The 115,343-nt window shown below is 53.0% G+C and carries 95 protein-coding genes and 1 pseudogene (2 of these 96 only partly in view); 46 read left to right on the forward strand and 50 right to left on the reverse strand.

From position 1 onward, the window contains the following. From ACO6VX_RS13955 to ACO6VX_RS13975, 5 genes are all read right to left on the reverse strand, one after another. Positions 1-2,568, reverse strand: the 5' portion of a protein-coding gene (locus ACO6VX_RS13955; RefSeq protein WP_422431665.1) for a beta strand repeat-containing protein. The gene continues 1,413 nt to the left of window position 1, outside the view; 2,568 of the gene's 3,981 nt are visible here — the first part of the coding sequence; the start codon lies at positions 2,566-2,568; its stop codon lies off the left edge, out of view. Positions 2,569-2,633: 65 nt separating this feature from the next. Then, entirely contained in the window at positions 2,634-4,511 is a 1,878-nt protein-coding gene (locus ACO6VX_RS13960) for an Ig-like domain-containing protein (RefSeq protein WP_422458182.1), read from the reverse strand. 363 nt (positions 4,512-4,874) lie between these two features. Further along, on the reverse strand, positions 4,875-5,594 hold the full coding sequence (locus ACO6VX_RS13965; RefSeq protein ID WP_167423817.1) for a hypothetical protein: 720 nt from the start codon (positions 5,592-5,594) through the stop codon (positions 4,875-4,877). 140 nt (positions 5,595-5,734) lie between these two features. After that, positions 5,735-6,370, reverse strand: a complete 636-nt coding sequence (locus tag ACO6VX_RS13970; protein WP_010256756.1) for a helix-turn-helix transcriptional regulator — start codon at positions 6,368-6,370, stop codon at positions 5,735-5,737. Between the two features lie 45 nt (positions 6,371-6,415). Further along, positions 6,416-7,006: a helix-turn-helix domain-containing protein gene (locus ACO6VX_RS13975; RefSeq protein WP_010256759.1), complete on the reverse strand. Its 591-nt coding sequence runs from the start codon at positions 7,004-7,006 to the stop codon at positions 6,416-6,418. Between the two features lie 1,025 nt (positions 7,007-8,031). Here ACO6VX_RS13975 and ACO6VX_RS13980 point away from each other — a divergent pair. The 11 genes from ACO6VX_RS13980 to ACO6VX_RS14030 all read left to right on the forward strand — a co-directional run bounded on the left by ACO6VX_RS13980 (position 8,032) and on the right by ACO6VX_RS14030 (position 19,680). After that, positions 8,032-8,349, forward strand: a complete 318-nt coding sequence (locus ACO6VX_RS13980) for a hypothetical protein (RefSeq protein WP_010256762.1) — start codon at positions 8,032-8,034, stop codon at positions 8,347-8,349. 9 nt (positions 8,350-8,358) lie between these two features. Continuing rightward, a complete protein-coding gene (locus ACO6VX_RS13985) occupies positions 8,359-8,580 on the forward strand; it encodes a hypothetical protein (RefSeq protein WP_010256766.1) in 222 nt (73 codons plus the stop codon). A gap of 94 nt (positions 8,581-8,674) precedes the next feature. After that, positions 8,675-9,205, forward strand: coding sequence for a fimbrial protein (locus ACO6VX_RS13990; protein ID WP_010256772.1), 531 nt, complete (start codon positions 8,675-8,677; stop codon positions 9,203-9,205). A 62-nt stretch (positions 9,206-9,267) separates the two neighbouring features. After that, positions 9,268-10,005: a fimbrial biogenesis chaperone gene (locus ACO6VX_RS13995; RefSeq protein WP_033759838.1), complete on the forward strand. Its 738-nt coding sequence runs from the start codon at positions 9,268-9,270 to the stop codon at positions 10,003-10,005. 25 nt (positions 10,006-10,030) lie between these two features. Then, positions 10,031-12,622, forward strand: coding sequence for a fimbria/pilus outer membrane usher protein (locus ACO6VX_RS14000; protein WP_346465485.1), 2,592 nt, complete (start codon positions 10,031-10,033; stop codon positions 12,620-12,622). 12 nt (positions 12,623-12,634) lie between these two features. Further along, positions 12,635-13,690 (forward strand): fimbrial protein, encoded by a 1,056-nt coding sequence (locus ACO6VX_RS14005; protein WP_010256778.1) that lies wholly within the window; start codon positions 12,635-12,637, stop codon positions 13,688-13,690. A 58-nt stretch (positions 13,691-13,748) separates the two neighbouring features. Further along, the gene (locus ACO6VX_RS14010) at positions 13,749-14,411 is read left to right on the forward strand and encodes a response regulator (RefSeq protein WP_422431674.1); all 663 of its coding nucleotides are present in this window, start codon (positions 13,749-13,751) and stop codon (positions 14,409-14,411) included. A gap of 34 nt (positions 14,412-14,445) precedes the next feature. Further along, complete coding sequence (locus ACO6VX_RS14015) at positions 14,446-15,768, forward strand: TolC family outer membrane protein (RefSeq protein WP_010256785.1); 1,323 nt, start codon at positions 14,446-14,448, stop codon at positions 15,766-15,768. Between the two features lie 25 nt (positions 15,769-15,793). Further along, positions 15,794-17,053: an HlyD family secretion protein gene (locus ACO6VX_RS14020; RefSeq protein ID WP_022624194.1), complete on the forward strand. Its 1,260-nt coding sequence runs from the start codon at positions 15,794-15,796 to the stop codon at positions 17,051-17,053. 16 nt (positions 17,054-17,069) lie between these two features. Beyond that, entirely contained in the window at positions 17,070-19,253 is a 2,184-nt protein-coding gene (locus tag ACO6VX_RS14025; protein ID WP_033786428.1) for a peptidase domain-containing ABC transporter, read from the forward strand. After that, a complete protein-coding gene (locus tag ACO6VX_RS14030) occupies positions 19,246-19,680 on the forward strand; it encodes a DcrB-related protein (RefSeq protein ID WP_010256796.1) in 435 nt (144 codons plus the stop codon). The genes ACO6VX_RS14025 and ACO6VX_RS14030 overlap by 8 nt, the downstream gene beginning before the upstream one ends. A gap of 112 nt (positions 19,681-19,792) precedes the next feature. On the opposite strand, the gene ACO6VX_RS14035 is transcribed toward ACO6VX_RS14030, so the two are convergent. The 6 genes from ACO6VX_RS14035 to ACO6VX_RS14060 form a co-directional block, all read right to left on the reverse strand. Then, positions 19,793-20,290: a FidL-like protein gene (locus ACO6VX_RS14035; protein ID WP_182505133.1), complete on the reverse strand. Its 498-nt coding sequence runs from the start codon at positions 20,288-20,290 to the stop codon at positions 19,793-19,795. Then, positions 20,287-21,120 (reverse strand): winged helix-turn-helix domain-containing protein, encoded by an 834-nt coding sequence (locus ACO6VX_RS14040; protein ID WP_022624197.1) that lies wholly within the window; start codon positions 21,118-21,120, stop codon positions 20,287-20,289. Before ACO6VX_RS14040 ends, ACO6VX_RS14035 begins: the two co-directional genes overlap by 4 nt. Before the next feature lie 200 nt (positions 21,121-21,320). Continuing rightward, complete coding sequence (locus tag ACO6VX_RS14045) at positions 21,321-22,241, reverse strand: substrate-binding domain-containing protein (protein ID WP_033759854.1); 921 nt, start codon at positions 22,239-22,241, stop codon at positions 21,321-21,323. 68 nt (positions 22,242-22,309) lie between these two features. After that, entirely contained in the window at positions 22,310-23,089 is a 780-nt protein-coding gene (locus ACO6VX_RS14050) for a TIM barrel protein (RefSeq protein ID WP_422431678.1), read from the reverse strand. Next, a complete protein-coding gene (locus ACO6VX_RS14055; protein ID WP_422431680.1) occupies positions 23,089-24,102 on the reverse strand; it encodes a Gfo/Idh/MocA family oxidoreductase in 1,014 nt (337 codons plus the stop codon). The genes ACO6VX_RS14050 and ACO6VX_RS14055 overlap by 1 nt, the downstream gene beginning before the upstream one ends. Next, positions 24,099-25,562, reverse strand: a complete 1,464-nt coding sequence (locus ACO6VX_RS14060) for a sugar porter family MFS transporter (RefSeq protein ID WP_422431682.1) — start codon at positions 25,560-25,562, stop codon at positions 24,099-24,101. The genes ACO6VX_RS14055 and ACO6VX_RS14060 overlap by 4 nt, the downstream gene beginning before the upstream one ends. Positions 25,563-25,751: 189 nt before the next feature. Here ACO6VX_RS14060 and ACO6VX_RS14065 point away from each other — a divergent pair, with 189 nt between their 5' ends. The 4 genes from ACO6VX_RS14065 to ACO6VX_RS14080 all read left to right on the forward strand — a co-directional run bounded on the left by ACO6VX_RS14065 (position 25,752) and on the right by ACO6VX_RS14080 (position 31,110). Continuing rightward, on the forward strand, positions 25,752-27,710 hold the full coding sequence (locus ACO6VX_RS14065) for a sigma-54-dependent Fis family transcriptional regulator (RefSeq protein ID WP_422431684.1): 1,959 nt from the start codon (positions 25,752-25,754) through the stop codon (positions 27,708-27,710). Positions 27,711-27,854: 144 nt separating this feature from the next. Continuing rightward, positions 27,855-28,469 (forward strand): TetR/AcrR family transcriptional regulator, encoded by a 615-nt coding sequence (locus ACO6VX_RS14070; protein WP_010671991.1) that lies wholly within the window; start codon positions 27,855-27,857, stop codon positions 28,467-28,469. A gap of 237 nt (positions 28,470-28,706) precedes the next feature. Continuing rightward, a complete protein-coding gene (fabF, locus tag ACO6VX_RS14075) occupies positions 28,707-29,990 on the forward strand; it encodes a beta-ketoacyl-ACP synthase II (protein WP_033759862.1) in 1,284 nt (427 codons plus the stop codon). Positions 29,991-30,231: 241 nt separating this feature from the next. After that, the gene (locus ACO6VX_RS14080) at positions 30,232-31,110 is read left to right on the forward strand and encodes an ROK family protein (protein WP_010256830.1); all 879 of its coding nucleotides are present in this window, start codon (positions 30,232-30,234) and stop codon (positions 31,108-31,110) included. A 114-nt stretch (positions 31,111-31,224) separates the two neighbouring features. Here ACO6VX_RS14080 and ACO6VX_RS14085 read toward each other — a convergent pair whose 3' ends face one another. From ACO6VX_RS14085 to ACO6VX_RS14095, 3 genes are all read right to left on the reverse strand, one after another. Beyond that, complete coding sequence (locus tag ACO6VX_RS14085; protein ID WP_029519683.1) at positions 31,225-32,175, reverse strand: Rpn family recombination-promoting nuclease/putative transposase; 951 nt, start codon at positions 32,173-32,175, stop codon at positions 31,225-31,227. A gap of 330 nt (positions 32,176-32,505) precedes the next feature. Beyond that, positions 32,506-32,628: a hypothetical protein gene (locus ACO6VX_RS14090; protein WP_254920079.1), complete on the reverse strand. Its 123-nt coding sequence runs from the start codon at positions 32,626-32,628 to the stop codon at positions 32,506-32,508. 8 nt (positions 32,629-32,636) lie between these two features. After that, on the reverse strand, positions 32,637-33,422 hold the full coding sequence (locus ACO6VX_RS14095) for a MipA/OmpV family protein (protein ID WP_111534836.1): 786 nt from the start codon (positions 33,420-33,422) through the stop codon (positions 32,637-32,639). 129 nt (positions 33,423-33,551) lie between these two features. Between ACO6VX_RS14095 and ACO6VX_RS14100 the strand changes: the two genes are divergently transcribed. From ACO6VX_RS14100 to ACO6VX_RS14115, 4 genes are all read left to right on the forward strand, one after another. Continuing rightward, the gene (locus ACO6VX_RS14100) at positions 33,552-34,250 is read left to right on the forward strand and encodes a response regulator (RefSeq protein ID WP_010256840.1); all 699 of its coding nucleotides are present in this window, start codon (positions 33,552-33,554) and stop codon (positions 34,248-34,250) included. After that, positions 34,247-35,416 (forward strand): sensor histidine kinase, encoded by a 1,170-nt coding sequence (locus tag ACO6VX_RS14105; protein WP_045139825.1) that lies wholly within the window; start codon positions 34,247-34,249, stop codon positions 35,414-35,416. The genes ACO6VX_RS14100 and ACO6VX_RS14105 overlap by 4 nt, the downstream gene beginning before the upstream one ends. Before the next feature lie 93 nt (positions 35,417-35,509). After that, on the forward strand, positions 35,510-36,643 hold the full coding sequence (locus tag ACO6VX_RS14110) for an efflux RND transporter periplasmic adaptor subunit (RefSeq protein WP_010256842.1): 1,134 nt from the start codon (positions 35,510-35,512) through the stop codon (positions 36,641-36,643). Next, positions 36,640-39,684 carry an efflux RND transporter permease subunit gene (locus ACO6VX_RS14115; RefSeq protein ID WP_422431688.1) on the forward strand — a complete coding sequence of 1,015 codons (3,045 nt, stop codon included), beginning with the start codon at positions 36,640-36,642 and terminating at the stop codon, positions 39,682-39,684. Before ACO6VX_RS14110 ends, ACO6VX_RS14115 begins: the two co-directional genes overlap by 4 nt. 50 nt (positions 39,685-39,734) lie before the next feature. Here ACO6VX_RS14115 and ACO6VX_RS14120 read toward each other — a convergent pair whose 3' ends face one another. Beyond that, the gene (locus tag ACO6VX_RS14120) at positions 39,735-39,980 is read right to left on the reverse strand and encodes a hypothetical protein (protein ID WP_010256845.1); all 246 of its coding nucleotides are present in this window, start codon (positions 39,978-39,980) and stop codon (positions 39,735-39,737) included. Positions 39,981-40,051: 71 nt separating this feature from the next. Continuing rightward, positions 40,052-40,957, reverse strand: a complete 906-nt coding sequence (locus ACO6VX_RS14125) for a LysR family transcriptional regulator (RefSeq protein WP_022624205.1) — start codon at positions 40,955-40,957, stop codon at positions 40,052-40,054. Positions 40,958-41,061: 104 nt separating this feature from the next. Here ACO6VX_RS14125 and budA point away from each other — a divergent pair, with 104 nt between their 5' ends. The 8 genes from budA (at position 41,062) to ACO6VX_RS14165 (ending at position 49,338) form a co-directional block, all read left to right on the forward strand. Continuing rightward, on the forward strand, positions 41,062-41,844 hold the full coding sequence (gene budA / locus ACO6VX_RS14130; protein ID WP_033759870.1) for an acetolactate decarboxylase: 783 nt from the start codon (positions 41,062-41,064) through the stop codon (positions 41,842-41,844). A gap of 14 nt (positions 41,845-41,858) precedes the next feature. After that, entirely contained in the window at positions 41,859-43,538 is a 1,680-nt protein-coding gene (gene alsS / locus ACO6VX_RS14135) for an acetolactate synthase AlsS (protein WP_010256852.1), read from the forward strand. A 21-nt stretch (positions 43,539-43,559) separates the two neighbouring features. Further along, complete coding sequence (locus tag ACO6VX_RS14140; RefSeq protein WP_022624207.1) at positions 43,560-44,333, forward strand: (S)-acetoin forming diacetyl reductase; 774 nt, start codon at positions 43,560-43,562, stop codon at positions 44,331-44,333. Between the two features lie 205 nt (positions 44,334-44,538). Next, positions 44,539-45,990 (forward strand): flagellin, encoded by a 1,452-nt coding sequence (locus ACO6VX_RS14145; protein ID WP_422431693.1) that lies wholly within the window; start codon positions 44,539-44,541, stop codon positions 45,988-45,990. Between the two features lie 340 nt (positions 45,991-46,330). Beyond that, a complete protein-coding gene (locus ACO6VX_RS14150) occupies positions 46,331-47,644 on the forward strand; it encodes a CitMHS family transporter (protein ID WP_010256858.1) in 1,314 nt (437 codons plus the stop codon). Between the two features lie 167 nt (positions 47,645-47,811). Further along, the gene (locus tag ACO6VX_RS14155; RefSeq protein ID WP_159227283.1) at positions 47,812-48,651 is read left to right on the forward strand and encodes an MBL fold metallo-hydrolase; all 840 of its coding nucleotides are present in this window, start codon (positions 47,812-47,814) and stop codon (positions 48,649-48,651) included. A 184-nt stretch (positions 48,652-48,835) separates the two neighbouring features. Beyond that, positions 48,836-49,087: a YoeB-YefM toxin-antitoxin system antitoxin YefM gene (yefM, locus tag ACO6VX_RS14160; protein ID WP_010256861.1), complete on the forward strand. Its 252-nt coding sequence runs from the start codon at positions 48,836-48,838 to the stop codon at positions 49,085-49,087. Beyond that, positions 49,084-49,338 (forward strand): Txe/YoeB family addiction module toxin, encoded by a 255-nt coding sequence (locus ACO6VX_RS14165; RefSeq protein ID WP_010256862.1) that lies wholly within the window; start codon positions 49,084-49,086, stop codon positions 49,336-49,338. The genes yefM and ACO6VX_RS14165 overlap by 4 nt, the downstream gene beginning before the upstream one ends. A 55-nt stretch (positions 49,339-49,393) precedes the next feature. On the opposite strand, the gene ACO6VX_RS14170 is transcribed toward ACO6VX_RS14165, so the two are convergent. Continuing rightward, positions 49,394-51,940 carry an excinuclease ABC subunit A gene (locus ACO6VX_RS14170; RefSeq protein ID WP_422431697.1) on the reverse strand — a complete coding sequence of 849 codons (2,547 nt, stop codon included), beginning with the start codon at positions 51,938-51,940 and terminating at the stop codon, positions 49,394-49,396. Positions 51,941-52,603: 663 nt separating this feature from the next. Between ACO6VX_RS14170 and ACO6VX_RS14175 the strand changes: the two genes are divergently transcribed. From ACO6VX_RS14175 to ACO6VX_RS14185, 3 genes and pseudogenes are all read left to right on the forward strand, one after another. Continuing rightward, complete coding sequence (locus tag ACO6VX_RS14175) at positions 52,604-53,062, forward strand: STM2901 family protein (protein ID WP_031292265.1); 459 nt, start codon at positions 52,604-52,606, stop codon at positions 53,060-53,062. Beyond that, positions 53,056-53,349 (forward strand): DUF1493 family protein, encoded by a 294-nt coding sequence (locus ACO6VX_RS14180; RefSeq protein ID WP_256844750.1) that lies wholly within the window; start codon positions 53,056-53,058, stop codon positions 53,347-53,349. The genes ACO6VX_RS14175 and ACO6VX_RS14180 overlap by 7 nt, the downstream gene beginning before the upstream one ends. A gap of 99 nt (positions 53,350-53,448) precedes the next feature. Beyond that, positions 53,449-54,542 (forward strand): annotated as a pseudogene (locus tag ACO6VX_RS14185) (IS3 family transposase). A gap of 213 nt (positions 54,543-54,755) precedes the next feature. Here ACO6VX_RS14185 and ACO6VX_RS14190 read toward each other — a convergent pair. Both ACO6VX_RS14190 and ACO6VX_RS14195 read right to left on the reverse strand, forming a co-directional pair. Then, positions 54,756-56,234 carry a YsnF/AvaK domain-containing protein gene (locus tag ACO6VX_RS14190; protein WP_061902429.1) on the reverse strand — a complete coding sequence of 493 codons (1,479 nt, stop codon included), beginning with the start codon at positions 56,232-56,234 and terminating at the stop codon, positions 54,756-54,758. 284 nt (positions 56,235-56,518) lie between these two features. Continuing rightward, positions 56,519-57,088 carry a pyridoxamine 5'-phosphate oxidase family protein gene (locus ACO6VX_RS14195; protein ID WP_010671973.1) on the reverse strand — a complete coding sequence of 190 codons (570 nt, stop codon included), beginning with the start codon at positions 57,086-57,088 and terminating at the stop codon, positions 56,519-56,521. A 260-nt stretch (positions 57,089-57,348) separates the two neighbouring features. Between ACO6VX_RS14195 and ACO6VX_RS14200 the strand changes: the two genes are divergently transcribed. Further along, positions 57,349-57,933: a GNAT family N-acetyltransferase gene (locus ACO6VX_RS14200; RefSeq protein WP_010671972.1), complete on the forward strand. Its 585-nt coding sequence runs from the start codon at positions 57,349-57,351 to the stop codon at positions 57,931-57,933. A gap of 55 nt (positions 57,934-57,988) precedes the next feature. On the opposite strand, the gene ACO6VX_RS14205 is transcribed toward ACO6VX_RS14200, so the two are convergent. The 3 genes from ACO6VX_RS14205 to ACO6VX_RS14215 all read right to left on the reverse strand — a co-directional run bounded on the left by ACO6VX_RS14205 (position 57,989) and on the right by ACO6VX_RS14215 (position 62,563). Continuing rightward, positions 57,989-60,124, reverse strand: coding sequence for a putative bifunctional diguanylate cyclase/phosphodiesterase (locus ACO6VX_RS14205; protein ID WP_033759888.1), 2,136 nt, complete (start codon positions 60,122-60,124; stop codon positions 57,989-57,991). A 405-nt stretch (positions 60,125-60,529) separates the two neighbouring features. Continuing rightward, positions 60,530-60,769, reverse strand: a complete 240-nt coding sequence (locus ACO6VX_RS14210; protein ID WP_422431603.1) for a hypothetical protein — start codon at positions 60,767-60,769, stop codon at positions 60,530-60,532. Positions 60,770-61,129: 360 nt separating this feature from the next. Continuing rightward, the gene (locus tag ACO6VX_RS14215; protein ID WP_010256904.1) at positions 61,130-62,563 is read right to left on the reverse strand and encodes a methyl-accepting chemotaxis protein; all 1,434 of its coding nucleotides are present in this window, start codon (positions 62,561-62,563) and stop codon (positions 61,130-61,132) included. A gap of 346 nt (positions 62,564-62,909) precedes the next feature. Between ACO6VX_RS14215 and ACO6VX_RS14220 the strand changes: the two genes are divergently transcribed. Then, on the forward strand, positions 62,910-64,691 hold the full coding sequence (locus ACO6VX_RS14220) for a sensor domain-containing diguanylate cyclase (protein ID WP_029519494.1): 1,782 nt from the start codon (positions 62,910-62,912) through the stop codon (positions 64,689-64,691). Positions 64,692-64,715: 24 nt separating this feature from the next. On the opposite strand, the gene ACO6VX_RS14225 is transcribed toward ACO6VX_RS14220, so the two are convergent. Both ACO6VX_RS14225 and ACO6VX_RS14230 read right to left on the reverse strand, forming a co-directional pair. Next, positions 64,716-66,299 carry a diguanylate cyclase gene (locus ACO6VX_RS14225; protein ID WP_422431606.1) on the reverse strand — a complete coding sequence of 528 codons (1,584 nt, stop codon included), beginning with the start codon at positions 66,297-66,299 and terminating at the stop codon, positions 64,716-64,718. Positions 66,300-66,697: 398 nt separating this feature from the next. Continuing rightward, positions 66,698-66,871 carry a hypothetical protein gene (locus ACO6VX_RS14230; RefSeq protein WP_010671965.1) on the reverse strand — a complete coding sequence of 58 codons (174 nt, stop codon included), beginning with the start codon at positions 66,869-66,871 and terminating at the stop codon, positions 66,698-66,700. Positions 66,872-67,389: 518 nt separating this feature from the next. On the opposite strand from ACO6VX_RS14230, the gene ACO6VX_RS14235 reads away from it, so the two are divergent. After that, positions 67,390-68,301 (forward strand): GNAT family N-acetyltransferase, encoded by a 912-nt coding sequence (locus ACO6VX_RS14235; RefSeq protein ID WP_033774047.1) that lies wholly within the window; start codon positions 67,390-67,392, stop codon positions 68,299-68,301. 1 nt (position 68,302) lies between these two features. Here ACO6VX_RS14235 and ACO6VX_RS14240 read toward each other — a convergent pair whose 3' ends face one another. Beyond that, the gene (locus tag ACO6VX_RS14240) at positions 68,303-68,548 is read right to left on the reverse strand and encodes a hypothetical protein (protein ID WP_010256916.1); all 246 of its coding nucleotides are present in this window, start codon (positions 68,546-68,548) and stop codon (positions 68,303-68,305) included. Positions 68,549-68,930: 382 nt separating this feature from the next. On the opposite strand from ACO6VX_RS14240, the gene ACO6VX_RS14245 reads away from it, so the two are divergent. Both ACO6VX_RS14245 and ACO6VX_RS14250 read left to right on the forward strand, forming a co-directional pair. Beyond that, positions 68,931-69,476 carry a chorismate mutase gene (locus ACO6VX_RS14245; RefSeq protein ID WP_033781041.1) on the forward strand — a complete coding sequence of 182 codons (546 nt, stop codon included), beginning with the start codon at positions 68,931-68,933 and terminating at the stop codon, positions 69,474-69,476. Between the two features lie 22 nt (positions 69,477-69,498). Then, entirely contained in the window at positions 69,499-70,689 is a 1,191-nt protein-coding gene (locus ACO6VX_RS14250) for a cytochrome P450 (protein WP_163852361.1), read from the forward strand. 20 nt (positions 70,690-70,709) lie between these two features. On the opposite strand, the gene ACO6VX_RS14255 is transcribed toward ACO6VX_RS14250, so the two are convergent. The 7 genes from ACO6VX_RS14255 to ACO6VX_RS14285 form a co-directional block, all read right to left on the reverse strand. Further along, positions 70,710-71,714 (reverse strand): substrate-binding domain-containing protein, encoded by a 1,005-nt coding sequence (locus ACO6VX_RS14255; RefSeq protein WP_163852362.1) that lies wholly within the window; start codon positions 71,712-71,714, stop codon positions 70,710-70,712. A gap of 29 nt (positions 71,715-71,743) precedes the next feature. After that, entirely contained in the window at positions 71,744-73,153 is a 1,410-nt protein-coding gene (locus ACO6VX_RS14260) for a sucrose-6-phosphate hydrolase (protein ID WP_033759900.1), read from the reverse strand. Further along, positions 73,153-74,523, reverse strand: a complete 1,371-nt coding sequence (locus tag ACO6VX_RS14265; RefSeq protein WP_010256928.1) for a sucrose-specific PTS transporter subunit IIBC — start codon at positions 74,521-74,523, stop codon at positions 73,153-73,155. The genes ACO6VX_RS14260 and ACO6VX_RS14265 overlap by 1 nt, the downstream gene beginning before the upstream one ends. Positions 74,524-74,590: 67 nt before the next feature. Next, entirely contained in the window at positions 74,591-76,126 is a 1,536-nt protein-coding gene (locus tag ACO6VX_RS14270) for a carbohydrate porin (RefSeq protein WP_422458180.1), read from the reverse strand. A 157-nt stretch (positions 76,127-76,283) separates the two neighbouring features. Continuing rightward, complete coding sequence (locus ACO6VX_RS14275) at positions 76,284-77,210, reverse strand: aminoimidazole riboside kinase (RefSeq protein WP_022624231.1); 927 nt, start codon at positions 77,208-77,210, stop codon at positions 76,284-76,286. 219 nt (positions 77,211-77,429) lie between these two features. Further along, positions 77,430-78,401: a ParB family protein gene (locus ACO6VX_RS14280; RefSeq protein ID WP_422431612.1), complete on the reverse strand. Its 972-nt coding sequence runs from the start codon at positions 78,399-78,401 to the stop codon at positions 77,430-77,432. Next, positions 78,398-79,600, reverse strand: a complete 1,203-nt coding sequence (locus tag ACO6VX_RS14285) for an AAA family ATPase (protein WP_010256940.1) — start codon at positions 79,598-79,600, stop codon at positions 78,398-78,400. Before ACO6VX_RS14285 ends, ACO6VX_RS14280 begins: the two co-directional genes overlap by 4 nt. A gap of 2,061 nt (positions 79,601-81,661) precedes the next feature. Here ACO6VX_RS14285 and ACO6VX_RS14290 point away from each other — a divergent pair. Then, positions 81,662-82,735, forward strand: a complete 1,074-nt coding sequence (locus ACO6VX_RS14290; protein ID WP_010256943.1) for a RepB family plasmid replication initiator protein — start codon at positions 81,662-81,664, stop codon at positions 82,733-82,735. A gap of 1,364 nt (positions 82,736-84,099) precedes the next feature. On the opposite strand, the gene ACO6VX_RS14295 is transcribed toward ACO6VX_RS14290, so the two are convergent. The 4 genes from ACO6VX_RS14295 to ACO6VX_RS14310 form a co-directional block, all read right to left on the reverse strand. Next, positions 84,100-85,287: a diguanylate phosphodiesterase gene (locus ACO6VX_RS14295; protein ID WP_010256946.1), complete on the reverse strand. Its 1,188-nt coding sequence runs from the start codon at positions 85,285-85,287 to the stop codon at positions 84,100-84,102. 251 nt (positions 85,288-85,538) lie between these two features. Further along, entirely contained in the window at positions 85,539-85,748 is a 210-nt protein-coding gene (locus ACO6VX_RS14300; protein ID WP_010256949.1) for a YdgH/BhsA/McbA-like domain containing protein, read from the reverse strand. Positions 85,749-85,947: 199 nt separating this feature from the next. Beyond that, a complete protein-coding gene (locus tag ACO6VX_RS14305; RefSeq protein WP_422431617.1) occupies positions 85,948-87,732 on the reverse strand; it encodes an EAL domain-containing protein in 1,785 nt (594 codons plus the stop codon). Positions 87,733-88,252: 520 nt separating this feature from the next. After that, a complete protein-coding gene (locus ACO6VX_RS14310) occupies positions 88,253-88,477 on the reverse strand; it encodes a DUF3606 domain-containing protein (protein ID WP_010256955.1) in 225 nt (74 codons plus the stop codon). Positions 88,478-88,845: 368 nt separating this feature from the next. Here ACO6VX_RS14310 and ACO6VX_RS14315 point away from each other — a divergent pair, with 368 nt between their 5' ends. Both ACO6VX_RS14315 and ACO6VX_RS14320 read left to right on the forward strand, forming a co-directional pair. Continuing rightward, the gene (locus ACO6VX_RS14315) at positions 88,846-89,085 is read left to right on the forward strand and encodes a hypothetical protein (protein ID WP_022624236.1); all 240 of its coding nucleotides are present in this window, start codon (positions 88,846-88,848) and stop codon (positions 89,083-89,085) included. Between the two features lie 175 nt (positions 89,086-89,260). Beyond that, complete coding sequence (locus ACO6VX_RS14320) at positions 89,261-89,749, forward strand: Hsp20 family protein (RefSeq protein ID WP_010256958.1); 489 nt, start codon at positions 89,261-89,263, stop codon at positions 89,747-89,749. A 73-nt stretch (positions 89,750-89,822) separates the two neighbouring features. On the opposite strand, the gene ACO6VX_RS14325 is transcribed toward ACO6VX_RS14320, so the two are convergent. The 3 genes from ACO6VX_RS14325 to ACO6VX_RS14335 form a co-directional block, all read right to left on the reverse strand. Beyond that, the gene (locus tag ACO6VX_RS14325) at positions 89,823-90,587 is read right to left on the reverse strand and encodes a MerR family transcriptional regulator (protein WP_010671952.1); all 765 of its coding nucleotides are present in this window, start codon (positions 90,585-90,587) and stop codon (positions 89,823-89,825) included. Positions 90,588-90,782: 195 nt separating this feature from the next. Continuing rightward, positions 90,783-90,992, reverse strand: a complete 210-nt coding sequence (locus ACO6VX_RS14330) for a CsbD family protein (protein ID WP_010256969.1) — start codon at positions 90,990-90,992, stop codon at positions 90,783-90,785. 171 nt (positions 90,993-91,163) lie between these two features. Further along, positions 91,164-92,381: a diguanylate phosphodiesterase gene (locus ACO6VX_RS14335; RefSeq protein WP_010256973.1), complete on the reverse strand. Its 1,218-nt coding sequence runs from the start codon at positions 92,379-92,381 to the stop codon at positions 91,164-91,166. A 958-nt stretch (positions 92,382-93,339) separates the two neighbouring features. Between ACO6VX_RS14335 and ACO6VX_RS14340 the strand changes: the two genes are divergently transcribed. Beyond that, positions 93,340-93,573, forward strand: a complete 234-nt coding sequence (locus tag ACO6VX_RS14340) for a hypothetical protein (protein ID WP_010671950.1) — start codon at positions 93,340-93,342, stop codon at positions 93,571-93,573. A 75-nt stretch (positions 93,574-93,648) separates the two neighbouring features. Here the strand turns inward: ACO6VX_RS14340 and ACO6VX_RS14345 are convergent, their stop codons facing one another. Then, complete coding sequence (locus ACO6VX_RS14345; RefSeq protein WP_010256979.1) at positions 93,649-93,978, reverse strand: hypothetical protein; 330 nt, start codon at positions 93,976-93,978, stop codon at positions 93,649-93,651. Positions 93,979-94,620: 642 nt separating this feature from the next. On the opposite strand from ACO6VX_RS14345, the gene ACO6VX_RS14350 reads away from it, so the two are divergent. Both ACO6VX_RS14350 and ACO6VX_RS14355 read left to right on the forward strand, forming a co-directional pair. Next, the gene (locus tag ACO6VX_RS14350) at positions 94,621-96,279 is read left to right on the forward strand and encodes a methyl-accepting chemotaxis protein (protein ID WP_060678839.1); all 1,659 of its coding nucleotides are present in this window, start codon (positions 94,621-94,623) and stop codon (positions 96,277-96,279) included. Positions 96,280-96,875: 596 nt separating this feature from the next. Continuing rightward, positions 96,876-98,801, forward strand: coding sequence for a methyl-accepting chemotaxis protein (locus tag ACO6VX_RS14355; RefSeq protein ID WP_422458181.1), 1,926 nt, complete (start codon positions 96,876-96,878; stop codon positions 98,799-98,801). 55 nt (positions 98,802-98,856) lie between these two features. On the opposite strand, the gene ACO6VX_RS14360 is transcribed toward ACO6VX_RS14355, so the two are convergent. The 3 genes from ACO6VX_RS14360 to ACO6VX_RS14370 form a co-directional block, all read right to left on the reverse strand. Beyond that, the gene (locus tag ACO6VX_RS14360; RefSeq protein ID WP_422431622.1) at positions 98,857-99,657 is read right to left on the reverse strand and encodes an MBL fold metallo-hydrolase; all 801 of its coding nucleotides are present in this window, start codon (positions 99,655-99,657) and stop codon (positions 98,857-98,859) included. 77 nt (positions 99,658-99,734) lie between these two features. Further along, entirely contained in the window at positions 99,735-100,850 is a 1,116-nt protein-coding gene (locus tag ACO6VX_RS14365; RefSeq protein ID WP_422431624.1) for a metallophosphoesterase, read from the reverse strand. Positions 100,851-101,087: 237 nt separating this feature from the next. Beyond that, a complete protein-coding gene (locus ACO6VX_RS14370; protein ID WP_422431626.1) occupies positions 101,088-103,415 on the reverse strand; it encodes an FdhF/YdeP family oxidoreductase in 2,328 nt (775 codons plus the stop codon). A gap of 267 nt (positions 103,416-103,682) precedes the next feature. Here ACO6VX_RS14370 and ACO6VX_RS14375 point away from each other — a divergent pair, with 267 nt between their 5' ends. Beyond that, positions 103,683-104,213: a cyclophilin-like fold protein gene (locus ACO6VX_RS14375; protein WP_242462820.1), complete on the forward strand. Its 531-nt coding sequence runs from the start codon at positions 103,683-103,685 to the stop codon at positions 104,211-104,213. 173 nt (positions 104,214-104,386) lie between these two features. Here ACO6VX_RS14375 and yajD read toward each other — a convergent pair whose 3' ends face one another. After that, positions 104,387-104,734 carry an HNH nuclease YajD gene (yajD, locus tag ACO6VX_RS14380; protein WP_003850685.1) on the reverse strand — a complete coding sequence of 116 codons (348 nt, stop codon included), beginning with the start codon at positions 104,732-104,734 and terminating at the stop codon, positions 104,387-104,389. Positions 104,735-105,068: 334 nt separating this feature from the next. Beyond that, entirely contained in the window at positions 105,069-105,236 is a 168-nt protein-coding gene (locus ACO6VX_RS14385; RefSeq protein WP_009093121.1) for a hypothetical protein, read from the reverse strand. Between the two features lie 290 nt (positions 105,237-105,526). Here ACO6VX_RS14385 and ACO6VX_RS14390 point away from each other — a divergent pair, with 290 nt between their 5' ends. Continuing rightward, a complete protein-coding gene (locus ACO6VX_RS14390; protein ID WP_129063443.1) occupies positions 105,527-108,631 on the forward strand; it encodes an efflux RND transporter permease subunit in 3,105 nt (1,034 codons plus the stop codon). A 59-nt stretch (positions 108,632-108,690) separates the two neighbouring features. On the opposite strand, the gene ACO6VX_RS14395 is transcribed toward ACO6VX_RS14390, so the two are convergent. Together ACO6VX_RS14395 and ACO6VX_RS14400 are read right to left on the reverse strand one after the other, a co-directional pair. Beyond that, positions 108,691-109,716: an alpha/beta hydrolase gene (locus tag ACO6VX_RS14395; RefSeq protein ID WP_422431630.1), complete on the reverse strand. Its 1,026-nt coding sequence runs from the start codon at positions 109,714-109,716 to the stop codon at positions 108,691-108,693. A 68-nt stretch (positions 109,717-109,784) separates the two neighbouring features. Beyond that, a complete protein-coding gene (locus ACO6VX_RS14400; protein WP_010257016.1) occupies positions 109,785-110,909 on the reverse strand; it encodes an MFS transporter in 1,125 nt (374 codons plus the stop codon). Between the two features lie 202 nt (positions 110,910-111,111). Between ACO6VX_RS14400 and ACO6VX_RS14405 the strand changes: the two genes are divergently transcribed. Continuing rightward, the gene (locus tag ACO6VX_RS14405; RefSeq protein ID WP_010257019.1) at positions 111,112-112,008 is read left to right on the forward strand and encodes a LysR family transcriptional regulator; all 897 of its coding nucleotides are present in this window, start codon (positions 111,112-111,114) and stop codon (positions 112,006-112,008) included. Between the two features lie 63 nt (positions 112,009-112,071). Here ACO6VX_RS14405 and ACO6VX_RS14410 read toward each other — a convergent pair whose 3' ends face one another. Continuing rightward, positions 112,072-112,248 carry a general stress protein gene (locus tag ACO6VX_RS14410; RefSeq protein ID WP_010257023.1) on the reverse strand — a complete coding sequence of 59 codons (177 nt, stop codon included), beginning with the start codon at positions 112,246-112,248 and terminating at the stop codon, positions 112,072-112,074. A 124-nt stretch (positions 112,249-112,372) separates the two neighbouring features. On the opposite strand from ACO6VX_RS14410, the gene ACO6VX_RS14415 reads away from it, so the two are divergent. Further along, complete coding sequence (locus ACO6VX_RS14415) at positions 112,373-112,558, forward strand: hypothetical protein (protein ID WP_045139850.1); 186 nt, start codon at positions 112,373-112,375, stop codon at positions 112,556-112,558. A gap of 44 nt (positions 112,559-112,602) precedes the next feature. Here the strand turns inward: ACO6VX_RS14415 and ACO6VX_RS14420 are convergent, their stop codons facing one another. Together ACO6VX_RS14420 and ACO6VX_RS14425 are read right to left on the reverse strand one after the other, a co-directional pair. Further along, positions 112,603-112,890 carry a type II toxin-antitoxin system RelE family toxin gene (locus ACO6VX_RS14420; protein ID WP_422431633.1) on the reverse strand — a complete coding sequence of 96 codons (288 nt, stop codon included), beginning with the start codon at positions 112,888-112,890 and terminating at the stop codon, positions 112,603-112,605. Further along, entirely contained in the window at positions 112,890-113,129 is a 240-nt protein-coding gene (locus ACO6VX_RS14425) for a type II toxin-antitoxin system RelB/DinJ family antitoxin (RefSeq protein WP_422431635.1), read from the reverse strand. Before ACO6VX_RS14425 ends, ACO6VX_RS14420 begins: the two co-directional genes overlap by 1 nt. Positions 113,130-113,488: 359 nt before the next feature. On the opposite strand from ACO6VX_RS14425, the gene ACO6VX_RS14430 reads away from it, so the two are divergent. Further along, positions 113,489-115,343, forward strand: partial view of a methyl-accepting chemotaxis protein gene (locus tag ACO6VX_RS14430; protein WP_266094443.1) — the 5' portion only. Its footprint extends 119 nt past the window's final position; 1,855 of the gene's 1,974 nt are visible here — the first part of the coding sequence; the start codon lies at positions 113,489-113,491; its stop codon lies beyond the right edge, outside the window.

Raw genomic sequence — 115,343 nt, forward strand, 5'->3', positions numbered from 1 at the left:
GTTACCCGCACCGTCGTAGCTGTAGGTATAGCCCTGACCCTTGATATGCGCACCGGAATCCGTGCTCCACACCACCTGGAAAGTGCCATCTGACAGCACGGTAACCTGCGGCGTGATCTGGTCGCCCGCTGTGGTGGTGTTCACCGTGAACTCCGCCCCGACCGGCTGACCTTTCGCATCCAGCAGCTGCCCCTTGACGCAGCTGCCGGAGCCGTCTCCGCTCGCCGACTGCCACACCACGATGGCGCCGCCGTCCGGCAGGCTGGCTACCGACGAGACCGTCTGCGCTCCCGTGGTGGTGGTGTTCACCGTGTACTCGGAGTAGAACGCCGCATCCACGTCAATCACGATACCTTCAATGCCGGTTCCCGAACCGTCCACGTTGTCCGACTGCCACGTCACGTATACGCTGCCGTCCGCGGTCAGCACGGCGTCAAAGATGTGCGTTGCATCCACCGAGTCGCCACCGGTACCCTGGTTGCCGCTCGTGGTGGTGTTCACCAGGAACTCGCGTCCCACCCTGTTATCGTTCGCATCAAAGCGCTGTGCGTAGATGGCCGAGCCATCCCCGTCGCCGCCTTCGGAGCCCCAGATAAGCAGGTAGCCGCCATCATCCAGCGCCACGCCGACCGGCTTATACTGCTTGCCGCTGGTGTAGCTGTTGACGATGAAGTCACCGCTGCCGACCAGCGTCAGCGTCCCGGTGGCGGCATCCACGCGGTAGTGCACTGCGCGGATGTCAGAGCCGCTGGTGCCGCTGTCGCTGCTGTCCCAGAACACCACGATGCTGCCGTCGTTCAGGGTGATAACGTCCGGATAGTTCTGGGAGCTGTCCGTGGTGGTGTTCACCTGGAAGTTACCCCCCAGTGGCGTGCCGTCTGCGGCAAAAATCTGCCCGACAACCCCGCTGCCGCTGGTGTCACCCGGACCGCTGGTGGCGTTCCACACGGTCACGTACATGCCGCCGTGCGCCGCATCGGTAAAGGCCGCCATTTCCGGCCCGCCGGAGCTGCCCATGCCCTTGCCGGTTGCCACCGTCACTTCGCCCGTCACCGGCTGGTTATCCGCCCCGTAGCTGCGCTGCACGATGCCTGTGCCCTGGTCTTCCCAGCTGATGATGTAGCCGCCGTCGGCGGTTGCCATCGCACCCGGACGGTTCTGCGCACCGCTGTAGGTGGTGTTCACCTGGAACTCGTCGGTCACCGCCTGGCCGTCGGCGCCGTAGCGGCGCGCCATCACACCGTCGCCGCTGTTGTCCAGTCCGTTAACGTTGGACTCGTAGACGATCAGAAAGCCGCCGTCGGTCAGCGCGATCACCTGCGGGCTGTCCTGATTGTTGGCCGTGCGCTGGTTCACCTGCTGCTCGGTGCCGATTTTATGCACACCGTCTGCCTCGTACAGCTGCATGTAAACCTCGGTACCGGAGGTGCCGTCACCCTGCCACGTCACCACGATGCGGCCGTCCGCCAGCCGGGTGACCGACGGGTTGAGCTGATCGCCTGTGGTAGTGGTATTCACCTGCGCGCTTTCATTCAGCAGATCGTAAGCACTCAGCGCGGCTCCGGAGATCAATACTGGCTGGCTCTGGTTACCTGCCGCGTCAATAGCCGAGAGCGTTCCGTTTTCACCGACACTGAGTGGGTTAGGTACAATACTCCATACACCCTCAGCATCTGCCACCGTGGAGTAAACCGTTCCAGCCGCATTCGTCACGATAACAGTAGCGCCTGCTTCGGTCTGGCCACCCAGAGTCTCCTTAGTATTGGTAGAGAGACCCACGTTCGGCGGCAGTACATCGGTGTCGCTCGACGCTGGTGTCGTCGCAGGCTGATAGTCAATGGTCGTTGGATCGTTGTTGTCCGGCGTCATTTGCTCCAGTCCCAGCGTTTCAACCAGATCCACAACGCGTCCTTTAATCGCCGAGCCTTCGCCGTCACCCACACCTTTGTCAGTCCAGGTCACGTAAAGCTGACCGCCCGCAAGGAAGGTCGCATCGACTTCAACCTGCTCGCCATAGGTCAGCTGATGGATCTGCATCTGCTGGCCCACTTTGTTACCCGCTGCATCAAAGTACTGCGCGTAGATGCCGCTGGTACCTGCACCCGGTGCCGTATCTGTTGCAGACATAAAGAGCGCAACGAAACTGCCATCAGGACGGCTCACGACTTTCGCCAGATGTTGATCGCCTGCTGTTGCCGTGTTGATCAGGAACTCGCCGGTCAGCGCCGTACCGTCTGCCGCGTAGATGCGGCCCCAGACGCTGTAACCGTTCTGATCCGGTCCGCTGGTATCGTTAGAGTCCCAGGTCACCACGTAGTTGCCGTTATCCAGCGCACTGACTGCAGGTGATGCCTGATTATTAGTCAGGGTCTGGTTCGCTACGAAGCTGCCGGTTACCTCATGCAGTGAAGGATCGTAGATCGATACGCCAGCGTCATACCCGGTACCTTTAACGGTATAGGCGATAGCGACCTGGCCGTTTTTCAGTAACGTAACAGACGGCAGCGGCTCCCAGTCAGCGCCAAAGCCCAGCACGCCGTTTACGCTCAGCGAAGTCGTAATCAGCACAGTCTCCGCCGTGACCGGCGTGCCGTTTGCATCATACTGGCGGCTGTAAATCGCCCAGTTACCGTTCAGGCTTGCCTGCCATACAACCAGATACCGGCCAGCTCGTCCTCGGTGTTGTTCGTGATTTCCGGAGCCGCCGTGCTGGTGTCAACGGTAAAGCTCCAGTCGCCGTCTGCCTGCGGGCCTTCGTTGCCCGCCGCGTCCACCGCCGCGACCGTCAGGTCGTGAGAGGTGCCGTCCGCCATATCCTGCTCCGGCGTCCAGCTCCACTTGCCGTCCGCGTCCACCGCTGCGCTGCCGACGAGCTCGCCGTTGTCATAGATGTTGACGTGATCGATGTCGGCGGTTGCGTCGCCGGAAAGAGTCGGCCGCGCGTCATCGGTGACCGAGCCGCTGGCAATCTCGCCGGTGATCGCACCGACGTCGTCCGTCAGGGTGATGCTGTCGATGACCAGGCCCGAGGTCTGGTTATCCGGCGGCGTGCTGTCGCCGGGGCCGTCGATCACAACGCTGTTGCTGTTGCCCGCCTCGTCGGTGGCTTCCACCACGACGTCTTTGGCGTCCACGCCCGCCGGATTCGGCTGGATGCTCCAGTGACCATCCGCGTCCGCCACCGTGCTGGTCACGCTGTCGCTGACCGGATCGGTGATCACGATCACCGCGCCCGGCTCGGCGTTACCGGCCAGCTCGTCCTCGGTGTTGTTCGTGATTTCCGGAGCCGCCGTGCTGGTGTCAACGGTAAAGCTCCAGTCGCCGTCTGCCTGCGGGCCTTCGTTGCCCGCCGCGTCCACCGCCGCGACCGTCAGGTCGTGAGAGGTGCCGTCCGCCATATCCTGCTCCGGCGTCCAGCTCCACTTGCCGTCCGCGTCCACCGCTGCGCTGCCGACGAGCTCGCCGTTGTCATAGATGTTGACGTGATCGATGTCGGCGGTTGCGTCGCCGGAAAGGGTCGGCCGCGCGTCGTCGGTGACCGAGCCGCTGGCAATCTCGCCGGTGATCGCACCGACGTCGTCCGTCAGGGTGACTGAGTCACTGACAATGCCGGAGTTGATGTTATCTGGAGGAGTTATGTCCGGTCGGGAACCGTTGGACGGCGGAGAGACATTACCCGCAGGATCGACAACCACGATAGTTACGTCGGTATCCCCTTCATGGACAGGGTTAGGCTGGATACTCCAGTCACCATTTTCATCAACTACAACCGTGGTGGTTTCACCGGTACTGCCATCGGAAATAACCACAGTTGAACCAGGTTCTGCTTTACCTGAGATTTGTTCATCATCATTGCTATTTATAACCGCCGCTTCTGGCGAAGAGGTGTCAGTAAACTCTTCAGTCAGGCTACCGCTATTGCCCGCACTATCAGTTACCGTAACAGTGACGGTGCCATTTGGTTGTGAAGTCGGTGCTTCCACATACCAGTTACCTTCACTGTCCGTCTGGGTCGTGATCTGGGTGCCATCAGGCAGTTGAATGACAACCTGTGAGTCAGGGCTATTCGATGTTCCGGAAAACTCTGGACGACCATCATTATCACTGTCCGCAACAGGATCAAGTGTCACCGATACACTCTTAGCGGAAGAGTCATGGCCACTGCTACCACGCCCGGACGCACCAATAGCAACGCCGCCTGCCGCGCCGCCCAGCAGCATAAAGGGCAACCAACCAAAATTGTTGTCACTGGCAGTCAGCGGATCGGCACTGGCATATCCTTCACCACCTAATACCTGTTCACCGCTCTGACCTTCAGTTAAAGCTGGCGGGTATTCAGCCACATCGCCGGAAGTCGGCACATATTCATAAAATTGACCGTTTTCGCCCAGCCCAATCAGATGAACGTTTTCATTATCATAATAATCTTCCAGCACAATATCAGGATGCTGAGAATCATCCTGGCTAAAGAAAAGCTGCAGATTATTGCCAACGCGCCTGGTTACAACCATTTGCGGAGCATGTCCTGTAGCGCTATCGATCAGTTCTATATTTAATGCACCCTGATGCGGAACTTTGATCGTTGTAGGATTTTCAGATTTTGTATCAACAGTGTATGAAGAGATAATACCCTTCACACCACGCAAGTTCACTTTCAACATAACAACCTTCTTAATTAACGAGGATTGATTAAATTCAATAGAAATAAGGCTTTCACAAACCCTTAATCTCTATATTCATATACTTCGAATAACCGTGATTTTATGACGAGATAATCTGCAATCCTGACATTGCTTCCAGCACAACTCTTGATTCTGGAGTCAGTGAACGGCATTATCAGAACTGATTAATAAAAAATATGGTGCCAGATTGCATCAATGCAGTGAGTATGCAGCGCCCTGAGCTTTACTGCTTTTATCAGCTATCTTCATAGCATTGCTCTGAGCATGACTACTGTCAGAATTTAATAGTGAAGAAGCCACCGGGTGATTCAATAGTTTTGACTCGCCCGCTTCAGAACAAGAACGTTCATTTACTACACGCGATAACGTACGTGATTGTGCTTTGAGACTGGTTAAAACAGATTCAGCTTCCTTTGCAGGCACCAGACGCGCCGTGATTTTCTGCTGATCATTTACCGCTAACTGATAGTAATAGCGCTCACCTGATTTCAGCGCTGGTGTGGATACTTCAATTTTTGCTGGCTGGACAAAATCATGCTGGCTGAACATGACGTCCAGTTTTTTCTGGCCAGGGCACACACTAATTTCAGTCCCTCTATCACCTGACATTACGCTCGTATAGTATTGATTATTAATAAATACGTTAACTAGGCGTTTTGATACGGCAGGATTTTTTTCATCAATACGGTAGACAATAATGTGCGCACGCGGGTCGCGTATCTGCTCCGGCGCCTTGTCAGTGTTGACCTCTTTAAACAACGATGGCGCAGGAGCGTTCTGCGATGGCGCCGCCTCAACATAATTGCAGTACAGGTAGCCTGTAAGTAATAAAACCATACTCAGCATTGCTCCCTGCATAAATTTAAAGGGACTATTCGATGCTTTGCATGTTAAACGTGAATTATTTTCCATATAACTCTCCTTAAGGTGCTTAACCTTTATATTTAAAACACCTTATATCCGATGTTGAACAGGAGCTGACAACTCCTTAAAAAATAAAAAATGGGAAATTTAAACAGCGCAGAAGGGTGAGCCTACGCCTCTGGATAACGTTAAATCTCATTTACATTGATAACTCCTTTGTAAAGTTCAAGCAACGAGACATCATTGATAAATGCATTAAATTCTTTATCTCCTTTCAGAGCGAACTTTCTCATCACATTATATTTATGTGCATAGATTGTTTTAACTGACAAATCTAACCTTTTTGCTGTCTGGATTACACTGTATCCTTTCTTCAAAAAACTAAGCACCTGAAGTTGCACCACGGTGATACGTGCAAATTCGCACCGTAAACAGTCTGAAGGCAGATATCCCATAACTCTTCCCTGAGTGTTTAACCAGGCCTTGGTTATTTTCTCAGTGATTAAACGTACCGAATCCCTTTTTGACACTTCAAGCAAAGATTGATAACAAAATGGTAACGGGTTTTTAATTTTCTCTCCGAAATCATCGGTAAATACCAATATGATACTGCCAGGCTTTCGCTCGCGATAAGCGGGTTGACACATATAAAGACGCCATTGCGAAACATTGATCAGGATGAAGTCAGCCTGCCGCAGGTTATGACTATCAAAACCTGATAAAAATTTTACTTCTGCATCAGATAGCAGTGCCTCCTCAATTACCTTTGATATGCCCAGTCTGAAGAAGTAATTGTCATCCGTACAAACCACATTAACATCCATTTTTTCCCTTCAGCATCACAAAATTCACGATGACAAATATTATATTCAGGTGAACTTACCGTTAATCAGTACCAATTCGCCTTTCTCTTTTAGTTCCTTGAGCACTCTGCAAATGGAACTTTTTGATAAATGAGAACTATTTTCAATAAGATATAGTGCTGAAAATCGTTTCTTTAAATGAGTCGGCAGTTTTTTCCATCTTTCAATCAAAGAAAGAACTTCATCATATGAGTTACTTTTTGGTAACTGAATGTAATTCATCAGATCAGAATACTGTCCTGATAAAATAGACATTGCGTCATTAAAAAGATCTTTCTCAAAAACCAATCGCCAGAACACGTCATAGTCAATGAAACTGACTTTTCCATAATCGACTCGTTCCAGATAGACTGGCGGCTCGTCTAAAGCTGGAGTGACGCCGACAACAAACGGAGCGGATAAGATATTCAAAACCTTATTCTCGCCTTTAAGTTTAAGTAAAAAATCGCCGTCAAGAATGAACATAACGCGACGTACATTATCTTTAGTCAAATGATAACGGCGCTTGCCTCTTGAAATTTCATCTGGATTAGCAATCTGCGTAAATCCTGCTAATGCATCGATGATCCGTTCATGATTTTCAGTCACTCTATACATATTAATTAACTCAATCTAACTGACGTATTGGTCAGTGATTAGCAACAATTCGTAAAATCAGTTTTTTATAGTCTCTTTCTCTTTCGCCTGGTGTACTCGCTTACCTGAGCTCGCCTCCATAACTCGGGCAGTTAAAAATAGTCTTTATCGGTTCCACTATAATAAAACCGCCCCAACAAAATTCAAAACCGCAAATACAAACAAATAAAGACACTCAGGCTAATAAAAGAAACAATAACCAGATCTTACACCATTTAAATGCTGTTTAGTTAGCACATAAATCTACTTTGTGGCACCTTACAGGCAGTGTTATAACTTTTTTCCTAAAAAAAGAATTTCCCATTACCATTTGAAAGATGATGTTATGAGCATGCTATTTTAAAAGCCCGTATTTAAACACCTCTCTCAATTTTCCAGCATGGCTGAAAAGAAACAAATCAAATTGGCATCAATGTTAATGCTCCTTACTAAAGTTACGCTGTCAGGCAGCATTGCATGGAAGGAATTAAACAACGGCACCCATCGAACAGATACTTAAATTGATTATCTTTATATATTTAGTTTTTTATCCTGATAAATATAATTTAATTAGCTTAAAGCACCAGAAACTGGCAAATGGGATTTTTCCCTTTTTAATTCCACTTCTCAAATGACTTCACATTCAGGCAAGTGAAATCATTAACTCATGGCTTTATACACAAGCTTATTCATAGATAAATCAGTTTCACTGAACCGCGTTCATGGCATGCGCTTCCCGGATGCCAGATAATTTTAAGCATCAGGCATAAGCAGTGCTGTTAATGGTTAAATCACGCATAAGAATAATGTACGCTCAAAAAATTCCAGAATACTAACAGCAGTTAATATTATGTAAAAATATAATAGCCATATCCTTGCTTACGATAACAAAAGAAGAATTATGGATGTTTTACTATTTCATTTTTTATGACCACCCATTCTAATAGCGCCGTTCGCTAGAAGCGGCATAAATAATAATATTGAAAAAATGATACATGGAGATATCGATGAGAGAGTTAACATCTTTTGAAATGCAAAACGTTTCAGGAGCAGGTTTTTTTGACTTTATTGGCGCTGTAGTTGTCGGTGCCGTTACGGGTATTAGTTCTTTTGGTCTTAAATGGGGAATGAGTGGCGGAAGCACCGGTGGCGTGTTAGGCGTTGGTATTGTCTCTGCCGGTGTAGGTCTGATTGTCGGCGCAGTCCTTGGTCTTGTTGATGGTGCTTTATATGGTGCTATGAATGGCTGGGATAGCACGGCAGGCTGGTTTAACGCGGTCGTTGAAAACCAGTTTGATCCTAATGCATCTGTAATTACAGCTTAAGGAAACAACATGCGTGAATTGAACAATAAAGAAATCGAAGGCGTTAGCGGTGGTTCATTAACTTCGGTGATCCTGGATTTCTTTAAGCAGCTAGGCGCAAGCTCAGAAGAGAAAACTGAATGGACGCGCCCAGACTCCATTCCAGCAGCGAACCCGGTTAGTGGGTCTGCCTTTGGCATGGGTATTGTTGGTGTCGCAGCAGCAGTCGTATTTGGATTGCTGATTTTCTAATTCTCTTGTGAGGAATGAATCCTCCAGGGAAGTGAACGATTATTAAACCGTTCATTAATTGATGTTATTAATTATTTTATACAAAGGAAAGTATATGAAAAAGTTATCTATGGTTGCTCTTGGTCTGATGCTGGCTGCTGCTCACGTTAATGCTGCTGAAGCTTCAGATGGCACCATTAACTTCACAGGAAATATTGCGTCTCAGACTTGTACTGTAAGCGTAAACGGCGGCGGCAGCACTGCAACCGTTACACTGCCTAAAGTAGCAAGTAGTATTTTAAGCACATCTGGTCAGACTGCAGGTAACACTCGCTTCACTATGGCGCTGAGCAATTGCTCAGCTACGACTGGTGACGTGTACGCTTACTTTGAACAAGGTGCCAACGTCAATGCTGATGGTCGTTTGACCAATACTGGTACTGCAACGAATGTTGACCTGCAGCTGCTGGATAGCGGAAATGGCGTGTTGAACGCGGGTAGCACTGAGCAGACCACCTCTCCAAAAACTGTCGCTCTGACTGCTGGTGCAGGTACTCTGACCTATTCTGCTCAGTACTATGCAACTGGTGCAGCTACTGCTGGTACCGTCTTATCAGCTGTGAACTATTCAATCAATTACCTGTAATTGATTATGGTGGGAGCATCTGTTCCCACCTCCCTTCCTCTATCATCATTTCTGTCAAAATCATGAAAAAAAAAAGTTTTAAATTTTTGATCTCCTGTCTGCTGGCTTTTACGGTGACCTCATCGGCTTTTGCCAGCGTGACGATTATCGGCACCCGGGTAATCTACCCCGCAACAGAAAAAGAAGTCACAGTCCGCTTAGATAACCATGGCAATCAACCTGCGCTGGTACAGGCCTGGATTGACAATGGAAATCCTGATGAAGCACTGGATAAAATAAACGTACCGTTTGTCTTGCTACCGCCTGTTTTCCGTATGGAGGCTAACAAAGGACAGACATTACGTATCGTTTATACCGGTTCAAACCTGCCCAAAGATAAAGAGTCGGTATTCTGGCTTAACGTACTCGACATCCCTCCTCGCGATAAAAGCCTTGCGAATCAAAATCAGTTGCAAATGGCTATTCGTAGCCGCATCAAAATTTTCTTTCGCCCAGCCCGGTTCGATGCGATGCAAGCAACAGAAGCAGCGTCGGGTCTTATCTGGCATCAAGGGGAGAAAGCGAATCAGCTGACAGCAACCAATAACTCTTCGTTTTACGTCAACGTTTCACAGATCAATGCCGAGGATAACGCGGGGCGAAAAGTAGTCAGTGAAAAGGGAGATATGCTTGCACCAGGCGAAACAAAAAGCTTCTCCCTAAAAGGATTGAACGCAAATCAAATAAAAACAAACTTTCATTATCAATATCTGGATGATTATGGCGCTGCACGCAATGTAGACGCCAAAATTAGTCAGTAACTTTGGTAACTCATCAGGGGTAATAATGATGGCAAGGATGATTAAAAATAATAAACCAACGGCAAAAATATTTTACCGATCTTTTCTGGCGCTTTTTTTAACTGCATCAACAGGCGCCGCATTTGCAGAAAATTCGTATGATTTTGACGAATCATTTGTGAAGAATCTACCGGGCGTTAAAGTTGATGTGGCCCGCTATGCAACCGGTAACCCTATTGATCCTGGTACTTATACGCTGGATATTTTCCTGAATGGTCGTCAGATTGGTCGGGAAAATGTTCAGGTCATTCGTGAAGGGGCGGGAACCAAAGCGTGCCTTTCCTATGATCTGGTCAAAAGCTTGTCACTTAAGGACACAGTTTTTAGCCCGGGACAAGCTGAAAATTTGCGCTCTGGTAAACAGTGTATGGCGCTGGAGGAGGTGGTTAAAGAGAGTCATGCAGCTATCAATTCTGCCGATATGCAGATGGATATCTCAATTCCGCAAATTTATCTGTTGCGATCTGCGCGCGGCTACGTTGCGCCAGAATTCTGGGATAAGGGTGAAACAGCACTTACGCTAACCTATAACACCAACTATTATCGCTCTGTAAATCACGGTCAGCCATATGACTCATTTTATGGCCGTGCACTGGCGGGTTTTAACCTTGGCGGATGGATGTTCCGTCACGATGGTTCTCTCAGCTGGCAACGTCAAAAAAACAACGAGTATCATCATTACGATGCAATTAATACCTATGTCCAGCGTGATATTCCGCAAATAAAATCACGGCTGTTATTAGGTGAAGGCAATACCAGTGGCGAAATTTTCGATACGCTTTCTTTTCGTGGTGCGCAAATATCTACAGTTGACCAGATGTGGCCAGACTCTCAGCGAGGCTATGCACCAGAAATCCGCGGCGTAGCCCGAACCAACGCTCAGGTAACTGTATCGCAAAATGGCAACAAAATTTATGAAACGACGGTTTCACCAGGCCCTTTTAATATCACCGATCTTTATCCTACAGGCTACGGTGGTGATTTAGACGTGACCGTGAAAGAAGCTGACGGCGGTGAGACCCGTTTCTCAGTTCCTTACGCAGCGATGACGCGTCTGAAACGTCCGGGCATGACTTTTTATAGTCTGACCGGTGGTGTATCCCGAAAAGACAATATGGTTTATACACCTTCGGTCTATCAGGGCACTATTCAGCATGGTTTTAGCAATAGTCTGACCGGTTACTCAGGTATTCTGGGATCAGATAACTACACCTCTGTGCTGTTGGGAGGTGCATTTGGTTTACCTGTTGGTGCGATCTCACTGGATATTACTGGGGCTCAGACAAAATATGGTGATGAGAAAAAGCAAGGTGTAAGTTATCGGGCAACTTATAGTAAGAAGGTTTCTCAGACTAACACGAATTTTACTCTGGCGGCTTACCGCTTCTCATCATCCGGTTATTACAGTTTTGATAATGCATTACAAATCAATAACTATTATAAAAAAAATCATAAAAACAGTTCGTCAAATTATCTTTCGCGCCCCAAACAACGTTTTTCTATGACGGCAAGCCAAAATTTTGGGGAGTCATATGGGAATATCTATCTTACTGGTTTTGTTCAGAATTACTGGGATTCTGCCGGAACAAATACGCAATTTCAGCTGGGTTACAATAATACAATTGGTCGGGTCTCCTATACTTTATCAGCAAACCGATTATTATATTCAACCGGCGGGCATGACACTCAACTGTCACTCGACTTCTCGGTGCCAATTGGCAGCGATAGTCAAAGTTATGTAACCGGAAGTGCGACACATAATAAACAAGGTGTGAATGCACAAACAGCAGTTAATGGTGTTCTGGGTGAACATGACCAATATAACTATAACGTTGGAATAGCGCGCGATACTGATAATGAGAAGTCCGGTTCAGTTAGTGGGCAGTACCGTTCGCCCTACAGTATGCTGACGGCGTCTTATACTAAAGGGGAAAACTATTATTCTGCCTCGGGTGGTATCAGCGGTGCGGTAGTCGCTTTACCTGATAGCATTAATTTCAGCGCTTATCAGTCTACGACTTATGCTGTTGTTACCGCAGAAGATGCAGAGGGCGCGCGTGTACTCGGCTATCCCAATATTGTGTTAAACGGCAGCGGCAAAGCTATTGTGCCAAACCTTAACCCGTACCGGATAAACGAACTGGCCATCGACCCAAAAGGAATTCCACTGGATGTTGAGCTTGAATCAACTCAGCAGCGCGTTATTCCTGTTGAGGGTGCAGTCGTCAGACTTGATTATAAAACCAGCAAAGGAAAGCCACTGTTAATTCGGGCTAATCAGCCGAACGGAAATGCCTTGCCATTTGGTGCAACGGTTAATGATGAAGACGGTAACCTTATCACCACTGTTTCACAGGGTGGTCAGATTTATGTGAGGTTAAATAAAGATGTCAGCCGCCTGCATATTTCCTGGGGTAAAGCAGCCAGTGATAAGTGTCTGGTTAACCTGGAGTCCGGTATTGTTAATTCCAGTGAAAACAACACCCTTGCAAGGCTCACAACAACATGCAGCAGCGATCAATCAAAACCTGTTCGCTACGTGTCTAACGGCGAAATGAACAAAGATAATCAGGGTTAATCGGGTGACATTATGATGTTTATTAACTTTAGAAGGACACTGACCAGAATAGTCAGCATCATGATTATGGTATCTGGTTTCGTCATGCTAGCACCAATTAATGCGAACGCGGCAGATGATGTCACACTGACGTGCAAAAAATCTCTTTCTGATGCGGTATTAGATTTCCGCTCACTGGGGATAAATATTTCGGCAGCTGTTCCGGTGGGCACGGTCGTTTATAGTGGCAATTTAACAGTCACGTTCAAATGTGCCCTGGATAATCTGCAACAGTTTTTTGATGGTTTAACGGGAGAAGTGTACTTAAAGCGTAAAACAATTGCTGAAGATGCACTCGGTTATGGCTTAACCATTTATACCGGTTACGGTGGTGAAATGTCCACCGACGCTGCCAATATTCCTACCGGCAACAAGATCGCTACTTACGCGTTAACCAGTGGCGGTACAGTCGGTGCTTATACTGATGTCACATTGAATGTGCCTTTTCAGATTGTGCGGACGTCAAACTCGATGGCTGGCCCCAATTTGCTTCCGGACTATGTCAACGTATTTGATGTAGGCTCATTGGTACCAGGAAATGACCTGAAACTTTATGTCAGATATATTAAAAGCGGCATCACTGTGAGGGATCAAACCTGCTCAGCAGCAGGCGATGTTAACCCGAGGGTGTCATTAGGGAGTTACACAGCGAATACCAGCAGTGGGTTGGGTTCCGGTATTGGACAAACCAGCCCATCTACCGCTTTTAATCTTCAGCTTAACTGTGAGGCACTTCTTTCAGGTACCTTTGACGTTATGATGCAGTTGGATGGGGATGCGGCTGATGGGCTATCGGATGTCGGCGTAGTTTCTCTGAACTCGACCTCAACTGCCAGCGGAGTGGGTGTTCAGATTCTGAATGAAAGTCAGCAACCTGTTGCACTGGCAGCACCATACAGAGTTGCAGCTTATCCACTGTCGTCAGCATTGATAACAGTGCCCTTATATGCACGTTATTACCAGACTGCTGCCACAATAACCCCTGGTAGTGCTAACGCAGTTGCTACCTATACCATTAGTTATCAGTAACCATATGGGCTCTTGGGACCCTTTACCAGACTTTATAAACTGAGAAAGGATTTTATCAGTGGATAGGCCATTAAAAGGAAGGAGGTTTAAAGTTGGTGTCTCTGATGAGAGTCCTTTTATTTTTTATTCAATACAAAAAATACTCTCAACCGGATTTCACAACCTGGACATTGCAGCATACCCGGTAGAAGCAGAAAATCTTTTTGTAAAAATGAATAGCGATCCTCCTGATATATTAATTACTGATTTTTGCTTTAACTTTGAACGTAATGATTTGAACGGCGTTAGAAAGCTAGAAGAAATTTACAACCATAATGCTAACCTTAAAATCATTATCTTTACGGCACAGAATAGCCCGGCCATTTTGAAAAGAATATTGCAAATTCCGGTAAATGCAATAGTGAGCAAACGTGATGATATACGGGATCTGGTAGAAGCTTTGCACTGGGTTTGCTCATCGAATTCTGAAATATTTTATTCAGAAAAGATGAAAGATCTGGCGCATTCTGCTTCAGAGGAGCCCGCACAGACTCTTTTATCACCCGCAGAAGTTGAAGTAATCAGACTTTTTGCTATCGGGTACAGTTTAATGGAGATAGCTAAAGCACGTAAACGTAGTATCAGTACGGTTGCAACGCAGAAATATAACGCCATGCGTAAACTTCAGCTGCAGTCTAATACTGATTTGATTAAATATGTCTTTGCCCAGCAACTCATTTAATTTCGGGCTTAATTTTTAAGAAACAGCGAGCATCATGAAATTTTATAATTTTAAAATTGCATTTATTGTACTGTCCTGCGTGCCATTTGGATCTTATGCGACCAGCTTACAGCAGGCTGCCCGAGCCGCATTAACCTATGACTCTGCATTGCAATCCAGCCAGATGACCAGTGAAGCCGATCAGCAAAAATACTGGCAGGGTATGGCCGGAATGTTGCCCACATTGACGCTCGAAGGAAACTGGGATCGTCAGGAACAGCCGGATAAAAAATATCAAAGTGGTGTAACAAATCACAGTTACGATCTCAGTGTCAGACAACCCCTGTTTGATATGAGTAAATATGCTGGCTGGCGTAAAGGCGTTGCTATTGCCAATACCGCTGAAGCCCAGTCAAAAAAAGCTGAAGAAAAGTTATTAAATGCGATCAGTAATGCCTACTTTTCGGTGCTCTATCAGCAGGAAGTTTTACAGGCTGCGAAAGCTGCCAGTCACAACTTCAAACAACAGCAGCAAAAACTGCAGGCCGGTATTCTGAATGGACAAAACACTCGTACAGAGCTGGATGAAGCTAAGGCCAATTACGCTCTTGCTCAGGCCAAAGAAATAGAGGCGAGTAGTCAGTTATTGCTGGCTGGAGAAGCATTTCGTCGCTTATCGGGTGTCAGCCCGGACACTGTCGAGCCGGTAAACTTTCAGTGCCTTAACGCTTCGCCCTACGCTTCTTTAACTGATGCGATTAATGCCAGCCAGCAACGTAACACTGAAATCAAAATTGCCCTGTTTCAGAATGATCAGGCCGATGCTGATGTATTGGCTGCAGATGGCGCACATATGCCTGTCGTGTCACTTTACGCCAGATATGGCAAAAACTGGAGCCGTAACGATAACGACGATAATTTACTTTATGATGCTATTTTTGGCACTAACTCTAAAAGTAATAATCTGCAGTATGGCGTTAACGTTTCTATTCCATTATTCGCGGGTGGCAGCCAGATTTCACAATCTTATGAAGCAGCCTATCGCCGTCAGGCAGCGAAATATTCCACCATGGAAGCACAACGCAAAGCGGCTACAGATACACGTTCAGCATGGCTTAGTCTTACGAATGGAAAAGCGTTAATCAACGCGCAGAAAAATGCCGTCGAGTCTTCACGCGAAAAAGTGGTGTCTGTTCAATATGGCCGGGAAATGGGTTTCCGTACGGTAAATGATGAGCTTGATGCTCAGCAAAAATATTTTAGCGCACTTAAAGATCAGGCTGAAGCTCGCTTCAATTACCTGAACGCCCTCATTAATCTGGCACAAAGTACCGGATCACTATCAATCGACATGCTGAATTTTTTTCAGTGCCGTTAATCCCTTACTCATGATGATTATATAAATGGAACAGTCACTATTCCGTCAGGAGGCACTTGATGCAGCCAACCGTGGAAACCTGGGTATCGTGGCGCTCTATTGCCCACCTTATCGCTGGTTAGTTATTTCCGTTGTAGTGCTGATCACTGCCGCGACAGCGCTGTTTTTTATATTTGGCAGCTATACAAAATATGAATCCTCTACCGGAGAACTGCTGCCTAAAAATGGCATGCTGATCATTCCGCCCCCCGTAAGCGCTACGGTGGTCGATATTCCGGTAAAAGAGGGCCAGCATGTTGAAAAAGACGATGTGCTGATGGTGTTGTCATCAGAGGTTTCTACACAGTTAGGTCAGACTCGTCAGGTTATTGCCGAGAATCTGAAAGGCCAGCGTGAAAGGCTTCAGCAGGATCTGGTGACACTTGAAAAGCTTCATCAGGTTGAAATGAAGGGCCTGACCGACACTATCGCCAGTCTGAAACTGCAGCAGGAGCAGTTGAAGCTGCAACTGACACACCGTCGGAAACAGGTTTCCCTGGCGAAAATGCAGTTGGACAAGCTGGAAGCCATGCACAACGAAGGGTATGCCTCAAGCCGTCAGATGGAAGAGCAGGAGTCTAATCTGCTCGATAGCCAGGCGCGCTACCAGGAATATCAACGTCAGCTGTTGGACATCTCGCAAAAAATTGTTCAGACCGAGCAACAGCTGCATGAAAAACCGCTGGATGACGAGAAAAAGCGTAACGATATCGAGCGCCAACTGGCTGATAACCGTCAGTCGATGGCTGAAAATGAAGCGCGCCGCTCGTTTGAATTACGTGCGCCTAAAAGCGGGTATGTCGGCATGATTATGGTCAAAAATGGACAGATGCTCACCGCCGGTCAGTCAGCCATAGCAGTTTTGCCAAGCAATACTGAACTGGTCGCCCGCATCATGGTAAACACGCAGTCCATTGGTTTTATCCAACCGGGACAGCGGGTGGTGCTGCGCTATAAAGCGTTTCCTTATCAAAAGTTTGGTCAACAGTATGGAAAAGTTATCGAGGTTTCACGCACCGCTCTGTCTCCTCAGGAAGTCACTACGTTAACCGGCAAAAACAATATTCAGGAACAGCAGTACCGCGTGCTGGTCTCCCTGGATAAACAATCAATTACTGCTTATGCGCAGAATGAAAAACTCAAGCCGGGTATGGCGCTGGATGCTGATTTTATCGTCGACAAACGTCGTCTTTATGAATGGGTGCTGGAGCCAATTTTTGCGCTTGGACACAAAATCTCTCTCTGATTAAAAGGTCTGTTCTGTGTTGTTATTAGAGAAACTCAATTTTAAATGGTTTAACCGCCTGCCGATGATTCGTCAGTCACAGGCGACGGAATGTGGTCTTGCTTGTCTGGGGATGATTGCCAATTACCACGGTCATGAAATCGACATGATCACCCTGCGTCGCAGGTTCGCAACGTCGCTTAAGGGTGCAACACTTAGTGATGTCATTGCCATGGCACAACAACTCAATATGAGTTCCCGTGCGTTACGCGTTGATATGGAAGAGCTGTCTAAATTACGCATGCCCTGCATTCTGCACTGGGAATTGAACCATTTCGTTGTGCTAAAAAAAGTGCGCGGCAATAAGATCACGCTTCACGATCCTGCACGCGGCATTCGGGAACTGACATTTAAAGAAGCATCACCGGCGTTCACCGGCGTTGCACTGGAGCTGGTTCCCTCCTCCACTTTTGAGGTCAAAAAAGAAAAAGAAAGCATCTCGATGATGAAGCTGGTGGGCAGTGTGACAGGGGTGAAATCTGCCTTTGCTCAGGTGCTTATCCTGTCCATCGCTCTGGAACTTTTCGGCGTACTCTCCCCCTTCTTTATGCAGTGGGTGATGGATATGGTGCTGGTCTCCGCAGATTACTCGCTACTCTCCTTGCTCGGGATCGGCTTTATCATGATTGCGTTGTTTCAGACCATGATTACAGCGCTGCGCTCATGGGTGATGAGCTGGTTCTCAAGCCAGCTCAGCGTGCAGTGGACGGTCAATGTCTGTCACCATATGTTAAAGCTGCCACTTGAATGGTTCGAATCCCGTCACGTTGGTGACATTCTGTCCCGCTATGGCTCGCTGAACACCATCCAAAGTACGCTGACCAGCCGCTTCATTAGTACTGTGCTGGATGGGGTAATGTCGATCGTGACAGTAGTGATGCTGTTTATCTATAACGCTAAGCTTGCCTGGCTGGTAATTGGCCTTTTTGTCGCCTATGCACTGTTACGCTTCATGGCTTATGATCCTGTTCGCCGCGCTAACGAAGAGCAAATCATCAGTTCAGCCCGCACGCAATCTTCATTACTGGAAACGCTTCGCGGTATCCAGGCAGTAAAAACCAATAACAAGCAGGTGCCTCGTCTCTCCGCCTATATGAATTTCCTGGTGGATACGACCAACAAAGGCATTGTGATTCAGAAGCTTAACATTTTGTTTGGTTCCGCCCAGGGATTGCTCACTTCTGTAGGCAGGGTAGTACTGGTCTGGCTGGCTGCGCTGCAAGTACTGGATGGCAACTTCTCTGCAGGTATGCTTACCGCCTTTATTAGCTTCTCCGATCAGTTTATGAGCCGCGGTGCAGGTCTGATCAACGCCGTAATCGACTTCAGAATGCTGCGTATGCATGGTGAACGACTGGCCGATATCGTGTTGTCAGAAACTGAAGTCAGCTCAGAAGCCAGTCCGGTACTGGTGAGTAAAGATACGCATGATGAGACAGAAACGCCGCAGGATATCAAACTAACGGATATCCGCTTCCGCTATGCACCTACCGAACCCTGGGTAGTAAATGGTGCCAGTCTGGAAATTAAGGCTGGCGAAAGCGTTGCGATTGTCGGCCCTTCAGGTCAGGGAAAGACCACCATGGCCAAAATCATTCTGGGTCTGCTGCACCCGGAAGGTGGAACAATCACCGTGGGCGGAATGGACATTACCCAGACAGGACTTGAACACCATCGTAACCGTATCGGCTGTGTTATGCAGGATGACATCCTGTTCTCAGGCTCGATCAGTGAAAATATTAGCTTCTTTGATAATAATCCTGACCACGCAAAAATTACCCGTGTAGCACGCCTGGCGCAAATTCACGGCGATATCATGAAAATGCCGATGAACTATCAAAGCCTTGTCGGTGATATGGGATCGTTTCTCTCTGGCGGGCAGCTGCAGCGTATTCTGCTAGCTCGCGCCCTCTACCGCGAACCAAAAATACTGGTACTGGACGAAGCAACCAGTCATCTGGATATCTATAACGAAGCACAGATCAACAATGCAATAAAGCAAATGAAAATCACCCGAATCATGATTGCACATCGCCCGGAAACCATAAGAAGTGCAGATAAAATCGTCCTGTTAAATAACGGTACGCTCAGTGAAGTTACCGCAGAGCAGTTATTTGGCCAGACAGAAAAAACTAAAGAAATGGAGATTACACATGGATAAAAATATTTGCCGGTTTAGCGAAGGTATGATTACTTTACCGGAAGGCTACTGCGAGCGAACCCTGAACACGCTGGCGGATCCCCGTTCAGCGATGCCACCCGTCACTATTTCTCGTGATAAACTGGCCAATCACAACAATCCAGAAGAATATATCAGCAGTCAGCTTGCTATTCTGCAGAGACAAATGAAAGACTGGCAGCAGCAGGCAAATCAACCCGTGGTGTTGGGCGATAATCTGAGCACAGGCATCATGATTACTTATGATTTTCTGCGCCCGGATAATATCCGGCTTTATCAAAAGCAGGCGATTTTCACCTTAAACCTGGAGGATGTATTAATTTTCTCTTTGTCAAAGGCTGCCCCCCTGACCGATGAAGAAATTCAGCTGTTTAATAATATCCTGAAGAGTTTCCAGAGCTGGCCCTGATACTTTTCCTCAGCAAAGCCTGACGACATAACGTTAAAAGAAAAACCGGGCAGGATAAACCCTTCCCGGTTTCATGCATTCTGAACACCGCTAAATTAGCCGTTTACAGAGCTTAGTAACGCTGGCAGGTAAAGAGATAGGAGATCGGCCCACCGATAATATAGGTATTTTTATCAATCTTATCGACATCCAACTGCAGATGCGTTGGATCCAGCGTGATCTCTGCTAACAACTTATTAAAGATGACATCAGGGGTAGTATCAGTATTCGAAGTGACAACTTTGCTGATCTGATACCGGTAAGTATCATCGGAAATTTTAGCGCCATTGATTAATGCAACCCTTCTGTTAAGAATAGTAACACCGTCATTGCTCGTTGCCTGCCCATTCAGCAACAGATAGCCTGAATCCTTTTGATCAAAACGTAAATCCTGGGCAACAGCGAACTCAATTCGTTTATCGTCATTACGACTGAGATCGTAACGGCTAAATGCTGAGCAGCGAAAAGGAAAATCTTTGGCCTGATGTGTTAAGTAATAAACCCCTGCAAAAGTCACCATTAATAGCGCAGCCAGCATGAAGATAATATTAATACCAATGCTCCGCTTCATCCCATTCTCCAGTCAAGATAATAAAAATTGTCGCATGAGATGATATGACCATCGCTATTAATTTTACACGATGAAAGAATTGTTCTTCCGAAATTCTTAGTAGTAAAAGAGGTGTTTTTATCAAAAATAATCCGGTGACCCGCATCGCAGGTTTGATTATTTTCCCTTAGAATTTGTACTATTTGCTTACCCAATGCCTGTCGTTCAACCTCATCCAGACCCTGCAATAATACTGCTTCGCAGCCACCTTCAAGTTTAATGGCACTCATTGGAATAATTTGCTCGTCAGGACGCGATACCGTGAAATACCAGAGCACCATGCCCAGCAATATCAGAGCAACAGAAGCAAACCAATATCGCCGGGTGACGTTAACGGACGTAGCTGGCAGCTGATTACCGGGCGGAGTGGCAGGCAGGACAACGTTTTCAGCAGACCCTTCAGTTATACTTCCTTCCGATATGTCATCAGTTAAAACTTCCGTCACCCCCATGACCGGGGCTGATTGACGTTCAATTTTAATATCGGTATTCAGGCGTATACCAATTTTCGGGATGGTGATAATCAGATTTTCACAGCCATAAGCCGCGAGTGCCCTGCGCACAATACTCAGATATTGATTCAGATTACTATTCGATCCACGCAGGCCATATTTATCCCAGACCTCGGTCAGCAACGTATCACGCGCCAGTATTTCTCCCCCGGAATTCAGTAACTGCTCAAAAAGCCGACCTGAAGAAATACTGAGGCTCAGCGATTCCTGAGTAGGAATGTGGCTAAGCGTGCAGTCATCAGAATTGTAAGAAACCTGATCATCGATTATGTAAATCATTAAGAAATCACTGAATTTCCGCTCATTTATCGACAGTATAATTCAGCTTATATGAAGAAGCACTACAGACGCGTTAATCAGGCGATTAAGGAAATTTTTACAGATTAGCCAGCAGAACGGGCCGGGCAGAGTGCGTCCCTGCCCGGCAGCTGGTTAATTATTTAAGAAACGACAAAGAATCATAAGGTTAGCGGCGATTTTTATGGCTGATTAGCGGCAGCAAACTCCGCATAATTACTTTGAGTAATGGTTTTATAGGGGATCCAGTTCAGTGATTCGACTTTCTGTTTGTCCAGTAACGCTTTCACGACTTTCACAGCGCCTGTCGCCTGCCCTTTCGCATCCTGGAAGATAGTCAGCGTCATCTTTCCATTTTTGACGAACTGCTGGCCATCTGGCGTGCCATCGATCCCGGCAACCAGAATGTGGCTGTTTTTCGCCTGATTCAGCGCCATAATCGCCCCGATAGCCATTTCATCATTATTGGCGGCGATTGCATCGATTGGTCGCTGATTAAGCAGCCAGCCCGAAACTACGTCTACCGCTTCATTACGCTGCCAGCGTGCAGTCTGTTTTTCGATTACCGCCATTTGCTTATATTTAGCGATCACCGCTTCAACAGCACGCGTCCGTTCCCGCGCTTCTTCATTTGATAATGCGCCCATTAAAATGGCGACATTGCCCCGATAGTTCATCTGTTTTGCCAGCGCTTCCATCTGCATCTCACCCCCCAGGGCAGAGTCAGAACCGACATAGGCCATACTGGACGGTAATTTCACTTCCGGTTTACGGTTAACAAACACCAGCGGAATGCCCGCCGCTTCTGCCGCTTTCACCATCGGCAGTACGCCCTGTGTATCGACCGGGTTGAGAATAATGGCATCCACGCCCTGATTGATAAAATCTTCAACCTGCTGTACCTGAAGAGCTACATCCCCTTTGGCATCGACGAACTGCCCATCCATTTTCAGCGCTTTTATCTCACCCACCATCTGCGTCCGCAGAATCGATACGAAGTTAAGATCGAAATTAGCCAGTGCGACACCGATTTTAGGTGTTTTAGCCCAGGCGGTAACGCTGATCATCAGGCTGAGCAGCAGTGCTAACATTTTGGTTTTCATCGCGTAATCCTGTAGGGTTTATTATTGATAGAACCGCCGGGCAACAGGCAAATACCCGGCGGCAGAGCTCACAACGTAAAGTGATCGCGGAACTGTGCCAGGGCTGTTTCGCTGTCGCCTTCGGCCCAGCCCTCCAGCGCAACGACGCCGCAATAGCCGACCTGCTCCAGCGCACGGGCAATGGCGCGATAGTTAATTTCCCCGGTGCCAGGCTGCATGCGCCCCGGCACATCAGCCACCTGGATTTCACCGATAGCGGGGCCGCAGCGTCGTATCAGCTCTATCAGGTTGCCCTCTCCAATCTGGGCGTGATAGAGGTCCAGATTCATCTTCAGTGCCGGGCTGTTGACCGCTTCGACCAGCGCCAGCGTATCGGCAGCCCGTGCGAACGGTATACCCGGATGATCAACTGCCAGATTCAGGTTTTCGAGAGTAAATACCCGCCCGGCCTGCTCGCCGAGCGCAGCGACACGCCGCAGGGTGTCGGCCGCTTTAAGCCACATCTCACCGGTAACCACCTCAACCGGACGAACCGCCTGGCCGTGAGCATCCAGCCCGGTGCCATGCAGATTCAGGCTCGGGCAGTTCAGACGATCTGCAATCGCCAGTGAGGTTTCTGCGCTATGCAGCAACTCTGCAATCTCATCATCATCAGTCAGGTTACCGTTGAGGTAGCCGGTCATGGAGGTAAAACGCGCACCTGTCGCCACCAACGCGTCGATATCTTTGTTGGCCCAGTTCCAGATCTCCACGCCAAATCCCAGCGCATGAATCCGCTCAACACGCGCGATAAAAGGCAGTTCGAGAAACACCATCTCCGCACAGACTGAAAGCTGATAACCGGCCATTAGCGTTCTCCCAACAGAATGGGTTTGCGTTGCTGCACCGATTCAATACAGGCCAGCGCAATTTCCAGCGCGTTACGCGCATCAGTGCCAGTAGCGCGCGTCGTGTCACCGTGCAGAATCGCGCGGGCGAATTCTGCCATTTCAGCAACATAGGCCTCACGCAGCAGATCGGTATCCATTCGAGACGTTGCGATGGCAATACCCTCGGCGTGATAGCGCACACAGTTGTCCTGATTGATGTTGCCCGCCTGCAGCATACCTTTACTGCCAAAGACCTCACCGCGAACGTCATAACCGTAAACTGCCTGGAAGTTGGCTTCCGCAGTGGCAATGGCACCGTTATCAAAGCGGATGGTCACCACCGCGGTATCAAGTAATCCCTTATCTTTAAAATCGGGACGCACCAGCGCATCAGCCAGCGCATAGACCTCAACCGGCCGGGAACCCGGATTGAAGTGCAGCAGGGTGTCGAAGTCATGGATTAAGGTTTCAAGGAAGATGGTCCACTGCGGGATCGGGGCCGGATCGCGCAGGCCAGGGTCGCGTGTCACCGAACGGCTTAGCTGGGTGGTGCCATTGGTGCCTGCTCTGACAGCTTCAATAGCTGCGGCGAAGCCTGCACTGAATCGACGATTGAAGCCGACCTGCAACACAACGCCCGCATCCTGTGCGGAGGCAATAGCCCGATCTGCCTCATCCAGCGTTACCGCCATCGGTTTTTCGCAGAACACGTGCTTGCCAGCCCGGGTTGCAGCGATCACCAGTTCGGCGTGAGTGCGAGCCGGCGTAGCAATAGCAACGGCATCGATTTCGCTGTCATTGAGTAACGCCTGGATATCGGTATAGGCTTTCTCCACCCCCAGCCGGTCTGCCAGTTTCTGCGCTGCGCCGGGTTGCAGGTCGGCGACCGCTGTCAGCCGTGCCCCAGGCACCCGCAGCGCCAGATTCTCTGCATGAAAACTGCCCATGCGGCCAGCACCGATCAATCCCACTCGTACTGTTTTAAGGTTCATAACTGCTCCTGTTTTTTGTTGTCAGCCCAGTCAGGCTGAATAGGGTGTCCGGATGTCGCCTGCGCTTTGGCGGCAAAACGACGGGATTTTGAAAGCATCAGCGGCTCGATGTGCTCCAGTGAGATGCCTCGGGTTTCAGGCAGAAAACGTTTTACAAACCAGAAGGCCACCAGGCAGCCAGCGGCGCAGAGCATCAGTGGAAAAGCACCATGGAAGTGATCCATCAGCAAACGGCTACGGTTCATCATCGGGAAAGTCTGAGTAACGATGAAATTGGCGAGATACATCGAAGAAAAGGCGTAGCCCATCGCGACGGCACGAATCCGGTTGGGAAATATTTCAGAGATCAGTAGCCAGGCACCCAGACTCCATGACATACCAAAAATCAGTACGAACGCCACCAGGCCCACAACCGGCAGCAGGCCACCGATCTGCGCTATAAAGGCCCAGGCGGTAATCACCAGGCTGACAGCGCAACCCAGCGCTCCCCAGCGCAGCAGACGCGTCCGTCCCCAGCGATCCACTGCGTTCAGACAAAACGCTACTCCGACCAGCAGCGCCAGTCCGAGGAAAATGCTGTGATAGAGGGAGGTCTGTGTATCCGGTGAGATGTTCTGCAGCAGCGACGGTGCGTAATACAGCAGGATGTTGATGCCCGAAACCTGCTGAAGAATTGCAATCGCGCAGCCGATCAACAGGATGTAACGCATTCTGGCGTCGCGGAGCAGACGGGTTCCCTGCTGACGGGTAACAGAATCCGCGTCCGGCGCACTGATTTCTGTCAGCAGACGCCGCGCATGTTCAGGCGTCGAAAGCCGGGTCAGCACTGCCAGCGCGCGTTCACGCTTGCCGTTTAACGCCAGCCAGCGTGGTGATTCCGGCATAAAGGGCACCAGTGCCAGAAACAGCAGGCAAGGCACCACACCCGACGCCAGCATCCAGCGCCAGCCTTCACTGACTATCCAGGCATGGGGCATACCGCGTGCAATCAGGTAGTTCACCACATAGACCGTGACCTGACCGCCAACCATCAGCATCTGCTGCAGCCCAAGCATGCGCCCTCGCCAGTCCTTAGGTGAGACCTCTGCGATATAGAGCGGCGTAATTGCCGACGCCATCCCGACCGCCAGGCCACCCACCAGTCGGTAAATCACAAAACCGGTTAGGGAATCTGCCAGCGCAGAACCCACCGCAGACACGGAAAACAACAGCGCGGTGATCACCAGTGTAGGTTTACGCCCGATCCGATCTGAGATCGCGCCGACACAGCCAGCGCCGATGATACAGCCGAGGATGACATTTGAAACAGCCCATCCACTTTGCCACGGCGTTAGTGCAAGGTGTTCCGTCAATGGCTCAATAACGCCGGAAATCACTGAGGCGTCATAACCGAGGATCACCCCGCTCAATGAGGCGATGGAACAGATGAACAGCAACAACTTCAGATTATGTTTACGCATAACACCTTAACTTTCCCATTGTTTTTGACAGGTGAGAGTTAGTGTCAGCGTTGCAAAGTGGATGCCAGTTTTAAAGCGGGCTTTTATGTGAACGCGCTCGCAGATGGCGCGTCCTGATTGAAAATAAAATTTACATGTCAACTTAACATGTCATTAAAATGGACATTCCATCGACCACGGGAGAGTGAAATGCAATCTCTGCATGATTTGCTGCCTAATAAAGAAGAGAGCGATGCCATATTCAGCCTGCCGGAAGGCGGTGATGCGGCACAGTGGGAAGCTCGGTTTGCCCGGGGCTGGCAGGCATTTAGCCAGGGTGAACAGCCGCGCTGGATCCGCCGCAGTATTTTGCAGTCATGGAACCGCTCGCGCGAACATGGCATCGATCCGGTATCTTTTGAGTACAGTGCCTCCGATCCAACGGAGCTGGCCGCCGTTCTGCGTCATAACAGTGAGCTGATTACTGTGGCGCATAGCGTGATGGAGAACCTGCTGGCTTACAATCCCGACGGTCATATCAATCTTACAGATGCGCAAGGCATTGTACTGAGTTTTTGCGGCAGCGACCTGACTCCGGTCGGCAGCATCCTGCGTGAGGAGGTGCTCGGCACCAACTGCACCGCGCGCTGCCTGCGCGAGCAGCGGCTGGTCTATGTACTCAGCGGAGAAAACTGGAAAATCGCGCTGCGTGAACGTAACCGGCAGTGCGCCGCAGCTCCTATCCGTGATGCCAGCGGTCGTATGACCGGCGTACTGACGCTGACCGCCACGCCTGACAATTTCAGTGCCCATACGCTGGGCACCGTGCAGGCTGCCGCAGAGGCAATTGGCCAGCAACTCACCTTACGCCGTCTGCTGGCCGAGCAGCAGTCGATACTGGAGACCCTGAATGAGGGCGTTGTGGTCTGCAACCGCGACGGGCGCATCAAAACCCTGAACCGCTACGCTCGTCAGATCTTTGCCGGTATTGATACCGACAACGCCCTGATCGATCAGGTGCTGCAGCCCCAGTCCGGTTCATTGCTCACACTGCCCTGCTGTAATGACCGCGAGATGGTGTTCCGCCCCGATGGCAGACCCAGTGTTTCATGCCTGGTCTCGCTGATGCCGGCACCGGACGGCGGTCGCATCCTGTCGCTGCGGGAAAATCAGCGCATCCGTGCCATTACCCGTCGTGTGCTCGGCGTCAGCGCCAGCTATACCTTTGAGATGATTCGTGGTCAGGCACCCACGCTGCAGAAGGCTCTTCAGGATGCCCGCGCCAGCAGTCGCAGTGACAGTACCGTTCTGCTGACCGGTGAAAGCGGAACCGGTAAAGAGCTGTTTGCTCAGGCGATCCACAATGCCAGCAGCCGGGCGCATGAGTCCTTTGTCGCGGTTAACTGCGGCGCACTGCCGCGTGACCTGGTGCAGAGTGAGCTATTCGGCTACGTCGATGGCGCGTTCACCGGCTCACGGCGCGGCGGTTCGGCAGGTAAATTTGAGCTGGCCGACGGTGGCACGCTGTTTCTGGATGAGATTGGCGAAATGCCACTGGAGGCACAGACCAGCCTGCTACGCGTGCTGCAGGAGAGTGAGGTGCTGCGCATCGGAGCGGCGCATCCGCTGAAAGTGGATGTCCGCATCGTGGCGGCAACCCATTGCGATCTGCTCAGTGCAGTGGAACAGGGTGCTTTCCGCCGTGACCTGTTCTATCGCCTCAATGTTATCTCCCTGACCATCCCTGCCCTGCGTGAACGCCAGAGCGACATTCCTGATCTGGTGAATACCTTCATTCACGCCCTGTGTCAGCGGCTGAATAAAACGCCTCCGCAGGTGAGCATTGAAGCAATGAACGCCCTGCAGGCATGGCACTGGCCCGGCAACGTGCGCGAGCTGGAAAATCTGGTCGAGCGGATCGTTAATCTTTGCCAGAGCAGCATCATCGACCTTGCCGATTTGCCGCCAGCGATGGTGACGCGCGCAGCCGAAAACAGACCAGCGGCCAGCAGCCTGTTGCAGGATAATGAACGAGCCTGCATCCTGCAGACCCTTCGCGCGCAGGGGGGTAATCTGCGGCAGTCCGCTAAGCTGCTGGGCATTTCTCGCACGGCGCTCTATAACAAGCTCAATCAGTGGAATATCTCTATAGATACGCTGCGCCAATAACCGGCTGGTGGCACTCAGCAACACCAGCATACATTCAGCCCGTTCAAAATATGGCTTTTGATCGCAACAGGGCCTAAAATGTGACCACCCTTAACAGTGGTCACTGAATTTTTTCACCCACCTTTGATCTGCCAGGTTCTGACAATGACTCAATCCGTAACGGAAAATGGCACACGCGGCCCGGCCGGGCACAATGTGCGTGACCAGATTGTCGATGCTGCCATGCAGCACTTCGCGCATTATGGTTACGAAAAAACCACCGTCTCCGATCTCGCCCGTGCTATCGGCTTTTCCAAAGCGTATATCTACAAATTTTTTGAATCAAAACAGGCGATTGGCGAAGTGATTTGCTCCACCCGGCTTGCGATGATTATGCAGCACGTCGAAGTCGCTATCGCCGATGCGCCTGGAGCATCGGAACAACTGCGGCGACTGTTCCGCACGCTTTCCGTCACCGGCACTGAACTCTTTTTTCACGAACGTAAACTCTATGATATTGCTGCCGTCGCGTCGCGTGACCGCTGGCCGTCGGCGATGGCGCATGAAGAACGACTGCTCAGCCTGATTCAGCAGATCCTGCGCAGGGGGCGTGAAGCAGGTGAGTTTGAGCGTAAAACCCCGGCTGACGAAGCGGCGGAGGCAATCTATCGGGTGATCAAACCCTACGCCAGTCCGGTACTGCTGCAGTACAGCCTTGATGACGCTGAAGAAGCCTCTGCACAACTGGCAGCGCTGGTGTTACGTAGCCTTGCGCCCTGAACAATGCGCATGATGTGACTATTGACTTATTTAGTCACAAGAGCAACGATAGCACTCTGTCTGGTTATCGCTCAGGATTCTGATGCTGCTAAGCTTATCTCTCTCTGCTCTATTCCATCCCTGCGTTCGTCCATCGCACCATTCTACGCAGGGTCTCACCTTCCGCGCTCAAGGCGTGTATCCATTGTCTGCGGCAGCATTTCAATCACTGTCCGGACTCTCTACGGGAGTAATCCAATGAGTCACTTAGCCTCATCACAACGCATTGTCATTACCGGCGCGGGCATCGTTTCGCCACTGGGTTGTGGCGTTGAAACCGTCTGGCGGCGATTAACGGCTGGAGAATCAGGTATACGTACCCTTCCCGATACGCTTACTGCTGGCACCGGTATTTCAGTAGGTGGCAGCGTGCCGGGCATCGATGAAGATCCGCTGGCAGGTTACGACCCCGAAGCGTTCATTGCGCCGAAAGAGCGTAAAAAGATGTCGCGCTTTATAGAATTCGCGCTGCTGGCAGCAGAAGAAGCGCTGAATCAGGCAGCCTGGCATCCTGAAGATGAGGCGACGCGTGAACGTACCGCGACGATTATTGCTTCAGGCGTCGGCGGCTTTGGTGCCATTGCCGACGCGGTGCGCACCACCGATGCACGCGGCCCGCGCAGGCTCTCACCCTTTACAGCACCTTCGTTTCTGGCCAACATGGCCGCGGGTCATGTCTCGATCAAACACGGCTTCACCGGCCCGCTGGGTGCGCCCGTTACCGCCTGTGCGGCGGGAGTTCAGGCAATTGGTGATGCAGCCAGGTTGATCAGAAGCGGTGAAGCGGACATTGCTATTTGTGGGGGCACAGAAGCGGCGCTTGATCGCGTCACGCTGGGCTGTTTCGCGGCTGCACGTGCGCTATGTGTGGGCTATGAAGATCAGCCGCACCATGCCTCACGTCCGTTTGATCGTGACAGAAACGGCTTTGTGATGGCCGAAGGTGCAGGCCTGCTGGTGATTGAGTCACTGGCCCATGCCGAAGCACGCGGCGCGACACCGCTGGCGGAGATTGTCGGCTATGGCACCAGCGCCGATGCATACCATTTAACCGCGGGTCCGGAGGATGGCAGCGGGGCTGCACGGGCGATGAGAACCGCCCTGCGTCAGGCGGGCATTAGCCCGGAAGACGTGCAGCATATCAACGCACACGCAACCTCAACTCAGGTTGGCGATCACGGTGAGCTGGCGGCTATTCGTGCAGTGTTTGGCGATGATTCGCAGGTCGCGATCGCCTCAACGAAATCCGCCACCGGCCATCTGCTGGGTGCGGCAGGCGGCGTTGAGGCGATATTCACCCTGATGGCGCTGCGGCAGCAGCTTATTCCGCCGACGCTGAACCTCCATCATCCCGATGAAGCCGCAGGCAATCTGGACCTGGTGGCGCTCAATGCACGTCCCACGGCGCTGACTTATGCCATGTCGAACGGTTTTGGTTTTGGCGGCGTCAACGCCAGTCTCCTGTTGCGTAAGTGGCAATGACTTCAGAGTGACGATTAAGCCCGCGCTGCCAGACACCCTCTCAGCGCGGGTAATACATCGGACGTCCTGAAAAATCATGCACAGCTGTTCCCTGTGTGCCGGGGTTTATCAAAACACCCTCTGTACAACACTCGCTTTATAAATCTGTACCTTTCCTGACAAAATTGCCTCCGCCAGCCCTCCTGCCCTTTTTCTTTCAGCACTACAATTAATCGGATGAAAACAACCTCAGAGAACGTTAATGAAGATTGCAGCTTTCGATATTGGTGGTACCTCTTTAAAAATGGGCGTGATTGATGAGCAGGGAAATATTCTGACCAGTGAGAGTGCTGATATTTCCCATAATTCACGCGACAAAATACTTGATGAGATCCTGGCCTGGCTGGAGAAAAATCCCGGCTGTGCTGGCATCGCCGTCAGCACGCCCGGTTATATTGATGCAGAAGCTGGATATATCGCCATGGGTGGCACCATTCGGGACTTCGACCAGTTTCATCTGAGCCAGTGGCTGACGGAAAAAACCTCACTGCCTGCCACGGTCGAAAATGACGCCCACTGCGCCTTACTGGCTGAACAGTGGCTGGGCAAAGCAAAAAAACTCAGTGATTTTCTGATGTTAACTATCGGCACAGGATTAGGCGGAGCGGCCTTCTGCAACGGCGCGCTGATCCGGGGCGGTCGTAACCGCGCGGGCGAGTTTGGCTGTCTGCTGACTTCGCGCCCCACCAGCAGCAATATTGAACGCCATACCATGAGCCAGAGTTGTACCATGACGGCGCTTCGGGAGAATTACAGCCAGCTCATCGAAAAATCTTCCGACGACGTCACGGGTAAAGATGTCTTTGACGCATACGATCGCAAAGAAGAAGCCGCGCAGCAGGTGGTGAATAAATTCTACCAGGATCTTGCAGCCTGCTTATATAACCTCTTCAGCGTGTTCGATCCGCAGATGATATTTATCGGTGGTGGAATTACCGAGCGGGAACCGTTCCTCGAGGAACTGGCAGAGCAACTGGCAAAATATGATCTTGATATCCGCATTGATACCGCGACCTACGGCAACGACTCCGGCATGTTGGGCGCAACCTGGAATTTCCTGCAGCGTCAGCCAGACAAATAATGGCTTGTAGTTCAGGACGTATGCAGGTTACACCTTTCTGATAATTATGATGATTTATCTGGTGCGGTATTCAAAACGATAACCCGGTCATGACCGGGTTCACTCTTGTTTATATTAGTGTCGTATTTGCGCCAGATCGTCTGACGTCAGGCCGGTCATTTCTATGACAGTTTTACGATCAAGGCCGTTTTGTAGCATAGTGCGCGCAATTTTCAGGGTAGCTTCACGCTGTCCTTCAGTACGACCTTTCTCAATACCACGCCGTTCACCAAGCTCGATACCTTCTGCGCGACCTTTTTCGATCCCTTTTTGTTCAAGCTGCTGTGCGATGGTCATCAGTGCGTCTCCGTGTTGTGGCACCCGCTGTGCCAGTTCGCGAACGAAAGCTTCGTAGTCAGCTGACTCACCAGCCTGCAGTAAATAGTGTATCAGCGTCATCACCTGGGGTGAAGAAAGATAATCGGCCATGAGTAGCGTGACCAGATGGTCAGTCAGGCTTGCAATGTCGCGTTGATGAATATGTTTCTGCAAAAGCGTCAGGGCGGCCATACTGCGATGAGTCATGATCTCATCATCCGGGATGACCGTAATGTCCACTAGCGGGAAGGCGCCTCTATAAAGGCTTTCCGCCACTACCGGATCATCAAATTCGTCGAACCAGCGGGTCGACCACGGATAGGGAGTGCGCTTACCGGTATAGAACAGTACAGGTATGACTAAAGGCAGCTTTTTATGGCCAGCTTCAAGGTGGCGCTGCATAGCGGCTACCGCATAACGTATCAGGCGGAATGCCATATGCCTGTCAGGGGTGGATTGGTGTTCAATCAGAACATGAATATATCCGTCACCGGTTGAGGTTCTGAGACTGTACAAAACGTCACTGAAGTATTGACGCAAATCGTCTTCAACAAATGATCCGGACTCAAGCTTCAGTGTGGTGAGATCGCAGATTTTAAGCAATTTCTCCGGAAGGTGGATCTGCATAAAATCTCTGGCAACATCCGGATGCGTAAGAAACTGTCTAAAAGTAGCATCATGAGGTGTAGCACTATTTTTATTTTTCATCAGTTCAGCCCCTGTAAATTCCATGCGCTGCTACCACAGCGAAGAGGCTATCTTAATAGATCACATTTTAATTTATAATATTTAAATCTTGCCCAATCCATATAGATTAACTACACCAATGCTCTTTTAAAAAATTTATTAGCAAGATGCATTATGACGCAATCTAAATTAACCACCTTAATCAATTTATATAGCGATAATTAAAACATCCGGATGTACCCGAAAATTCTAACGCTGACCATTAATGTCTGAACCGCTTTACGAAAAGTTAATTTTCTATTTAAGTCACGGCATAACCAGCCCGATCACGCTGTTTATACCGCTCGCTCCCTATCCCCGTCCCGGCGCATCCAACAGGCTAAGCGCCACGCCTGTCAGGGTATAGACCACGACATACAACAGAATCAGTGCCGCAAGCAAAAGGCGGTGGCTGCGCATCTCACTTTTCTTCATGGTGCCATTCAGAAGGTGTAGCTCAATGCCAGGGTGGCCGATGCGCCGTTGTGCCGTGCAACGATGGGGCTATCTGAAGCATGCTTATCCAGCCAGCTGTAGTCACCGATCACACTGGCAGCCCAGGCAGGCGTGAACTGATGGCTCCAGGTCAGGCTGGTATCGGTGCCATAAAATCCACCCGCGGCGTCGTACCGTTCAAATCCACTGCGCGCACTTTGCTTGCGGTTAACGCCATACCAGGTATTCATATAACGCCCGTCGCCAAACAGTCCCGCCACCTGCAGTGCCACGGTATCGTCACTGGTCTGCCAGGGGATCAGGGTAACGGAAGTGCGGTACTGCACACCCTGACTATCACTTAATGGCAGCGTCGCTTTGCCCTCCAGCACCAGCCACGGCGTTACCGACCATCCCAGCGCCAGCGCGGTGTTCATCGTTGCGTCGATGTTCCCCATGCCTCTGAGCCGGTCATCCCCATCTCGCCAGGATGAATTCTGGTCAGAACGGCCCAGCCCGTAGCCCAGCGTATGTTCCAGATACAGTCCATTATCTGCCTGCAGGTCATAGCCAATGCCTTTCTGTGAGTCTAAAAAGAAGGCCCCGTCGCGTGCCTGGATCACCGGCATCAGCTGCCAGTGTTGCTTATCTGCGCCGCTATAGCGTGGTGCATTGATACCTGCAATGCCCAGCGTGACGCTTGGCGGCGGCGTAGTCTCATCAGCCATGGCAGTCGCGGCACTGAATCCCAGCGAAAAACAGACCATGTGCAGCGTTATTTTTCCGGTTATCATCACGTTTCCTCATTATCACATCAGGTGCGGAGCTGAGGGGTTCAGAGCCGCGTCAATGGCCGGAGTATGCGAGGCGAGTGTCAATTAACGACCAGGGATTTATGAAGAAACAGTCAAGGTGATCCGAAAATGCAGTCAAAACGTGTACTGATTATTGAAGATGATGCTGATGCGGCGGGCGTACTTGAGGCCTACCTGAAACGTGAAAATTATGAGGTCATGATTGCCGGTGATGGGCCAGGCGGGCTGGATGCCGCCAGACGCTGGCAGCCCGATCTGATCCTGCTGGATATCATGCTGCCCGGCATGAACGGCACTGAAGTGCTGGCAGCGCTGCGACGTCGTGACGATACCCCGGTGATCATGGTGACCGCGATGGGTGATGCGCCGGACCGCATCGGCGCACTGCGCTATGGCGCGGATGACTACGTGGTCAAACCCTATCATCCGGGCGAAGTGGTGGCGCGCGTTCAGGCAGTACTGCGCCGCAGCCAGCAGAGTCAGGTGCCCGCGGCAGAAACCCTGCGTTGGGCGGGTTTAGTGGTGGACCCGGTGGCACTCACCGCAGTGGTCGATAGCGACAGTGCTTCACCGCGCCGCCTCGATCTGACACCAACCGAATTTTCCCTGCTGGTCACCCTGATGCGCGCTCCGACGCGTCCGTTTACCCGCCTGTTTCTGCTGGAGCACTGTCTGCCGGAAAGCGATGCGCTTGAGCGGGTGGTCGATACCCACGTCTATAACCTGCGTCGCAAACTGGAAGCCGCGGGCATCTCTGATGTCTTACCGGCAGTGCGCAGCGTCGGTTACCGGTTCAGACAGCCATGAAGAACGATACGCATACTTCATTGTGGCGCTGGATCTGCATCCGGGTGCTGTTTCTGGCGATTGGCAGCGTGGTACTCATCGCCATCTGTATGTGGCTGCGCTTCGCAGTGCAGGCGTACTGGGTCTATTACCGGATGCCGCCCGCGCTGCTGGAGGAGTTCACCCGGTTGCGCCACCACCCTGCCAGCGATCCGGCACGCTTTCATCAGATTATGGACCAGTGGTGGGGCATCAACTTCTCCGATCCGTCGCTGGCCTCGTCGGACTGGCTTACCGTGATCGTGCTGGTCGTGGTAACGATTCCGTTTATGGTGCTGATGGCGCTGCGTTTCGCCCGTCCGCTGTCGGCGCAGTTCAGCCAGCTGGCTACCGCGGCGCGAGCGGTTTCAAAAGGCGAATTTGGCCGATCGGCGGTAATCGTAAAAGAAGCCCCACAGGAGCTGGTGCGCTTTACCGAAGATTTTAATCAGATGACGCAGCAGCTGGCGCGTTACGAGCGTGAGCTGCGCACCTCGCATGTGGCGATGGCGCATGAGCTTCGCTCGCCACTGACGGCCGCAATGGGCCGCCTGCAGGGCATTCTGGATGGCGTCTTTCCTGCCGAACCGCAACAGCTGGCGATGATCATGAAGCAACTGACGCAGCTCAGTCGCCTGACAGACGAACTGCATCTCTTGTCACTGGCGGATGCCGGGCAGCTTACCCTGAACCGCGAGTGGTTTAATCTCAGCGAGTTACTGCGCGAGCGCTCCGGCTGGCTTCTGCCGCAGGCAGAACAGGCGGGGATTGCCATCAGCGTGACATCACCCAACGATCTGCGGCTGTATGCCGATACCTTCCGGCTGGGCCAGGTAGTGACCATCATCTGTGAGAATGCAATGCGCTACGCTGCCGACGGTGGCGCGTTGCTGATCACGGCCAGCCAGAACGATCAGGCGATCATAATGACCTTCCGCGATTATGGTCAGGGTGTGGAGCCGGACTTCCTGCCGCAATTGTTTGACCGCTTTACCCGCGCTGACTCCTCACGCGCCCGCCACTCCGGCGGCAGCGGTCTGGGACTGTCGATTGCCAAAGCGATTGTCGAGGCGCACGGCGGGTCGCTTCACGCCACACTGCCCGCCGACGGCGGTCTGCTGATCGGGATAACGCTGCCGACGAGATAAATTGTTCTGGCTTGACCATTTCTTGATGGTTCATGGAACGTTTCTGGACACATGCCGGGTTCAATGAGCACAACTCATTAAAGGAACCCGGTTATGACAGACTTCTTATCGGATGCTGCCCGCCAGGTGTGGCGTCATCTCTTCGGTATTCACATCTTTGCGCCGATCATCTTCGTGCTGCTCGGGGTATTCATCATGACCGGTTGCCGGGACAATAGTTCTGCTCCGCCTGCCGCCCCGCTCCGCCCGGTTAAATCGGTGATTGCTCCACCGCTCAGCAGTGATGCATCGCTGGTGCTGACTGGCGAAATCCGCGCTCATGAAGAGGTCGCGCTAGCCTTCAGACTGGATGGCCGGGTGGTGAGCCGTGCGGTTGAGCTGGGCGATCGCGTCAGCGCCGGGCAATCGCTGGCAGCGCTGGAAAATGATCAGTCACGCAATCAGCTAAGCAGCGCACGGGCCGATCTCGACAGCGCACGCGCCGCCGAACGGGTCGCCGCGCTTAACCTGCATCGGATGCGGCTGCTGATGCCCGGAGGGGCCATCGCCCGCAGCCAGCTGGACAGCGCCCAGGCGGACTGGCAGAGCGCGCAGTCCCGCCGTCTCAGCAGCGAAGCGGCTCTGAAAAATGCCCAGGATAACCTCAGCTGGACTCAGCTGACTGCGCCTGCAGCAGGCCGGATCACCGCCATCACGGTTCAGCCAGGTCAGGTGGTCAGCGCCGGACAAAATGTGATGACGCTGGCAGCAGGGGATGCACGCGATGCGGTGTTTGACCTGACAACGCCTGCGCTGCTGCATCCTGATGATCGGACACCGCTGAAAGTGACGCTGCTCGCCGATCCCGGCGTGCAGGCCAGTGGCACAGTGCGTGACATCAGCCCGCAGGCCGATCCACAGACCCGCACATGGCGGCTGCGCATCTCACTGAATCAGCCGCCTGAGGCGATGGCACCCGGTGCCACAGTCATTGTCACCCTTCCCGATGCGCAGCCGCCGGTCATCGCCCTGCCCGCCAGCGCCCTGACCCGCTCCGCAGACAAACCCGCGCTGCTGGTCGTTGATGCGGCGTCACGCCTGCAGCTTCGTCCGGTAGTGCTGGCCCGCTTTAACGCGCAGCAAATCTTCGTCACTGCCGGGATCAAGCCGGGAGAGCGCGTCGTCACCGCCGGAGTCAGCACCCTGCAACCTGGCGAAAAAGTGGCGCTTTCGCAGGAGGCTCCATGAAAAAAACGTCTGGCTTTAACCTCTCCGGCTGGGCGCTGGCGCATCAGCAACTGGTGATCTTTTTCATGCTGCTGGTCATGGCGGCGGGTGTGCTGAGCTATGAACATCTGTCACGCAATGAAGACCCGGCGTTTACTATCAAAACCGCCGTAATATCAGCCCAATGGCCAGGCGCTGATGTGAACACCACGGTGCAACTGCTCACTGACGTACTGGAACAGAAAGTGCAGGAGATCCCGTCGCTGGATGCGGTTGAGAGCGAAACCCGCGCCGGACAAACCGTCATCTATGTCAACCTGCGCGATGACACGCCGCCCTCTCAGGTGGCCGGCATCTGGTACCAGCTGCGTAAAAAGATGCAGGATGTTGCCCCTTCACTGCCGCAGGGCGTGCAGGGTCCGGCCGTTAACGACGAATTTGATGACACCTTCGGCACCATTTATGGCTTCACGGCGGAGGGTTTTACCGCCAGAGAGCTACGCGACCGGGTCGATAACCTGCGTCGCAATCTGGCCAGTCTGCCCGACATCGGTAAAACCAGCCTGTTAGGTGTACAGGAGCAGCAGGTGGTTATCGCCTTTTCGCCGCGCAAGCTGAACGGCATGGGGCTCGATTTACAGCAGGTCAGCGCCGCCATTAAAGCTCAGAACGATGTCGTCCCGGCGGGCAGCCTGCGTACCGACCGCGAGAATATTGCGCTGCGGGTCAGCGGCACCCTGACTTCGGTTGAAAATCTGCGGGCGATTACCCTGCATATCGGTGAGCGTTTTATTCCGCTGACCGATCTGGCCACCATCAGCCTGCAACCTGCCGAACCTCCGGCGCCGACGTTTAGAGTTAACGGCGTTCCGGCTATCGGGCTGGCGATCTCCATGGCCGGCAGCGGCAACATGCTCGATTTCGGTCAGCAACTCAGTCAGCGCATGCAGATGCTGGCCAGTCAGTTACCGCACGGTATTACTATGACCCGCGTGGCCGACCAGTCTTCCGTGGTGAAAAACGCGGTCAGCGGCTTTGTCCGGATACTGGGCGAAGCGGTCGTCATCGTGTTAGCCGTCTCCTTTGTCTCGCTGGGACTGCGTGCCGGTCTGGTCGTTGCGGCGGCGATCCCGCTGGTACTGGCAATGACCTTTACCGGCATGTTAATGGCAGGCATCGGACTCCAGCGCATCTCGCTTGGCGCGCTAATCATCGCGCTGGGGCTGCTGGTGGATGATGCCATGATCACCGTCGAGGCAATGGTGGCGCGACTGGAAGCGGGCGACAGCAAGTGGCAGGCCGCCACCTATGCGTTTAAAACCACCGCATTTCCGATGCTGACCGGTACGCTGGTAATGATCGCCGGGTTCATTCCGGTCGGGTTCGCCGCCTCCAGTGCCGGAGAATATTGCTACTCATTGTTTGTGGTGATTACCCTGGCGCTGCTCTGCTCGTGGGTCGTCGCGGTCATCTTCTCTCCGCTCACCGGCTGCTGGCTGCTGTCGGCCAGGCACATCAAGGCCGATAAGCCGCCGGGCGTGCTGACGCGCAGCTATCACCGGCTGCTGGAGGTGATTCTGCGTCACCGGCTGGTGACGATTGGCACAGCGATGGCGGTGCTGCTGGTCAGCCTTTACGCCACCACTTTTATGCAGGGTGAATTTTTCCCTGCGTCGGATCGCCCCGAGCTGCTGGTCAGCCTGACGCTTCCCGCCAGTGCAGCCCAGGCTGAAACCACCCGCCGAACCGCACAGCTGGAACAGATGCTGCGCAACGATCGGGATGTGGCGAACTACACCAGCTACGTTGGCTCGGGCGCGATACGCTTTTATCTGCCGATGGATGTGCTGCTGGATAATGAAAACATCGCGCAGCTGGTGGTGGTGGCGAAAGATCTGGCGGCACGCGATCGGCTGCGCAGCAGGCTGGAGCAGAAGCTGGCGGTGGATTTCAGTGATATCACTACCCGGGTATCGCCGCTGGAGCTGGGGCCACCGGTCGGCTGGCCGCTGAAATATCGCATCACCGGCCCGGATAATGCCAGGGTGCGTCAGGCGGCCGATCGGCTGGCGGCGCTGATCGCCCGCTCATCGCTGACACGCGAGGTCAATCTTACCGCCGGAGAGCCAGAACGGGTCATGACGCTGGCGGTGAACCAGACCGCAGCCCGCGCAGCCGGACTCTCTTCCGAAACGATAGCCACCTCGCTGAATACTCTGATGTCCGGCAGCGTGGTGACCACCCTGCGCGATCGTAACCGCCTGATCGACGTCGTGCTGCGCAGCAATGACCCGGAGCGGCAGGACACTGACACACTGGCAGGATTGATGATCACCAATGCCAGCGGACAGAAAATCCCGCTGCGACAGGTGGCAACCCTGAACTGGGGAGTGGATGACCCGGTGATATGGCGACGTCAGCGGCTGGCTTACATCACCGTACAGACCGATATTGCGCCCGGTCAGCGGGCTGAACAGGTCTCGCAGCAGCTCGCACCAGCCGTCGCCGCTCTGCGCGCCTCGCTGACGGCCGGATACGGTATTGAAGAAGGTGGCGTGGCGGCCGAATCGGACAAAGGCAACGGTTCAGTGTTTGCTCTGCTGCCGGTAACAATCTGCGTCATGCTGGTCTTGCTGATGATTCAGCTGCAACGCTTCTCCGGCATGCTGCTGGCGCTGAGCATGGCACCGTTTGGCCTGCCCGGCATCGTATCCGCGATGCTGCCGGCTGGCACACCGCTGGGGTTCGTGGCACTGCTGGGGATTATTGCCCTGGCGGGGATCATCATCCGCAACGCGGTGATCATGATCAGTGAAGTTGATGCGAATAGCCGGGCCGGACTGCCCGCGGGTGAGGCAATCCGGCAGGCTGCCCATCACCGTGCGCGTCCCATTCTGCTGACCGCCTGTGCGGCAATACTCGGCATGATCCCCATCGCCCATCAGGTTTTCTGGGGGCCCATGGCACTGGCGATTATTGGCGGTCTGGTCAGCGGTACGCTGGTAACGCTCACGGTGCTGCCCGCCGCGTTAAGTCTGTTGATGCAGCGCGGTTCACGTTAAAACAATACCCGGCGATCCCGTGCTGAGAACGGCGGGATCGCCGGAAAGGATCAGTTCATCACCTCGACCAGAATCAGCGGGCACTTTCTGACTTTGCAGGCCTGACTGTAGGCCAGCGAGCAGACCGAACAGAGATCGCGCACGTCAGACTGGTACTCATACTCCATGAAATAGCGGAACTGGCCGCCCGCCGAATCTGTTCTCCAGAATCGCTGCGGCTCCAGAATTTCATCCAGTTGCCTGAATGTCAGGGCTGACGGGTTGTGAAACCCGACTCTTACGCGGTATGTAGTCATGCACCGATTATTGGCATCCCGGTCCCTGGCCGCCAGTTGGTTATTGTTTTCAGTTCAATAGCTGGCGCTTATCAACCCGCTTCGCCTGGTGCCGCAGGCTGTTCTGCCAGCAGCGCCAGCAGGTGCAGCACCGCTTTTGACGGATGAAGCCGACGCCAGGCAAAGGCAACGTCGGTAAATAGCGTGTTGTTTTCGATATCGCAGAAGCTGACCCCGGGGTTATCGACGCAGCGCATCGACTCCGGCACCAGCGCAATCCCGCAGCCCGCCGCCACCATGCCCAGCGACGTAGTGATCTGCGGAGCCTGCTGAAAAGTGTGGCGCGAAAAGCCCGCCCGCAGACAGGCAGTGACAATCAACTCATACAGGCTGGGCGAGACGTCGCGCGGGAAGATCACCAGGGTTTCCCCCGCCAGCGCGGATAGCGCCACGGTGGGTGTGCCGCTAAGGGGATGGCAGCGCGGCAGCGCAATCAGCATCTTTTCGGTGGAGATGACGCGCAGATTAAACGCCTTGCTGCTTTCACACGGCAGCCGGATAAAAGCGGCATCCAGCAATCCCTCCTGTAAATCCTGCATCAGCAAAGACATATTCTCTTCGCGGGTCAGCAGCTCCATCGCCGGATAACGTTCTTTAAACTGGCGGATCAGGGTGAAGATGCGTGGATTAAACGCTACCGAGCTGGCAAATCCCAGCGACAGCTGACCACTGATCCCGCGCGCAATACCGCGTGCGTTCTCCAGCGCCTGATCGGCCAGTTGCACAATCTGCCGGGCATCTGCCAGAAACGCTTCGCCCGCTTCGGTGAGTTCCACTCCGCGCGTCAGGCGCTTCAGCAACGGTGTGCCAATTTCCTGCTCCAGCCGCAGTATCTGCTGACTCAGCGGCGGCTGCGATATGCCCAGTATCTCGGCGGCACGAGTGAAGTGAAGCGTCTCGGCTACGGCAACAAAATAACGCAGGTGGCGAAGTTCCATATCAAAAACGTCTCAAAGTTAACAGGTTTCGCTATTGGACCCACCGACTGAATCGGTTCACCATTAGGTTAACACGGCTTAACGGTTAATCGATGAGGCATCAAATGAGCAATTGTGTAACTGATTGTTCCTGTGAGGATCAACTAAAACATACTGTCCTGACGCTTTCCCAGGATGCACCAGAAAGCGTTATCTATCAGACCTCTTTAATGAGTGCGCTGCTGAGTGGCGTTTACGACGGCAATGTCCGTATTGCCGACCTGCTGCGTAAAGGGGATTTCGGCCTGGGTACCTTTAACCGGCTGGATGGCGAGATGATCGCGTTTGACAGCAAGGTCTATCAGCTGCACGCCGACGGCAGCGCGCACCCGGCCGATCCGGCGCAGAAAACTCCGTTCGCCGTGATGACCTTTTTTAAACCGCAGCATCTGTATGAATTTGACCGGCCGATGTCGCGTGAGGCGATTCATCAGGTGATCGACAACGAAATCACCTCCGATAACCAGTTCTGCGCGCTGCGCATCAGCGGTCGTTTCAGTCGCGTCGAGACCCGCACCGTGCCATGCCAGTGTCGTCCCTATCGCTCAATGCCGGAAGTTCTGGACGATCAGCCGACCTTTGCCTTCAGCCAGCGCGCGGGCGAACTGATCGGATTCCGTACACCGCAATATATGCAGGGCATTAACGTTGCGGGCTATCACGAACATTTTATTACCGACGACCGCGAAGGCGGCGGCCACATTCTCGATTATGCGCTGGAACAGGGCACCCTGACCTTTGGTGCCATCAGCAAGCTGGTCGTGGATTTGCCGCAGGATAGCGATTTTCTCAATGCCGACCTGAACCCCGCCAATCTTGACGCCGCGATTCGTGCGGTAGAAAGCTAATCAGAGGAATGACGATGAAAACTCCAACCGATACCACACTCTGGACCTGCGGCGCTGACCTGGTGGTGGCGCAACTTGAGGCACAGGGCGTCCGCCACGTCTTTGGCATTCCTGGCGCAAAAATTGATAAAGTCTTCGACTCACTGCTGGATTCCTCCATCCAGACCATCCCGGTTCGCCACGAAGCTAACGCTGCATTTATGGCCGCCGCAGTGGGCCGCCTTACCGGCAATGCGGGCGTGGCGCTGGTCACCTCCGGGCCGGGCTGCTCCAACCTGATCACCGGCATGGCCACCGCCACCAGCGAAGGCGATCCGGTGGTGGCTATCGGCGGTCAGGTGAAGCGCTCCGACAGCGCCAAGCAGGTTCATCAGAGCATGGACACGGTTTCAATGTTTCGCCCAATCACTAAATATGCGGTTGAGGTCACCGACCCCGCTGCACTTTCTGAATGCCTGTCGAATGCGTTTCGCCACGCCGAACATGGCCGGGGCGGCGGTGCCTTTATCAGCCTGCCACAGGATATTGTCGATCAGCCGGTTACCGGCAAAGCGTTGAGCAGCAAAGGCCGCCCGGTACTGGGCGCCGCACCTGACTCAATGATCGACGCCGTCAGCGAGGCCATCGCCGGGGCTAAAAATCCGGTCATCCTGCTGGGATTAATGGCGAGCCAGACAGAGAACAGCGAAGCGATTCATGAGCTGCTGACACGCAGTCACATTCCGGTTACCAGCACCTATCAGGCAGCAGGAGCGGTCAGACAGGATCACTTCTCACGCTTCGCCGGGCGCGTCGGGCTGTTTAACAACCAGGCGGGCGACAGGCTGCTGCAACAGGCTGACCTGATCGTCACCATCGGCTACAGCCCGGTGGAATATGAACCGGCGATGTGGAACAGCGGTAACGCCACCCTGATTCATATCGACGTAATACCCGCTGAGACCGACAACCGCTATCTGCCGGATGCAGAACTGGTGGGTGATATCGCCGCCACGGTGCGTAAACTCGCCGCGCGCATCACTGCCCCACTCCAGCTGACCCCGGAAGCCGCCACCATCCTTGAGGATCGTCAGCAGCAGCGCAAATTGCTGGCGATGCAGGGTGCCAGCCTCAATCAGTTTGCTCTGCATCCGCTGCGCATTGTGCGCGCCATGCAGGACATCATTAACAGTGACGTCAGCCTTACCGTCGATATGGGCAGCTTCCACATCTGGATCGCCCGCTATCTCTACAGCTTCCGGGCCCGTCAGATCATGATCTCCAACGGTCAGCAGACGATGGGTGTGGCCCTGCCGTGGGCGATTGGTGCCTGGCTGGTCGAGCCACAGCGCAAAGTGGTTTCAGTTTCCGGCGATGGTGGTTTCCTGCAATCCAGCATGGAGCTGGAAACTGCCGTTCGCTTAAAAGCCAACATTCTGCACATCGTCTGGGTCGATAACGCCTACAACATGGTGGCGATGCAGGAAGAGAAAAAATATCACCGCGTCTCGGGCGTCAATTTTGGGCCGGTCGATTTCAAAGCCTACGCCGAAGCGTTTGGGGCAGCGGGCTTTGCGGTGACCAGTGCGGCAGAGCTGGAGCCGACGCTGCGTAAAGCGATGGATGTTCAGGGACCCGCCGTGGTCGCGGTGCCGGTCGATTACACCGACAACCCGCTGCTGATGGGTCAGCTGCATCTGAGCCAGCTTCTTTAATTTCTCAAAAAGGAAATCATGATGAAAAACAGAGTGGCATTTGTGACCGGCGCAGGCCAGGGCATTGGTGAAGCGATCGCCCTGCGTCTGGCGAAAGATGGACTGGCGGTTGCAGTAGCCGATTTTAATCAGGAGACCGCACGCCAGGTCGCGGAGAAGATCAACCAGCAGGGTGGCAAAGCGATTGCGCTGAAAGTCGATGTCTCACAGCGTGATCAGGTGATGGAAGCGGTAGAAGAGGCGCGCCGCACGCTGGGCGGCTTTGACGTCATCGTCAATAATGCCGGTATTGCGCCCTCCACGCCGATTGCTGAGATCACCGAAGCGGTGGTCGACAAGGTCTACAACGTCAATGTCAAAGGAGTGATCTGGGGCATGCAGGCCGCGATTAAAGCGTTTGCTGCAGAAGGTCACGGCGGCAAAATTATCAACGCCTGTTCTCAGGCGGGTCATGTCGGTAATCCGGAGCTGGCGGTTTACAGCTCCAGTAAGTTTGCCGTGCGCGGCCTGACGCAGACCGCTGCGCGCGATCTGGCACCTGCCGGCATCACGGTTAACGCCTTCTGCCCTGGCATTGTCAGAACACCGATGTGGGAAGAGATCGACCGCCAGATCTCTGAAGCAGCCGGCAAGCCCGTCGGTTACGGCACCGAGGAGTTTGCGAAACGCATTACGCTGGGACGTCTTTCTGAACCGGAAGATGTGGCTGCCTGCGTCGCCTACCTGGCCAGTCCTGACTCCGATTACATGACCGGTCAGTCGCTGTTGATTGATGGCGGCATGGTGTTTAACTGATCTTCGTTCGCCTGCTGCGTCATCGCGTGGCAGGCGTTTTTCCTGACCGGGTTGAACCGTTAATTTTTTTTATCTGAAAAGCGGTTAACCATCAGCCTCTTGACCGTCTGGCCCCGTATTTCCTGCCTTTTTGTCGCCACAGAGATTAAAGCTGCTTATCACCCTGCCGATAAAACAGAGACTCCTCTCCCTGTTCGAAGCGACCATGTTAACGATCAACCATAACGAAACCGCCGCGATTACGAACAAAACGCGGTACAGCACTGACTCTGTTCTGGGACGAACGGTTGAACGGTTATCATCAGGGATGAGAATTAACAGTGCCAAAGATGACGCGGCAGGTCAGGCGATTGCCAACCGCATGACGGCCAATATTAATGCCGATGCGGTGGTAGCGCGTGGCCTCAATGACGCCATCAGCTATTCCCAGACCGCCAGTGGCGGCCTTGGCAGCATCGTCGATCTGCTGATCCAGGCGCGCACCCTGTCGGTCCAGGCAGCCAACGGCACGCTGTCGGACGCCGATCGACAGAGCATCAACGGCCAGTATCAGCAGATTATGGCAGGCATCAATGAAGTGGCAGACCACACTGAGATTTTTGGCCGCTATCCACTGGCGACTAATAATCCCGATCTACCGCCTGCGAAGCTGGGTAACGTTGACCCTATCAACACGAAGTTTCCGGTGCCGGGCAAGAATTACTCCTTTACCTCTGGCGTGATCCCGCTGGCCTATATCCCGGCAGGCTCGACAGCGATAAGCATCACGATTGATTCGCTGGGTATGGATGACGATCTCCAGCTCTTTACCCGCGACGGTAAGCACCTGGTCGGTACACCACTGGACGGCAGTGCGCCTGATTACACCTGGGCCAGCAAAAGCATCACTAATTCGGCTACCGCGGATAGTCGCCTGCTGACCAGCAGTAACGGATTTGCCAGCGGTGCGGCTTATGACAGCTCGCAGTTGCTGGAGGGCGGCCCGAGCTGGACGCTGGCAAGCAGTAACAGCAGCACCTACAACGGCATGAACATCACTTACAGCGGTGACGGCGATCGCTATGAGGATGTCGCCAGCGGCGATTTCAACAACGGCACCATCACCAGTAACCGGCTTGAGCGCATCACGCTGGATACCGTCAGCGAGGATTTGATTGTGGTGGTGGTGGGCAATGGTTCCTTCACCGGTAATCTGACCTGGGGAAATCTGCCGGAACCCAAAAGCCTGCCTGCAACGCCGCCGAAGAAGAGCGAACCTATGGAGGTGGTCACCAGCGCCGATTACGGTCAGCCGATCCAGTCGGATACTATTCCGGCAACGCCATCGGATACCAAAACGCTGGGGCTGAACAACACAACGCTGCTTACAGAGGGCGATATCTCAACCACCATGAAAGCATTGGATAGCGCGCTCGAGAAGATCAGCGGTTATCAGTCGACCTATGGCGCAAAGATCAACCGTTACGAATCGAACCGTAATGTGTTATCGCAGCAGGGCGTGGATACCTCAGCGGCTCGCAGCCGCATACAGGATGCGGACTATGCTGAAGAAGCAAGCCAGCTGGCACGCAGCCAGATTATTCAGCAGGGTCAGACGGCCGTCAGCAAAATGGCGAATAAAACCCCTGAGATGATTATTCAGCTGTTAGGCAGCTAATAACGTTAACTGGCTGAGCATCATGGCTCAGCCGGTTACCCTGTTTCTCCACCACTCTACTACCCGCCTGATTCAGCCTCAGCTGGCCCGAAACCCCGGTTACACTTCGACACCCTTTGATCTCAGTCACACAATCTCGTTTAAGAACCGTTTAAAGATGATCATGATCACCCTTCTTTGTTAAAGAAATGCTAAATACTGACAACTATTTATTATCATCTTTGAATGCAGGGTTAATTAAAACAACAGGTTAATCATTACCACGCTAAGTAATTACCTGAATTTTCCTGCCGGTATGTAACTTTTTCATTACTTTTCCGCCATTGCGAGGGCTGTTAATTTGCTGACGATACTGGGTTTTTCCATGGTTGTTTGCTTCATGTATCTGATCATGACCAAACGCATGTCAGCCTTGATTGCGCTGATCCTGATACCAACCATATTTGCGCTGATTGGCGGTTTTTACGCAGGTCTGGGTGCCATGATGCTGGACGGCGTCAAAAAGCTGGCCCCTACCGGCGTGATGCTGACCTTCTCCATTCTCTATTTCGGTCTGATGATCGATGCCGGATTGTTTGACCCACTGGTGCGCTTTATTCTTCGGATGGTGCGCGGTGACCCCCTGAAAGTGCTGGTCGGAACGGCGGTACTAACGCTGCTGGTTTCTCTGGATGGTGACAGCTCTACCACTTACATGATTGCCATTGCCGCATTCCTGCCGCTCTATCACCGGCTGGGCATGAACGTGCTGATGATGACCTGTCTGGTGAACCTTGCCAGCGGCATCATGAACCTCTCACCCTGGGGAGGTCCGACAGCCCGTGCAGCGGCGGCACTGCGCATTGACGCCCTTGATATCTTTATTCCGATGCTGCCAGCCATGCTGCTGGCCTGTGCCAGCCTGGTGGCGATGGCGGTGCTGTTTGGCCTGCGTGAGCGTAAGCGCCTTGGCGTGATGACCATGAAAGATCATCATCTCGACAACATTGAGCTGGGGCTGGGCGATGCCGAAGAGTGCGCAGCCAATCGCCGTCCGAAAATGTTCTGGCCTAACTTCATCCTGACCACCGTGCTGCTGGTGCTGCTGGTGATTGGTTTAATGCCGATTCAGATCCTGTTTATGCTGGCGTTTGCGATAGCGGTGATGCTCAACTATCCCACGCTGGAGGAGCAGAAAGCCCGCATCAGCTCTCATGCCGGTAACGTGCTGGCGGTGACCGCATTAATTTTTGCCGCCGGTATTTTCACCGGCATCCTCTCCGGCACCGGCATGGTTGACGCCATGGCGAAGAGCCTGCTGGCTGTGATCCCGCCCAGCTTCGGACCTTACCTGGCGGTGTTCACCGCGCTGGTCAGTCTGCCGTTTACCTTCTTTATGTCGAATGATGCCTTTTACTTCGGCATTCTGCCGGTTATCGCCCAGACGGCGGCTAGCTACGGCATTACCGCAGAAGAGATCGCCCGCGCTTCTATTGTCGGCCAGCCATTCCACCTGCTGAGTCCGCTGGTGCCGTCAGTCTACCTGCTGGTGGGTCTGGCGAAAGTCGACATCGGCGACCACCAGCGCTTTGCAATTAAGTGGGGGATTCTGGTCAGTCTGGTGCTGATGGCAGGCGGTCTGCTGACCGGTGCTTTCCCGCTGTTCCACACCTGATAATCCTCTGCTTTCTGGCGGATAACCGGCAATTTTGCCCGGTTATCCGCTTCACCGCTCCGCCTACTGCGTCATCCCTCTCTACACTCTATAGCCAGGCTGATGTGCTGCGCGCCGGACAGGGCGTAGCCTCTCAGAAATATCCCCATTGTCCCTATGGAGGCCCGATGAAAATTCACCACCTTAACTGTGGCTGTATGTGTCCGCTGGGCGGCGCGTTCTATGATGGATTCAGTAAAGGCCTGAAAGCACATCTGGTCTGTCACTGTCTGTTGATTGAGACGGATCGCGACGGGCTGGTGCTGGTGGATACCGGCTTTGGTCGCCAGGATATCCATACGCCCGGCAGCCGCCTGTCCGGCTTTTTCCGTGCATTAAACAATATTCAGCGCCGCGATAATCTCACCGCACTGTCACAGGTTACGTCACTGGGTTTCCGGGCTGAGGATGTGCGTCATATTATTCTGACCCATCTCGACTTCGATCATGCTGGCGGACTAACCGATTTTCCGCAGGCGCGAATTCATCTGTTGCAGCAGGAGGTGGATACCGCGCATCAGCGCCATAGCTGGCTGTCACGGGAACGTTACCGGCCCGGACAATGGGGTGGGATCAGCAACTGGGAAACCTATCAGCCGCAGGGAGAAAAGTGGTTTGGTTTTGAGGCGGTTAATCGCCTGCGTGACTTACCGCCGGAGATCTTGTTAGTTCCGCTGGCGGGCCATACGCCGGGTCACGCGGGTATCGCGATTCAGCAACCCGATGGCTGGCTGCTGCACGGCGGCGATGCCTGGTTTTACCGCGGCGAAATGCGGCAGCAGACACGGCACTGCACGCCAGGACTGCGCTTTTACCAGTGGATGATGGGCATGGATAACGTGGCCAGACGACACAATCAGCAGCGACTGCGTGAGCTCTCCTGCCAGCGCGGCGGCGAAATCACCTTTTTTTGCAGTCACGACGCCCGTGAGCTGGATGCGTTACAGGTTAATGCGCCGCTGCGCTGATGAGAAAATACCCGTATTCACTGATTCGAGCAGCATGGTGACCGGATGAAAACTCAGGGTTATGGTTTGTCAGGCGCCTGTTACTTTGTCGCTTTCGCGATTTCATATCCAGTCTTCTCACTTAAGCTTCCTTGTCATAGCTTATCATTGTACAATGATTTGTATTACTTACTACGGAGGTACTATGAGAGCAATCAGTTACAGCGAAGCCCGACAGAATCTGTCTGCCACTATGGTTCAGACAGTTGAAGATAAAGCGCCGGTATTGATCACTCGCCAGAACGGTGAATCCTGCGTGCTGATGTCGCTTGAGGAATATAACTCACTGGAAGAGACGGCATACCTGCTGCGGTCACCTAAAAATGCGCGCAGGTTGATGGATTCTATCGAAAGCCTGCAAAGCGGTAACGGGACTGACAGGGATATTATTGAGTGAAACTAACCTGGTCCGCAGAAGCCTGGGAAGATTATCTCTACTGGCAGGATGCCGATAAAAAAACCGTTAAAAAGATAAACGAGCTGCTCAAAGATGCCAGCAGGACGCCTTTTGAAGGCAAAGGAAAACCCGAGCCGTTAAAGCATAATCTTGCAGGTTTCTGGTCACGCAGAATCACGGCAGAACATCGGCTGGTGTACGCTGTCAGCGGGGATGCTCTATTGATTGCCTCATGCCGTTATCATTACTGACGGGCTCAGGAGCTTGCGCCTGAGCCCTTACAATGCACCAGTTTCAGCGGCGTAATCATCCACCGCAATCCGGATCACCCGCCCTCTTTTTCAGCTGTGCGGAAAGCCAGGGCGCAGTCAGACTCTCTGCAGATGCGCTGACCTCTTCCGGTGAGCCGGAGGAGACAACCCTTCCTCCTTTAAGACCCGAGCCGGGACCCAGATCAATCACCCAGTCCGCCTCTGCCACTATGCGCATGTTGTGTTCCGCCATAATTACGGTATGACCACGCTTTACCAGTTCATCCAGCACTACCAGCAGCTTATCCATGTCAGACGGGTGCAATCCTGTTGAAGGTTCATCAAGCAGATAAAGCGTGGGCGTACGCTGGACCCGCTGCAGCTCCCAGGCAAGCTTGATACGCTGGCACTCGCCGCCCGACAGTTCAGTGGCGGGCTGACCCAGGGTCAGATATCCCAGCCCCAGCGACGTCAGTGCCTTAAGCGAACGCTGGATCCCGTCATGTCCATGAAACACCTTAGTGGCGTCGTCCACGGTCAGATCAAGCACATCCGCTATCGTCAGGTTGTTCCATTTCACCTCCAGCGTTTCGGGGTTATAACGGCTTCCCGCGCAGACGGAACAGGTTGCGGTAGCGCTCGGCATGAAGAGCAGCTCAATCGAAATCTGTCCCTGCCCTTCACAGGCAGGACAGCGTCCGGCTGGCAGATTGAAGGAAAACCGGCTGGCGCTGAAGCCTTTGGCTTTCGCCGCGTCGGTGTCTGCAAACAGCCTGCGGACGATATCGAAAAATCCGGTGTAAGTGGCCAGATTTGAGCGTGGTGTCCGGCCAATAGGACGCTGATCGATTCTGACCAATCGGCCGATGGCGTCACTTCCGCTGACAACCTGACCCTTAACGTGCGGCACCAGATCCTCTTCCTCGCCCTCCTCGATGTCAGGCGTTTTGTCAAAACGTCCGAGCATTTCCGGAAGCACGCGATTCAGCAGCGTCGATTTTCCGGAGCCGGACACGCCGGTGACGGCCGTCATTCTCCCCAGAGGGATGGCGATATCCACTCCGGCAATATTGTTGCAATAGACCTGTTCAAAGCAGAGCCAGCTCTCTGCGGGCCGGCGCTGGCGCAGCCCGGTATAGTTTCGTGAGAAAAGATAGCCCGAGGTGGGTGACGCACTGACTTCTTCAAGCCCTGCTGGTTCGCCGTTATAGACGATCTCGCCGCCATGCGTTCCCGGGCCGGGGCCGACCTCAATGAGCCAGTCTGCCTCGGCGATGAGGTCAATATTATGTTCGACGACCACCAGAGAATTACCGGCACGCACCAGGTTCTTCAGGGATGCGAGCAGCGATTTGACATCATCGGGATGCAGTCCGGCTGACGGCTCATCCAGCACATAAAGCACGCCAAACAGCCGCGATATCAGCTGGGTGGCCAGACGCACGCGCTGCAGCTCGCCGGATGAGAGTACGGTGGTACGGCGTCCCGGCGCCAGATGACCCAGACCCAGCGTTTCCAGCTGCTCAAGCCGCATACAGATATCCGACGCCATCCGGATGACCGCCTCACGCAGTGCCGCCTCTGCCGGCAGGTCCGGTGATGCGCCACGCGCATAAGGCTTCAGCAGTTCAGCGAGCTCTGAGACCGACAGCTCACTCAGGCTGGCAATGTCATGCCCGGCAAAGGTCACGGACAGCGCATCCCGGTTTAGCCTTTTACCGTGGCATTCAGAACAGGGAGTGACCGTCACAAAGCGCGCCAGCCGTTTCTTCGTCGTCTCGCTGCCACCCGAATAACTCTGCAGCACGATTTTTGCTGCACTGGTGTACGTGCCGGTATAAGCCGGCTCTTCGCCCGCCGCCAGCGCGTTTTCGCGCTGCTCAGCGTTCAGACCGACAAAAATCGGCACAGATGGTTGTTCGTCAGTCAGTAGTATCCACTGCTGGTCGCGGGCTGAAAGCGTATTCCAGGGCGCATCGACATCGTAGCCGAGCGTCTCAAGGATGCTGCGCAGGTTTTTGTTATGCCAGCCTCTGGGCCAGGAAGCGATAGTCCCCTGGCGGATGCTCAGTGAGCCATCCGGCACCATCGACTCGGTTTTAACGGTGTGCACTCTTCCCAGTCCCTGGCAATGCGGACAGGCACCTTCAGGATTGTTAGGCGAGAAATAATCGGCGGTCATAAAGGGAACGCCTTCAGGCCTTACGCCCGCACGGGAAAACAGCAGGCGCAGCGTGACAGAAATTCGGGTGAGGCTGCCCACCGTTGAACGCTCCTGCGCGCCAGCCCGGCTCTGCTGAAGCGCCACCGCGGGTGGAAGTCCGTCAATATTATCCACATCCGGCGCAGCAGCCTGATCGATCAGACGACGGGCATGTGGTGACACCGACTCGATAAACCGGCGCTGGGCTTCCGCATAGAGGGTATCAAAGGCGAGGGACGATTTACCGGAGCCTGAAACCCCGGTGAACACCACCATGGCGTTGCGGGGAAATCGCAGTGAAACATCTTTGAGATTATGTGTTCTTGCACCCTGAACCGAGATATAAGGATCAATGTGCTCATCAGCGCGGTAATGATCGGCGTTGCGTTGTTCTGTCATGATTTCCCTGATTGATAATGCACGGCAGATTCACGATCGCCTGCCGTTAATGACTAAAAATTGCAGATGCTAATCCGGCGTTCAGGCTATCCGGCCCGCTTTGGGAATAGAAACAACAGCAAGGGTAGTCAGGGATCGCGGTCTGCACAACGCGAGGGGGGTTCATCGCTTCGTGGCAGCACAGACTGGTAACCAGCATGTACAGGAAGCCTTCTTATCTCTTAAGAAAACCCTGGAGCAAACTTAAATAAGGCAAAGCCATCACTAGCAAATCGCTTATGTGACTCTGATGTAGATTCCGGTGGTATCGATAAATGCAGGTCTATGTAAGGTATGGATATAAAGAATGGGAAATGTTTAATACCCCACGAACCTTTCTATAACCTTTATCTCTCTATGGCCAGGTATGCACTCCAGAGTGCCTGGTGCCGTCCCGCTCCCGTTATTCAGCGCGCTGACGGCATAAAAAATCATTTAAGACATAAGGATAGCGAAACCATGCCCATTTCTGAAATGATGCCGCGAGTGCCTGTAGGGAGATGAGGTGAAATTACCGTTTTTTATTATCCTGTCCCAGACCGTCAGGTTGTCAAGCATGAACGCGCGAGGTATTGTTTAAAAAGCATCAGGATGATGAATGAAGTGAACTTGTGGGAGCTGGCAGTGGATACGACTGAAGAACTCAATAACACCTATTTCTACGCAGGTAGACCGAACCTCACCGCTGGTGAGCTCTTTTTCATGATTTTCTGTGAAGAAGTCGCTGAACAGCTGGGCATTGATGACTTCGGAGCGATCGTGGCCATCCTGTCTGGACGTAATGTCCTGACTACCCGCACCAAACCGCGCGATGCTCTCAAAGGTACCTCCTATGCCTCACGGGCAGCACGCAGAGTATTCCCTAACGCCAAGTTTCCTTTCGGCATACAGCTCCCCACCATCGTAGGGGGATACCCGCCCCGGACCGCGCGTATCCTTTTTACGCATAAGCTCAGCACCTTTGTTGGTCGGGCGATACCCGTCGTGGGCTGGGTGATTCTGGCAAGAGACGTTGCCGATATCAGTTTCAATTCGGTCAGACTGTACAATGCCATCGCTCGCGGGGAGGATAAGTTATGGTAGATGACACACAGGCACGCGTAATGGCACTCATTGAGCCGTGGAACGGCCGATCGCTGCTTACGTTCCGGAAAAAAACACTCACGCCAGAGATGTCGCTTAATCAGGACATGAAGCTTGACCCGGAGGACGCTGCGGAATGCCTTCAGAACGTCTTCGATGCGTTTGGAATGGATTCTGATCTGGTGACTTTCAGCCTCTACTATCCAAAAAACCCGCGCGAGGCCATCCCTCTTACTATCGGGATGGTAATCGAGTCAGCCCGTGCCAAGCGATGGTGCTATGACTGATATGACCTGCTCCCCGTTGATTAGTACACCCCGATGTTAGTAATGTCTTCATAAGCCACATGAGGGCATCCCCATGAAGAAGCGTTTTCCTACGAACAGATCATCAGTATCCTCCGCGAGGCCGAAGCCGGGGTTTCTGCACGGGAACTCTGCCGTAAGTATGCTATTTCAGACGCTACTTTCTACACCTGGCGCAAGAAGTTTGGCGGCATGGAAGTCCCTGAGGTAAAGCGGCTTAAGTTACTTGAAGAGGAGAACGTCCGCCTTAAGAAGCTGCTCGCCGAAGCCATGCTGGATAAGGAGGCGCTTCAGGTGGCTTTGGGTCGAAAGTTCTGACGACAGACCAGAAGCGGGAAGCCGTGGAAGTCATATGTGATGCAACGGGTCTGTCGCAACGTCGTGCCTGCAGGCTGGCAGGTCTGTCTCTTTCAACCTGCCGTTATTCAGCTCAGCGTCCGGCTGCTGACGCGCAGCTATCTCTACGCATCACAGAGCTGGCACCTGAACGCCGTCGCTTTGGTTACCGGCGGATCTGGCAGTTATTGCGTCGTGAGGGCCTTCACGTCAACCACAAGCGGGTATACCGCATTTATCACCTTAACGGCCTGAGTGTGAAGCGCAGACGACGTCGTAAGGGTCTGGCGACTGAGCGGCTTCCGCTGCTTCGCCCGGATGCGCCCAATCTGACCTGGTCAATGGATTTCGTCATGGATGAACTGGCCACCGGTCGCAGGATCAAGTCCCTTAACTGCGTCGATGACTTCACAAAGGAATGCCTGACTGTCACTGTTGCCTTTGGGATTTCAGGCGTGCAGGTCACGCATATTCTGGACAGTATTGCGCTGTTTCGCGGATATCCGGCTACGATAAGAACTGACCAGGGGCCGGAGTTTAACTGTAGAGCACTTGACCAATGAGCCTTTGAGCATTGCGTGGAGCTGCGGCTTATTCAGCCCGGTAAACCGACACAGAACGGATTTATTGAGAGTTTTAACGGACGCTTTCGCGATGAATGCCTGAATGAACACTGGTTCAGCGATATTGTTCATGCCCGGAAAATCATTAATGACTGGCGGCAGGACTATAACGAGTCCAGACCTCATTCATCGCTGAATTACCAGACGCCGTCTGAATTTGCAGCAGGCTGGAGAAATGGAAAATCAGAAGGTGAACAAACCGACATTACTAACTGATCGTTGTATCTAATACTAGGGGCAGGTCACGAATAACGTACACACACTTAAGACGAGAGCTCTATACAACTTTCAATGTGGCCATTCTCCGTCAACGGGTGTCAGGTCTAAGTGATGCCATTAAATTGCCTACAGAATTTCAGTGTGATTTATGAAAAAAACCCGTCTGCGACGGGTTTTCAGGCATAGAAGGCGACAATCACCGCTCCGGCATTACGGCTTTTTAAACTTGTCTTCGACTTTCTCTTTCGCTTCTGCGATTTTATCACCAGCTTTCTCAGCAAAACCCTCTTTATGCGCTGGCTCGCTGCCTGGCGTTACCGGACGAGTGTCGTGGTCAGCGCGGGCCTGACGTGTGCTTTCAAGCAACGGATCGGCCACAGTACGATTCCCGGTCAGCCGGTCTGCACCGAGAGGATCTGTACTGGCATGGTCAATATCCACTTCCTGACGGCGTACCGAATCGTTGATAGTTTCAACCCGATCGCTTGTCTCTTTGCGTAACACCACCTCTTCAATGATCTCCGCGGTCTTATTAATTACGGGCTGCTCATGCGTCTCTTCCACTTCGACAGTTTTTTCAGACCAGTCAACATGAGTGGGTGAACCTGATTCATTCACCGGACGACGGAAGATTGCGGCGTGCTGCTCATGCAGCGAGACATTTTCTGAGACCTGATCGGTGACAGTGTAGCGACGAACGCGGGTTGAACCTTCACTTACCAGACGTTTACCCACTTCCAGTCGCTCCTCGGCCAGACGCAGTACATCCTCGTCACTTTCGTCACCGGTCAGGGCGGTACGGGCAGCGCCACGATGGGCAGGATCGTTAGAGAGCGGATCGACGGCGGCATTATCCTGAAGCGTTCCACTGGCAGGTGCAGTCAGACCATCACTGGTCGCGTAACCGGGCGCGTAATCATCGGGCAGCGCCGCACTGCGCTCGGTAAGTTCTTCATGTGCATCAAGGATGCCCAGGGCGCGAGGTAACTCATCTTCATCGGCCCGCAGCGACAGCACTACTCCGCCGGTTCGCATCGCGTCTTCATACACTTCGGCCTGATCCTCCTCCAGCGTATTGCCGAACAGGCGTTGCCAGAAGCCAGGGTGACGGGCCTCCTGACCTTCGGTACGCAAACGATCACCGGAGATGATATCAATGTCATCATCCAGGAACCCGGCCTTGATCAGGTTACGCTTTGCACCCTCTGCCAGTGAGATATTGCTGAACATTGTTACGATTGTTTCACGCGCCATGTTGTGTTCCTCGGTGATGGATTCGGACGGCTCTGAATAGGGTGTACGGGTCAGGTGAGCGTGCTGTTTGCGCAGGGAGACGACCTGTTCTGTCGCTTCCTCACTGACAACTTTGCGGATATGCCACTCCTCTTTCAGCACCAGATGACGAACGATCTCGATTTCCTCTTCAACGACAGGAATGATCAGAACGCCATTTTCTTCACGGATCTCCGGCATCTCAGCCAGCCGTTCCGATTTAGGAATGCGTTCTATTTCCGCCGTCTGGTGCCGGAGCATCAGCGCAATCTTCTGCTGATGCTCAGTGACCTGTCGGGTAACCCTGACATGACCGTCGATGACCCGCTGTTTCGAGACCTCAACGGTTTCCTCCGCCAGGCTTAGCACCTGGTCGCTACCCTCTGACCCTGGTTTTTCAGGAGGTTGATTGTTCATGTTTAACCTGCCTGTAATACAGAGCGATCATTTGTACTTTTCTTTACCTTGAGCATAAGTCACTGCTTTTCGGTTAGTTAAAGCCTGGCACAAACAATGACAAAAGACAGTAAAAAGCAGAAAAACGCCATTATATGAAGATAACGTGGTGCTAAAATCGATTAAGCGGTGCGGCAGATAAAAAACAGCTAACGAAGCGGCAGACAGTGAAATCTCTTTTATCGCGTGCGGAAAGAGGATCAATCAGGCGTTAACCCGACCCGAAGTGAATCAGGCATATCGGGTCAGGGGTTAAGCCATTCGCTTTCCTGCAGTTCGCCATTAGCCGAATAGCGAAACAGGGCGCGCTGATTTTCGTTTCGCTGAAGCTGATAGGCGTCCAGCACACTGGCCTGCAAAATCACCACGCCAAAGCGGGATTCCCCGGTTTCCGTTGCTGCCGCGTCAGGCGTCTCATCAGCCGTTGCCCGTGCTTCCCCCGGAGGTCCGCCGGTGTAAGTCTGCCGCGTGTGCTGCGGTAACGCACGCCAGGCTGCCCGGGCAACATCACTTCCCGCCGCATAACACGCAACCCGCCCTGCCAGCCGTAACTGCAGGCGACGCTGATGGCAATATCCCAGCACGGTGACCTGCGGATTCGCCGCCATCTCCTGCCACTTCGGGCTGCGAACATCCGTATGAAATGTCAGCATCCTGCGGTCATCGGCACACTTGCGCAGAACCACGGTGCGCGCCTGAGGTTGTAGCAGAGCATCGACCGTACAGAGCATCAGATAACGAAATCCACCCTGTGGATCGGTTGCAGATTCCTGCAGCGCAGCCCAGGCTCCAGTTTCAAACGTTTTCAATTCCATGGGGATTACTCTCATCAGGATCAATTTTCAGCCATCTGGCTAAAAGCGTAGCAATGAAGTGGACAGAAGGCCTGACAGCGCAGCGATAAGAGCAAATGTGGCAAGCGGGAGCTGGACAATGCACGAGAGCAGGAGCTGTTGAGATAGCGTCGGGATTGCGGGATACCTCGCAGAGCGGCAAAAGCGCGTCCCGCCAGTCAGCCACTCTGTGTTATTTTTGCGCCATCGCCACAGAGATCCGATCCGCAGGGAGTTGCACGATGACAACTGAAGAGTCTGCTAAAGTACCGGCTGAAATACCGCTGAAAGTCACCTCGCCGCGCCTGACTTATCGGCCACTTCGGCAGGAAGACTGGCCCTTCTATCTGGCAGTCAGTCAGGATAGATCGGTGATGCAGTACATCAGCGATCCGCGCAGCGCTGAAGAGATCAGAACCCACTCATTTGATGTCCGCCTGCCCGCCTGGTACAAGGGCTGCAGGCACTGGCTCTGTCTGGTTATCGGAGAAAAAACATCCGGTGCTCCGGCTGGCTTTTGCGGGTTTATCGATCGTGGAGAGGGTATTGCGGAGTTTGGCTTTATTCTGGCCGCAGATGCGCAGGGCAAAGGCTACGGCAGCGAGTCTCTGCATGCCATTATCACGTTCTGCTTTGAGCAACAGGAATACCGCAAACTGATCGCGACGGTGACAGCAGGCAATGCGGCCTCACGCCGGACCCTGATTTCAGCGGGCTTTGTGCAGGAGGGGACGTTGCGGCAGAACTTCTTCCTCAACGGCCAGTGGCAGGATGACTGGATCTTCGGCTTGCTGAAACAGGAATACCAGCCCGCACACTCACCCTGAGGCGCAGACTATCAGCGTCGGGCATCCTCCGCTCCGTTCGCCACAATCATACCGATTAGCGTGGCGTAACGTCATAACCGCTGGCGATAGCGATAGCGGGCGCACAGTGCTCCTCTCCGCACAGCATCGCCTCAAAGTCCGCCGGCGTCAGTGGCTGGCACAGGCCATTGCCCTGCATAATGTCGCATCCGGCGGCCGTAACAAAAGCGATCTGCTCTTTGTCTTCCACCCCTTCGGCGGCCACCCGGATACCCAGGCTTTTGCCGAGCGCGGTAATGGCCCGGAACATCATACGCACCCGCATGCTGGAACCCAGCTCGTGCGTCATCGACTTATCGATTTTAAAACCCGTCACAACGCTATAGCGCAGCAGGTTAATCGCCCCCAGCGTACGCCCGTAATGATCGATAACGAACGAGGCTCCCGTTCGGCGTACGGCGTCAACCTGAACCGGCATATCCTGCATCAGCACGGCCAGCAGTGGCTCATCCACTTCCAGCTCAACAAAACCGGCATCGCCTCCGGCACTCTCACGTATTACCGTCTCCAGGCTGTTCCCTGCCAGCTGGCGCGGAAACAGGTTAATGCTGACGCGAAGCTGAGGAGAGCGAACCTGCCACTGCCGGACCTGTGCCAGAGCACTGCGGATGATCCATTCACCCAGCGTGACTGAAAGCGGACTTTTAACCAGCATGCCGATAAATTCAGCCGGCAACAGCAGCCCGCGCGTCGGATGCTGCCAGCGCACCAGCGTCTCGCAGCCAATAAGCTTTCCGCTTTCAACGTCGTAGCGGGGCTGATAGTAAAGAGTGAACTGCTGCTGCCGCACCGCCGTTTCCAGTTCGCGCTCAAAACGGCGCCGCTGCTGCTCCGCTTCACGAAACGCGGGCATAAACAGCATGCTGCAGCCTTTACCCGACGCTTTGGCGCGATAGAGCGCCAGATCAGCGGCGGACATCACCGAAGAGGGATCCCTGCCGTGCTCCGGATAGGAGGCGATGCCGGTGCTGGCACCGACCACCACTGGTGAGTCGTGATAGCGGAACGGCGTCTGAACGGCCGCAATCAGTTTCTCCGCCGTGATCGCCGCCTCTGCGCTGCCGCCCGCTAACAGGATCACAAATTCATCACCGCCCAGGCGCGCAGCCGTCACGGCACTGGCGCAGACCGCACGAATCTGTTCGGCAACGTGGCACAACAACGCATCGCCTGCAGCATGCCCCAGCGTATCGTTAACCTCTTTAAAACCATCGAGATCGGTCATCAGTAACGTATAGGGGACGCCCGCCCTGGTCAGCTGGCCGACCTGATCCATAAACGCGCTGCGGCTGGCGAGACGTGTCAGCATATCCAGTGAGGCCAGCTCACAGAGCCGCGCCTCACTCTCATAGCGGGCCGTGACATCGCGGATGATCATGCCCACCAGCCGTTCGCCCTCTTCACGCCAGCCCGAAAAAGAGACCTCTGCCGGAAATTCACGACCTTCACGCGTAACACCCCATATCTGCAAAGAGCGAGGGTGCGAGATAGCCGCTTCGTCAGAGGTAATCCGGACCAGTTCATTACGGTAGTCAGCCTGGCAGCGAGCAGGGATCAGCTCGCTGATATACTGGCCGCGCATCTCCTCTGCGCTGTAGCCGAACAGCGCGGTGGCGGCCGGGTTCCAGAAGGTTATGCCACGCCGAAGGTCAGTGCAGACAATGGCGTCAGGCGAAGTGGATGAGATCGCCTCGAGTCGCTGCTGGCTGGTGTAGCGCAATAACTCCAGACGATGCATCTCCATGCGATCCATCACCAGTGCAGCAATATCGTTCAGATGCTTTCGATCCTCTGCAGTTAACGGCTCACGAGGATGGCTGTCGGTCAGGCAGACCGTGCCAATATGATGCCCATCCGGGGTCGAAAGCGGGATCCCCGCGTAAAAGCGGATAAAGGGGTAGCCGTGAACCAGCGGACTGTCGCGGAAGCGCGGATCTTTCAGCGTATCGGGCACGCAGAGGATATCGCCCTGCGCCAGCGTATGGTGGCAGAAGGCGACGTTGCGTGCCGTACCTGAAATATTTAAACCGTACCGGGAGGCGAAGAACTGCCGCTTTTCGTCGATAAGCGAGACAAAAGCGACCGGCACCCGAAACAGCCGCGCGGCAAGCGTAGTGAGGCGATCCAGCGCATCGGTCGGCGGTGAATCCATCAGATGATACTGCTTAAGTGCGTCGAGGCGAGCCGCCTCGGCATCATGATAAACTGGACGTTTCAGCGTAACTCTCCTCTGGTGTTATCTGCTGTGGCTGGCCTGACACAGCATAAAGAGGACACGTTCAATCAGACAGAACGCGCAGAGTTCGCTGCCGATCCGTTGCCGGAAGAAAGGCCCGTCAGTAAACCCGGCAGCAACAGGTTGCCGCGCTGAGTCCGATAAAGCTGACACCGCAGACAGCGAGGCATCAGTTAACACGTTATGCCTGCCAGAGAGAGTGCGGCGGACCGCCCAGGATTATCTGGCCAGAGCAGATCAGACAGGCGGTAATGCGCCTCGCTTAGCTCTCTATATCGGCCCGACATGACTTTACTTAAGAGAAAACAGAGGATGAACGCCTTACTTTTTCAGCTTTGGTACCAGTTGATAGTGCGGATGCTCTCCGGCGAGCAGCATCAGCAGTTCATACTCTCCCTGACTGAGCAGCACAGGATTTTTCGATGCTTCTTTGGTCTGCCAGACACGCTGACTAAGATCGAAACGCTCGGCTGCAATCTCCTGAGAGAGACCGGCCGCAAGGCGTAGCTCACGTACGTTGTGCTGGACGGCGACAGGCCGCTGTAAAATTTGATTTCCCATATAAACGCTCCGCATACGGTGCCCCGGCGAGATGGCCGGGCGGAAGAACACGCCTGCGGCCAAAACATAAATTTGAGTTAAGTTTTAACAGCCCGGCGTTTTACACTTATCAGGAAAGCGTAACGCACCAGTAAAAACAGAGAAAATAACCTGAATTATATTTAAATCGCTGCCCGGATAATTTTTGCACCGCTGAGAATAGTAATTGCCATTCTGAATGGTGGCGTTGATCGAATGATGATCAACGTCAATCACACGCACAAAAATGACCGTTTCATCCCTCTTTTAAAAAGAGTGAATATTAATCGTTATTCCGTGCCGGACAGACATTATCTACAGTTCAGAAAATATTTGTTCAGGCTATGCCCGAGCAAATGTTGCCCAGCCGCCTTTTTCATCAGGCGTGACGCGTTTAGGCTCTACGGCAAGGGGGTGGTGCGGCAGGGTAAAGCGCGTAATCACGCTGCCCAGCGTTTCAGTCTGTCCACTGAGACTGCCTGCCGTCGCCGAAACCTGCTGAACCAGCGTCGCATTCTGCTGCGTTACGCGGTCAAGTTCTGCTACCGCGACCGTGACCTGGGCAATCCCTTTGCTCTGTTCATCCGAAGCCAGCGCAATCTGTCCGATCAGTTCATTCACGCCGCCGACGCCGCGCAGCACGGCTTCCATGGTGGTTCCTGCGCTCTCAGCCGCCCGCCGTCCATCGTCAACGCGTGCCACGGTATCGGCAATCAGCTCTTCGATCTCTTTAGAGGCAGCAGCACTTCGCTGTGCCAGTGAACGTACCTCACTGGCGACCACCGCGAAGCCGCGGCCCTGCTCACCCGCACGGGCAGCTTCTACAGCGGCGTTTAACGCCAGAATGTTGGTCTGAAACGCAATACCATTAATAGTGGTGGTGAACTGCCGGATTTTTTCTGATCCCTGAGCGATGCTGGTGATGGCTGCCGATACCAACTGAACCAGTTCCACGCCCTGCTGAGTCGTATCCGTGGTGCTGGCAGCCAGTTCACGTGCCTCGCGGGCATTCTGTGCATTGTGACGCACGGTGACGGTAATCTCCTCCATGCTGGCTGCGGTCTGCTCCAGCGCAGCAGCCTGAGTGGATGTCCGGTCGGAGAGATCGGCGTTACCCGCAGCAATGTCCCCCGCTTCACGATGAAGAATGGCTGCGTTGTCTCGGATAGCGCTGACCGTCTGCAACAGACTGTGCTGCATCTCTTTGACCAGCGGCACCAGTTGCCCGACACAGTTGCGCCCCAGATCTTCCGGCTCGCGCGTCAGATCGCCATCGGCAATAATTTTTAAATGACCGCGAATTTTACCTACCGGACGCACCAGATGGACGACCAGATAGCGGTCACAAAACAGCAGCAACGCCACTGCCGCCAGCAGTGCTGCCAGCAATACGCCCTCAAGCCGATGCCGGTCAGCCTTCAGGGGTGCCTGATTCCGTGCCAGCTGCTGCGTCACCTTGTCCAGCTGCGCACGTGCAACCGTTGCGTATTCTGAGGGGGTTGTCGTAAGTGCCGCGCGGACGTTATCCCAGTCAGCATCGGCCGGGGTTGAGGCGACGAGCGCGTTTTTATCGGCTGACGTACCGCTCTGCATGACGATAGCGCTATGCGCCAGAAAGCTCAGTTGCTGCGTCAGAACGGCTGAACGATCGGTTTGACGAAAGATATCGCGCACGACCTGGCTGCTGTAGCCACCGGCCAGCACGACGATGCCCAGAGAGACGATCATCATCCACAGCACAACGCGGCGGATAGTGAAATGCCTGAGTGAATTCATGAGGTTTCCCCGATGTTGTCATTGGTGTAGTTAAAATTAAACAAAAATAAGTTATGTCATCTACTTTAGTGCGTTATTATATAGTGCACTATGTTTATACTCTGTATACTGGCAGGATATTTAAGAAATTAAAAGTTTTTAACGACAAAATAATAGAATCGTGATTACTAAAATATTTCGTTAAAGAAAAGTGATTTGCTATTCTGACCAGCAATGCCGTGCAGTGGGATAAAAAATAAATGGTCATGACTCTTTCTTTTTGCAGAATTTGCCTGTAGTCATGACATCATACCCTTCAATTTTTCTGTTTAATTTCGCGCCGTAACCAGCCGGTGCGGAGGAATCCATGCTTATGAGTCTCAGCGGCGGCGACGATTGCCGCACGCGAACCCTGCACGCGCTGCGCAGTAACGACGAAAGTCGTGACGATGTGTTGCGACAGTTCGTCCGGCTGGCCAGCCAGGCACTCGGTATACCCGGCAGCTTTATCTCCGTACTGGATGATGAGATGCAGCATGTTAAGGCTGCGCAAAATTTCACACTCACTCAATCCTCCCGGCAGGACTCGCTCTGCCGGCATGCAGTGGACAGTGACAGCACCGTGGTAGTACCCGATACGTTGCTGGATACCCGCTTTGCTGAGCATCCGCTGATTGTTGGCGCGCCTTTTATCCGCTTTTATGCCGGCGTACCGCTTAAAAGCAGCACAGGTCTGATACTGGGTACGCTGTGCGTGACTGACACCGCGCCTCATCCCTTTAATGCGGATCAGGTCGCCATGCTGAAGATGCTGGCGGCACTGGTGATGTCATTTCTTGAGGCCTGGTACTCGGCTGGCTTTGCCGACCCGGTAACCGGTCTGCCCAACCGCCAGCGTCTGATTCGCGACCTGCAGTTTCTTGCCGCCTCCGGTGACACCACGCCACGGCGGCTGGTGCTGATTGACTGTATCGATATGCCGCGCGCCTACGAGCTTGCGCGCTCAATGGGCATGGGACCGGTTGAAAGCCTGTTGAAAGATGTGGCGACACTGCTGCCGCTGCGCCTGAGGCCTGCGCCAGGAGAGATGCTCTACACCGTAGCCACCGGGCGCTTTGCCCTGCTGACACGTCAGGAGAGCAGACTCACTGCTAACTGGGTGGCAAACAAGCTGGCCGGGATCAGCGCGGATCTCGGCGATGGGCTGTCGGTTGCACTGATGACCCACACCGGTGAGGCGAGTTTCAATACCGGGGAGATGCCTGCCCAGGAGATCCTGCGGCGTGCGGTCAGCGCGCTGCACGAGGCCATCACACGCGACGTCGCCTCGATGCCTTTCAGCGAGGCCACTGATACGCGCCATACGCAGGACTTCACCCTGATGCATGACCTGGCCATCGCGATACGCCAGGATAAGGGGTTATGGCTGGCGTATCAGCCTAAAATCTGTCTGCACAGCGGCAAGCCAATTGGCCTGGAGGCTCTGATCCGCTGGCAGCATCCGCAGCGCGGCGAACTGTCTCCTGCACAGTTTTTACCCTTTGCCGTGCAAACCGAGCTGCTCAGCGAACTGACCACCTGGGTGACAGAGCACGCAATCGCCCGGCTCTCCCGGCTGCGCAACAGCTATATTCAGTTGCCCATCACCATTAACGTCAGCAGCAGCGATTTTTCACGTGACGGTTTTGCCGACGAGCTGGAAGAGCAGATGATCAGGGCGAAGCTCCCGGTTTCGCTGCTGGGCATTGAGTGTCTGGAGACGGAACGGATTCTGGAGAGCGCGACCGCAATGCGGGGGCTTGAGATGCTGAAACTTCGTGGATTCGGTATTTCACTGGATGACTTTGGTACCGGCTACAGCAACATCAGTTATCTGCGGCGCATTCCGCTGGATGTGATCAAGCTGGACCGTTCACTGATCAGCGAAATTTCATCTGACACCGCATCGCGCGTCATCGCCCGCAGTATTATTGCGATGCTTAAAGATCTCGATTATATGGTGCTGGCTGAGGGCGTGGAGAATGCGGAAACCGTTACGGCGCTGACCGAGTTCGGCTGCGACCAGGCGCAGGGCTTTTTCTACTCCAGGCCGCTGCCGGAAGCGGCACTGGATGAGTGGCTCGGCTGGCGATTACGCAGTAAGTGCTGAGCCTGTCCCACACACCCCGGAATCTTACCCGGCCGAATCAGACGCGCTGAACTCCTCAGCTCCGGCAATGATGACGGTATTACGCCCGGCGGCTTTTGCTTCGTAAAGCGCTTCATCGGCACGCCGCAGCAGAGAGTCGCGATCGCTATCCTGATCGCTCCGTGAAGCCACCCCGGCTGATATCGTCATCGTTCCGGCAAACGGGAAGGTGGTGGCGCTGACGGTCTCACGGATGCGTTCCGCGGTGCGGACGGCATCAGCCAGCGTGGTATGCGGCAGCAGCAGAATAAACTCCTCGCCACCAAACCGGCTGACGATATCGCCGGTGCGACAGGCCTGACGCAGCAACGCTGCCAGGCTCACCAGAACCGCATCGCCCGCGTCATGCCCGTACCAGTCGTTTATCTTCTTAAAATGGTCAATATCAATGGCGATGGCACACTGTTCATGCTCACTGTCTGACTGCGCCGCCAGCGCCGAAAATCCGCGTCGGTTGCAGAGCCCGGTCAGCGGATCGGTCATCGCTTCATCGTTTAGCGCGGCAAGATGACCCGCAACGGCGTGCCGATGAGCCTGCACGGCTTCTTTGAGCCGATCAGCCTCGTAATACCAGGTTTTAACCGTGACGAGAGATCCCGCCTGGGCTTCGCTGCCGCCATCGCGCACTCTGTCCGCCAGCTTTTCCAGTGGAGAGGCGATTCGACCGGCCACAAAGGCAATAATGGCCGCTGTTACGGCAATAATGCCCAGAACGAACCAGACGGCGCTTTCTGCCGTGCGCATCAGAATATGCCTGACCGTTTCAGAGGTGCCGGTAATAAAAACGTTCCAGCCGGTTTTATGCAGTGTGCCATAGCCGGTCAGATAGTGCTGCCCCTCACTCTCCAGCGTGAAATGCCCGCTTTCCGTCGTGGCGAGCTGTTTCTGCAGTGCCAGACTCAGCAGCATCTTTGTTCCGACGCGCGCCGCGTCATGACTGAAAATAATCAGCCCTTCATTGCTGACCACGCTGACCGTTGAACCATTGGAATAGAAATGCTGGCTCAGGATTTCGCTCAGCATGCTCTGTTTCTTGAGATAAATAGTCCCGCCAATGTAGCCCAGATAGCGGCCATCTTCGCTGAACAGCGGTTGTGATAAAAACACCACATAGTTACCGGCCGCGGAGGTAAAAGGAGCAGAGATAAAAGGCTTTTGAGTCGCTATGGCCTGCAGGCTGGCAACTGAGTGCAGCTTCACGCCAATAAGATTCAGACTATCGGGTGAGGTTGCTGCAATAATGGCATCATGATTTACCACCACCACCGAGTTGAAAAAACCCGACTGCATTCGCAGGCGATCGCTCTCTCCTTCCAGTCGTTTAATATCACTAAGCCCCTTGATCTGCGACGCACTCCAGGCCAGTTCACGTTGTGCTGTCGCCAGGTAACGATCGGTGGTATCAGCCAGCTTGCGGGCATAGGCAATGTTCCCTTCAAGCAGACTGTCTTCGATGTTGGCCTTCTGAAACAGCAGCAGCGCACTCAGCAGCAGACCGGAGGTCAGAATGACGCCCCCGATGGAAAGCAAAGTCAGCAGCGAGCGAAGGCGCATTTTTTCATGGGGCATTGCAGTCGGGATCCGGATTAAGTGTCATCTGAGTGTAACAGTAGACGTTTCACGTCAAGGGCCGAACAGAAGATGATTTACACAGGATCACGGCGCATTGCCGGGCGCAGCACACAACCGTCCAGCCCTGCATAAAGGATTGTTTAGCGTTTCGATAGCCCTGATAAGCAACAGCAGAAAATGATTAAGCGGTAATAATGATACTGAGCAGGCCGGTATCTGTGCAGATGACGCACTATTATTACCGCTGACCGTGATAACAACGCCATATGGTCGCTGAAAATAACGGGGCAGGCTCTGCCCCGTTTATCATTACGTTAAAAATATGCGTAGAACAGTTAAATAAAACCTGCATCAATAATAAGTAATTGTGCATCAGCCTTATCTTTTAAGCGAATTTAACGCCAGAAAGATTTAATATAAGAGCGGCTGCTGAGCCTTTTAATAAAATGATGCGGACAGGTATAGCGGCGCCCTTCCCACTCCAGATTAAACCACTGAAATTCATCATTTTTAATTTCTTCCAGCAGGGTCATTGCCTGCATCGGCGTCTGAAAAGCATAAGCTTTCATCACGCCCTCCTGGGTGCATAAATCAATATGAACCATGTAACCCCCGGGTGTTAAAAAGATCGAACATTTTATAATTATTGAAAAGCCTCTTTATCATAATCCATTTATCGGCTGCCGATTATCTGATTCCGTATTATTTACGTAAAAATTTCGCATCTATTTCCCATTTAAATTTTTGGGCAACCCTGCCTTATTTCATCAATTAATTTGACCATGTATACGAAATCCAGCCAGACCCGAATAGATCGTAACCCATGTTTAATGCAGCTCAGAGGGTGGCGACGATAAGCGATCACAGAAGATGACGTATACCTGCTCACATTGTCAGCATTGCACCGTCTGGCAGGTCCAGAGCCGTCATGCAGAGGGGATGTAATGGTGCTGGCTGAGAGGTTGAGATGGTCATAAACAGAGCACATCGTTTACACTCTCATCAGCCTCATCTGCAATCCGGCAAAGGTACAGATGTATCGCGGAGCGAGGCAGGAGATCACTGACGGCGGGCAATAAGGAATCTTATGCTGGATTATATGGTGTCGCTCTACCGTACTGTTCCTGTCTCATCTGAACGTCTCAGCGACTGGCTTGCCAGCTGGCTGGCGCAGCAGCAGACACGATGCCACGATCACCATTTTTCTTCCGCCTTTCCATGGCGTGAAACCGGTCTGCCCCAGCACGCCTTTTTGCAGCGAGAACTGACGATAAACGGCCAGCGTTATCTCACCGGGCCGCGCTATCTGGGTGGCGATCCTGCACAGCCCTTTATTGAGGTTGTTGCGCGTGACGGCATCATCGATTACAGGGTCGCTAGCGCCATTATGCAGGCATGGCAGCCGCTGAAACCTCTGAAGCTGCGCATCCTGTTGCCTGCGACTTATCCTGACATCGGTATAACCGATCAACTGCTTTTCCTCAGCGACCTGGCTTCACTCTCTGTTCCTGTCGACGAAGATATTTCACTGGTGACAGCCCGCCGGAAGGATTATCCCGCCTGTATCACGGCGATTAACCGCGCCTATCGTGCCAGCTGGCACACGCTGCCGCATCTGCGCGATCAGCTACTGGCAACCAGCAGGCAGGAATTACGGGAGGATATCGCCGCGGGACATGTGTTTCTGATTATCTGGCAGGGAATAGTGGCAGGGCTGATGATTTGTGTCCCCCGGCGACTGACCTTTATTGAGGGGTTTCAGATTATGGATGAGGTGATTATGCCCGCTTATCAGGGCCGTGGACTCGCCGCGCGCGCTCAGCAGCGTTTGCTGCAGCAGCTTCATCATCATTATGGTGAGAAGGCACTGCTGACCGGTACCATTCTGCCCGGTAACACCCCTTCACTGCGCAGCGCGCAAAATGCCGGGCGACGCTGCGTGCTGAAATATCAGTTTTTTACCCCTGCCGATTTACGTGCGAGCCGACGGGCAATTTAAATCACCATAAAGCCAGCTCAATCAACTTATCCTGCACACTGTAAACGCGCTGCTTAAGGCTCAGGCTCTCGTCTGCGCTGATCCATTTTGCAGCAAACGCACCATTAATTTTTTCCAGTGCGATTTTGGTGCTGCTTTTCAGACCTTCGTGCCAGTTCGCGTCTGAACGTTTTGCCGCCTGTTTTTCCAGGCTCTCAACTAACGCCGCGACACTTTTACCACCGGTAGTAGCTTCGGATACAGACATACCTACCTCGTTTTGCTGCTAAAAAACGGCCACACTCGCGGAACATATTATACCTGAACCCTGATCGGCATGGCGCTTTCCTGTGCGCACTACCCGGCATGCCTCGTAAACTCATTCTGGCATCACAGAGATGACGTAAATGGCGCAACGCCACCTGCATCAGGGGGGAATCCATTCAGACGTCATATCCAATCAACCCGCCAGCATTGCAAATTAATGTGAATTTTTAATGACCATAAAGATAAAAAATAACTTTAAAATTAATGACCTGTTCTCATTTCACTGACCCGCCTTGTGATTCACATTTTGAAAACAAAATAATCATACATAGTTATTTTTTCATGCCTAAATTAGTGCCAGTTTTCATTTATGGAGCAGGCAAATGACTCACTTTGTGGCAATTTTTTTCTCTTCACTGTTTATGTGCAGTAACGTTTTCGCAGGTTCAGTCTCATCCGTCTCTCTTGGGGCGCTTTCTACCTCACTCAACGAACGGATGCAGGTAATGAAAGCGGTGGCGGGTTATAAAGCATTGCATCATTTACCTATTGAGGATCTGCCACGGGAACAGGTGGTGCTGGATAACATGCTGCAAAACGCACAACAGGCCGGGCTTGAACCCCACTCCGTGGAGCCGTTTGTGCACGCTTTGATGAACGCCAGCAAGGCGATCCAGTATCGCTATCGGGCTGACTGGCTCTCATCACCAGACAGCGCTGTTCCTGTCAGGGATCTGGCCGAGACCAGACAGCAGATACAACAGCTGGATACCCAGCTCCTGACGGCGATCAGCCAGCGGCTGATGACCGGCGCCTTCTCGCAGGAGGACAAAGAATTTCTGATGTCACACCTCACGGCACCTCACCTCAGTGAGAGTGATAAAAACAGCCTGTTCGCTTCCCTCTCCCGCATTCAGCGCCAGCACTAATCCTCTATCAGCGGAGTACGCTATGCAGCTTCATGAACTCATGGACCCCGACTACTCTGACAATCCCTTTCCCCTTTATCGAAAACTGCATCAGCAGGGACCGCTTATCCCTGCCGGAGATAAGATCATCATCAGCGGCAGTCACGCGGTGGTGGACGCCCTGCTGAACGACCGGCGGGTCGGTAAAAATTATATGGAAAGTGTCAGAGTAAGATTTGGTGATGATGCAGCCGGACTGCCGCTGTTTCAGGGTATCAGCAGAATGTTTCTGGTGCTGAACCCACCCGATCATAACCGGTTAAGAGGACTGGTTATGAAGGCGTTCAGCGCCCGGGAGATTAAATCTCTTCGGGAGATGGCGCTGACGATAGCCAATGAACTGGTTGATGAACTGGAAGGGCGTCGTGCCTGCGATCTGGCTCAGGCATTCGCTTTTCCGCTACCGGTGCGCATTATCTGCCGGATGCTGGATGTCTCAGAATCTGATGCACCAGAACTGGGTCGCCTTACCTCTGCGCTGGTCAGGGTTTTCGATCCTCAAATCAGTCAGCCAGATTTGCTGAAAGCCGCTGAAGCTTTTGCCGTGCTGGAAAATTACTTCAGTGCCGTGATCGTCTCCCGTCGTGACAGCACCGCCAGCGATCTGGTGTCACTTTTTCTGCGCAGCGACAGTGACGGCGACCAGCTGGATCACGATGAGATCATCGCCAATGTGATACTGCTGTTTCTTGCCGGTCATGAGACAACGTCAAACATGCTGTGCAACACCATTCTGGCCCTGCATGCTCATCCGCAGGAACTTGCGAGCCTGAAACAGAATCATGCGCTGATACCCGATGCCATAGAGGAATGTCTGCGCTACGACAGTTCGGTCCAGATGCTTTACCGCACGACTCTGGAAGAGATTGAGCTGGCAGGAGAGCTCATCCCGCCCGGAACCCGCTTCTTCCTTAGCCTTGGTGCAGCCAATCACGACCCGCTGGTATTTACCTCTCCGGAACGGCTGAATATCCGGCGGCATGAGGGGCGCTGTCTGGCATTCGGTGGCGGTATACATCACTGTATGGGCTACCGGCTGGCACTGGCAGAAATGGAGGTGGCGCTGGAAGTATTACTGACGCGATTGCCAGAGATGCGGCCCGTGGCCGCTGGCGTTCGCCGCAACCACAGAGCTAATCTGCGCGGCGTCAGCGCCCTGCCGGTCGAATGGTAAAGCACTGCAACGCCCGGCGGTTAACCGCGCAGCCGCAGCGTGGCGGGCAGGATAAGCTGACTGTCAGCGGGATCCTCACCAGCGATCATCGTGGTCAGCATAGAAAAGCAGGCCTGCGCCAGTGCCGGGACATTCTGCTCAACCGTGTCGATCGGAATGGAGAGTGAATCATAGAGATAGTGATCGTCGAAACTGGCAATGCGGATGTCGCTGGTCAGCAGGTTATGCTCGCTAATGTAGCGCAGTACTCCCTCCAGCAGACCGCAGGCGGCGGTGAACATCGCTTTAGGGGGGCGTCCCAGCCTGCGACAGAGCGCGGCAAACATCTCATAGCCACTGCCGGGATGGTAGTTACCCTGAATTATCCACTCCGGCCGCAGCGTCACACCCGCCCGCATCAGTCCCTCTTTGAATCCCGTCAGACGATCCTGGGTCGGGGAGAGGTCAGACTGTCCGCCAAGAAAGTAGATCTCCTCCGGACAGGTGCGCGCCAGCTTTTCGACCAGCTCAGCGGTGGGCGTCACAGAGTCGGTGATGACCCAGGGCAGCCTGGTATTGTTCATGTGGCGGTCAAATAGCAGCACCGGCAGCTGTTCGCTGAGGCTGACATAGTCGCTGTCGCTCAGCATACTGGAGGCGACAATCAACCCGTCGACCTGACGCGCCACCAGGTTATTGACCACGGCCATCTCCTGACCGGCATTTTCATCGGTGCAGGAGATCAGCAGTTGCAGACCGGCGGCGCGACAGAGATTTTCCAGCGCATGGGAAAAGGCCGCAAAGCCGTGGTTGGTGATCTCCGGCACCACCAGCCCCAGCGTATGACTGCGGGCGTCATGTAGCATACGGGCGTGTATGCTGGGCTGATAATGGTGTTCCCGGGCCAGTGTCAGAACCCGCTCACGCGTCTCCTTCGCCACCCGTAACTCTTCGCCACGGCCGTTGAGCACCAGGCTGGCAGTGGCTTTAGAAACCCCAGCCAGCCCGGCGATGTCACTGATGGTAACGCGTTTGGTTTTTCTCACGGCAAGGCATCGGTTAGTGAAACAAGGGCTTATTCTACCATGCAGCGACGTAACGACCAGTAGCGGGCCTGCAGTTCTGCGCGACCGCGCAGGGTTAGCATCGCCGGATGGTCCGGAAAATAACGGCTGCTCATCACCCCTTCCCCGTCGTTGATGAAGATCTCAACGCTGGAGTGGTCACACAGGATCTGCAACCGGCGTGCAGCCCCTGTCCAGTAACGATAGGTCCATTGACCCGATACCAGGCTGCGACGGGCAAGCCGCAGTTCATTCTGCTGCCACGTCAGTATCAGCGTATCGGCGAAATTGAGTTCTATATCGCCCAGGCTCTCCAGCTCAAGCTCCAGCCGCTGCGCGGCGATCGGCGGCGCGTCATCGGCGCGGCCCTGATAGTGCAGCTCCCTCTCCCGCAGCGCCTGCAGTTCTGCAATCGGCTGCTGACAGAGCCGGCCATTGCGGGAGCTCAGCTCGCGCAGACAGGTCATCTGATGGATCCAGTGATGCGCCACGGTTGGCTGGGCCATCTCTTCACCGTCTGGCGTTCCCATCCAGCCCACCAGCAGACGCCGGCCGTCAGCGGTCAGCGTGGTTTGTGGTGCATAGAATTCAAACCCGGCATCCATTTCGTTCAGCGGGCCATGCAGGTAGGCAGGCTGCTGATAATCCAGCGAGCCACTGAGCCAGGCGCAGGCGTGACTGTTCAGGTAGCGTTTCTCTTCAGGCACAACACCCTGCGGACAGCAGATCAGATACGTGCTGTCGCCGAGGGTGAACATATCCGGGCACTCCCACATGTAGCCAGCGGCGTCCAGCCCGCCCAGTTCGCTGCCTGCAATCTCGCCGAGATTCTGCCATTCGCGCAGATTATCAGAACGCAACAGCAGCACCCTGCCCTGCAGCTGGGTATTCTGCGCGGCCAGCACCATGTACCAGTGATCTTCATGACGCCACACTTTGGGATCGCGAACGTGGCCGGTGTAACCCTCCGGTACGGCGATAACCGGACCGAGTTTGTCGAAACCGCCCGCGCTGTTCTGCTGCGCCAGACACTGCCACGCGGTGCGCGAACCATCATCAAACTTCACATTACCGGTGTAGATCAGCGTCAGTACACCGTTATCCTCTACCGCACTGCCCGAGTAACAACCGCTGCGGTCATACTCCTCGTCCGGCATCAGGGCGATGGGCTGATGCTGCCAGTGCAGCAGATCGGCTGAGCGCCAGTGTCCCCAGCATTTTTGCTGATGCGCGCACTCCAGGGCGTTCCACTGATAGAAGAGATGATATTCACCGTCGAAATGGATAAAGCCGTTGGGATCGTTAAGCAGCCCGGTTACCGGTGCCAGATGCCAGCCAGGGTAGTGGCTGTCGCTGAGCGCCTTTGGCATACCCTGCATCACCGCCTGCAGAATGGCGGCAAGACGTGTTGATGAGGCCATTATTCAGAATCCGTTTTGTATTTAAGCAGGTAAGAGATCACAAACGCAGTGGTAAACGCGATTGCGATGCCGATGACATAGTTGAGCAGAGAGCCCGCCTGGACAATCGCCATGCCCGGCAGACCGGTCAGCCCGACCGCAGTCATATAAACATGGACCGACACCACCCAGGCACCACCGAGCGCGCCACCCACCAGACCCGCTATAAAGGGTTTCATAAAGCGCAGGTTAATACCAAAGATAGCCGCCTCGGTAATCCCCAGTAGCGCGGAAAACGCTGAAGGCAGCGAAATCGCTTTGATCTTCGCATCGCGGGTTTTAAACCATACGGCCAGACAGGCACCGCCCTGAGCCACGTTCGCCATCGCCCAGATAGGCAGCAGGAAGTTCACGCCGATGGAAGGATTGCCCAGCAGCCCGGCTTCGATAGCGTGAAAGCTGTGATGGACGCCGGTAATCACAATCACCGAATAGAGTCCACCAAACACCAGTCCTGCCAGCCAGCCGGCGTGCGCAATCAGCGTACTGAGAATAAAGGAGATGCCATCACCCAGCATACGACCTGCCGGACCGATAATCAGCAGCGCAATAAAGCCGGAGATAATCACCGTCAGGAACGGGGTCAGGATCAGATCCAGCGCATCCGGGATAACCCGACGCAGCTGCTTTTCCAGCATGCTCATAAACCAGACCGCCAGCAGCACCGGGAACACCGTGCCCTGATAGCCAATCATCGCCACTTCAATGCCGAAGAAGTTCATGGTGTGGAAACCGGCGGCGACGCCCCAGGCGTTGGTCAGCGCCGGATGAGTGAGAATGCCGCCCAGCGTCGCACCAAGAAACGGGTTACCACCAAACTCGCGGGCAGCCGTAAAGCCAATCAGGATCGGCAGGATAATAAAGGCCGCCGAGCTGCACATATCCAGCATGATATAGAGCGCATTTTCCGGATTGACCCAGCCGTAAGTTTTGACCATCCCCAGCAGGCCCATCAGCAGACCTGATGCCACAATCGCCGGAATGATCGGCACAAAGATGTTCGACAACAGGCGAGCGATGCGCTGGAAAGGGTTGAGCTTACGTGCGGCTATATCAGCGGCCTCAGATTTGCTCGATTCACTGATGCCCGCCTCGGCGATAAAGGCAGCGTAGACCTTGTTCACCACGCCGGTGCCGAAGATAACCTGAAGCTGGCCCGCATTGCGGAAGCAGCCTTTAACGCCCTCAATCCGGCCAATCGCGGTGGTATCCGCTTTTTCATCATCGGCCAGCACCAGCCGCAGCCGGGTGGCACAGTGAGCAGCGCTGGCGATGTTCTCTTTACCACCCAGCAGGGGCAGCAATGCCCGCGATATTTTTACATAGTCCATACACACCTCAATCTTGTTATGTTTTTATCCATCCTGATCTCTGGCCCCGGCATCCGGGGCCGCCCGGTCAGAACCAGGTTTCCATCTGTACGCCGAAGTTCCATTCGCCACCGGCATCGAATCCTTTACTGCCGAAAGCGTCGTCACTGGCATAGTTATCCAGCCGGTGATCCCAGTTCATCCAGGTTGCAAAGAGACGAATTTCCGGACGTTTGAGGAAGTCACCGACATCACCGGCTTTCAGGGTTGGCGCAACGGTGAGTTTGGTAAAGCTGCCGCTGACCGCATTACGGTTGTTGTAGCCTTCGGGACGCAGATCCATGTACTGATAAGAGCCTTCATACTGCATCTCAAAGTTCTGGGTGATTTCCTGAATCAGCCGCAGGTTGACTGTCGCCCAGTCATAGCTGTCACCTTTGACGTAACGATCGTCACTACGCTGAGCCAGTAAAGCAGGTGCAATGTGCCAGCCGCCGCCCAGCGGGGTAATACCGTAACTCGCCAGACGCCAGGTGTCCGCTTCCGGCAACAGTGCGCCATCAGAACCAATCGACTTCACCTCTGCGCCCAGTCCATGACCATAAAGCAGTGCAGTTTTCGACGTGCCTTCTCTCAGCCCATAAAAGCTGTCGTTATGCAGGCCAAGCAGCGCATGTACGCCGGTTTCTGCCGCATCGCTTTTGACTCTGAGGCCGTCGATGTCACGGCGATCGTCGTTATCCTTGGCCCGCATACCGCTGACCATCAGTTGTACCGGCCCGACAAAGTTATTCAGCGACAGGATGTAGTTCTGCGCAGTGTTTTCATTGTTTTCAATGTCGCCAAAGGTACGACCATAAAGGGAAATGTTACTGCGCGCCTGATCGCTCCATTTCATGTCGTAAATACCGGCACCGGTACCGGCAAGGAACACCACATCGGAGTCGATCCAGTGAATATCAAAGTTATCGCGATCAAAACGCTTACCGGCCCAGACCGTGGCGTTATCGAATACGCCGCTGAAGGTGGGAAGCTGCCCGAGCTCGACAAACGCCTGACGCAGGTTGAGATCGCTGCTGGCGGCTGTCCAGTCGTTGTAGGTGCGCTGTCCATCGGCCAGCATCGCTTTGAAACGGGTGGTCGCGCCGTTGTCCAGCGTCTGTTTATGTTCGAGGTTGAGCTCAACGTAGGTATCCGGTTCATTACCAAGGCGACCAACGTGACCGCCGGTTTCCCCGGCAGGGGTAACGGTCGGGCCACCCTGAGTTTTGGCGGCCGAGCTGTTCATCAGCAATCCTGAACGGGCATAACCGTGGAACTCGAAGCCACCTTCATCGGCTGATTTCTGTTCCAGTTTCGCGGTGCGCTGCGCGACCTCAGCGGTGGAGTTTTGGGTCTGTTGTTGCACGGCAGCCAGCTGCTGTGCCTGCTTCTCAGCCATCTGTGCCTGTTTCTCCGCGACCTGTGCGCGGGTTTCCGCTGCATTCGCTCGCTGCTCGGCTGCCTGCAGTCGCTGCTCCATGGCCGCAAGGCGTGCTTCAATGCTGCTCATACTGGAGTCGGCCCAGACTGATGTGGAAAGTAATATCGTTGAGAGACTCACTGCTAACGTGCTTTTTTTCATTTTTTTATGTCCCTGAAGAGAGGCTATCATCACCGGATTTTTTGCTAAACCGGTTTAGGCGCAAATCATAGCCACGGGTAATTTCCCTGCGCAATGAAAATTGCTAAACCGGTTTAGTGATTGTGAGATAGCTCCCAAAACAGGGGCAATAAGATAATCAGCCTGGCAGGTCGTCCAGCTGGTGGAGCCGCGGAAGTGCTGTCATGGCCCCTTTAGCCGTGGTTGCCAGTGCACCGCAGCGTTGTGCACTGGTAAGGCAGATGGCCAGCTGCGATTCATCGGCAGGAAGACCCGACTTAGCCAGCCCCCAGAGTAATCCGGCCACGAAGGCATCACCTGCGCCCGTGGTGTCGATGCTGGCCACGGGCGAAGTAGCATAGTGGTATAGCTGGCCCTGATAGCAGGCGATCACACCTTCCCTGCCCCGCGTGACCAGCAATAATTTTATGCTGAATCGCACTGCCAGCTGCGGCATGGTGATAGCCGGTTCCTGATCCGGACAGAGAAAATTGAGTTCCTCGTCGGACAGTTTAACCACGTCCGCATGGCTCAGCGCCTCGTTCACCACCGCATGCAGCAGTTCCGGATCGGGCCAGAGGTCATGACGCAGATTTAAATCGAAACTGACATGCCCGCCTGCTGCCCGGATCTGCTCCATGGCAGTCAGGGTCGCCGTGCGTGAAGGTTCAGCTGATAAGGCAATCGAACAGCAGTGCAGCCACTCCCCGTGCCGGAATACGGGCAGGTCTTGCACCTCAAGAAACAGGTCAGCACTCGGCCTCACCATAAAGGTAAAGGAACGTTCGCCATGGTCATCCAATCCGACCACCACGGTTGAAGTGCGGTGCTGCGTATCAGCGATCATGTAGCGGGTATCAACCTTCTCTTCAATGAGCGTTTGCCGCATAAACTCACCAAAGGGATCATCCCCTACCCGCCCGATAAAAGCGCTGTTTCCCTGCAGACGGGCAACTCCAACGGCGACATTGGCGGGCGCCCCACCCGGACACTGCATCAGGCGACCCGGCATTTCGGGAAGCAAATCAACCACGGCATCCCCGAGGCACCATACGCGTACAGACATAAAAAACTCCTCTGATTAAACCTGATAGCTAAACCGTTTTAGCTATAGCGATAAACCGTGCTGAGTTCAAGTATTACCCTGCGGAAATGATGCGTAATTAACAGAAGTCGTTATCAGGCGAAGAGATAAGATGCGGATTGCACTGTCGGGAGGCCGGTGGAGGAAAGAATAAAAAAACCGGCACAGAGGCCGGTTCTGGTATCAAAAACGTAAAGAGGATTATTTTAATGTGGAGAGTATCTGTCTGATTGACGCGTCGATCTGTTCAGCAATCTCTTTTGGCAGACGGCTGAATTCATACTGCACAGTGCGCTTCTCATCATTAGTTTTACGACGCGCATAGGTATTAGCTGTGGTAAAAGTAGCCAGCTTTTCCGTCACCGTCTTGCTGACGGGTGCAGGTTTTTTTAACTGACGACGGGCGTTTTTAAAGCCGTTAAGAATCGCGCTCTTCTTCTCATCCGCATTGGCGCTTAGCAGGGAATCATCAGCTTTCAGCGTTTGCTTAATATCGCTGACCAGCGCGGTGACATCAACCGCTTCCGCTTTCGCCTCTTCCCAGACATCGAGCAGTAGCTGGTAATCCTGAAGTGTCAGCTCTGATACGACCGGAAAGAGTTCAATAAATTCAGCGGGTACGGCTGCGGCCTGGAACGCACGTGAGACCTTTGCGTTTGAGATGCCTTCTGCTTTAGCAATCTCTGTTTTGCTCATGCCATTTTCGTTCATCAGCATAAAGCGCAGGCCTAATTCACGCAGGTTATGCTCTTTTGCTGTCTGAATGTCCGCAGCCAGCTGACGCGCATCACTAAGGCTCAGTTCATCAGCGGTGACCAGTACTTCCAGACTGGCACCGGTAAGAATGCATGCGGCGCGGCGGCGCGAACCATCCATGATTTCAATCCGGTCACCGTTGACACGACCAATAGCCGGAAAAAATTGCTGCAGCGTAATAGTACGGGTGATCTCCTGAAGCGATTCCGGCGTCAGCGTGCTCTGGTCACGTCCGTTGATTTTTGGGTCAACGCTGGTTCTGGTTTCAATATCATCATGCAGGATTAGCTGGCGCACAAAGGTGGCCTTCGCGCCCGACTTCAGCGTAAATGTGCGCGACTGGCTGCTGCTGTCGATCATGTTTGCGATAGCAGAATCACCAAACTTGCGCCCGATGCGCTGTATAGGTTTGCTCACAAGGTACTCCTGATATATTCAATGCGGTCAAACACAGCCCTTGAGAACTGCTCGGCTTCATATTTAGCTTTGCGCAGAGCGTCCGCACTGCCCGGATAAGAGGAGGGATTGGCACTGATCACCGTATCAAAGGATTCGCCGCAGCGTTCAAATCCATCCAGTCGCGGCAGGCTGCAGTCCAGCATCGATTTAGTAAACACTTCCCGGGCATAGCTTTGCGAAGTCAGGTGATCGTGTTTAGAGGTCATTTTGGACATAAAGCCGATATTGGCTTTAAGCCGTGGCTCAATGCCTTCGGACTCAATACGCTCCAGCATTTCAGGCAGACGCGTCAGATACTTCATGGTGGAGTGGAAATCGACCTGTGCCGGGGGCGTCGGCGTCAGCAGTACATCACTGGCCGCAATTGCATTCAGCATGAATGAATCAAGGTGAGGTCCGGTATCAAGGAAGATAAAATCGTAGTCACCCGCCAGACGATCAATCACGTTGCGGCGTAGTACTTCCGAAGGCGCAACGCCTGGCAGATGCTCAGCAACCAGCTCTTCCCAGTCGCTTGCAACAAAACCATCGTCGATAGAGGCTGGGATCACATCAACGCCGGGCATGACAGTAGGTTTAATGAATTGCTTACGAAGCTGGTCTGCATCCAGATCGTTCAGCATCGCCTGCGCTGCCGTCTCCAGAACTGAACCGACACTGTTGGTATGGCTCAGGAACATCGTGCTTGATGCCTGTGGATCCAGGTCGATAACCAGAATACGCAGGTCATTATGTAACATAGAAGGATGTGCACGCATACCGTGGGCCAGCGTGACTGTGCTCACTGTTTTTGAGACACCACCTTTAAGGCTGACAACGAATACGACAAAGGGGCCATCGTGCCGATCGCGATATTTCGGTACTTTACGATGCTGATAGATGTCGACCACATTCTGTATAGTCAGGGCATATTGTGAGGTGCTGCCGGTCTGTTTTTTCCCAAACTGATAACCTGCTGCTTCCATATCACCAATTGCGGCGACAACAGCATGCTTACTCAGCAATGGCATGTTGGCGACAGCATTCCGGGAGAAGGTCTGGTAAAAACCGGTCTGGTTAAATTCCTGACGCTGCTGCTCAATATGGTTACTCAGTCCATGTAACATGGAATTGGCACGTGTGGCCATTTCCAGCACTCCACCATAATCACGCTTCATAAGCCCCTCTGCGTTAATGTTTTTTGCATACTACACAAAAAGCACATATCTGCCAATTTTTTAGAAAAATGCCAAAAACCTGGATTTTTTCTCCGCGATGGTGAGATGCAAGCAGCATTACTTTTGTGAATCACTGGAAAGTGAATCGCTCTGCTTTTTTGTCTTACAGGCTGGTTGAGACAGATAACTTAAAATGGCGACATTAAACGAATATTTTAAGGGCTAATGATTCGGAGCGGTGCATTCCGATTCTGATAAATCATCTGCCAGTCTGCAGGTTGCTCGTTAAATTGTTTTCGTGTTTTTTTAATGGTGTTTTCAGCATGAAAATTCAATAAAAGTTATTATAAATCATTTAATTAAGCGTGAAATGGCCTGGTGAAAAATTTCCAGGATTAATGCACTTTCACTCAACATTTACTGCTGACGTAGAGTTTTACTCAGAAGCTATTACAGTGCTTTTGAACCTGAAGGAGTATGCATAACGGTAAAGTACGCAAGTAATCGTTACCGCTATCATTGCTAAATTAAGATCACTGCTTCCAAATCTATACCTTTTATGCCTTGTCATTATGTAGCGTTCATAATCTGCGTTGCTGCCTGTCAACATAATGTCAGGCGTTTTCCGCATAGGGTTTTTATTGCAAGGCTTAATCCAGAAAAGAGAGGGATTTAATTCCCTTCATCATTATGTGATGTCACGAATCAAAATCATCGAAGAGTTAAGACTGCCGATTTAAGAGCATGAGTAGGAGTAGGAGTAGAGAACAGGCTTAATGCGGCAAGGCTTAGAGCAATATTAATTGGGGCAAGTCACCATAATGTAGCTATGCCGGACAGTCAGAATTAACGCTCTACTGTGCTTGATTCAGCTCCCGATACAATCTTTTCATCTTCATATCATTCTTACATTCCTGAAATTACTTCATTCACGCTAAGCCTATTTATTAGTTTAAGTTATTATGCCGAACGCATTTTTCTTACTGTCGTTCTTCCTGTTCTTCCTGTTGTTCCTGTTGTTCCTGTTGTTCCTTCACTGGTGCCTTATTAACTTCTTCCGGGAAAGTTATTTTAAGTGCCTTTTTAGTATGTCTGACAGATTCTGAGTACTGACATAACAAAGATATTACGTTAAGTAAGAATCTTATGGTGTTTTCATCATGAAAATAAAAAATAATCCATTATTTATCAAATAGATAGGCGATTAACATCATGGTGAGTTTTCTGTATTTTCACTGACCGATTTTCTGAGGCCTGATTTAAACTTATAACCCTAAAGATTTAATGGTTATAGGTGTATGCAACATTCCAGTCTTACCTATGCTCAGCGTTAGATCGTTTTAGCAGTAAAAGACCTTCTCAGTCGTGCTTCTGATAAACCGCACATTCAGAACTGAAGGTGAAAATCACTTCTGACTGGGACTCTCAGCTAATTCTTTGTTTTGTGTGTTTTATCCCCGTTATCCACAGGCCAGATCCAATTGGTCGATCCTCAATAGATCAAATTGAGATCCTTAACAGATCCCTGCAGCGTCTGAAGCCTTGTGACACAAGGCCTGGAAGGGGGTCAGTAACCACTGTAGCGAGAAGAATAACCACTATAACGAGTATAACAACCACTATAGCGAGAAAAGCAACCGCGCTGGCGAGTACTCAACAACCACTATAGCGAGTAATTGGCCTGAATCGGTGTGCATAACCCTGATTATGCGTAGATGACGGCTTCTTCCAGGGTGCTTGCGATGAAAGAGTGAGATCCAGTAAAGGGGGAGGGCGGTGGCTCGACTCTTTTTCAGTTAGTTTTCTCAGGTTATCCACTGAATAGATCCAATAACAGATCCATTTAAGATCCTTATCAAGTTCCTTAAAGATCCCAGCATCGCCTCAGGCCACGGTATGACTACGTTAAAGCCGGGTCGCTAACCACTATAACGAGTAAAACAACCACTATATCGAGAGAAATAACCACTATGGTAAGTAGATTAACCGCTGTAGTGAGTGATAGTATCCACTGTATCGAGTAACAGCGGCTCTCGCCTGTTCACATCACGGATCTTCCTAATGCCAAGAAAAGAACCAGATATCCTGAACATAGCTGATGCGTTTAGCGAAACAGATAAACGTACAGGTGAAGTTGTTACTCTTACCCCCAACAGTAACAACACCGTCCAGCCAGTAGCATTGATGCGACTCGGTTTATTTGTTCCGACGTTAAAATCCACAGCGCGCAGTCAGAAAAACCAGATGAACGCCATGGATGTGACCCAGGATCTTAAACAGTTATCCCTGGTCAGGTCAGAAGGCTATGACAACATTAAGATTCTGGGTGCCCGCCTGGATATGGATAATGATTTCAAAACCTGGGTCGGGATCATTCGTGCATTCGCTACGCATGAGTGTCTGGGAGACACGGTAACGCTCTCTTTCGTTGAATTTGCCAAACTATGCGGCATACCCTCAGTGCGTCTCTCCTCGAAGCTCAGGAGCCGTCTGGATGCTTCGCTGACGCGTATTGCCTCTAACACCCTGACTTTTACCAGTAAGGGCGGAGAGAACTACACGACGCATCTGGTGCAGTCTGCGAAATACAGCATCAAGAAGGACACGGTAACGCTGCAGGCCGATCCCAAGATCTTTGAGCTGTATCAGTTCGACAGAAAGGTTCTGCTGCAGCTTAAAGCCATCAATGAGCTGGCACGCAAAGAGTCTGCTCAGGCGCTCTACACCTTCATTGAAAGCCTTCCGCCGAAGCCTGCGCCGATATCTATGGCGCGTCTGCGCGCAAGACTTAACCTGACATCGCGTGTGATTACCCAGAATGCCACCGTCAGAAAGGCCATGGAGCAGTTAAAAGAGATCGGCTATCTCGACTACACCGAAACCCGACGTGGCTCATCAGTCTACTTCTGGGTTCATTATCGTCATCCTAAGCTGCGCCCGGCCGAACTGCCGCTCAGTAAGTCAGGCCTGATCGATGATGAGATGGATGAGTTTGACGATCTTGATATCGATTCCGACGTAATTGACGTCAGCCTGCCTGAACCGGTGATTGAAGAGGATAGCAGTGAGCTGGTGATGGTCTCGCGTGAAGAAAAAGAGCTACTGAACAAAATCAGGAAGCAGAAGAAGCAATGACACGCTTTCTGCTAGCATGCTACTCCGCTTTCAATCTCTTATCGGGAACGCCGGGCTGAAACGCAATAACCACTGTAGCGAGTAACGTTACTCACTATAGTGGTTACCAGCACGACAGCAACATACGTAACGCCTGTCTGAACAGGGCTAATCGCGCTATTCATCACTCTCCATCGGCAGGACCTGAATTGAGTCCGGTGCTGTGTTTACTCTCTATAGTGGTTAGTCTCTCCCGGAAGAGCTGTCTCAAAAAGCGTAATAGCCAGAATGAGACCCAATGTTCACTCGCTATAGTGGTTACTTACCTGATCACAGCACAGAAAGTACGCCCGTCATGAAGTATTCACGCAGGCTGTGCAGGGGAATCGGTGTCAGTACTCTACTCGCTATAGTGGTTATCTCCTCCGTTACCGCGCTTTTTCATCTCCCTTTTGTCCATCCAGGGTGGGTAAACTACTCGCTACAGTGGTTATCAGGTTGTTTTATCGCTAAAGCGTTCAGTTAATGATCGGATACTGGCGCTGATGAATGCGATATTCTCGCTACAGTGGTTGTTAATTGGGAGCAGAAATGGGGAGCATACTCGCTATAGTGGTTGTTATTGTCACTGGCCTATGCTCGATATAGTGGTTACCTTAAATATAGTAAGCACTCACTATCATTTATTGCACTGTCAGTAAAAGACTTCCTGTTAAATTGCCAAATGCCCACACTTAAAAATGGTTACTCGCCACAGCCGTTAAACGGTGTGCCGTGCTTCAGATTTTTGCAGTTTTAGAGCTTAGCTGCATTCATAAAAGCACCTTTGCGAGGCCCCACACAGGGCGGATTCTGCAATCAAGGGTCAAAATTCATTGTTGAGAGGGAGATCGGTTTTTTACTCGCTATAGTGGTTATGACTGAATGAAACCGTACCTGGCGTACCTGAAACAAAGGGTAATGCGCCTTCGCGCTGCAATTTAGAAGGACGGATGACGATTTACTTGCTCTGCTTACTCGCTACAGTGGTTTCCGAACCCTGAATATCGTTACTTTACTCACTACAGTGGATAGGCGATGAAGTTTGATCCTAAAGAAGGATCCGCCACTGATTTGCTTACTGGAAGAGTTAAACAGGTAACTTTACTCGCTACAGTGGTTATCAAATAGAGCTAAGCCAGAATGAGTACAGAGATTGAGGCATGGCCGGAACCATCAGGAAGGCGCTGCCTTTATCCCTGTCACAAGAACGGGTCCGATGGGGGCGCGGGGGAGGGGAGGTGTTTAGCGGGGCCGCTGCGGCTATGATACTGCTCTGCAGGACATCGGTGAAGAAAGCGGCCTCGCGCTGACGTACCGCTTTATCACCGTTGGGACAGAGAGTGTTACATCGCCTCCCGGTATTCCGGCCAGGCAACGGATTGTGCTTCATAGCGCCCTGCGGCTGCGAACAGCGTGCCCTGGAAGTTGATCACACCTGCAGCCTCCAGCCACATCCACTCTTCTGCCTGTACGATCCCTGCCGCGATGACGGTAATTTCCAGCGCGGAACAGCATTTAATAATCGCCTGAACCACCGCCTGCTTTGGCCCACTGCGATGAACATCGCGGGTGATACCGGCATCAATACGAATGCGGTCGGGCTGAATGTGAGTCAGCAAGGACAATCCCGCGGAGCCGTCACCAAAATTGTCGATCGACAGACTGATTCCGACCGCTTTTAGCGCGCGTACGGCTTCAGAGAACGCTTCCAGCTGCGAGATCACTGCGGTCTCACTCACGCCAACAACAACTTGTTCAGGAACCAGTCCCGCCTGCTGAATAGCGGTCACAATATGATCGACGGCATTGGGTATCACCACCAGCGTCATAGGCAGCAGGCTGACGTACAGTGTCATACCGTCCGGGCAGACCAGGCCAGCATGGGCAAACGTCTTTTTCACGGTTGCCAGATCGTTAACATAAAGCTGATCGCCTGAGATGTCGTCGGCGGGAGCAGGTCGCAGAGTGGTCGCTTCAATCGCTGTGACCTGACGAGCGAGGGGATCCACCACCGGGCGAAAGCTGACGCCTTCTGTCTCCGGACGGGAGTCCGGCACATCATTGTGCTCAGAAATAAACTCCCAGTAACCCGGCGGGAGGACCTCGTAGTAGTTCTCTTTCTCACGAGACTCTACAAACGTGCGCAGGAATTGCAGTGCCCGATCATCATAGGTCAGACGATATTTTGACGTCCCTTTATCCAGCACGGCCTGCAGGAGCGATGAGCGATCGTGTTCTCGCAGGTCAAAGAGTGCCATGCCCGCATTACCAAAGCGGCGGTAAGGCGCATAGTCGCGCATCAGCTCCACCACATTGTGGTGCCGTCGATCTGCACAAATTCTCTGATAGACTGCCTGAATGCCCGCTTCCGGACCCTCAAGCAATTGAAAAAAATGGGTACCGTTAAATAATAATATGCCGGTCACGTCGTGAGCCGCATTTATTTTGCTGGCGTTGTCGACCATCGCGGGCAGGGTTCTGATGGGAAAGTCATCTGAAATATGGCTGCGGTATATTATGGTAGTCAGCATGTGCAGCTCCGTTTTATAAGATTGTTGCGCACACGCTAGCATTGTTCAAAAAATGTTTCATCTCTCCTTATTCACTGTCGCACAGACTGCACCACGGCAGGTGACAATAAGCGAAACGGCAAATTGTGGGGCACGGTTCCAACAATCGTAATGGGATCAGAGACGCTGAACCTGAGCAGACGAACTCATGCTTCCTGCATAATAAAAAAGGCCGCCGTAGTGGCAGCCTCATCGTATTGAAGGGGGAAATGTTATTTGATCAGTTCAGCAGAGACATAAGCACGATTATCAACGCGTGCGCCGGTAATTTTATAGGATGCGCCTGCATCTTTGGCCTGTGCCGCGACTTTCGCTTCAGCAGCATCCAGGGTAGACGCGGTAGCGGTAATAGTCTGGGCAAAACTACCGAATGAAATCAGAGAGAGTGCAGTAACAGCAACGAAAGTTTTGATGGATTTCATGGTCAATTCCTTAGCGTATTTCAGTCAGGGAGAGGCGTTTTGCCTCGATGGAATGAATGATAGGCGCGATCTCGCCAGACTGATATAGCTAACTTTTGCTGATATTGATCAAATATTTTGAATATGACTTATAGGGAATATCAGAGCTCGATCTGATAGCTGAAAATGCAATCTGATATCAGATTGCGCCAGCTCCAGATTAATGACACTCGCCACGCAGCTTCCAGTGCAGCCAGTGATCCAATGCTTCTTCGTTCAACGGCTTCGAATAGAAATAGCCCTGAGCCTGATCGCAGCCATACTCGGTCAGGGATGTTACTGCATCCGGACACTCAACCCCTTCTGCCACCACGGTATAGTCCAGCTCTTTAAGCATGGCGATGATGCTGCGTGCAATGATGCGTGAAGCCGTGTCAGAGGAAAGCTCACTGATCAGGGAACGATCCAGCTTAATCACATCAAGCGGCATGCGACGCAGATAACTGATATTGCTGTAGCCGGAACCGAAATCATCGAGTGAAATAGTGAATCCTCGTGCTCTGAGCATCTCCAGCCCGCGCAGGGCGGCCGGGCTTTCAAGGATACGTTCGGTTTCCAGACATTCGATTCCCAGCAGAGAGGTTGGGAGCTTAGATTTGACCATCTTACTTTCCAGCGCTGAAGCGAACCCCTCGCGCGCAAAGTCACGTACGCTGACGTTTATCGTTAGCGGCAGCTGGATGCAGTTATTCCTCAGCCGGCTAAGGCGCTCAACCGCCCGATCGATAATCCAGGCTGTCAGCACAGAGAGCAGATCGGTCTGCTCAGCCAGCGGGATAAAGGCGGCAGGTGAAAGCTCGCCCCGGCTGGGATGTTGCCAGCGGATAAGCGCTTCCAGACCCACGGGTTTACCACTTTGCAGGCAAATTTTCGGCTGATAGACCATATACAGCCCGGTGTTCTCGCGTAATGCCGTTTTAAGATCGGTCATCAGCAGGAAATCTTCTGAACGCTGCGTTTCAGCCTCAGCGTCAAAGCGCTGAGAGGGCAGGCCGCGGCCGACCGCTTCATGCAGCGCACTGACCGCACGGCCTAATATTTCAGATGCTGGCATGCTGCCAGCGACAAAGTCAGCCTCACCGGTATGGGGAGTCAGCGCGACTGACAGACCTTCATCCATGTCCGCACTGATACCTTCCAGACGACCGGCTACCCACGCGGCACTGAGTCGGCTATCCGCTCGGGTCAGGATAGCAAAGCGGCCGGTGGCCACCGTATAGATCATCTCCCCAACCGCCGGACGCAGGCGTAGCGGCAGCAGAGTGGCCATATCTTTCAGCAGGCTCTCAACCGGGCTCATTCCCATGGTGCGGGCCAGTTCATAAGCGCGCGACATATCGATGCAATCAATCAGAACCAGACGGCGTGGCGTGGTATCGCCGGCAACGGCAAGATATTGCAAATCACGTATCAGGCGCTGACGGTTAGGCAGCCCGGTCACCGGATCGGTAAAACCCGCCGAGTGCCAGGCTTCAAGAAAAGACATTACCAGCGTAGAGAGCAGCGTTAAGGTCGTCACCTGGTCACTGGGAAACGCATGCGGTTCGGTGTCGGTCACACATAGTGTGCCCAGAATAATACCATCGCGTGTTTTCAGTGGCACACCGACATAAAAGCGGATAAAGGGTGAGCCAGTGATCAGGGGATGCGTGACAAAACGCGCATCGTAATAAGTATCAGGGACGATCACCGCACTGTCGCTATCAACCACGTGACGACAAAGTGAATCCGCACGCGTTGAGCGTTGCAGTTCAAAATTGTGTGATGCCCGAACGGTCTGGAACTCATCATCCAGCACCGATATAAAGCTGCCCGGGATACCCAGGGCCTGACTGGCTAACCGGACAAACTTCCGGAGAACTTCATCGCGGCTTTCATCAGGGTCGCGCAACGCCTGTAAGGCGCGGCTGCGGCGCTCATTGTCGCCGTTTAAATTGTTTAACATGTGTGTAGAACCCCCGCACCGGCTGATTACGGAGCGAAAAAAGAAAACTGTCCGGAGCGAAATGTGATTCGGGCGGCAGGAATTATGGCTTGATTTTTAATTTTCAACTGGATAATAAGGGACTATGCAGCGGGTGTCTCTTAATATTTTCTTTAACGCATTAAAGGGGTTGTTACGATTCGAAAATTTAATCGAAGATGCGCCTGATTATTTACATTTGTACATTTTATATAGTTAGGAGAGGGTTTTTACGGTTGTTAATGTTTATTTTCCGTCAGGAGATGAATAAGCATTCAGGGTGGTTAATGTTATTTCTAAGTCAGTTTTACAATTAAACAGGTCTGCAGCCAGAGACGGATCGCTATCCGCTGATTGCTCAGGAAGATAACCTATTAAAAATACAGGTAAAAGCCTGAAAAAATGAAGACCGGCAGATATGACCTGTCAGTGTACTCCTGACTGCTATAGGTCAATCCACCGCAAGACTGCCAGTAACGTGTCGCTTCAGACAGTAATCAGTTTAACCTTTCATGCCGTGTGTGAATTGTGTCGGACGACGTGGCGGCGGGTTTTGCTCCAGCCAGTCACGAACCTGTTCGGTCCGCGGCCCTCGCTCGCGGATCGCGCGTGTCAGCCTTTCCTGTGTTGTCCTCAGTTCCTGGGTCCAGTAGGTGATTTGCCACTGTTCACGAATTTCCACCTGCGACAGATCGTCGGGCGAGCGACGCTGGATAGGATTTTTCATTCATTATCCTCCTCTTTTTCAATGATTCTGCCTGAACATGACCCTCAGGCTATACCTCTATCCTGATGAAGAAAGGGCGCTTGAGGTAGCGGAATAATCCCTGAATGGCCCTTAAGGCAAATAACAGGATAATTCCTGGCAGGAGGAATAAAGCACTCTATGGAAATAGAAAAGTCTCCGTCAGGGCGAAATATGCCGCTTCGCTTATAAAAAATCATGCATAATTTTTAAACCTGAAATTTGACATTTATTTAAAATAGTCAATTATTCTGTGGTCTTTTCGTTATGGCCGCTCTCAGGTTGCTTCGCTTTTATTGATGGTGAAGCGCTGTGCCTTTGCGGTTTAATCATGTTGAAGGAGTCTTTGTTTGGTGAATCGTCCCCCCAGGCCGCCTGTGGTCGTCCAGAGTAATGTGCGTGAACTTCGTCTTGCCGCCGGGCTCTCACAGCAGAGCGCTGCTGAGCGTTTTGACCTTAGCCTGCGCGTCTGGCAAACCAAAGAAGCCGCAGGTAACCCGACACTATTAAGTCAGGGAGAATATGAGTTGCTGTTATTACTGGCTGGCTGTCATCCCCATTTTGCTCTTGCACCTCAGAGCAAAAAGTAACGGCTGCGTTAATACCCTGAAATTTATTTCTGTGGTAACCGGCTGTCTGATAACGGTAAAAAAATTATATTTACCAACTTGAAAACTGACTACTGATCCCTATTTATGGAGATGATCGGAAATATGAGCCCGATCAGATGAACTTTTGGATGAACCTGTTCAGGAGATTATCACCATGTCAGTACAACAATTTTCAGTGTTCCCTTCGCTGTCTGATTCAGTCTTCTCAGACCGCTTTAATCGCATCGATAAATTGTTCAGTCAGCTTACTGGCGACAGCCCGGTAACGTCGGTTCCCGCTTACGATCTGCAGCGGGTAGAGGATAATCGCTATGCGTTGACCGTCAGTGTACCTGGCTGGAAAGAGCATGAACTGGAGATCGAGTTACGAGGCGGACGGCTTTCAGTGGCCGGTCACAGAGAGAAACCGTCACAGGAAGCGTCTGGCGAGGCCCGGGAAGAGAACACCAGCTGGATCCACCGCGGCATTTCCCGACACGATTTCCAGCTGAGCTTTTCCATTCCAGAGCACATGAAGGTCACCGGAGCCAGCCTGGCGGAAGGTCTGCTTAGCATTGATCTGATCCAGGAAATACCGGAGAGCGAGAAACCGCGCCGTATCCCGATTGCGATCGGCGGTCAACGTACTCTTGAACATCAGTAATATGAACAGGGCGGAAACGGCACAGGCTGTTTCCGCCTTTTTATTCACTGGCAGGTAAGAAAGTCAAAAGAGTTCAGGCGCTGGCTGCCATAAGGCTGATTTGCGACGGTAAGCCGGTATTCGTTCCGGTCAGCATGATCGGTTCACCCGCCTCAAGACTGGAGTGAAATGCAGCCTTCATCGATGCACTGATACCATCACCACACCACATCAGATGATGCTCAAAGCGGCGTTGCGCCACGGCGGGGATACCTGACGCATCTGCTGCAACTTCAACCCGAAAGCCCTGTCCGTTAAGCCGTATCGCTTCCATCCAGATCTCGGTTTCATCTGTGACACTGACTGCTTCAAGAAACAGCGGTACGGTGCTGCGTCGTTGTGAGGCCAGCGCCAGGCGCTCCCACTGACTGACTACCGCTGAATGAAAGCGCTGCTGGCGCCGCGCCGCACCTTCGCTGAGGTCAGTGCGCAGCCAGAGGTTGAGCGGCCGCAGGTAGCGATTAACATAATCATCACCACAATAGTCGGTATTCATCATCTGTAGTTCGCGATCAACATCTGCGTCCGTGTTATGCGCCAGCAGATGCAACATATCCTCTTCCCGACAGGCCCAGCCGCCAGGCAGCGTAACGCTGGGCCAGTTAAATGCAGTATGGATATCAAAGAGCGTATGACCCCCTGAGGTCATTTCACGCACACAGAGCGCACGCGTAAGCTGATTATCTGAGTAACCAGCAGGGCCAGGCGGCGTTATCAGCCCGGCACGGCGCCAGCGGCGCAGAGTTTCAGGAAGAACACCGACGAGACCACATACGGTGTCGGTAGAGTGCTGGGGCATAATTGATATCCGAAAGGCATTGAGATCCCATGAACAGGGAAGATGACGCAGTATGCGCGTCAGGAATAAATAAAGAAACAATCATTTCCAAAATCTGCCGGTGTATCGTGTGCTGAGATGGCAGTGGGTGCGGGGGATTAAACAGGGGTACAGGGCAGATGCCGGACGCAGAGACGCCCGGCGATTAAGCACACGTTACCAGTGGTACTTGTTGGAATCTTCCCACTCTTTCACTTCTTTTTCGGCACGATCTTTCTCGTAGCCGTAGCGTTCCTGAATTTTACCGACCAGCTGATCGCGCTTCCCTTCTACAACGGTCATATCATCATCCGTAAGATCACCCCATTTTTCCTTAACTTTACCTTTGAACTGCTTCCAGTTACCGCCAATGCGATCTTCGTTCATGGTGACTCTCCCATTTCCGGTTGTTATCCAGTGACCTGATGAATATCTGTATTGCCTGAAGGCTGTCAGATGAATCAAGCATGGCACAGCTTTTGCCTTTTGCAGCGAAGCGGTGTGAGCCGCATCAAATTATGGGCAAAAGGGAAGGAAAGGGGATTATCACGGCGGGGTCTATTCCGGGCGTCGTGCTGGCCAGCTTACTGCAGGCAGGGCATTGAGGGCTGGACGGGCAAACAGAAAGCCCTGGTAATAGCGTACCCCGGCACCTTCCAGCCAGAGCCACTCTTCAATTTTTTCAACCCCTTCCGCAATGACCGTAATTTCCAGTGCCTGACAGCATTTAATGATGGCCATCACTATCGCCTGACGCGGGCCACTGCGGTGGATATCGGTGATCAGCTTGCGATCGATTTTCACTTTGTCGGGCTGGAAATCGGCTAACAGCGACAGGCCAGCGAAGCCGGCGCCAAAATCATCGAGCGCCAGGCTGATCCCGGCCGCTTTCAACTGCTGGACAGCAAACTGGAATGCGTCGAAGCGCGAGATGATCTCATCTTCGGTCACCTCAACCACCACCTGCTCTGGTCGCAATCCCTGCTGCCTGATCTGCTGGATAAGATGTTCAACAGCATCATCGATTACCACCAGCGACATGGGCAGCAGATTGACGGAGAGCGTTTGCTCGCGCAACCCCAGATGCCTGGCCAGCTGGAAAGCGTAGGTTTTAGAGTGCAGATCGCCCTGATAGCGCTCGCTTTCTGGCAATTGCGAAAAGTAATCAGCGGGCGATGCGCCGTGCTGGCCACGTATCAAGGCTTCACAAGAGACAATCCGGCGATTCGCTGTATCCACAATAGGCTGTAGCGCAAATTCACAACGCTGACCCGGTGCCGGTTGCCAGGCTGGCTGAGATTCGGAGGTGACGGGTGTTGTCAGCGTCCACTGACTGGCAGGATCAATTTTGATAAACGTCTCTTTATCCCGCCCCTCGACGAAAGAACGCAGGAACTTCACCACCCGGTCATCTCTGATCCGTTCATCACTCAGGGTAACCCGCTTAAGCAGGGCATCCACTACGGTGTGTTTCTGATAATCACGTAAATCAAATAAGGCCATACCGGCATGACCGAAGCGACGCGCAGGGGCGTAATCCCGCATCAGCTCAATCAGGTTAAAATGCCGCTCATCCTGACTGATACGCTGGAAAACCGTGTGAACGTTGTCGACGCTACCCTCCAGCACCTGAAAAAAGTGCTGTCCGTCATAGAGCAGTATCCCGGTGACTTCAGCCTCAGCATTTTTGATACTGGCGCGCTCCACCAGCGCTTTCAATCTCTCTGGCGAGACAGAACCCGCAAGCTGGCTACGGTAAATAAGGGTGGAGAGCATAATCAGACTCACGTGGCAGAAAGTTACTGATTAAACATATCACAGAAATATTGCTGGTTAAGGGCACAACTACGACCATTATGCCGTTATATTTGCAGCATTAATTTAATCGTAGATTCAGGTAGTACTAAAGGATTCGACAATCAGGACATCAGATCGCAGTGCGGCAATAACCGGGCATAGAAATGAAGGGAAAAGAAAAACCCCCATAAAATCGGGGGCGAACAGCAGATATAGCGCATTATTATAACGTTACAGCTTCCCTGGTGAGGCGCTGGTCAATCTGATATTGCCAGATTATTACGCACTTTTTATTCTCCTTACCACGTCATTCTGGCGAGGCTTTTAAGCGGGTAAAAATCCGTTTATTTGCTATTTCGGAAAATTGTTTTGAGATTCAATCCACTGTTTCAGGCTTCAGGCGATGTCAGCACAACCAATGAATTATCAGGTTACAAATCAACCACTTTTCCAGACACTCCCTTAACGTCATCAGCACAGTAGTCAGCAACGCATGAACGTTGTCGGTCTGCAGAGACAATCAGATGTTGATATCTGCCTTATCTGAAAAAAGTGCCCCCTGTAAAAGGGGGCAAGGGTAGGAGTCAGATCGCTCTGTAAAATAAGTGGATTTCATTACAGAGCCATTCAAAGATAGGGCAAAAACGATGTTTATGCCGCTACGGTTAACTCTTTTTTTAATTAGATATCAAACAATTAAAAAGCTAACAATATTCAATGGCTATTTAAATCAATACCTTAATCAGATATGAAAACGATTTCTAAGATTAGGATTAAAGTCCTGTTTCGGCTGCTGCTTCTGCTATAAATGGCCACAATTAAGCCATTGCTTAGCGATCTGAGACTGGTAAACAGAGCAGACTTGACCCTTAAAGCGAATAATTGTACTGTTTATATATACAGCATATTATCGATTGAGAGCCGGTGTGGGGTAAAGATGTCACAGGATGATGAGGTCTGGTCAGCATTCAGAGAAGCGATGAGGCGGGATAATACCGGTCAGTGCACAGTGAGTACCCGGGATTTTGTGGCTGAACTGGAACAACGCAACTCACCTCACACGCTTCGGGCCGCGAATACCTGGATCGAGATGCATATCACGACTTTCAGTGATATCTCAATTGAGCCCGGAGAATGTCGGCTGTTCCAGGTGCCTGCGGCGCGTGATTAAAACGTGCCGCAGCGCAGACAGGATAAGAAAGCGTTTCAGCCTGCCCGCTGTAACAGGTGCAGGCTGAAGCAGGCATCAGAGCCTGGATGTGTTCCGACGCATGTCAGACCGATCCTGGAATTTAGGATTCGCGGGGAAGCTCTTCTCGCACGCCATGCGCGCCAGATTCAATGCGACTTTGCGTTTTTTAAGCTTTAACTTCGGCAACCACTCTTTGAACTGTGCCGTTAGCGACGCTGCCTGCTGCTCGTTGGTGACACGACAGATAAATAGCTTGCTCTTGGTCTGACGACTGACATCAATGGCATAGATCTCTACACCTGCGCTGCACACTTCATATTCAACATCCGTAAACTGCATGTGTGGCCAAAGACCGGTTCTGGTTTCAAATGTGGCTAAATCCATGACGACTACCTTTTTTTATTTTAAGCGTTATTGCTACCCAACAGACTAAAGCCTGGTCGGGCCAGTGAGCATAGACCAGATTCAGCATTCCGCCAGCGATTTCACTGATTTAATCTGGCCCTGACACAAAAGGCTAAAATCTCCTACCGTCGCCTGTTATCTGACAGGTAGCCAGTCATCCTCTTATCAGAAAATCTGATGACAGACTGTCATGCTGGTTTTTCACCCCTTCAGCTCTTCAGCTTTACAAGCCCTGCCTTTGCTGCGTCTGCGACGGTATCCCACGAATTTAAATCGCCTTTTCCTTAACAATTATCGTCAGCATCGCTGTTGAATTAGCGGGCTAATTATCAGATTCAAATGAATGGCTGCTTCCGCGTCATTGTGGCCATCCGGCAATGGAAATCTTCTGACAGGAGATGTGGCAAATTTATCTCAGATGATGAAATGTAAAAAGGTGTGTCAAAATAAAAATGAATAAATGGCAGAGTAGTGTTCTGGCTAGTTCACTCTGTACCATTCGCAAGGAAAAATAAAAAAATATATTCGCCATGCTTAATTAAAGCCCTGCAGACAAGAGCCGATAAGAACGATCCAACTTTAAATTATGTCCAGATTATTCTTTTTTTGCCGGGGGCAAGTATGACTATTACACAACGTCTGGTATTGATTTTCTCACTGCTTGCAATGTCACTGATTGCGCTGGTGATTATCTCTTTATCAGTGATTTCGGGCTTTCAATCCCGCTTTGAATATGTACAGATGAACGCAATACCCAGCATTCGCGATCTCAATAAATCGATCAGCGTGACCAATCAGTTGGGTATTGCGCTTTATCGCCACCACAGCACCAGCGATGCGGCAAAATTCCCTGCTGCGGAAGAGCGCATTGAGAATCTGCTTACGCAGATTAAGTCGCTCAATGATTACTACATGGCTAACGACATCTCCAGCGATGAAGATAAGGCGATGACGGAACAGGCCTATAAAAATCTGGATGCGGTCCGCAGCGCATTGCCGGCATTTCTTGCCGCGTCACGCGCCCATAATGATGCGGTCACGCTGCCATTATTGCAGAGTGAGGGCGGTATTGGTGCCGCATCCCGTAAGATGGAAGCGGATTTCACCCGTCAGATTCAGCTGAATATCGATATTGGCGAACAGCTCAGGGCGGAGAACAAGCGCGTTTATAGCCAGACCCTGTGGGCGATGTCTGGCGGATCGCTGCTGCTTATTCTGATACTGGCCGGTTTCTCCACTAAGGTGATTCTCGGCATCAAAAAGAGCCTCTCAGGCATGGTCAATACCATGACGCAGGTGAGTCATACCCTCGACCTGACTCATACCGCGGAGGTCCGCAGTAAGGATGAGATCGGCAAAACGGCGATGGCATTTAATCAGCTGCTGGCACGCGTCTCCGGCACGTTGCTTTCCGTCAGTCACGCCGCGCAATCGGTGAGTACCGGATCAACGCAGATAGCGGCGGGCAACGAAGATCTCTCTGCACGCACGGAAGAACAGGCGGCTTCACTGGAGCAAACCTCAGCCAGCATGGCGACACTGAGCGAAACGGTGCGACAGAACTCAGAGGGTGCGCAACAGGCCAGCAGCCTGGCAAATAACGCGAATCACATGTCAATCCAGAATGGGACGGCGGTGAAGCAGATGCTCAGTACCATGGATGAAATCCGCGCCAGCTCTGCCAAAATCTCTGAAATTACCGGACTGATTGAAGGCATCGCGTTTCAGACCAATATTCTGGCGCTGAATGCGGCAGTCGAGGCAGCGCGTGCGGGCGAGCATGGTCGCGGCTTCGCTGTTGTTGCCTCTGAAGTGCGTAATCTGGCGCAGCGCTCCTCTTCTGCCGCCCGTGAAATTAAGGATCTTATCTCAACATCGGTTTCACAGGTCGAACACGGTTTAGAGCAGGCCAGCGGCGTTGGATCTAACAGTGAAAATGTCCGTCAGGCGATTCAGCAGGTGGCCGATCTGGTCAATGAGATTGCGGCGGCTACCTCTGAGCAGAGTAAAGGCATTGAACAGGTTCATCAGGCCATTGGTCAGATGGATGAAGTGACGCAACAGAACGCCTCACTGGTGGAAGAGGCCTCATCCGCCTCTAAGTCGCTGCAGGAGCAGGCAGAAACGCTGTCGGGACTGGTGGCGACCTTTAAGCTGGAAAGCAATCACCGTGCAGTGCAGTCGCAGCAGACCGCTGCAGTACGGCGTCCGGTATTACACACAAAGCAGCCTGAGCAGCAGACCATCGACCTGACTAAGGCGAACTGGGAAAGTTTTTAATGGTTGAGCAGTAACTTAAGGGCCTCCACAATGTGGGGGCTTTTTTTTATCATTAATCAGAATAAATAAACGACTTTTTCTGAAATAAAATGAAATCGATTTCATTATAAAAGTGCAGGTAACTCTTTAGGGTTATAAGGTTTAAATTAGAATTTGCCGGGCGTAGATATTTGTTTTGATAGTCTGGTGATAATGAGTCAGATACAGGCAGGATGTCAGTTATCGGCTATTCATGACGCAACTTGAATTTCTTTATCTTCAAAACAATAACGCTGAAGTCAGGCTTGTGGCTTAATGCTTATTGCCAGGTGTTTTTATTTCAATTTTATGATTTTTAAGGGTATTTTTCAAGTTTGGCTTAGGTGAATATTGAAGTAAATATTGTCATTTTATTCACTGTAAAATAACGCAGCGCAATCTATACTCCCTTCCGTGTTATATGTACTTCTGATTTTTATACGAAACTCCTTTCTTCATAGCGACATTGTGCTGCATGAGGCATCTCTGGCTATGTCAAAGAAACGGTAAAAATAATATTACGAAAGCTATTTCGTGCGCTACACACCTGCACGTCTCACACATCAGAGCGGAAAAGAATGAAAAAAATACTCGACCGGATTAATTTGCCAGCGAAATTCCTGTTACTCGGATCCTTTGCGCTGGTGCTGTTTATTTTACCCACCTTTCTGTTTATTCAGACGGGCAACCAGCTTATTGATACAAAGAATGTGGAACTGACCGGTATACCGGTCGAAAGAAAGGTGCTCAAGTTGCTGAACCTGCTGCAGCGGCACCGTGCGGAAAGTGCGATCGCTATCTCGCTGAACAAGCCAGATAACGCGCCACGTATGGCGTTGGTCAGTGAGGTTAATCGCTTATCTCAGACGATTGCTGACGAATTACGTCAGAATAATGAGCAGGCGCAGCCGCTGAAGCGGCTGGAGCGGGTTAATCAGGAGTGGAGCCAGCTGCAGAACGATATTAACGCGGGCAAACTGACCCTGGCAACCAGCCTGACGCGACATGCTCAGCTGATTCAGGTGCTACTCGATACGAACCAGGATGTACTTGATTTTTATCAGCTATCGCTGGATGCCGATCTGAATACCTACCAGCTGATTGTCAGTATCTTTAGTCGCCTGCCGCAACTGACTGAAACGCTGGGACAGATTCGTGCTAGCGGCACGTCGCTGATTGCGGGTGGGAATGTGTCGGATGCCGATCGCAGCCGCATGGCATTTCAGCTTGATTATGGCAAAACGGCGCTGAGACAGTTTAGCGGCAACATGGATAAAGTATTTTCCATTGAGCCAGATCTTAAAACCACCTTTGGCAATCTGGCACAGGATGCGAACCAGCAGGCGCTGAGTGCGCTGAATCTGGCTGATAGTGTCTTTGTCAGCGGTCACGCCAGCGTGACGCCGGTTGACTATGTACGGATCTTTACCCAGGCGATTAACCGTTACGGCGAGCTGGGTGAACAAACCAGCCATCGTCTGGAAGGAATGATGCAGACGCAGATCCAGGAACGCCGCTATGCGCAATATCTGTTACTGGCAGGTCTGTTTGCCGTCGCGTTGCTGGCCATTCTGCTGGCCGTCATGATCACCCGTTCAGTGACCCGGCCGGTTAAAGAAGCGGTCGAAGTTGCCAGCCGCGTCGCGGCAGGTGATCTGACGGCACAGCTGGCCGTTTCCGGCAGTAATGAGATGGCTGAGCTTCTGAATGCACTGATGCGGATGCAGCAGCGCCTTGCTCAGCTGGTGTCGGATATCAAAGGTAACGCGGCCACCATCGCCAACTCCTCAGAAGAGATTGCCCGTGGCAATGGCGATCTGTCGTCACGCACCGAGCAACAGGCGGCTTCACTGGCTGAAACGGCTGCCAGCATGGAGCAGCTGGCGGCAATCATTCAGCAGAACGCGGATAACACGCGCTTTGCCTCCGCCCGTGCGGAATCTGCCACGCAGGCTGCACTCTCCAGTGGTGCAGCAATGGATTCGGTGATGGAGACCATGCACAAAATTCGTGGCAGCTCAGGTAAAATTGAAGAGATTACCTCGGTGATCGATAGTATCGCCTTCCAGACCAACATTCTGGCACTGAATGCGGCCGTGGAAGCGGCACGCGCCGGTGAGCAGGGTAAAGGTTTTGCGGTTGTTGCATCGGAAGTGCGGGCACTGGCACAACGTTCAGCCAGTGCAGCTAAAGAGATCAAGGGTCTGATTGAGCAGTCGGTCGGCCACGCGCAGGAAGGGATCGCCATGGCGCAGAACGCAGGCGATAAGGTGAAACAGAGCGTCAGCGCCATTGAACAGACCTCTCAGCTGATGCGCGACATCACTTCTTCATCCGAAGAGCAGAGCAGTGGCATCTCGCAGGTCAATATTGCGGTAAACCAGATGGACCAGGTGACGCAGCAGAACGCCGTGCTGGTTGAAGAGTCGGCCTCCTCAGCTGATGAACTCGCCGCGCGCGCAGGGCAGTTACGTACGATGGTTGCGGTGTTCCAGACTGCATAATGGTGTTAAACAGCCGCCTGTGGGCGGCTGTTCTCTTCTCAGCGTTTATAGCCTGCTAGGCCTGATGATCCTGCAGACAGGCCAGATACTTCTCTCCCGACCGCATCACCTTCTCTTTTGCCTGCTGATGGATATCCTGCCCTTCAAACGCGCCATACAGTTGCCCGAATGTGACGCCGGAGAGCCGATGCAGTATGTCGCTTACCGTAGCGGCTGACAGCGGCAGCATATTCGGGTAGCTCCACATAAACGACACGCCATGCGCACCCGGCGTGACCTGGATAATATCACCCGCCAGAATCACCCCTTCTCCTTCGTCCCAGTGCAGCACGCTGCCGCCGGGAAAATGGCCGCCCAGCCGTAACAGCGTCACAGAGGGCATCAGCGTCAGCGACTCGCCCTGCCATAACTGGATATGCGGACTCTTCCGCACAATCCATTGGCGATCGCGGGCGTGCAGATGAATGGGCGCATTAAACGCTTCAGCCCACTCCTGCATGGTGGTGTAGTAATGCGGATGTGAAATCGCGATAGCATCAATGCCGCCCAGCGCCGCGATCAGCGTATAGGTGGCATCATCAAGGTTGGCAATGCAGTCCCACAGCACGTTGCCGTGCGGAGTGCGCAGCAGAAAAGCGCGCTGGTTGATGGCAAACTCAGGCACGGTTTTAAGACTTAACAGCGCATCGCTATGGGCCGTCCACTTATTGGCGTGACTGGCGCGCAGTTCATCAAACGCGATCCAGCGCTGACCAGCGGCCGGAACGTACTGGCGCTCATCATCACAGATTTTACAATGTTGATGAGTGGAATTAGCGGGATAAGCCGTTCCGCAGGCGGTACATAACATCGTCATGGTGATCTCCTTTGTCTCACTCAATCTTATGCACACCTGCGAAAACCGCACTTTCCTGAGGCTATTTCTTCACGCGACTACGGCTGGCGGCGAAGGGTAATCCGGGTGAGTTCTGAGGGACGACCCAGCCTCACCGCCATGCCTGGCCAGAGTGCCGTGCCGTTATTCACATAGAGCTGCATTCCGCCGACCTGATAAAGCCCGGAAACAAACCCGGCGTTAGGTTTAGCAAACAACCTGTCCAGCCCGATAATCAGTCCGCCATGCGTATGTCCTGAGAGCTGCACATCCACGCCCTGCGCTGCGTTCTGGCGTGCATTGCGTGGCTGGTGATCCAGCAGGATTACCGGCGCGTTTTCAGGTGCCTGTTCCAGCGCGTGGGCCAGATCCGGGCCGACCGCGTTTCTGCCGGGTGCGGAGGCGTCCGGCAGGCCGGCAATCACCAGCTTTGCAGTTCCGCGCTGGATAACGGTATGGCTGTTGAGCAGAGGTTGCAGACCCAGTGAGGCCAGATGCGCCGTCCAGATTGCCTGATGGAAGAAATATTCGTGGTTGCCGGTAATAGCCCATACGCCGTCAGGCGCTGCCAGCCCGTGCAGCGGCGCAACGTCCTGTCGTCGATGCGCCAGACTGCCATCGATCACATCGCCCGTGACCACAATCAGATCGGCTTTGAGAGACATTGCCCTTTCAACCATTGCGGCGGTCCAGGCCGCATTAAACAACCGGGTAATATGCAGGTCGGTCAGCTGCAGCAGCTGATAGCCATCGAACTCAGCGGGCAGGTTGGGCAGCGCAAGGGTCACCTCTTTGACTGGCGGCACGCGTATCGCCTGCTGAACGCCAAAGGCAGCCAGTCCCATCGCCAGCACAACGGCCAGATAGCGAACACCGGGAACCAGCTCCAGCGGATGACGCAACAGCAGGGCAATCAGCATAACCGCATCCATCAGCATCTGAAGCAGCGCCAGCAGCAGCACGGTGCTGTACGCCCAGTTAAACAGAATGATGATGATGCGGGGCATTTCAGCGGAGAAGATCCCGCCCGAGGTAAAACGGCTCACCAGAAGATATTGTGACGCCAGCAGCACCAGAGCGGAGAGCAGGATCTTTACGACAAGTGGCAGGGACAAAGGAATAATGACGCGCGCAATTACATACCAGCTGGGTAAGCTGAAAATCAGGTGAAACATGGCATTTTTCCGGTAGGGCGCTGAACATCTGCGCAGGCAAAAAAGAGTCGATCGTTTATAGAGCCGTTTTCAGGACTGTAGTGTATATGATGTTACCGTCAGGCTTGCTTCACGTCGGGTGCTTTACAGGCGGTAAAGCAGGCAGAGAGGATCGATAAAACTTCAGGGCGCAACAATGAAAACAGCGTGACCGGAGCACCGGCCACGCTGGCAACATTCACGTATTGAGACGCCTGACTAGCGTAAAACGCCTGAGGTCGTCCGGGTCTCTTCAGTTACACGAGTCATGGATATCGGAATGCTTTTATAGGCGGGAATGCCGCTTTTGGTATCGTGGCTGTCAAGCGGAACCATCACATTGGCCTCCGGGTAGTAAGCGCCGACCGAACCTGGGGCCATATCAATAATCACGATGGTCAGGTTTTTCATCTGGCGCGAAGTGGGATTGCCATCCGGGTCCAGCGCCATCAGATCGACACGGTCACCGACCCGTAACTGTCGCTTCTCCGCCTCTTCTGCATTGATAAACAGCACATCGCGGCGGCCTGTCACGCCACGATAGCGGTCATTCAGCCCGTAAAGCGTGGTGTTGTACTGATCGTGACTGCGCAGGGTAGTGAGCACCAGATCATGGCACTTCAGCGAGCGGGGATCTTCATTGATGCCCTGCATCACTTTAAACTGCGCACGGCCAGATGGTGTGAGCCAGACCCGTTCTGATGCGGCGTTATAGAGCCGGAATCCACCCGGATGCTTAATCCTCTCATTAAAGTTTTCAAACGCCGGGAACACCGCTTCAATGGAATCGCGGATGCGGCTGTAATCGGCTGCCATGGCCGACCAGTCAACCACGCTGTCCGGCAGCGTTGCCTTCGCCAGTGAGGCGACCAGCGCCGGTTCAGACTTCAGATGGGGTGAGGCGGGATCCAGCGAACCGCGTGAGGCATGCACCATCGACATCGAATCTTCCACGGTGACGCTCTGCGCGCCGGTTGCCTGAACATCGGTCTCTGTTCGGCCCAGCACCGGCAGCAGATAATTATGTTTACCCAGTAACAGGTGCGAGCGGTTCAGTTTGGTCGCCATATGTACCACCAGATCAAGATTGCGCATCGCCGGGAACGTGACCTGTGGATCGGAAATCGCTTCCGCCAGGTTGCCGCCCAGACACAGCAACGCTTTGGCTTTGCCGTCGCGCATCGCCTTTATTGCCTCAATGGCGCCGTGACCATGCTTCTGCGGCGGGCGGAAACCAAACACCCTCTCTATGCCATCCAGCAGCGACTGCGGCGGGATCTCTGTGATGCCCACTGTGCGATCGCCCTGCACATTGGAGTGACCGCGTAACGGACAAATACCTGCACCCGGCTTGCCGATATTGCCGCGCATCAGCAGCAGGTTAGCGATTTGCTGCACGTTCTGAGTGCCGTACTGGTGCTGGGTAATTCCCATGCCATAACAGATGATGGTACGTTCAGCGCTGGCGTAGAGCCGGGCGATATGCTGGATTTCCTCACGCGCCATGCCCGAGACTTTCAGGATATGCTCCCAGTCTGTGCTTTCCAGGTCGGCTTTCAGGGCGTCAAAGCCTTCAGTGTGCTCAGTAATAAATGCTTCATCAATGACGCCGGGTTCGCCTTTGCTCAGCGCCTCCTCGTGCATAGTGAGCAGGATCTTCATCACCCCTTTCAACATCGCTGCGTCACCGCCCACCCTGACCTTGTAGTAGGTCGATGCCAGCTCAGTGGAGCTCATTGACAGCATCTCAATCGGGCTCTGCGGCGAAGTAAAGCGCTCCAGGCCACGTTCACGCAGCGGGTTGATCGCCACAATAGTGGCACCGCGTTTCGACACTTCCCGCAGCGTGCCCAGCATGCGCGGATGGTTGGTACCTGGATTGTGACCGATACAAAGCACCAGGTCGCAGTGATCAAAATCTTCCAGCTCTACCGTCCCTTTGCCGACGCCAATTGACTCCGGCAGCCCGACACTGGTCGGTTCATGGCACATATTTGAGCAGTCGGGGAAGTTATTGGTGCCATATTCGCGGGCGAAAAGTTGCCACAGAAACGCCGCTTCATTGGAGGCGCGTCCCGAGGTATAAAACTCTACGCTGTCCGGATCGTCGTAGCTGCGCAGATGCTCTCCAATTTCCCGGAACGCCGTCTCCCATTCGATGGGCTGATAGGTATCCGTAGCGGCATCATACTTCATCGGATGGGTCAGGCGGCCTTCGCCCTCCAGATGCAGTGCGCTGCGCTCCCACAGTTCAGTCACGGTATGAGCGGCGAAAAATTCCGGTGTGGTGCGCTTACTGGTCGCTTCCCAGGAGACGGCTTTTGCGCCGTTTTCGCAGAACTCAAAAGATGAGGCATGTTGCGGGTCCGGCCAGGCGCAGCCCGGACAGTCAAAGCCCTGTGGCTGGTTGACTTTAAACAGGGCGATCACATCCTGCTTCACAGACATCTGGCCGCGGATAGCATCGGCAACCGCCTTCAATGCGCCCCAGCCTCCGGCGGCACCCCCATAAGGAGCGATGCCATTTGTGCGATTTTGCTCTTTCATAATGCTCCACATTGTCTCTGTTGTTATTTGTTAAGCCTGGTACAGAAATAGTTGCAACAACGTGGAAACCGGCTGTTATTCAGGGAAAATATTTCTCAAAATGTTTCGACTGCCCGAAACGTAAGCCGCAAATCAGTTCAGCACATCAGATGAAGCGCAGCGCATCCGGGCTGTTGCAGAATAAGCGGCGCGCGAGTTCCGCCGACAGGGTGATGGTGCAGCGAAAGGGTGAAGGATAAATCTTTACCATCAGATAACGGCGGGTAAGTGAGCCAGTTTATTCAGGGCTGGACGGCGATCGCAGTAACGCACTCCATGTCTGAACAGATGCGCCATAATCCGGAGAGCAACCTTATGAAAAGAGCCTTACTTTTGCTGGTTTTACTTTCCACCTATAGTCTGATGCCCGTTAAAGCCAGTGGCCCGGTTCGGGCAGGAGAGCTGCGTCCCATGAAGATTATTATGACGATCAACCATCAGTCGTATGAGATTGCGCTGGCTGATAACGCCACCGCGAAAGCATTTGTACAGCAACTCCCGCTGACCATGACGATGGAGGAGCTGAACGGCAATGAGAAGTTTGCAGACCTGCCTGCTGCTCTTAATAGCGATCCGCATAAACCCGGCACGATCCAGCAGGGCGATGTGATGCTGTATGGCAATAAGACGCTGGTTCTTTTTTACGAGACATTCCAGAGCTCCTATAGCTACACGCCAATAGGAAAGGTGCTGTCGACAGATAGCCTCAAAAAGCGTGTCGGTGAGGGGGGGATTGACGTACGGTTCTCCCGGCCATAACTGATATCAAAATCTGAAATAACCGGCTGGTAAAAGATTCATATCGCGCTGAGTCTGGCCAGGGTGGCATCTGGCACGACGGACTACACTGCGTTCTGGCCGCGGCCAGACATTGTGATTCTCTTCGGCAAGCGAGACTGTCAGGCAGGTCGGCCAGCCTGACAGTTCAGTCATTACTTCTTCTTATTCAGCATCGACTTCAGGTCAGCAAAGGGATTGTAGGTAGCCTCGCCGACATCTTTTTGTGCGTCCTCGCCAGCCACTACACGGGTGCCATACTGGTCAGCCTCGGTGTACTTTGAGTGTTCGTGGTCATGACAATAGAGACACAACAACTCCCAGTTACTGCCATCTTCCGGGTTGTTGGTGTGGTCGTGATCGATATGGTGAACCGTCAGTTCGCGCAGGTTTGAATAAACAAACTCGCGTGAGCAGCGTCCACACACCCACGGATAGATTTTAAGTGCTTTCTCACGGTAGCCGCTTTCCAGCCGCGTGTAGTTTTTAGGGATCAAAGCCATTGCCGGGATAACCTGTTATGCAGAGAAAATTTCACGATAGTGATGCCAATATATCCCATAACGGAACAGAAGAAGAAATCATCGTGTTCCGAGGGACGGGAGGCTTTAAAATCCAGAGGGTTAGCTGAAAATCCGCGTAGCCGCCTTATATGATTTTTCCAGCACGTCTCGCAATCCTGAATAACTGCCGGGCCTGTGAGAAGGCACAAAATCCTGTCGCTGTGATGAAAACTCAAAAATGATATATCTCTAAGCTCCCGCTCACGCTAACCCAATTAATCAGCAGGATAGCACCCAAAACATCCCTGTTTACCGCTTTGCTTAAAAAATGACATCAAATGTAATGCATGACACCATAAACGGCCCAGAAAATGGCGTTAGCACCCAGATAAGTCCAGCATCCCCAGTAGGCTATGGGTTCACGACGGGTGCGGAGTTTAGGCAGGAAGGCCAGTAAATAGAGGGCAGAGGCGATAAGCGAAACGAAGTAGAAAAATTTCATGGTTTTCTCCTGATCAATATCCTTTATTTGAGAATAGTCAGGGCTCACCATTTTGCTTAATGCATCAGCAGATTCGTTATGGATCGGCTTTCTCTTTGATGCCCACATCGGATGTCAGCACAGTTAAATCCGCGATAAATCGAAAATGCAGCGTCACGGTACGATCAGCCAGCCTTAAGAAAAGATCACGTCAGGATGTTCAGCCTGAGGTTACACCCTATAATCAACGCTGTTTGTTAGCCTGCAGGAATGCAGGTTTTGCACCCGCCCAAAAGGAAGAGATCCCGCTGATGTTTTCTCGTTTTTTTATTTATCGTCCCGTTTTCGCATGGGTTGTTGCCATTTTAATCATGCTGCTTGGCGCGCTCTCCATTACCCTGTTGCCGGTTGAACAATATCCCGATGTTGCGCCGCCTTCGGTGAATATCAGCGCAACGTACACCGGTGCTTCTGCAGAGACGCTGGAGAACAGCGTCACGCAGGTGATCGAGCAGCAGCTTACCGGGCTGGATAATCTGCTCTATTTTACCTCCAGCAGCAGTTCACAGGGGAATGTGTCGGTTACCGTCACCTTCAGTCAGGGCACCGATCCGGACACGGCTCAGGTGCAGGTGCAGAACAAGGTGCAGCAGGCGCTCTCCCGTCTGCCCAGCGAAGTGCAGCAGCTTGGTGTTACCGTGACCAAATCGCAGTCAAACTTCCTGCTGGTGATGGGGTTGTATGACACCACGGGCAAAAGCAACAGCACGGATATCGGTGACTGGCTGGTCAGTAATATGCAGGAGCCGCTGGCCAGGACCGAAGGCGTCGGTGACATCCAGGTGTTCGGCGGTCAGTACGCGATGCGCATCTGGCTCGATCCTTTCAAACTAAACTCCTTTGCGTTGCAGCCCTCCGATGTGTCGGCGGCGATACGCTCGCAGAACATTCAGGTTTCAGCCGGTAAAATCGGCGGCCTGCCATCGCCTGATAATCAGCAGCTCACCGCCACGGTCAGAGCGCAGTCGCGACTGCAGACGCCGAATCAGTTCCGAAACATCATCGTTAAAAGTGACAAAAGCGGTGCCATCGTACGCGTGGGTGATGTGGCGCGGGTGGAGCTGGGCGGCGAATCCTATGACATGACCACCCGACTCAACGGGCATCCTGCGGCGGGTGTCGGTGTGATGCTGGCGCCGGGCGCGAATGCGCTGGCCACCGCGACGCTGGTGAAAAACAAAGTTGAAGAGTATCGCCACTCAATGCCGGAAGGTTATGAGGTGGCTTATGCGCTCGACAGCACTGACTTCATCAAAATCTCCGTTGAGGATGTGGTGATCACCCTGATCGAAGCGATTGCGCTGGTGGTAGTGGTGATGTACCTGTTCCTGCAGAATATCCGTGCGACGCTGATCCCGGCGCTGGCGGTGCCGGTGGTACTGCTCGGAACCTTTGGCGTACTGGCGCTGTGCGGCTACACCATCAATACCCTGACGCTGTTTGCTATGGTGCTGGCCATCGGGCTGCTGGTGGATGATGCCATCGTGGTCGTCGAAAACGTCGAACGCATTATGCATGACGAAGGTCTGCCGGCGCGTGAGGCAACGGAAAAGTCGATGAAAGAGATCTCCGGCGCGCTGGTGGCTATCGCGCTGGTGCTCTCCGCAGTATTTCTGCCTATGGCCTTTTTCGCCGGGTCGACCGGTGTGATTTACCGGCAGTTCTCCATCACCATCATCGCCGCCATGACCTTCTCCGTGGTGGTGGCACTGACCCTGACGCCTGCACTGTGTGGCATGTTGCTGCGGCCGACCTCACCCCATCGTAAAGGCTTCTTTGGCGGTTTTAACCGCTTTTATGCCGCCACCGAGCGCCAGTATCGTCACAAAGTGGTGAGCACTCTGCGCCGTCCGCTGATCATGGTATCGCTTTATGCGGCAATGGGCGTTGTGCTGTTTGTAATGTTTACCCGCTTGCCGGGCAGCTTCCTTCCGACTGAAGATCAGGGCAGCATCATGCTTCAGGCAACATTGCCAGCGGGTGCCACGGCCAGCCGCACTGAGGCAGTCAATCAGCAGATTGTTGACTGGTTCCTGACTGAAGAGAAACAGAATATTGATGTGGTCTTCACCATCAACGGTTTTAACTTCAGCGGTGCTGCGCAGAATGCCGGTATGGCGTTTATCAAGCTTAAGAACTGGGATCAGCGACCGGGTAGTGAAAACTCTGCCGAAGCGATTGCCGGGCGCGCCACCTACGCGCTGGCGTCGATTCGGGACGCGCAGATCTTTGCGCTGACGCCGCCGTCGGTGCCGGGTCTGGGACAGAACAACGGCTTTACCTATGAGCTGCTGGCCAGCGGTGGCACCACGCGTGAGCAACTGGGCAACCTGCGCGATCAGCTGCTACAAAGCGCAGCGCAAAGTCCGGAACTGCTCGGCGTGCGGGCCAATATCCTGCCGCAAACGCCGCAGTTGCAGGTCGATATTGATACCAGCAAAGCGGTGGCACTGGGACTGCAGCTGGATGACGTTACCGATACGCTGACCAGCGCCTGGGGCGGTGCCTATATCAATGACTTCATCGACCGGGGTCGGGTAAAGCGGGTCTATGTGCAGGGCGACGGTCAGTATCGCTCATCACCTTCGGATCTGGATAAATGGTACATCCGTAACAGTGAAGGCACCATGACGCCTTTCTCGGCGTTTGCCTCGACCCGATGGACCATGGGACCCGAAAGCCTTAACCGCTACAACGGCTCTGCCTCCTACGAAATACAGGGGCAGAACGCCGAAGGGTTCAGCTCCGGCGATGCTATGAACACCATTGAGCGACTGGCCAATGAACTCCCGGCAGGGACCACAGGGGCATGGAGCGGTCTTTCGCTGCAGGAGAAGCAGGCGGGCGGGCAGTCAACCACGCTGTATGCGATCTCGATTCTGGTGGTTTTCCTCTGTCTTGCTGCGCTGTATGAGAGCTGGTCGGTGCCTTTCTCCGTGCTGTTAGCGGTGCCGCTCGGCGTGCTGGGTACCGTGCTGGCGGTGGCACTGCGCGGATTAAGCAACGATATCTACTTCCAGGTGGCGTTGCTGACCACGGTCGGACTCACCTCCAAAAACGCGATACTGATCATCGAATTTGCGGAGGATGCGGTTCGTCGGGGAAGTTCGCTGAGTGCGGCTGCGTTGCAGGCAGCGCGAACCCGTCTGCGGCCGATTATGATGACGTCGCTGGCCTTTATCGCCGGGGTGATCCCGCTGGCGGTGGCGACGGGCGCCGGTGCTAACAGCCGCATCGCCATCGGTACCGGTATCATCGGCGGTACGCTGGCAGGTACGGTACTGGCGCTGTTCTTTGTTCCGCTCTTCTTTGTGCTGGTGAAGCACTACCTGACCCGCCATCGCAAAGGCCAATAACGCAGAAAGCCCGTCTGCAGGCGGCTGCAGACGGGCTGGGATCAATGATTAGCGGAAGATTACAAATGCTGTTTAAAGAAGGCGGTCAGCTTCGCAAACGGGATCAGGTCAGTGCGGTCATAAAGGTCCACATGGCCTGCATCAGGCACGATATAGAGCTCTTTGGGCTGTGCCGCACGCTGGAACGCATCTTCGCTGAACTCGCGTGAATGCGCTTTATCACCCGTGATGAAGAGCATCGGGCGCGGTGAGATGGTCTCAATGTCATTAAACGGATAGAAGTTCATGAATTTCACGTTGCTGGTGAGCGTCGGGTGCGTGGTGAGCGCAGCTGAACTGTTTTTCGGTGTGAACTCACCGCGAGGCGTCCGGTAAAAATCATAGAACTCTTTGGCTATCGGAGGCGAATCAGCATCGATTTTATGTGGTGTACCACTGGTGTACTCAGTTTTACCCCCGGTGAACTCTACATAGCGTTGCTGTGCCGCCGCTTCAATGATTTGCTTACGCTGCGCCAGTGTCTGGCTTTTATTCAGCGCATTACGGTTGGCTGACCCCATGTCATACATGCTGACGGTAGCAATGGCTTTCATGCGGGGATCAATCTTCGCTGCGCTGATGACAAAACTGCCACTGCCACAGATGCCCAGCACACCAATCCTGTCGCGATCGACAAATTCGCGGGTACCCAGGTAATCCACGGCGGCGCTGAAGTCTTCGGCATAGATATCCGGAGAGACAGCGTTGCGCGGCTGGCCTTCACTTTCGCCCCAGAAAGAAAGATCAATTGCCAGGGTAACAAATCCCTGCTCAGCCATTTTCTGCGCATAGAGGCTGGCGCTCTGCTCTTTGACTGCGCCCATCGGATGACCTACCACAATCGCCGGAAGGCGCGCCGTTTTACCGGCCTCTTTTGGTCTGTACAGCATGCCGGTCACACCCATCTGATACTGGTTTTTAAAGGTGACTTTCTCGCGGGTGACTTTCTCGCTTTGATAAAAGTTATCGGCGCCGCGTGACATATCGGCAGCGCTGGCCGCAAGTGAACTGATCAACAGTCCAAACATCAGGGTTAATGCTCTCATAAGAAGATCCTTATCGGGGTTGACGACATGAGGGCAACGGGTTGCCCGGTTAAACAACACATCTGCTATCAGGCAGCGCTTTCCTTACGGGCGGTGATCATCGCCAGTCCGGCGGCAGTGACCAGTAATGTGGCGCTGATGGCAAAGGTGGTCTGCCAGCCTGCATGGTCAAAGGCCAGGCCACCCAGCGTCGACCCCAAAGCAATCGACAGCTGTACGATGGCCACCATTAATCCGCCACCGGTCTCGGCATTATCCGGAAAGGTTCTGGCGATCCAGGCCCACCATCCGGTTGGTGCCGCTGTTGCCACCAGTCCCCAGATGCCAAGCAGTGGCGCCACCAGCAACAGGTGATGACCGAACACCATGAGCAGCAGCGCAACCAGCGCCATAATCAACGGGATGATCATCAGGGTCAGATAGAATCCGCGCTGCAAAACAGCACTGATAATCAGCGTGCCGATAAAGCCGGCGACACCAATGGTCAGCAGCACCAGCGACAGCGCAGAAACGTCAACCTGCGTCACGGTTTCCAGAAACGGACGGAGATAGGTAAACAGGGTGAACTGGCCCATAAAGAGCAGGCCGCAGGCGGTCATACCCACCGTAACCAGCGGCGAACGCAGCAGCTGCAGAATTTTTCCGCTGCGCTGCCGGGCCGAGTTGACCGGCATCGATGGCAGCGTGAACGTTTGCCAGATCAGGGCGATCAAGGCTACCGGCACCAGGCTGAAAAAAGCCCCGCGCCAGCCAATGACAGCACCGAGATAGCTGCCCAGCGGTGCAGCGATAACCGTCGCCAGCGCATTGCCGCCGTTGAAAATGGCCAGCGCGCGCGGCACCTGCCCGGAGGGGACCAGCCGGATAGCGACCGCCGCTGACATCGACCAGAAACCGCCAATCACCACGCCAATCAATGCCCGGCCAGTCATGTAAGTCAGATAGTTGGGTGCCATCGCCACCATCAATCCGGATAGTGCCATTACCAGCGTGAGCGCCAGCAACAGAATTTTGCGGTCGAGGTTCCCTGCGATGCGGGTTATTGAGAGGCTGGTGATCACTGCCAGTGCGCCGGAGATAGCGATGCCCTGTCCGACCAGACCTTCGCTGACCGCCAGATCTTGTGATAACGGCGATAACAGGCTGACCGGCATGAATTCAGAGGCGATAAGCGCGAATACACACAGCGTCATTGCCCATACACCACCCCAGTGCGCTTCTTTATGCCGGGGGGAACAGTCAGTTGTTTCCGTGGAAGTCATGTTGTGTCCTGTTTCATTGTTTGCGGTGCTGATGAACTCAGGAAATTTTACTGTTTCGCTTTATATTGACTAGCTAATGAATCCTTAATGGGGTTATAACCAGAACTTATAAATCTATCGGCGGGAGTGCAGTATGAAGCGCAACATGAATGACCTGCAGGCTTTTATTACCGTGGCGCGTGAGGGCAGCTTTACCCGCGCGGCAGCGCTGCTGGGCGTGACGCAGCCCGCGTTAAGTCAGACCATTACCGCGCTGGAAAACCGGATGGAGATTCGGCTGCTTACCCGCACGACCCGTAACGTCTCACCGACCGCGGCGGGTGAACGGTTAATCCAGGCGATTGGCAACCGATTCGATGAAATTGAGGCGGAACTGGATATGCTGACCGCGATGCGGGACAAGCCAGCCGGCACGGTACGGATCACCTGCGGGCCGCATATTCTGAGCTCACTCCTGATGCCAAAGCTGACGCCATTGCTGGCGGCTTATCCTGATATCCGGCTTGAGTTCGATGCTAATCATGGCTTACGCAATATCGTGGCCGATCGATTTGATGCAGGGGTCAGGATGGGAGACACCATTGATAAAGACATGGTGGCGATGCCGATAAGCCCGCCATTACGGATGGCTGCGGTGGCCACGCCCGACTACTTTCGTCGTCATGCTGCGCCGCAGGTTCCGCAGGATCTGCTGCATCACAACTGCATTAATATGCGGCAGGCGACAGCGGGTGGGTTGTACGTCTGGGAATTTGACGGTGAAGAGGGGCCGTTAAATGTACGGGTGGATGGACAGCTGACGTTCAACACTTCGGCACACATTGCAGAAGCGGCTCTCGCCGGGCTGGGGATCGCTTTCCTGCCTGAGCAGGAAGTCGCTGAAGGGCTGGAGCAGGGCACCTTGATCCGCGTGCTGGAGCGCTGGTGCGAGCCGTTTCCCGGCTATTACCTCTACTATCCCAGCCGCAAGCAACATTCACCCGCTTTTACCCTGGTCAGAGAGGCATTAAGGCTAAAAGAGGGGGCATGATGAACCTTATTGGAATAGATGCCATTCCATGGCGTAATACGTCCTAAAGCGCTTTATTCAGAATTACTTAGAAGGACGGCGACTAATTTTGCCTCCTTTCCGACCGGCTTCCCTGGCTTTTTCAGGATCGTTTTTGAAATTGCCCCCACTGGCCTTGCCTCCTGCACTGCCAGCTTCACTCGCCCGTTCTGGATCGTTGGCAAAATTGCCGGCACCACCTCTGTATTTCTGTTGTGTCATAGGAAGACCTCATATCAATGTTCCATTAGATAAAAAGGACTAGCTAGTCACACCTGCAAGCATAGTCGCCCGCTTCGTTTATGCAAATGCACAGAATTAAAGTATTGATAAGACTGATTTTAATTTGTCGCAGGGTGATAGCTGGCAGCAGCTGGATGAGAAAATCACGTTCGCCACGCAGGATGAACAGCAGGAAGCGAGGGGATCAATAGGCTACGGTTCCGGCGACACGCTCCCAGACTTACGTGACCTGCCTGCCGAAGCTCGGGAGCGCTGCGAACAGCACTGGAACCAGCAGAGTGACAGATAAACAGAAATAGCGCCGCTTTGTTTGTTAGCGGTGAAGTCTCCTGTTTAAGAGAGACGCCTGGAAGCGGCAGAATAAACCTCTGAGCGCTCTCTTTTCCCGACAGCCACCACAAAAACCACCACCCGGTCATCAATAACCTGGTATACAAGTCGATAACCGGATGACTTTAGCTTGATCTTATAGCAGTCAGGCATCCCGCTGAGTTTGTTCGCCTCAATTCTGGGTGACTCAAGACACTCAGCCAGCTTCTTTTTAAGCTGTTCACGTACTGTCGGGCCCAGCTTGCGCCACTCTTTCAGTGCCATCTGATCGAACTCCAGTTGCCAGGTCATTAAAGGTCATCCAGTGTGACCCGGACAGGCTCAGGGTTTCGCAGGCGTTCTTTAACTATGTCTACTAACGCCGCATCTTCGTCACTGAGTAACGTTTGCTTAAAGGGAAGACGTTCATTATCTGCAATATATTTAAGCATCAGGCGCAGCGCTTCAGAAGGAGTCACACCCATTTTTTCGAGCGCAGCATAGGATCGTGTCTTCAGGTCATCATCGATTCGAATGTTAATTGTGCCCATAGCGAGTTCCTTTGTATTTACACTTGACATTACAATTGTCGCACTGATGAGTCTGTATCGCAAACAGTAAACATCAGTCACCCGCACAGCCTTATATCTTCCCGATAAAATCACGCTAAAGCTTATTTTATGCTACGAAAATATAACATCTTCATCCATTAAACCAACTGCAGCAATCGTTAAAGGTTTTCCCGCTACTGGCGATAACCAACAGGCGTTGAGCGCGCCGATCATTGATGAACCCGGCACTCCGCGACGAGTTCTGAACGCGAACGGACCTGCTTTTAGCCCTCCTTTTATACACACCAGAAAGCGCTAATTTAAGCGCAAATTACTCAAATAAAAGCGAAAATAATAATATGTCGATCATTAAGACGATCAAAAGACACCTGCCTGTTGCCCGTCTTAGGCGTAGCAGTCAGCCTGCCAATGGCACCTACGATTGTCGTGCGTTGCCAGATTCACTGGCCTCCGTGGGTTTAAGCTCGCGGGCGGGCGGCATCCTGATGACCTTCGTTCCGCCTGAAGCCGATTTTCAGCGGGTCAGTAAGGCCTGGCAGCGATTCAATTCCGCCGACCTGACGGTGTTGACGCTCTCTTCCAACGGCGCGCTGAGCAGCAGCAGATCGCAAAGCACCTACTGTGATGGCAATGGCCCGGAGGGAAGCTACCTCTGGCTGCCGGACACACTGATCGCACGCCATGAGACGCATATTGTTGATCTGCATGTCGCCGACACGCAGACTGCCAGCCAGCGCATCACCGCCATCCAGCAGGAGCTGGCGCGCTTGCAGGTGCGGATGCCGCTCTCGGCCGATCGTACTTTCGCCATGATTTACTGCGACGGATTATCGGCATCCGAAGGCTTTCTGATGCAGGCCTGGTATAACAGCGGGCGCTTTCCCTGCCTGGCGATTGGCGGTTCGGCGGGAGGCAAAATCACCTTTGATGGCACCTGGATTGGTACAGGTGGCAAGGTGTTGCAGGGCAAGGCTGTGATTGTGTTCTGCCAGATGGCGCCAGGAAAATCATTTGCTCCTTTTAAAAGCCAGAACTTTACGCCACGCGATCAGAGCTGGCTGATTGCTGAAGCCGATCCGGTTGCGCGTACTGTAACGTCAGTATTTAACCGCCAGGGGCAGCAGCAATCGTTTGTTGCGGCGCTGTGTGAACATCTCAACTGCAACGAAGCGCAACTGAGCGAACGGCTAAAGGGACTCACTTTTGGCGTTAAAGTTGGCGGCGAGTACTTTATTCGCTCGATCGCCAAAATTGAATCGGGCGGCGTACACTTTTTCTGCGATCTTGAGTTTGGCGATCGACTGTTCCTGATGGAAGAGAAAGACTTTAAACAGACGACGCAGCAGGAGTGGCAGGCTTTTACCGCTCAGCATGGCAAACCCGCGGCGATCCTGATGAACGACTGTATCCTGCGCCGTGTCGGTAATGCCGATAAGCTGCATAATGCCCATTTCTTCAAAGGCATTGCCGCCGCCGGTTTTTCCAGCTTCGGCGAAATCCTGGGTGTGCCCATCAATCAGACGCTCTCCGCGCTGGTGTTCTTTAATCATGACGTCAAAGCGATGAGCCAGTTCCCGGTAGAGTACGCCGGCTACGCGGCACACTACGCGCAGCGAGCGTTGCGCCGCTGGGAAGCGCTGAACAGCATCCAGACGCGGGTGCTGGATCGGGTTATCACTTATCAGCAGGCGCTGACGCCGCTGATGGAGGCGCTGCCGGTGCTGGAAACAGCCACTCAGAGCCAGGGAGAAACCCTGAGCCTGGCAGAGAGCAGTATCCGTAACATCAGTAACATCGCCACCGAGAGTCAGCAGGCGCAGGGCCGGCTGGATGATGGTCTGGACGATCTGGAGAAAATTTCCAACGGCATCAATGAGATTACGCATGGCATCAGCAATATTGCTTTCCAGACCAACATCCTGGCGCTGAATGCCGCAGTAGAAGCGGCTCGTGCAGGCGAGGCTGGGCGGGGATTTGCTGTGGTCGCGGGCGAAGTTCGTCGTCTGGCGCACTCCTCAAAAGAGCAGGCTGAAGCTACGGCCAGTAACATCGGTGAGGCAGTCAGCACCATCTCACGTATCCGGCTGGTGGCCAGTGATTCGGCGCAGACCGCCGCCCAGATGGCAGAGCGCAGTATCAGTGCAGCCGATACGCTGGCGGCCATGAATCAACAGACGCGACATGAGCGCGCTG

The sequence above is a fragment of the Pantoea sp. BJFS-204 genome, assembly GCF_049310725.1.
GTDB lineage: Bacteria > Pseudomonadota > Gammaproteobacteria > Enterobacterales > Enterobacteriaceae > Pantoea > Pantoea agglomerans.

Bases quoted from the DNA above. Each gene is read 5' to 3' on its own strand.
- ACO6VX_RS14340 (WP_010671950.1), top strand. From the start codon at position 93,340: ATGTCACAGGATGATGAGGTCTGGTCAGCATTCAGAGAAGCGATGAGG.
- ACO6VX_RS14305 (WP_422431617.1), bottom strand. From the start codon at position 87,732: ATGTTAAACAATTTAAACGGCGACAATGAGCGCCGCAGCCGCGCCTTA.
- ACO6VX_RS14345 (WP_010256979.1), bottom strand. From the start codon at position 93,978: ATGGATTTAGCCACATTTGAAACCAGAACCGGTCTTTGGCCACACATG.
- ACO6VX_RS13975 (WP_010256759.1), bottom strand. From the start codon at position 7,006: ATGTATAGAGTGACTGAAAATCATGAACGGATCATCGATGCATTAGCA.
- alsS (WP_010256852.1), top strand. From the start codon at position 41,859: ATGAAAACTCCAACCGATACCACACTCTGGACCTGCGGCGCTGACCTG.
- ACO6VX_RS14210 (WP_422431603.1), bottom strand. From the start codon at position 60,769: ATGGGAAATCAAATTTTACAGCGGCCTGTCGCCGTCCAGCACAACGTA.
- ACO6VX_RS14330 (WP_010256969.1), bottom strand. From the start codon at position 90,992: ATGAACGAAGATCGCATTGGCGGTAACTGGAAGCAGTTCAAAGGTAAA.
- ACO6VX_RS14100 (WP_010256840.1), top strand. From the start codon at position 33,552: ATGCAGTCAAAACGTGTACTGATTATTGAAGATGATGCTGATGCGGCG.
- ACO6VX_RS14090 (WP_254920079.1), bottom strand. From the start codon at position 32,628: ATGAAGAAAAGTGAGATGCGCAGCCACCGCCTTTTGCTTGCGGCACTG.
- ACO6VX_RS14105 (WP_045139825.1), top strand. From the start codon at position 34,247: ATGAAGAACGATACGCATACTTCATTGTGGCGCTGGATCTGCATCCGG.
- ACO6VX_RS14190 (WP_061902429.1), bottom strand. From the start codon at position 56,234: ATGAACAATCAACCTCCTGAAAAACCAGGGTCAGAGGGTAGCGACCAG.
- ACO6VX_RS14205 (WP_033759888.1), bottom strand. From the start codon at position 60,124: ATGGATTCACCGCCGACCGATGCGCTGGATCGCCTCACTACGCTTGCC.
- ACO6VX_RS14195 (WP_010671973.1), bottom strand. From the start codon at position 57,088: ATGGAATTGAAAACGTTTGAAACTGGAGCCTGGGCTGCGCTGCAGGAA.
- ACO6VX_RS14235 (WP_033774047.1), top strand. From the start codon at position 67,390: ATGCTGGATTATATGGTGTCGCTCTACCGTACTGTTCCTGTCTCATCT.
- ACO6VX_RS14005 (WP_010256778.1), top strand. From the start codon at position 12,635: ATGATGTTTATTAACTTTAGAAGGACACTGACCAGAATAGTCAGCATC.
- ACO6VX_RS13965 (WP_167423817.1), bottom strand. From the start codon at position 5,594: ATGGAAAATAATTCACGTTTAACATGCAAAGCATCGAATAGTCCCTTT.
- ACO6VX_RS14390 (WP_129063443.1), top strand. From the start codon at position 105,527: ATGTTTTCTCGTTTTTTTATTTATCGTCCCGTTTTCGCATGGGTTGTT.
- ACO6VX_RS14000 (WP_346465485.1), top strand. From the start codon at position 10,031: ATGATGGCAAGGATGATTAAAAATAATAAACCAACGGCAAAAATATTT.
- ACO6VX_RS14275 (WP_022624231.1), bottom strand. From the start codon at position 77,210: ATGTCTGTACGCGTATGGTGCCTCGGGGATGCCGTGGTTGATTTGCTT.
- ACO6VX_RS14420 (WP_422431633.1), bottom strand. From the start codon at position 112,890: ATGACCTGGCAACTGGAGTTCGATCAGATGGCACTGAAAGAGTGGCGC.
- ACO6VX_RS14095 (WP_111534836.1), bottom strand. From the start codon at position 33,422: ATGATAACCGGAAAAATAACGCTGCACATGGTCTGTTTTTCGCTGGGA.
- yajD (WP_003850685.1), bottom strand. From the start codon at position 104,734: ATGGCTTTGATCCCTAAAAACTACACGCGGCTGGAAAGCGGCTACCGT.
- ACO6VX_RS14180 (WP_256844750.1), top strand. From the start codon at position 53,056: ATGGTAGATGACACACAGGCACGCGTAATGGCACTCATTGAGCCGTGG.
- ACO6VX_RS14115 (WP_422431688.1), top strand. From the start codon at position 36,640: ATGAAAAAAACGTCTGGCTTTAACCTCTCCGGCTGGGCGCTGGCGCAT.
- ACO6VX_RS14425 (WP_422431635.1), bottom strand. From the start codon at position 113,129: ATGGGCACAATTAACATTCGAATCGATGATGACCTGAAGACACGATCC.
- ACO6VX_RS14250 (WP_163852361.1), top strand. From the start codon at position 69,499: ATGCAGCTTCATGAACTCATGGACCCCGACTACTCTGACAATCCCTTT.
- yefM (WP_010256861.1), top strand. From the start codon at position 48,836: ATGAGAGCAATCAGTTACAGCGAAGCCCGACAGAATCTGTCTGCCACT.
- ACO6VX_RS14065 (WP_422431684.1), top strand. From the start codon at position 25,752: ATGCAATCTCTGCATGATTTGCTGCCTAATAAAGAAGAGAGCGATGCC.
- ACO6VX_RS14240 (WP_010256916.1), bottom strand. From the start codon at position 68,548: ATGTCTGTATCCGAAGCTACTACCGGTGGTAAAAGTGTCGCGGCGTTA.
- ACO6VX_RS14265 (WP_010256928.1), bottom strand. From the start codon at position 74,523: ATGGACTATGTAAAAATATCGCGGGCATTGCTGCCCCTGCTGGGTGGT.
- ACO6VX_RS14405 (WP_010257019.1), top strand. From the start codon at position 111,112: ATGAAGCGCAACATGAATGACCTGCAGGCTTTTATTACCGTGGCGCGT.
- ACO6VX_RS14110 (WP_010256842.1), top strand. From the start codon at position 35,510: ATGACAGACTTCTTATCGGATGCTGCCCGCCAGGTGTGGCGTCATCTC.
- ACO6VX_RS13970 (WP_010256756.1), bottom strand. From the start codon at position 6,370: ATGGATGTTAATGTGGTTTGTACGGATGACAATTACTTCTTCAGACTG.
- ACO6VX_RS14140 (WP_022624207.1), top strand. From the start codon at position 43,560: ATGAAAAACAGAGTGGCATTTGTGACCGGCGCAGGCCAGGGCATTGGT.
- ACO6VX_RS14170 (WP_422431697.1), bottom strand. From the start codon at position 51,940: ATGACAGAACAACGCAACGCCGATCATTACCGCGCTGATGAGCACATT.
- ACO6VX_RS14245 (WP_033781041.1), top strand. From the start codon at position 68,931: ATGACTCACTTTGTGGCAATTTTTTTCTCTTCACTGTTTATGTGCAGT.
- ACO6VX_RS14145 (WP_422431693.1), top strand. From the start codon at position 44,539: ATGTTAACGATCAACCATAACGAAACCGCCGCGATTACGAACAAAACG.
- ACO6VX_RS14080 (WP_010256830.1), top strand. From the start codon at position 30,232: ATGAAGATTGCAGCTTTCGATATTGGTGGTACCTCTTTAAAAATGGGC.
- ACO6VX_RS14030 (WP_010256796.1), top strand. From the start codon at position 19,246: ATGGATAAAAATATTTGCCGGTTTAGCGAAGGTATGATTACTTTACCG.
- ACO6VX_RS14230 (WP_010671965.1), bottom strand. From the start codon at position 66,871: ATGAAAGCTTATGCTTTTCAGACGCCGATGCAGGCAATGACCCTGCTG.
- ACO6VX_RS14060 (WP_422431682.1), bottom strand. From the start codon at position 25,562: ATGCGTAAACATAATCTGAAGTTGTTGCTGTTCATCTGTTCCATCGCC.
- ACO6VX_RS14355 (WP_422458181.1), top strand. From the start codon at position 96,876: ATGAAAAAAATACTCGACCGGATTAATTTGCCAGCGAAATTCCTGTTA.
- ACO6VX_RS14220 (WP_029519494.1), top strand. From the start codon at position 62,910: ATGCTTATGAGTCTCAGCGGCGGCGACGATTGCCGCACGCGAACCCTG.
- ACO6VX_RS14400 (WP_010257016.1), bottom strand. From the start codon at position 110,909: ATGACGCTGTGTGTATTCGCGCTTATCGCCTCTGAATTCATGCCGGTC.
- ACO6VX_RS13990 (WP_010256772.1), top strand. From the start codon at position 8,675: ATGAAAAAGTTATCTATGGTTGCTCTTGGTCTGATGCTGGCTGCTGCT.
- ACO6VX_RS14125 (WP_022624205.1), bottom strand. From the start codon at position 40,957: ATGGAACTTCGCCACCTGCGTTATTTTGTTGCCGTAGCCGAGACGCTT.
- budA (WP_033759870.1), top strand. From the start codon at position 41,062: ATGAGCAATTGTGTAACTGATTGTTCCTGTGAGGATCAACTAAAACAT.
- ACO6VX_RS14155 (WP_159227283.1), top strand. From the start codon at position 47,812: ATGAAAATTCACCACCTTAACTGTGGCTGTATGTGTCCGCTGGGCGGC.
- ACO6VX_RS14085 (WP_029519683.1), bottom strand. From the start codon at position 32,175: ATGAAAAATAAAAATAGTGCTACACCTCATGATGCTACTTTTAGACAG.
- ACO6VX_RS14365 (WP_422431624.1), bottom strand. From the start codon at position 100,850: ATGTTTCACCTGATTTTCAGCTTACCCAGCTGGTATGTAATTGCGCGC.
- ACO6VX_RS14310 (WP_010256955.1), bottom strand. From the start codon at position 88,477: ATGAAAAATCCTATCCAGCGTCGCTCGCCCGACGATCTGTCGCAGGTG.
- ACO6VX_RS14300 (WP_010256949.1), bottom strand. From the start codon at position 85,748: ATGAAATCCATCAAAACTTTCGTTGCTGTTACTGCACTCTCTCTGATT.
- ACO6VX_RS14290 (WP_010256943.1), top strand. From the start codon at position 81,662: ATGCCAAGAAAAGAACCAGATATCCTGAACATAGCTGATGCGTTTAGC.
- ACO6VX_RS14285 (WP_010256940.1), bottom strand. From the start codon at position 79,600: ATGAAGCGTGATTATGGTGGAGTGCTGGAAATGGCCACACGTGCCAAT.
- ACO6VX_RS14215 (WP_010256904.1), bottom strand. From the start codon at position 62,563: ATGAATTCACTCAGGCATTTCACTATCCGCCGCGTTGTGCTGTGGATG.
- ACO6VX_RS13995 (WP_033759838.1), top strand. From the start codon at position 9,268: ATGAAAAAAAAAAGTTTTAAATTTTTGATCTCCTGTCTGCTGGCTTTT.
- ACO6VX_RS14320 (WP_010256958.1), top strand. From the start codon at position 89,261: ATGTCAGTACAACAATTTTCAGTGTTCCCTTCGCTGTCTGATTCAGTC.
- ACO6VX_RS14295 (WP_010256946.1), bottom strand. From the start codon at position 85,287: ATGCTGACTACCATAATATACCGCAGCCATATTTCAGATGACTTTCCC.
- ACO6VX_RS14015 (WP_010256785.1), top strand. From the start codon at position 14,446: ATGAAATTTTATAATTTTAAAATTGCATTTATTGTACTGTCCTGCGTG.
- ACO6VX_RS14040 (WP_022624197.1), bottom strand. From the start codon at position 21,120: ATGATTTACATAATCGATGATCAGGTTTCTTACAATTCTGATGACTGC.
- ACO6VX_RS14020 (WP_022624194.1), top strand. From the start codon at position 15,794: ATGGAACAGTCACTATTCCGTCAGGAGGCACTTGATGCAGCCAACCGT.
- ACO6VX_RS14410 (WP_010257023.1), bottom strand. From the start codon at position 112,248: ATGACACAACAGAAATACAGAGGTGGTGCCGGCAATTTTGCCAACGAT.
- ACO6VX_RS14055 (WP_422431680.1), bottom strand. From the start codon at position 24,102: ATGAACCTTAAAACAGTACGAGTGGGATTGATCGGTGCTGGCCGCATG.
- ACO6VX_RS14200 (WP_010671972.1), top strand. From the start codon at position 57,349: ATGACAACTGAAGAGTCTGCTAAAGTACCGGCTGAAATACCGCTGAAA.
- ACO6VX_RS14395 (WP_422431630.1), bottom strand. From the start codon at position 109,716: ATGAGAGCATTAACCCTGATGTTTGGACTGTTGATCAGTTCACTTGCG.
- ACO6VX_RS14045 (WP_033759854.1), bottom strand. From the start codon at position 22,241: ATGAAAACCAAAATGTTAGCACTGCTGCTCAGCCTGATGATCAGCGTT.
- ACO6VX_RS14260 (WP_033759900.1), bottom strand. From the start codon at position 73,153: ATGGCCTCATCAACACGTCTTGCCGCCATTCTGCAGGCGGTGATGCAG.
- ACO6VX_RS14270 (WP_422458180.1), bottom strand. From the start codon at position 76,126: ATGAAAAAAAGCACGTTAGCAGTGAGTCTCTCAACGATATTACTTTCC.
- ACO6VX_RS14370 (WP_422431626.1), bottom strand. From the start codon at position 103,415: ATGAAAGAGCAAAATCGCACAAATGGCATCGCTCCTTATGGGGGTGCC.
- ACO6VX_RS13980 (WP_010256762.1), top strand. From the start codon at position 8,032: ATGAGAGAGTTAACATCTTTTGAAATGCAAAACGTTTCAGGAGCAGGT.
- ACO6VX_RS14335 (WP_010256973.1), bottom strand. From the start codon at position 92,381: ATGCTCTCCACCCTTATTTACCGTAGCCAGCTTGCGGGTTCTGTCTCG.
- ACO6VX_RS14360 (WP_422431622.1), bottom strand. From the start codon at position 99,657: ATGACGATGTTATGTACCGCCTGCGGAACGGCTTATCCCGCTAATTCC.
- ACO6VX_RS14225 (WP_422431606.1), bottom strand. From the start codon at position 66,299: ATGCCCCATGAAAAAATGCGCCTTCGCTCGCTGCTGACTTTGCTTTCC.
- ACO6VX_RS13985 (WP_010256766.1), top strand. From the start codon at position 8,359: ATGCGTGAATTGAACAATAAAGAAATCGAAGGCGTTAGCGGTGGTTCA.
- fabF (WP_033759862.1), top strand. From the start codon at position 28,707: ATGAGTCACTTAGCCTCATCACAACGCATTGTCATTACCGGCGCGGGC.
- ACO6VX_RS14120 (WP_010256845.1), bottom strand. From the start codon at position 39,980: ATGACTACATACCGCGTAAGAGTCGGGTTTCACAACCCGTCAGCCCTG.
- ACO6VX_RS14385 (WP_009093121.1), bottom strand. From the start codon at position 105,236: ATGAAATTTTTCTACTTCGTTTCGCTTATCGCCTCTGCCCTCTATTTA.
- ACO6VX_RS13960 (WP_422458182.1), bottom strand. From the start codon at position 4,511: ATGGTTGTAACCAGGCGCGTTGGCAATAATCTGCAGCTTTTCTTTAGC.
- ACO6VX_RS14350 (WP_060678839.1), top strand. From the start codon at position 94,621: ATGACTATTACACAACGTCTGGTATTGATTTTCTCACTGCTTGCAATG.
- ACO6VX_RS14070 (WP_010671991.1), top strand. From the start codon at position 27,855: ATGACTCAATCCGTAACGGAAAATGGCACACGCGGCCCGGCCGGGCAC.
- ACO6VX_RS14050 (WP_422431678.1), bottom strand. From the start codon at position 23,089: ATGGCCGGTTATCAGCTTTCAGTCTGTGCGGAGATGGTGTTTCTCGAA.
- ACO6VX_RS14325 (WP_010671952.1), bottom strand. From the start codon at position 90,587: ATGCCCCAGCACTCTACCGACACCGTATGTGGTCTCGTCGGTGTTCTT.
- ACO6VX_RS14035 (WP_182505133.1), bottom strand. From the start codon at position 20,290: ATGAAGCGGAGCATTGGTATTAATATTATCTTCATGCTGGCTGCGCTA.